The 84712-nt window shown below is 61.8% G+C and carries 74 protein-coding genes, 1 pseudogene and 1 riboswitch; of the genes and pseudogenes, 33 read left to right on the top strand and 42 right to left on the bottom strand.

The genetic code is table 11. The annotated features are described in order from the left end of the window. Positions 1–301: 301 nt before the first annotated feature. From DD235_RS17305 to DD235_RS15980, 8 genes and pseudogenes are all read left to right on the top strand, one after another. Entirely contained in the window at positions 302–769 is a 468-nt protein-coding gene (locus DD235_RS17305; RefSeq protein ID WP_239990191.1) for an antitoxin VbhA family protein, read from the top strand. 194 nt (positions 770–963) lie between these two features. After that, positions 964–4728, top strand: a complete 3765-nt coding sequence (locus tag DD235_RS16765) for a hypothetical protein (RefSeq protein ID WP_146193526.1) — start codon at positions 964–966, stop codon at positions 4726–4728. A 180-nt stretch (positions 4729–4908) separates the two neighbouring features. Then, positions 4909–5493, top strand: a pseudogene (locus DD235_RS15955) (hypothetical protein); the annotation flags it as partial. A gap of 39 nt (positions 5494–5532) precedes the next feature. Continuing rightward, positions 5533–6620, top strand: a protein-coding gene (locus DD235_RS15960; protein WP_109063118.1) for an IS3 family transposase whose coding sequence is annotated in 2 segments (ribosomal slippage) — positions 5533–5785 and positions 5785–6620 — 1089 coding nt in all. Because the reading frame shifts where the segments join, the coding sequence is not laid out codon by codon here. Positions 6621–6673: 53 nt separating this feature from the next. Beyond that, complete coding sequence (locus DD235_RS15965; protein ID WP_109063119.1) at positions 6674–8560, top strand: family 2A encapsulin nanocompartment cargo protein cysteine desulfurase; 1887 nt, start codon at positions 6674–6676, stop codon at positions 8558–8560. Between the two features lie 119 nt (positions 8561–8679). After that, positions 8680–9906 (top strand): bifunctional glutamate N-acetyltransferase/amino-acid acetyltransferase ArgJ, encoded by a 1227-nt coding sequence (gene argJ / locus DD235_RS15970; RefSeq protein WP_109063120.1) that lies wholly within the window; start codon positions 8680–8682, stop codon positions 9904–9906. Between the two features lie 34 nt (positions 9907–9940). Then, positions 9941–10849 (top strand): ATP-binding protein, encoded by a 909-nt coding sequence (locus DD235_RS15975; RefSeq protein ID WP_109063121.1) that lies wholly within the window; start codon positions 9941–9943, stop codon positions 10847–10849. A 42-nt stretch (positions 10850–10891) separates the two neighbouring features. Next, positions 10892–11869, top strand: coding sequence for a Nudix family hydrolase (locus DD235_RS15980; protein WP_109063122.1), 978 nt, complete (start codon positions 10892–10894; stop codon positions 11867–11869). Between the two features lie 61 nt (positions 11870–11930). On the opposite strand, the gene DD235_RS15985 is transcribed toward DD235_RS15980, so the two are convergent. The 5 genes from DD235_RS15985 to DD235_RS16005 are packed head-to-tail and all read right to left on the bottom strand — an operon-like array spanning position 11931 to position 15110. Continuing rightward, positions 11931–12707: a lipoate--protein ligase family protein gene (locus DD235_RS15985; protein WP_162300520.1), complete on the bottom strand. Its 777-nt coding sequence runs from the start codon at positions 12705–12707 to the stop codon at positions 11931–11933. Next, entirely contained in the window at positions 12704–12979 is a 276-nt protein-coding gene (locus tag DD235_RS15990) for a lipoate-protein ligase small subunit (protein WP_109063123.1), read from the bottom strand. The genes DD235_RS15985 and DD235_RS15990 overlap by 4 nt, the downstream gene beginning before the upstream one ends. A gap of 36 nt (positions 12980–13015) precedes the next feature. Beyond that, the gene (zapD, locus tag DD235_RS15995) at positions 13016–13768 is read right to left on the bottom strand and encodes a cell division protein ZapD (RefSeq protein ID WP_109063124.1); all 753 of its coding nucleotides are present in this window, start codon (positions 13766–13768) and stop codon (positions 13016–13018) included. 15 nt (positions 13769–13783) lie between these two features. Beyond that, complete coding sequence (gene coaE, locus DD235_RS16000; protein ID WP_109063125.1) at positions 13784–14422, bottom strand: dephospho-CoA kinase; 639 nt, start codon at positions 14420–14422, stop codon at positions 13784–13786. Positions 14423–14441: 19 nt separating this feature from the next. Continuing rightward, entirely contained in the window at positions 14442–15110 is a 669-nt protein-coding gene (locus DD235_RS16005; protein ID WP_204524271.1) for a prepilin peptidase, read from the bottom strand. A gap of 74 nt (positions 15111–15184) precedes the next feature. Between DD235_RS16005 and DD235_RS16010 the strand changes: the two genes are divergently transcribed. After that, positions 15185–15883: a copper resistance protein NlpE gene (locus tag DD235_RS16010; protein WP_239990192.1), complete on the top strand. Its 699-nt coding sequence runs from the start codon at positions 15185–15187 to the stop codon at positions 15881–15883. Positions 15884–15889: 6 nt separating this feature from the next. Here DD235_RS16010 and panC read toward each other — a convergent pair whose 3' ends face one another. The 10 genes from panC to DD235_RS16060 all read right to left on the bottom strand — a co-directional run bounded on the left by panC (position 15890) and on the right by DD235_RS16060 (position 25668). After that, complete coding sequence (gene panC / locus DD235_RS16015) at positions 15890–16738, bottom strand: pantoate--beta-alanine ligase (protein ID WP_109063127.1); 849 nt, start codon at positions 16736–16738, stop codon at positions 15890–15892. A gap of 20 nt (positions 16739–16758) precedes the next feature. Beyond that, positions 16759–18468, bottom strand: coding sequence for an ABC transporter ATP-binding protein/permease (locus DD235_RS16020; RefSeq protein ID WP_109063128.1), 1710 nt, complete (start codon positions 18466–18468; stop codon positions 16759–16761). Between the two features lie 27 nt (positions 18469–18495). Next, on the bottom strand, positions 18496–20649 hold the full coding sequence (locus tag DD235_RS16025) for a TonB-dependent siderophore receptor (RefSeq protein WP_109063129.1): 2154 nt from the start codon (positions 20647–20649) through the stop codon (positions 18496–18498). Then, on the bottom strand, positions 20646–20861 hold the full coding sequence (locus DD235_RS16030) for a heavy-metal-associated domain-containing protein (protein WP_109063130.1): 216 nt from the start codon (positions 20859–20861) through the stop codon (positions 20646–20648). Before DD235_RS16030 ends, DD235_RS16025 begins: the two co-directional genes overlap by 4 nt. Positions 20862–21093: 232 nt before the next feature. Continuing rightward, positions 21094–21495 (bottom strand): DUF2946 family protein, encoded by a 402-nt coding sequence (locus DD235_RS16035; RefSeq protein WP_109063131.1) that lies wholly within the window; start codon positions 21493–21495, stop codon positions 21094–21096. A 45-nt stretch (positions 21496–21540) separates the two neighbouring features. Beyond that, positions 21541–22422, bottom strand: a complete 882-nt coding sequence (locus DD235_RS16040; RefSeq protein WP_109063132.1) for a segregation and condensation protein A — start codon at positions 22420–22422, stop codon at positions 21541–21543. 7 nt (positions 22423–22429) lie between these two features. Beyond that, complete coding sequence (locus tag DD235_RS16045; protein ID WP_109063133.1) at positions 22430–22618, bottom strand: DUF3460 family protein; 189 nt, start codon at positions 22616–22618, stop codon at positions 22430–22432. A 65-nt stretch (positions 22619–22683) separates the two neighbouring features. Continuing rightward, a complete protein-coding gene (locus DD235_RS16050; RefSeq protein ID WP_109063134.1) occupies positions 22684–23424 on the bottom strand; it encodes an amino acid ABC transporter ATP-binding protein in 741 nt (246 codons plus the stop codon). Beyond that, positions 23421–24479, bottom strand: a complete 1059-nt coding sequence (locus tag DD235_RS16055) for an amino acid ABC transporter permease (protein WP_109063135.1) — start codon at positions 24477–24479, stop codon at positions 23421–23423. Before DD235_RS16055 ends, DD235_RS16050 begins: the two co-directional genes overlap by 4 nt. Position 24480: 1 nt before the next feature. Beyond that, positions 24481–25668 (bottom strand): amino acid ABC transporter permease, encoded by a 1188-nt coding sequence (locus tag DD235_RS16060; RefSeq protein ID WP_109063136.1) that lies wholly within the window; start codon positions 25666–25668, stop codon positions 24481–24483. Between the two features lie 141 nt (positions 25669–25809). Here DD235_RS16060 and DD235_RS16065 point away from each other — a divergent pair, with 141 nt between their 5' ends. From DD235_RS16065 to mutY, 4 genes are all read left to right on the top strand, one after another. After that, on the top strand, positions 25810–27723 hold the full coding sequence (locus DD235_RS16065; protein WP_109063137.1) for a putative bifunctional diguanylate cyclase/phosphodiesterase: 1914 nt from the start codon (positions 25810–25812) through the stop codon (positions 27721–27723). A gap of 88 nt (positions 27724–27811) precedes the next feature. Further along, complete coding sequence (locus tag DD235_RS16070) at positions 27812–28489, top strand: cell division ATP-binding protein FtsE (protein ID WP_109063181.1); 678 nt, start codon at positions 27812–27814, stop codon at positions 28487–28489. Beyond that, positions 28486–29394, top strand: a complete 909-nt coding sequence (locus DD235_RS16075; protein WP_109063138.1) for a cell division protein FtsX — start codon at positions 28486–28488, stop codon at positions 29392–29394. The genes DD235_RS16070 and DD235_RS16075 overlap by 4 nt, the downstream gene beginning before the upstream one ends. Before the next feature lie 4 nt (positions 29395–29398). Then, positions 29399–30499: an A/G-specific adenine glycosylase gene (mutY, locus tag DD235_RS16080; protein WP_109063139.1), complete on the top strand. Its 1101-nt coding sequence runs from the start codon at positions 29399–29401 to the stop codon at positions 30497–30499. Between the two features lie 21 nt (positions 30500–30520). On the opposite strand, the gene DD235_RS16085 is transcribed toward mutY, so the two are convergent. Then, positions 30521–31429, bottom strand: a complete 909-nt coding sequence (locus DD235_RS16085) for a cation diffusion facilitator family transporter (protein ID WP_109063140.1) — start codon at positions 31427–31429, stop codon at positions 30521–30523. A gap of 217 nt (positions 31430–31646) precedes the next feature. On the opposite strand from DD235_RS16085, the gene DD235_RS16090 reads away from it, so the two are divergent. Beyond that, positions 31647–33137: a PepSY domain-containing protein gene (locus DD235_RS16090; protein WP_109063141.1), complete on the top strand. Its 1491-nt coding sequence runs from the start codon at positions 31647–31649 to the stop codon at positions 33135–33137. A gap of 27 nt (positions 33138–33164) precedes the next feature. Here the strand turns inward: DD235_RS16090 and DD235_RS16095 are convergent, their stop codons facing one another. Together DD235_RS16095 and DD235_RS16100 are read right to left on the bottom strand one after the other, a co-directional pair. Continuing rightward, positions 33165–35222 (bottom strand): TonB-dependent receptor, encoded by a 2058-nt coding sequence (locus tag DD235_RS16095; RefSeq protein ID WP_109063182.1) that lies wholly within the window; start codon positions 35220–35222, stop codon positions 33165–33167. Positions 35223–35311: 89 nt separating this feature from the next. Next, positions 35312–35734 carry a DUF2946 family protein gene (locus DD235_RS16100; protein WP_109063142.1) on the bottom strand — a complete coding sequence of 141 codons (423 nt, stop codon included), beginning with the start codon at positions 35732–35734 and terminating at the stop codon, positions 35312–35314. A gap of 85 nt (positions 35735–35819) precedes the next feature. Here DD235_RS16100 and DD235_RS16105 point away from each other — a divergent pair, with 85 nt between their 5' ends. Further along, the gene (locus tag DD235_RS16105; RefSeq protein ID WP_239990193.1) at positions 35820–36236 is read left to right on the top strand and encodes a CPCC family cysteine-rich protein; all 417 of its coding nucleotides are present in this window, start codon (positions 35820–35822) and stop codon (positions 36234–36236) included. A 1-nt stretch (position 36237) separates the two neighbouring features. On the opposite strand, the gene rodA is transcribed toward DD235_RS16105, so the two are convergent. Genes rodA through DD235_RS16130 form a run of 5 tightly spaced genes read right to left on the bottom strand, consistent with a single transcriptional unit; the run spans position 36238 to position 41906 of the window. Further along, the gene (gene rodA, locus DD235_RS16110; RefSeq protein WP_109063143.1) at positions 36238–37374 is read right to left on the bottom strand and encodes a rod shape-determining protein RodA; all 1137 of its coding nucleotides are present in this window, start codon (positions 37372–37374) and stop codon (positions 36238–36240) included. After that, entirely contained in the window at positions 37371–39347 is a 1977-nt protein-coding gene (gene mrdA, locus DD235_RS16115) for a penicillin-binding protein 2 (RefSeq protein ID WP_109063144.1), read from the bottom strand. Before mrdA ends, rodA begins: the two co-directional genes overlap by 4 nt. A gap of 12 nt (positions 39348–39359) precedes the next feature. Beyond that, the gene (mreD, locus tag DD235_RS16120) at positions 39360–39920 is read right to left on the bottom strand and encodes a rod shape-determining protein MreD (protein WP_162300521.1); all 561 of its coding nucleotides are present in this window, start codon (positions 39918–39920) and stop codon (positions 39360–39362) included. Then, the gene (mreC, locus tag DD235_RS16125; protein WP_109063145.1) at positions 39917–40834 is read right to left on the bottom strand and encodes a rod shape-determining protein MreC; all 918 of its coding nucleotides are present in this window, start codon (positions 40832–40834) and stop codon (positions 39917–39919) included. Before mreC ends, mreD begins: the two co-directional genes overlap by 4 nt. Before the next feature lie 28 nt (positions 40835–40862). After that, on the bottom strand, positions 40863–41906 hold the full coding sequence (locus tag DD235_RS16130) for a rod shape-determining protein (RefSeq protein ID WP_109063146.1): 1044 nt from the start codon (positions 41904–41906) through the stop codon (positions 40863–40865). A 208-nt stretch (positions 41907–42114) separates the two neighbouring features. Between DD235_RS16130 and gatC the strand changes: the two genes are divergently transcribed. The 3 genes from gatC to gatB are packed head-to-tail and all read left to right on the top strand — an operon-like array spanning position 42115 to position 45400. Next, positions 42115–42417, top strand: a complete 303-nt coding sequence (gene gatC / locus DD235_RS16135; RefSeq protein ID WP_109063147.1) for an Asp-tRNA(Asn)/Glu-tRNA(Gln) amidotransferase subunit GatC — start codon at positions 42115–42117, stop codon at positions 42415–42417. A 2-nt stretch (positions 42418–42419) separates the two neighbouring features. Next, positions 42420–43955, top strand: a complete 1536-nt coding sequence (gene gatA / locus DD235_RS16140) for an Asp-tRNA(Asn)/Glu-tRNA(Gln) amidotransferase subunit GatA (RefSeq protein WP_162300522.1) — start codon at positions 42420–42422, stop codon at positions 43953–43955. Beyond that, on the top strand, positions 43952–45400 hold the full coding sequence (gene gatB, locus DD235_RS16145) for an Asp-tRNA(Asn)/Glu-tRNA(Gln) amidotransferase subunit GatB (RefSeq protein ID WP_109063149.1): 1449 nt from the start codon (positions 43952–43954) through the stop codon (positions 45398–45400). Before gatA ends, gatB begins: the two co-directional genes overlap by 4 nt. A gap of 143 nt (positions 45401–45543) precedes the next feature. Here gatB and DD235_RS16150 read toward each other — a convergent pair whose 3' ends face one another. Genes DD235_RS16150 through DD235_RS16160 form a run of 3 tightly spaced genes read right to left on the bottom strand, consistent with a single transcriptional unit; the run spans position 45544 to position 49932 of the window. Continuing rightward, positions 45544–46833: an MFS transporter gene (locus DD235_RS16150; RefSeq protein WP_109063150.1), complete on the bottom strand. Its 1290-nt coding sequence runs from the start codon at positions 46831–46833 to the stop codon at positions 45544–45546. Then, positions 46833–47897: a class I SAM-dependent methyltransferase gene (locus DD235_RS16155; RefSeq protein ID WP_109063151.1), complete on the bottom strand. Its 1065-nt coding sequence runs from the start codon at positions 47895–47897 to the stop codon at positions 46833–46835. The genes DD235_RS16150 and DD235_RS16155 overlap by 1 nt, the downstream gene beginning before the upstream one ends. Before the next feature lies 1 nt (position 47898). After that, positions 47899–49932, bottom strand: a complete 2034-nt coding sequence (locus DD235_RS16160; protein ID WP_109063152.1) for a TonB-dependent receptor — start codon at positions 49930–49932, stop codon at positions 47899–47901. 143 nt (positions 49933–50075) lie between these two features. On the opposite strand from DD235_RS16160, the gene DD235_RS16165 reads away from it, so the two are divergent. Further along, positions 50076–50981, top strand: coding sequence for a helix-turn-helix transcriptional regulator (locus DD235_RS16165; protein ID WP_146193527.1), 906 nt, complete (start codon positions 50076–50078; stop codon positions 50979–50981). Between the two features lie 32 nt (positions 50982–51013). Here the strand turns inward: DD235_RS16165 and DD235_RS16170 are convergent, their stop codons facing one another. The 3 genes from DD235_RS16170 to DD235_RS16180 all read right to left on the bottom strand — a co-directional run bounded on the left by DD235_RS16170 (position 51014) and on the right by DD235_RS16180 (position 53700). Continuing rightward, positions 51014–52576 (bottom strand): methyl-accepting chemotaxis protein, encoded by a 1563-nt coding sequence (locus tag DD235_RS16170; RefSeq protein ID WP_109063154.1) that lies wholly within the window; start codon positions 52574–52576, stop codon positions 51014–51016. Between the two features lie 115 nt (positions 52577–52691). Next, positions 52692–53366 carry an orotate phosphoribosyltransferase gene (gene pyrE, locus DD235_RS16175; protein WP_109063185.1) on the bottom strand — a complete coding sequence of 225 codons (675 nt, stop codon included), beginning with the start codon at positions 53364–53366 and terminating at the stop codon, positions 52692–52694. 67 nt (positions 53367–53433) lie between these two features. After that, complete coding sequence (locus DD235_RS16180; protein WP_420810479.1) at positions 53434–53700, bottom strand: copper-binding protein; 267 nt, start codon at positions 53698–53700, stop codon at positions 53434–53436. Between the two features lie 191 nt (positions 53701–53891). Here DD235_RS16180 and glpK point away from each other — a divergent pair, with 191 nt between their 5' ends. The 8 genes from glpK (at position 53892) to DD235_RS16220 (ending at position 63102) form a co-directional block, all read left to right on the top strand. Next, positions 53892–55382 (top strand): glycerol kinase GlpK, encoded by a 1491-nt coding sequence (gene glpK, locus DD235_RS16185; protein ID WP_109063156.1) that lies wholly within the window; start codon positions 53892–53894, stop codon positions 55380–55382. Between the two features lie 21 nt (positions 55383–55403). Beyond that, positions 55404–56165, top strand: coding sequence for a sulfite exporter TauE/SafE family protein (locus DD235_RS16190; protein ID WP_239990194.1), 762 nt, complete (start codon positions 55404–55406; stop codon positions 56163–56165). Between the two features lie 79 nt (positions 56166–56244). Continuing rightward, positions 56245–57129, top strand: a complete 885-nt coding sequence (locus tag DD235_RS16195; protein WP_109063157.1) for an alpha/beta hydrolase family protein — start codon at positions 56245–56247, stop codon at positions 57127–57129. A 28-nt stretch (positions 57130–57157) separates the two neighbouring features. Next, entirely contained in the window at positions 57158–58102 is a 945-nt protein-coding gene (locus DD235_RS16200; protein ID WP_109063158.1) for an ABC transporter permease, read from the top strand. After that, positions 58099–59004, top strand: coding sequence for an ABC transporter permease (locus tag DD235_RS16205; protein WP_109063159.1), 906 nt, complete (start codon positions 58099–58101; stop codon positions 59002–59004). The genes DD235_RS16200 and DD235_RS16205 overlap by 4 nt, the downstream gene beginning before the upstream one ends. Beyond that, positions 59001–60656 carry an ABC transporter ATP-binding protein gene (locus DD235_RS16210; protein WP_109063160.1) on the top strand — a complete coding sequence of 552 codons (1656 nt, stop codon included), beginning with the start codon at positions 59001–59003 and terminating at the stop codon, positions 60654–60656. Before DD235_RS16205 ends, DD235_RS16210 begins: the two co-directional genes overlap by 4 nt. Positions 60657–60807: 151 nt before the next feature. Beyond that, on the top strand, positions 60808–61431 hold the full coding sequence (locus DD235_RS16215; protein WP_109063187.1) for a GntR family transcriptional regulator: 624 nt from the start codon (positions 60808–60810) through the stop codon (positions 61429–61431). Positions 61432–61560: 129 nt separating this feature from the next. Further along, positions 61561–63102 carry an ABC transporter substrate-binding protein gene (locus DD235_RS16220; protein WP_109063161.1) on the top strand — a complete coding sequence of 514 codons (1542 nt, stop codon included), beginning with the start codon at positions 61561–61563 and terminating at the stop codon, positions 63100–63102. A gap of 113 nt (positions 63103–63215) precedes the next feature. Here DD235_RS16220 and DD235_RS16225 read toward each other — a convergent pair whose 3' ends face one another. Next, the gene (locus tag DD235_RS16225; RefSeq protein WP_109063162.1) at positions 63216–64364 is read right to left on the bottom strand and encodes a C45 family autoproteolytic acyltransferase/hydrolase; all 1149 of its coding nucleotides are present in this window, start codon (positions 64362–64364) and stop codon (positions 63216–63218) included. A gap of 108 nt (positions 64365–64472) precedes the next feature. Here DD235_RS16225 and DD235_RS16230 point away from each other — a divergent pair, with 108 nt between their 5' ends. Then, the gene (locus DD235_RS16230; protein ID WP_109063163.1) at positions 64473–65012 is read left to right on the top strand and encodes a hypothetical protein; all 540 of its coding nucleotides are present in this window, start codon (positions 64473–64475) and stop codon (positions 65010–65012) included. Between the two features lie 12 nt (positions 65013–65024). Here DD235_RS16230 and DD235_RS16235 read toward each other — a convergent pair whose 3' ends face one another. The 4 genes from DD235_RS16235 to apaG are packed head-to-tail and all read right to left on the bottom strand — an operon-like array spanning position 65025 to position 68805. Further along, positions 65025–65828, bottom strand: coding sequence for a DsbC family protein (locus DD235_RS16235; protein WP_239990195.1), 804 nt, complete (start codon positions 65826–65828; stop codon positions 65025–65027). A gap of 37 nt (positions 65829–65865) precedes the next feature. Then, the gene (locus tag DD235_RS16240; protein ID WP_109063165.1) at positions 65866–67059 is read right to left on the bottom strand and encodes an FAD-dependent monooxygenase; all 1194 of its coding nucleotides are present in this window, start codon (positions 67057–67059) and stop codon (positions 65866–65868) included. A 12-nt stretch (positions 67060–67071) separates the two neighbouring features. Continuing rightward, on the bottom strand, positions 67072–68394 hold the full coding sequence (gene mltA / locus DD235_RS16245; protein WP_109063188.1) for a murein transglycosylase A: 1323 nt from the start codon (positions 68392–68394) through the stop codon (positions 67072–67074). Between the two features lie 36 nt (positions 68395–68430). Further along, the gene (gene apaG, locus DD235_RS16250) at positions 68431–68805 is read right to left on the bottom strand and encodes a Co2+/Mg2+ efflux protein ApaG (RefSeq protein ID WP_109063166.1); all 375 of its coding nucleotides are present in this window, start codon (positions 68803–68805) and stop codon (positions 68431–68433) included. An 82-nt stretch (positions 68806–68887) separates the two neighbouring features. Here apaG and rpe point away from each other — a divergent pair, with 82 nt between their 5' ends. Together rpe and DD235_RS16260 are read left to right on the top strand one after the other, a co-directional pair. Beyond that, a complete protein-coding gene (rpe, locus tag DD235_RS16255; RefSeq protein WP_109063167.1) occupies positions 68888–69610 on the top strand; it encodes a ribulose-phosphate 3-epimerase in 723 nt (240 codons plus the stop codon). Positions 69611–69700: 90 nt separating this feature from the next. Next, entirely contained in the window at positions 69701–70450 is a 750-nt protein-coding gene (locus tag DD235_RS16260; RefSeq protein WP_109063168.1) for a phosphoglycolate phosphatase, read from the top strand. A gap of 14 nt (positions 70451–70464) precedes the next feature. Here the strand turns inward: DD235_RS16260 and DD235_RS16265 are convergent, their stop codons facing one another. Further along, positions 70465–71676 carry a tRNA nucleotidyltransferase/poly(A) polymerase-related protein gene (locus DD235_RS16265; RefSeq protein ID WP_109063189.1) on the bottom strand — a complete coding sequence of 404 codons (1212 nt, stop codon included), beginning with the start codon at positions 71674–71676 and terminating at the stop codon, positions 70465–70467. A gap of 11 nt (positions 71677–71687) precedes the next feature. Continuing rightward, entirely contained in the window at positions 71688–73736 is a 2049-nt protein-coding gene (locus DD235_RS16270) for a lytic transglycosylase domain-containing protein (RefSeq protein WP_109063169.1), read from the bottom strand. Positions 73737–73751: 15 nt separating this feature from the next. Between DD235_RS16270 and DD235_RS16275 the strand changes: the two genes are divergently transcribed. After that, a complete protein-coding gene (locus DD235_RS16275; protein ID WP_109063170.1) occupies positions 73752–74375 on the top strand; it encodes a 5-formyltetrahydrofolate cyclo-ligase in 624 nt (207 codons plus the stop codon). Positions 74376–74381: 6 nt separating this feature from the next. Here DD235_RS16275 and DD235_RS16280 read toward each other — a convergent pair whose 3' ends face one another. The 6 genes from DD235_RS16280 to ahcY all read right to left on the bottom strand — a co-directional run bounded on the left by DD235_RS16280 (position 74382) and on the right by ahcY (position 82112). Then, positions 74382–74948 (bottom strand): TetR/AcrR family transcriptional regulator, encoded by a 567-nt coding sequence (locus DD235_RS16280; protein ID WP_109063171.1) that lies wholly within the window; start codon positions 74946–74948, stop codon positions 74382–74384. 97 nt (positions 74949–75045) lie between these two features. Further along, positions 75046–77265 carry a FepA family TonB-dependent siderophore receptor gene (locus DD235_RS16285; RefSeq protein ID WP_239990196.1) on the bottom strand — a complete coding sequence of 740 codons (2220 nt, stop codon included), beginning with the start codon at positions 77263–77265 and terminating at the stop codon, positions 75046–75048. A 158-nt stretch (positions 77266–77423) separates the two neighbouring features. Beyond that, a complete protein-coding gene (locus tag DD235_RS16290; protein ID WP_109063173.1) occupies positions 77424–79208 on the bottom strand; it encodes a methyl-accepting chemotaxis protein in 1785 nt (594 codons plus the stop codon). Positions 79209–79348: 140 nt separating this feature from the next. After that, a complete protein-coding gene (metF, locus tag DD235_RS16295; RefSeq protein ID WP_109063174.1) occupies positions 79349–80188 on the bottom strand; it encodes a methylenetetrahydrofolate reductase [NAD(P)H] in 840 nt (279 codons plus the stop codon). Positions 80189–80201: 13 nt separating this feature from the next. Beyond that, a complete protein-coding gene (locus DD235_RS16300; RefSeq protein WP_109063175.1) occupies positions 80202–80540 on the bottom strand; it encodes a phage holin family protein in 339 nt (112 codons plus the stop codon). 153 nt (positions 80541–80693) lie between these two features. After that, entirely contained in the window at positions 80694–82112 is a 1419-nt protein-coding gene (gene ahcY / locus DD235_RS16305; RefSeq protein WP_109063176.1) for an adenosylhomocysteinase, read from the bottom strand. Between the two features lie 79 nt (positions 82113–82191). Further along, positions 82192–82281: riboswitch (S-adenosyl-L-homocysteine riboswitch) on the bottom strand. 189 nt (positions 82282–82470) lie between these two features. Between ahcY and DD235_RS16310 the strand changes: the two genes are divergently transcribed. Both DD235_RS16310 and DD235_RS16315 read left to right on the top strand, forming a co-directional pair. Next, positions 82471–83397, top strand: a complete 927-nt coding sequence (locus tag DD235_RS16310; protein WP_162300524.1) for a LysR substrate-binding domain-containing protein — start codon at positions 82471–82473, stop codon at positions 83395–83397. A gap of 416 nt (positions 83398–83813) precedes the next feature. Further along, positions 83814–84712: aldehyde dehydrogenase family protein (locus DD235_RS16315; RefSeq protein WP_146193528.1), on the top strand; the 899-nt coding region annotated here is incomplete at its 3' end.

Consider the following 84712-nt stretch of genomic DNA (forward strand, 5'->3'; position numbering starts at 1 on the left):
GAAAGGCCAAAAAAGGCATTGGGCGGATTAACGCCTGCTGCCTATGCTGGCCTTCTGGCAGTAAGAACGAATACATTAACCATCCCGGACTCTAAAGCCTCGCGCTACTGAATACGGGGAGACGTCGCGCTCACGGCTGCGGCTTCCGGTCCCGCCCTTGACACCGCTTTCGACCAAACTGCCTCCACACGTCAGCCTTTTAATGGATGACGGGTCAAGGGGGATTGGTGCGGCCCGCAGCCCGTAGGGCGAGGACACGGCCCCTTGACGCGACGGGAACGACCTTACCCTTGGGACAGGGATGCAGTGGTTCACCCCCTGCATCCCTGCTCCCGGCGAGGGTGGAGAGTCCAGAGAGGCAAAGCCTCTTTGGGAAGTGCCCTCACGGATGGCAGCCAATAACGCTGTCCATCGGGAAAACCTATTGATAGCCACAAAAACAAGACAATTTCTGCGTGAAACCTTTTTGCCTGTTTTCTCTACAAAACACCAAAAAAATCCCACACCTTGTAAAATATCGTTACCTAAAGCACGGGAGACAACCATGGCTGAGATGGGTTCGCACGAAACGGAACTAACTAAAACGATATCCGGTGCCGAGCGCAACCGGCGTGTAGCGGCCGTCAACTACGCACGCGCATCAGTCGGCTTGGAGGGATTCTCGCTCAGTGCAGCAGATGAAGAACATTCTCAACGGTTCATCGACGGGAGCATTGACTTAGAAGAATTTGTGCAACCGCGTAGTGCCTTGGCAAGCCCTAAAGCTTAGTCATGACGAAGAAAATATAGGTGGTTGAAGCTAGTGCAGGATAGGCTGTCGCCGGTATTTGTCATGCATCCAGATCGCGCGCAGTGATTTTTCTCAAAAGTGATGGAAAACGAGCAGTAGCGAGATTAAGAAATTTCAGAAAACCTGCTGCTCAGAAATCATACGACCAACACAAATACAACTGAGGGTGAAGAATGCAGTGGATTTCGGACGAAGACTTGAAGACTTGGAGTCGACGCACGGATGCGCGTGAGATTTTCATAGATCTCGTGGGCGACCTGATTCGCGCAACCGTGGGGGATCCCAAGAAATTCAGATTTCCAGGCCAAAGTGCTGGAACACTTCGCGGCTTTGATGGCGATCTGGAAACAACCGAGGCAATATCAAGAGTACCAGCTAAAGAATCCAAATGGGAATTTGGCACAACACCTGCCGGTAGGGCAAAAGCGCAGCAAGACTACGACAAGCGGACAGGGGCAACTCCACCGGATGTGATGGCAAGAAACGCTTTTGTCCTAGTCAACCTACATTCTTGGGACACACCAAGAGAGACACTAGTGAATTGGCTAGATGAGCGAAATGCTGAAGAAAATTGGCGAGAAGTTCATTTTATCGACGGCACCTCACTAGTCAGCTGGCTTGAGGAAAAGCCGGCAGTCGCAGCCAAATATGCGAGAAACGTTCTTGAAAAATCCCCAAAGAACGGCGCGCTTAGTACAGACGAGTTCTGGCAGCGATACAGCAGCAGTTTCAAGCCTGCATTAACAGAACAAATGCTGCTGTGTGAACGAGGCGAGGAGGCAGAGCAACTTTTACAAGTGCTTCTAGGGAACCCTCAGAATTTCACGCTGGGCGCAGATACGGCTGAAGAAGTTATAGCATTCGCTGTGGCTGTTATTCGAAATGCACCGGACGAAACCCGGAGACTTCTTGAAAACCGGACTATGATCGTCGAGAGTTTCGAAGCAGCTCAGTTCCTATTAGGAAAAAAAGGCATGAACTTCTTGGTGTGGAAGGGTGCCGATGAACTTGCAGGCGCACTTGGACAAAAAGGCCCAACGCTGACAGCTGCGACCGGCGTGCAACGAAAGCGGCAAGGTCTTTCTATCCTCAAACGGCCCTCAGCCAGCGCGATGGCTGAAGCTATGGAGTCAATGGGTATTGACCGGCAAGATGGCTACGAACAGGCCTTTCGATGCGGTCGAAGCCTTACCATTTTCCGTAGGCTGCATCCCGCTGCGGGCATTGCCTCTCCTGCTGAATGGGAGCATTTGGCAGCGTCACTGAAGCCCGTACTACTTGCTGGAGCGTGGACTACCGACTCAGCTCTTGACAAAGATATCATCTCTGGGCTCTCAGGCGGAGCGGACTATAGCACCGTAGAGACTTTAATTCGGCCGACGTTAACTATGTCTGACCCGCCATTCGACAAGGTCGAACAAGTTTGGCAGATACGAGCTGCTGTAGATGCATTTCCACACTATGGTCACCTTGTCGATGACAGTGATCTTGAGCGTTTTAAGGCGGCTGTCGTTCGAGTGCTTAGCCATCAAACAGTTGAACCAACTGAAGATGAGAAATTCTCCTTCCGCTATCGGGCACCAGACGATTACAGCGACTGGCTACGTGACGGCCTTGCATACACGTTAATGCTATTTGCGGTTATGCCTGAGGTAGGTGGTCTCCAGCTGAATGGTACGACTCCCCAAAGATATGTCGATGAAGTGATTCGCTCTCTGCCAGGCTTCGCCCAAAGTCATAAATGGATACTTCCACTACTACCTCAACTCTCGATAGTCGCGGAGGCGGCCCCCGTCCCTTTTCTGGAGGCCCTCGGGAAGAGCCTCGAGGGCCAAGCTAGCGATGCTTTGGGACTATTCCAAGAGCCAAAAGATAATGACTATCTATTTTCGGCAACTAGCCCCCATGTCTACGTTCTTTGGGCCTTAGAAGTCTTAGCATGGAACCCAGATTATTTATTTTGCACCACAATAATTCTTGGAAAGCTTGCAGCCATCGATCCGGCCAGAGATTCGAAAAATGGAAATCGCCCTTTAAATAGTCTTAGAGAAATTTTCTTGCCATGGCTACCAAATACTGACGCCGATCTAAATCAGCGATTTATTGCAATCGACGGTTTGATTCGCGATCTGCCGGACGTGGCTTGGAATTTACTTACGCTACTCCTACCGCAAGGACACGAAACAAGTTCACCTACCGCTCGCCCAAAACTACGAGACACAACGCCAATTCAGCCTGAGAAAATCACGTTTGGTCTTGTATGGGCAACAGAATCTCGGATTATGGATCGAGTGATAGTTCTTGCCCAGGGGGACGAGCGCCGCGTCATTTCTCTCGTCAGACATATAGGAAATCTACAACCCACTAATAGGGTGCGTCTAACAAGCCTGATCGCCGATACTTTGGCTGGTTTCTCTAATTCTGAAGGTAGTGATCTTTGGCATAAACTCAGAGATTACGTAGCACGTCAAGAATCCTTCCCAGACTCTGACTGGTCGCTTAAGGGAGAAGAGTTGGCTCAGGTCAAAGCGTTACTGACTCAGCACTACCCTTCGGATTTGGTAGCACAGACACGTCATCTATTTGACGACTGGGTCCCGTATGTGGGCACAGACGCTAGAAGCTCTCTTGAAAAAGTCGAGTCCGAACGTGCTTCAAGCCTCCTTCACATTTATTCAGAACTTGGCGTCCATGGGATTCTGCGTCTCGCACAGACTGTTAAAATGCCAAATCAAATGCGACAGGCATTTTATGCTTTAGAGCTTTCGAACGACGATGCGACAGACCTGATATTCTCTCTTCTAGATATTGGTGGAGACTGCTATAGCCTCGCCTCAGCACTTTCCGCTAGCTTAAAGCACCGGCATGGCGAAGATTGGCTAAACCACTTTACAACAGTCGTCGCTCCGCGCTGCAGATCGGAAAAAGAAGTCGCTTGGCTGCTTGCAAACTGGCCGAATGACTCGACCACTTGGCAGTTCGTTGCATCACTAGGACCAGATGTTCAGAATTCGTATTGGCGTGACTTTGGCTCTTTACCTCTAAACGCGTCCATCGAGGAAATTCTCAACGCAATCGAAGAGCTTCGACGAGCCAAACGCAGTGTGGTTGTACTAAACTCACTCTACAACAATGTAGATAAAGTCAGTTCAAAAACCTTATTATCGTTGCTTGATGATGCTGTTGCAGAGCTTTCGAATGGCAATGGTGCCTCCTCAGTACTTTCACATTCAATTAGTGAGGTATTTAAGGAGTTGTCAAAAAGAGGCGATTTGGATCTCATAGAAGTTGCTCGACGCGAATTTGTCTACCTCCCTCTAATTGAAGACAGTGTGGAGTGCCTCTCCATTCACGCCCTACTTGCACAAAATCCGGCTGAATATGTGGAAATGATTAGGAATGTCTTCGTTAGCAAAAACGAGGACCGAAACCCAAATCCTTCGGAGGAGGCGCGAACGAGAGCAAGGATGTCGTATCGCCTGCTCAAGTCTTTTCATACCGTCCCTGGTGACAAAGAAGGCGTCATTCACGAGCCCACTCTCAGTGCTTGGATTTCAGATGTTCGCAAACAGGCGGCCGAAACTGGACACGAAGGCATCACTGACGAATTTATCGGTCAACTCCTTGCTCATTCACCGGCGGAAAATGGCACCGGAGCTTGGCCATCAATAGCAGTAGCAACCATCCTAGAGCGAATCGCGTCAGATAGAGTAGAGCGTGGAATCGAGGTTGAGCGCTTTAATATGCGAGGCGTCTACTCCAAGGGCGCACTTGATGGAGGTGCACAGGAGCGAGAGCTTGCTGATCGCTATCGCCAATGGGCACAGCAAGCGACAGCAGCCCGCACCTCAGCAATGTTAGGTAGGATATCTGCGGAGTGGGAACAAAGAGGTAGGCAAGAAGATGTTAACGCAGAGAAAAGAAAACTTAAACGATAGGTCACCCGCTACATCCTAAATGCACTTGGGTACTGTACCGAAACTTAGGTACAGTACAGGTACAGCGACCAGTTTTCACCAATTCAGCTAAAATACGCTAACCTACTGGTTTGAAACTGGTTTTACCTATTCCAACCTACGCTAGAATTCGCTCCATTTCCCTGTAGAAACACTGTAAATCACCGACTCGATATCCATACGCGGGTTTCGGATCTCTACAGCAGCCCGCATGACCAAATCAAGGAGCAACTGCGGCTGACCATCGAAACGGTCAAGGAGCGCCAGGAAAGCGAACTGATCAATAACCCCGACTACGGCCTGCTGGCCAACGTGGCCGAATCACAGCGGGTCTTCCCGCTGACCGGCGCACCCACGCCCGATGACCTGGACGAACTGCTGACCAAGGTCTGGAAAGAGCCTGCGTTTTTCCTGGCGCATCCGCTGGCCATCGCCGCCTTTGGTCGCGAATGTACCCGACGCGGCGTGCCGCTGATTCCGTCCGACAAGATACCGGTCGTCGATGGCAAGTCCTCGATCCTGCTGTTGCGCGTGGGTGATCGCCGCCAGGGCGTGATCGGCCTGTTCCAGCCCGGTGTGGCCGGAGAGCAGGGGCCGGGGCTGTCGGTGCGCTTCATGGGCATCAACCGCAACGCCATCGCCTCCTACCTGATTTCGCTGTACTGCTCGCTGGCCGTGCTGTCCGACGACGCGCTGGCGGTTCTTGAAGACGTTGAAGTGGGGGTAATCCCCCCGAAAAAGCGGTGAGATCAGAAGTAGAATTTTCTCATTGAGGAGTTCTACAGCATGAAGAAGTCACGATTCACAGACAGCCAGATTCTGGACGCGATCAAGCGCGTGGAAGCGGGCATCACGGTACCCGAGATGTGCCGAGAGCTGGGCATCAGTTCAGCGACGTTCTACAAGTGGCGGGCAAAGTACGGCGGCATGGACGTGTCGATGATGTCACGGATGAAGGAATTGGAGGCGGAGAATGCCCGGCTGCGCAAGATGTACGTCGAGGAGAAACTCAAGGCCGAGCTGCGCGCGGAGGCTCTCGAAAAAAAGTGGTGAAACCATCTCGCTGCCACGAGATGGCTCAACACGTAGTGCGGGAGCGCGGGATCTCGGTCCGTTTGGCCTGTGAGACGTTTGGCATCAGCCAGACCTGCTATCGCTATGAAGGCAAGCACCGGACTGAGAATGATGAGATTGCCCAGTGGCTGCTGCGCCTGACGGACAACCATCGTAACTGGGGATTTGGGCTGTGCTATCTGTATCTACGCAATTTGAAGGGGTTCGGCTGGAATCACAAACGGGTCTACCGCATCTATCGGGAGTTGGAATTGAACCTGCGGATCAAGCCACGCAAACGCCTGGTGCGCCAAGTGCCTGAGCCGCTGACGGTGCCCATGGCCATAAACCACGTTTGGTCGATGGACTTCATGCATGACCAATTGACTGATGGACGTAGCATCCGACTGTTCAATGTGATCGACGACTTTAACCGCGAGGCACTGGGCATAGAAGTCGACTTCTCCTTGCCCTCGGAGCGGGTTATCCGTGCGTTAAAACAGATCATTGCCTGGCGTGGCAAGCCCTTGGCGATTCGTTGTGACAATGGTCCGGAATACCTCAGTTCAGCAATCACCGAATGGGCGCGCCAGTGGGATATCAAATTGGAGTATATCCAACCAGGCAAGCCACAACAGAATGCCTACATCGAGCGGTTCAACCGGACGGTGCGCTACGAGTGGCTGTCCCAATATCACTGGGAAGATCTGGATCAGGTCCAGCGTGCAGCGACAGAATGGATGTGGTCTTACAATCATGAACGCCCAAACATGGCTCTGGGCGGATATACCCCTAAACAGCGGCTGGCCATGACCGCATAGCATTCCTACTTCTGGAAATCGCTAAATATGGGGGGATTACCTGGGTAAGTACCATGAGTACCCCGACACCTACCGTTGAGCGGCCGCTGCAGGCCACTCCGCCCATCGGCGAGCAGGCCCTGGCGCAACTGGCCAACGCCCTGTTCGCGGCCTTGCCAGGCCAGAGCGGCGAAGCCATTGCCGCTCTGGCCGGACACCGACCGGACCAGCCCGAGGCGCTGCACCCTGTCCTGGCCCCGACCTCGACGCCCGGCACTCATACCGGCATCACCACGGCGACAGGCGCAGGCAACCCGCACCCTTCGACCACACCGGCCCCCGGTATCAACGGGACGCTGCTGCAACCCGACGCAGTGGCCCTGGGGCGTGGCGGCATCGGCTACCTGGATCACGCCGGCCCGCATGCCATCCCGGCTCCCGTAGTGGACCACCCCTACTCGCCGACCTCCAGCACGCCCTACTACTTTCAGAAGGAAGGGGGCTGGCCCGTACCGGCGGCGGGCGCACCGCTGCCATCCTCGTTGCCAGGCGTGCCTGATCTGGAGCGGGAGGCCCCTCGCAGCACCGCGCCGTCGCCGTATTACTTTGTGGATGCACAGCAGCCGGGCACGCGTGCGGCTTCTTCCGTACCCGTGACGCATCCGGCAGCCCCACAGAGGAGCAGCCCGTCGCCTGCCATCTCACCTGCCACCACGCCTGCTGCGACATCCCACAACCACGGCACCCTCGGTGCCTACGAACTGCATGCCCTGCGACGCGACTTTCCCATTCTGCAGGAAACCGTCAACGGCAAGCCGCTGATCTGGCTGGACAACGCGGCCACCACCCACAAGCCCCAGGCCGTGATCGACAGGCTGGCCTGGTTCTACACCCACGAAAACTCCAACATCCACCGTGCGGCGCACGCGCTGGCCGCACGCGCCACCGACGCCTATGAAGCAGCCCGCGAAAAGGCGGCCCGTTTTCTGGGTGCGGCCTCGCCCGACGAGATCGTATTCGTGCGCGGAGCCACCGAAGGCATCAATCTGCTGGCCCGCACCTGGGGAGCCCAACAGGTGGGAGAAGGCGACGAGATCATCGTTTCGCACCTGGAGCATCATGCCAACATCGTGCCCTGGCAACAGCTTGCCGCCGACAAGGGCGCACGCCTGCGCGTGATTCCGGTCGACGACGACGGCCAGGTCCGGCTTGATGCCTTCCGCGCCCTGCTGTCGCCCCGCACCAAGGTCGTGTCGATCACGCAGGTGTCGAACGCGCTGGGCACGGTAGTGCCGGTCGATGCCATCATCCGGATTGCCCATGCGGCCGGCGTCAAGGTCATCGTGGACGGTGCGCAATCGGTGGCCCACATGCGGGTGAACGTACAGGCGCTGGATGCCGACTTCTTCGTGTTTTCCGGGCACAAGGTCTTCGGCCCCACAGGGATCGGGGTGGTCTACGGCAAGAAGGCGCTGCTCGACAATCTGCCGCCCTGGCAGGGCGGCGGCAACATGATCGCCGACGTGACCTTCGAGCATACGCAATATCAGCCCGCGCCGGCCCGCTTCGAGGCAGGCACCGGCAATATCGCGGATGCCGTGGGCCTGGGTGCCGCCTTCGACTACCTGGATCGCTACGGCATCGACACGCTCGGTGCCTACGAACATGGCCTGCTCGAATACGCCACTGCAGGACTCTCGACGATCCCCGGCCTGCGCCTGATCGGCACCGCCGCCCACAAGGCCAGCGTGCTGTCGTTCGTGCTGGAAGGTCTCTCGACCCAGGAAGTAGGCGTGGCACTGAACCGCGAAGGCATCGCCGTACGCTCGGGCCACCACTGCGCGCAACCCATCCTGCGCCGCTTCGGCGTGGAAAGCACGGTGCGCCCCTCGCTGGCGTTCTACAACACCCGCGAGGAAATCGACACGCTGGTGCAGGCGCTGCAAAATCTGAAGCGCTGAACTTGCGTTATCAAGGGCGCGGCAGGCTGCCGCGCCCTTTTCCTCTCCACAAGCCCCGAAAATTGACGATAATTGGAGGTTCGCCCGCATGCGCGCCTGACTTCAACACGAGTATCCACATGGCCGTCAATCTTCACATTCCCGCAGAAACGGATATCCATCCCGTCCCAGGTATCGAAATCGGTGTTACCGAGGCCGGTGTACGCAAAGCCAACCGGCGCGACCTGACGGTATTTCGACTGGCCCCCGGCAGTTCGGTCGCCGGCGTCTTCACCCAGAACCGTTTTCGCGCCGCCCCCGTGCAGCTCTGTGAACGGCACCTACAGGCTGGTCAGGGCATCCGTGCGCTGGTGATCAACACCGGCAATGCCAATGCCGGCACCGGAGAACAGGGACTGGCGGCCGCACAGGCCACCTGCGTGGCCCTGGCCCGCGAGCTGGATGTCGCTCCGGAACAGGTTCTGCCGTTCTCGACCGGCGTGATTCTCGAACAATTGCCCGTTGACCGCATCACGGCCGCCCTGCCCGCCGCCATTGCCGGCCTGGGCACAGGCAACTGGTTCAGTGCCGCGCACGGCATCATGACCACCGATACCCTGCCCAAGGTGCATTCGGTGCGCGTGCGCATCGGCGGACACGAGATCACCATTACCGGCATCAGCAAGGGCGCCGGCATGATCCGTCCCAACATGGCCACCATGCTGGGCTTTCTGGGCACCGATGCCGGCATCGCCCAGCCGCTGCTGGATCGCCTGGTGCGCGAGCTGGCCGACCAGTCGTTCAACCGCATCACCGTCGATGGCGACACCTCGACCAACGACTCCTTCATCGTGATCGCTTCCGGCCAGTCCGGCCTGCGCATCGACAGCGCCGATGACGCCCACTACGCCGAACTGCGCGATGCACTGGCACAGGCCTCGCGCGAACTGGCGCAGAAGATCGTGCGCGATGCCGAGGGTGCCACCAAGTTCATCACCGTACATGTCGAAGAGGCCGCCACCACGGACGAAGCGCTCCAGGTTGCCTACAGCGTGGCGCACTCCCCGCTGGTCAAGACCGCTTTCTACGCCTCCGACCCCAACCTGGGCCGTATCCTGTGCGCCATCGGCTATGCCGGCATCGACGATCTGGACACCGCCAAGCTGCGCCTGTGGCTCGATGATGTGCTGGTGGCCCGCGACGGCGGCCGCAACCCCGACTACCGTGAAGAAGATGGTCAGCGCGTGATGCAGCAGCCCGAAATCACCGTGCGCATCGCGCTGGGTCGCGGTGACGTCTCGGATACGGTCTATACCTGCGATTTCTCGCACGAGTATGTCAGCATCAATGCTGACTACCGCTCCTGAGACATCCGTCAACACGCATATCCGCATAGACAGGATGACACCGACAGACCCCACAGCCACGGCAGCCAACGCTTCTGGTGCCGACCTGACCACCCTGCTGGCCCAGGCCAGCCGTGTACTGACCCAGTTGGAAGCCTGGCTGCCGCCCGCGCCACCGCCCATCGACTGGGAAGCCAGTGCCTGGCGCTGGCGTCGCCGGGGTGCCCGGGGCTGGCTGGATGCCGTACGCCACGTGGCCCGCATCCAGCCGGATGACCTCCGACACATTGAGCGCCAGAAAGACATCATCGACCGCAACACCCGCTATTTCATGGCGGGCCGTCCGGCCAACAATGTCCTGATGACCGGCGCACGCGGCACCGGCAAGAGTTCACTGGTCAAGGCCATGCTAGCGGCCTACCATGGGCAGGGCCTGCGCCTGATCGAAGTGGACAAGTCGGACCTGGGCGACCTGCCCGACATCGTCGAACTGGTTGCCAGCCGCCCCGAACGCTTCATCGTGTTCTGCGACGATCTGTCCTTCGAGGAAGGCGAAGCCGGCTACAAGGCGCTCAAGTCGGTGCTCGACGGCTCGATTGCCTCGGCAGGCGACAACCTGCTGATCTATGCCACCTCCAACCGGCGTCATCTGATGCCGGAACACATGCGTGAAAACCTGCAGGCACAGCCCGGCCAGGACGGCGAAATCCATCCAGGGGAAACCGTCGAGGAAAAAGTCTCGCTGTCCGAGCGCTTCGGCCTGTGGCTGTCGTTCTATCCGTTCCGTCAGGACGACTACCTCGATATCGTGCATCATTGGCTGGCCCACCTGGGCTGCTCGCCGGAAACCATCGCAGCCGCCCGCGAAGAGGCGTTGCAATGGGCGCTTCATCGGGGTTCGCGCTCCGGCCGCGTGGCCTGGCAGTTCGCACGCGACTGGGCTGCGCAGCACCAGGATGCCTGAACGCAGGATGCGCCCAAACCACCTTGATCCATAGATACAGGCATGACTCCTTCTCCTCACAAGAAAACGATTGACGTCGCGGTCGGCATGATCCTCGACGCACAGGGCCGGGTACTGCTGGCCGAACGCCCAGCCGACAAGAGCTGGTCCGGCTGGTGGGAGCTGCCCGGCGGCAAGATCGAACCGGGCGAAACGCCCCTGCAGGCACTGGTGCGCGAGCTGGACGAAGAACTCGGCATCCAGGTCACCACGGTGACGCCCTGGGTCACCTATACCCATGAATATGACCATGCCTTCGTCAAGCTGGCATTTGCACTGGTCACCGGCTGGGAAGGGACGCCCTACGGTCGCGAGCAGCAGAAACTGTCGTGGGCCCTGCCTGCCGAGGCCGACAGTGTCGGCCCGCTGCTGCCGGCCGCCTACCCGCCACTGCGCTGGCTGCAACTGCCGACCGAATACGCCATCACGGATATCGGCAGTCCGCAGGCATTGCCCGATTTTCTGGACAGACTGGATCTGGCGCTGGCTCGCGGACTGAAACTGGTGCAATTGCGCGAACCCGGCTGGCCCGACGGCACGGATGCCAGTTCCCTGCATGACGCGCTGCAGGCGATCATGGCCCGCTGCCACGCGGCCGGTGCCCGTGTGCTGGTCAACAGTGCCCATCCGGAAGCCTGGTGGCATGAAGCCGACGGCGTGCACCTGCGTGCCACCGATGCCGCAGCCCTCCCGGCCCGCCCCAGCTTCGACAGGGACAGCAGCCTGGTCGGAGTATCGACGCACGGTTCCCGCGAATTCGCCCAGGCGCGGGCACTGCAGGCCGATTTCATCGTGCTGGGTCCGGTACTGCCGACCGGCAGCCATCCCGGACGTGCGCCGATGGGATGGGACGCCTTCCTCAAGACCACCCGCTCTGCCGGCCTGCCGGCCTATGCACTGGGTGGCGTCACACCGGATCTGCTGCAGACCGCTCGCCAACACGGCGCACACGGCGTGGCGGGCATACGCGGCTGGTGGTAAATGCAAACGGGCCGCGCAATGCGGCCCGTTTTATCTGGCTGTAGAGAATTTCAGGCCCGATCTAGGGCACCAGCGCGATCCACTCCGGCGTGAGAAAGCGGGTTTCCATTGCCTTGCGGGCCTTGGCCAGCGTATCCTCGCCCAGCACACCCAATGTCAGCAGCGGCGCTTGCTCACGGAATGAGTCCAGCATGGCCTGCACCACGGCATCACGACTCAAGCCTGTCTGGCTGCGTAAGGGATCGACACGCTTCTTGGCACTGGTCGTGCCCTTGTCGGACAGTTTTTCCTTGCCTATCCTCAGGACCTCGAGCATCTTGTCGGCGTCGATATCATAGGCCATGGTCACATGGTGCAGCACCGCCTTGCCGCGCCGGGCCTGGGCGGCACCGCCGATCTTGCCCCCCGAGCTGGTGATGTCGTTGAGCGGCTGATACCAGGCATCGATACCGAGCTTGCGCAAGGCCTGAATCACCCATGAATCGAGAAATTCATAGCTTTCCTGGAAACTCATGCCGGCCACGAACTCGCTGGGAACGCTCAACGAATAGGTAATGCCATTGCCCGGCTCGATGAACATCGCCCCGCCCCCACTGATGCGGCGCACCACCTTGATATCGTGACGGGCAGCACCTTCGGGATCGATTTCATTCCTGAGCGACTGGAAACGGCCGATCACGACTGCCGGCTCGGACCACTCCCAGATACGCAGTGTCGGAGGCCGTATACCATCACTGACTTCCTGCGTGATCACGTCATCAAGCGCCATGTGCAAGGCAGCCTCCTGCGGTGCCTCGTGGATCAATTGCCAGGGCAGGCTATCCCAACTGTGGCTCATGCCAGTGCCCTCCGCACGACCACGGCAACGGCCTCAGACGAGATCCCGAACATCTCGGTCCCTTCCGGCAAGGCGGCCGTGACGGCAGCGACAATCTCGGCCTCACTGGCCTCGACAGGCAGGCCTTCCAGCGCGGCATCGATATCGGACAGTGCCTCCGGTGGTTCCAGGAAGAAATCACCGCTCAGACGGGCATCGATGATCTGACGCCCATCCGTCTCCAGATCAATGACCAGCAGCTTGCCACCAGGGACTTTGTATTCGGCATGCATCTAAAAAGCTTCCTGCAAGAGTAAGAAGGTACCCGCTCAGAAAGAGCACAGCGCAATCCGGAACGGGATCGTGCGCATCACCTGCTGAGGCTTCATTTCGCCATCCTGGCAGGAGAAGCGTATCCAGATCATGTATTTGTTGGCGCTGATCTCGGGGAACACACCCAGTTCCTCATCGACATGAACCCGCACCAACTGCTGCACCTTGCCGCCCAGCATGTGCTGATAGGCTCCCTGCGCTGCCTCGGCATCGGCCATGCTGCCGGACTGTCGCAGCAGGCGCAGGCACAGCGACAGACTCTGGAACACGGGCAGGATCACGGCCACCCAGTCGCGCAGGCTGGCACGGCGCTGCTCGATGGGTTTTTGCTGCCAGGCGTAATAGGACGGCATGTCGAACTGGGTGGCACCGCCCGGTACGCTCAGACGCCCGCGCAGGCTGGTCAGCCAGTCATTGTCGCGCAGCGCCTGGCCGATCTTGCCCTGGCTGGACAGTGCCGCAATCGCCTGCTCGATGTCGGCCAGGGTTTTTTCCAACCCGGTCTGGTCGACCGAGGCGTGGCCGCGCAATACCAGCAGCGCCTGGCGCTGCCGGTCGAGATCTTGCATTACGCTGCCCTTGATGTCGGTACGATCCAGGCATTCGAGAATATCGAACAGCGTGCCCATCGCCACCTGATGGTGGCGCGCATCCTCGCCCTGGGCGAAGAAGAACAGCCGGTCGAAGAGGCACTCCAGCCTCAGCAGTATCCGAACACGTTCATTGCATGGATATTCGTACAGGGTCACAAGCGCTGGATCTCTCTATTTTTGAGGGGTGGAGCGGGTACCGGCACGCCAGGTGTCATGCAGCGCACGTGCCTGCCGCGACAGATCATCGGGCGACACGCTGCCGTCGTTGTTGATAATATCATCCGCCGCCGCCAGCCGAGAACCCCTGTCTATCTGCGCCGCCATGACGCGCTCCACGGTTTCACGCGACAGGCCGCTGCGCACGGCCACCCTGGCAACCTGCGTCTCGGGGTCGCAATCGACCACGCAGACCCGGTCCACCCGATCTCGCCAATGCCCGGACTCCACCAGCAGCGGCACCACGAAGACGATGTATGGAGGCCGCGCATCACCCGGCCGCGCCATGGCGGCTGCGGCCCGGTCTGCAGACTGTTGCTGGATCAACGGATGCAGGATGGCCTCCAGTCGATGACGCGCCCCTGGCTGGCGAAACACCAGATCACGCATGTACGCACGATCCAGTGCGCCCTCGGGCGTACGCGCCTGCTCACCGAAGGCCGCCACGACGGATTCCATGGCAGCGCCACCCGGCACAGTCAGCGCATGGGCAATGGCATCGGCATCGATCACTTCTGCCCCCCAGCCGGCCAGAAGCTCGGCAACGCGACTCTTGCCGGAACCGATCCCGCCCGTCAGTCCGATTTTCAACATACTGCCTCACTCCCCCTCATCAACCTTGCCATGCCAGCGCCATGATACCGGCAAGTGCCAGCCAGGGCCCGAACGGCAGGGCCTGCCCGGCCCTGCACCACCCCATTGCACGCCCCAGCAACGCAGCCAACACCCCACAGGCCGACGACACCAGCATCAGGGCAGGCAGCCACGTCCAGCCCAGCCACGCGCCCAACGCAGCCAGCAGCTTGAAGTCCCCGTAGCCCATGCCTTCGCGCCCGGTCAGGCGTCGGTATGCCGCAGCCGCGCACCACAACACCAGATAGCCGCCCGCGGCACCCAGCACGGCGTCTCGCAACGGAGTCAGCGCGCCGTCCAGATTGACCAGCAGCCCAGCCCACAGCAGCGGCAGGGTCAAACCATCGGGCAGCAGGCAGGTCCGGGCATCGATCCAGGCCAGAGCCAGCAGGCTCGCCCCACAGGCCGCCACCGCCATGACCACCCAGGCATGCTGCGACACAGGCAACCACAACAATGCCACCGTCAGGACCAATACCAGCGCATGCGCTACCCGTCGTACTGCCGGCGCAGGTCGGCTGCGGACCATCTGCGCGGCATCGATCTGCGCCACCAGTCGAGGCGCGATATGGCACAGCAAGGCCACCCATGCCTGCAGCAGGACAATAGCCAGCAAGGTTTGCTTCCAGTTTGCGAGCAGCTCGGACATGGCTCCCATTCCCGTTAACGCAACGAACAGCTACACTACCATCGACCCCAATCCTCGCCCAGCCTACTGCGACCATGATGACACACAGCCCACGCCTCTCGCCCTCCCTTTTCCTGCGCCGTCCGGGCGTGATCGGCCTTGTGCTGGCGGCCGGCCTGGTCACGGCTGGCTGTGCACAACAGCGCATCCCCGGCTACTACGACCCGCCGCGTGCCAGCTCGGCCACCGACGCCAGCTACCAGCAGCAGGAGTTGCACAATCGGCCCCGGGCTCAGGCCGCCTCGCAGATACAGATCCCGCTGCGCGGCGCAGATCGCAACGACCGGCAGGACAGTGCCGAAACAACGGGTGAAGGCCCTGTCGTCCCGTCCACTCCGGCCACGGCGCAGCTCTATCCGGAGCCCATCACCTTCGCCGGCACGCTGCCTTGCGTCGGCAGACCTTCCCAGTGTGCGGCACAGCGCATCACGCTCACCCTGTCTCCCAACGGCCGCTGGCGTACACGCTCGGTCTCGCAGGACAGTCAGGGTCACAGCGGCACGGGCACCGTCGAGCAGGGTTGCTGGCAGGCAGTACTCAGCACCCCGGCCCATGTCCTGCTGTTCAATGCCGACGGCAATGTACAGGCGGATTTCAGTGTCATTACGCCGCAGACCCTGCGGTTGTATGCCTATGGCGGCCACCAGCCCAGCCTGCACTACAACCTGGCGCGCCAGCCCGACCTGGACCCAATCGACGAAGCGGGTGCCAACGCCCCCACTTGCAACAACTGATACCGCCTAAAGTTCCAGATTATCGATCAGGCGCGTCCCGCCCAGGCGGGCCGCCACCAGCGCTACAAGCCGATCCGGCTCGACCAGGTCATCGGCCTGTGGCTGCTGGAGATCTGCGCGACGCCGGATAGCGACATAGTCCACATGCCAGCCATGGCGTTCGAGATCCGCGTACATCGCATTCTCCAGCGCCAGAATATCCGTCGCTCCGGCCATCATCTGCTGCTGCAGGCCATGCAGACCGGCGTACAGCCGCGTTGCCTCCTTCAACTGTGCCGGCGTCAGGTAGCGATTGCGCGATGACAGGGCCAGGCCGCTGGTTTCGCGCACGGTATCCTGGGCCAGTATCTGTATCGGCAACAGGAACTGGCGGCACATGTTGCGCACCACCAGCAACTGCTGATAGTCCTTTTTTCCGAAGACCGCAGCCTGCGGCTGCACGCAGGCAAACAGCTTGAGCACCACCGTGCAGACCCCCTCGAAAAAGCCAGGCCGGAATTCACCTTCGAGAATGTCGCCCAGGTGCGCAGGAACGCTGACACGATAATTCTGTGGTTCGGGATACAGTGCCTGCTCGTCCGGGGCAAAGAGGATATCGACCGTGCCAGCCTGGCGCAGCTTGTCGGCATCATCATCAAGCGTGCGCGGATAACGGTCGAAATCCTCGTTCGGCCCGAACTGGAGACGGTTGACGAAAATACTGGTCACGACAGGGCCTGCCTGCAGCGCGCGAGCCTGCTGCGCCAGTGCCAAATGCCCCTCGTGCAGACTGCCCATGGTCGGCACGAACACCGGCCCCTTGTCATGCGCCTGCAGTGCTTCGCGCAATGCCTCTACCGTATGTACGACTTGCAAGATCCTTCTCCTTGGAAACATCACGCCAGCAGCGCCAGGCAATCCGTATGGAACTGCCGCAACGCCGGACGATGCGCCACGCTGACGATGGCCATATCCGGGCAGCGCTGGACCAGCAGATTGTAAAGGGAAGTCTCGCTGGCCTCATCCAGTGCCGAAGTCGCCTCATCCAGGAAAAGATAGGCTGGCCGATGCAGCAGGACACGGGCGAAGGCCAGCTTCTGGCGCTCGCCGGGCGACAGACGGCGGCTCCAGTCATGGGCACTGTCCAGCAGTCCCCCTATCTGCCCTAGGCCCACATCCTGCAACGCCTGGAGACAGGCCTTTGCAGAAAATGCCTGTTCGGTGGCGGGGTAGCAAAGACATTGCCGCAGCGTCCCGTCAGGGAGATAGCTCTGCTGAGGCAGAAACAGCATACGACTGCGATCCGGCACGGCAATAACGCCGACACCGTGCGGCCACAGTCCGGCCAGCATGCGTAACAAGGTACTTTTGCCTGCCCCGGCAGGACCGGTGATCAGCCAGCGCTGACCTGGCAGGACAGACCAGGACAGCGGCCCCGAGAGCCGTTCCCCCTCCGGCGTGTAGACACTCAATGCACGCACGTGCAGACCGACACGACGCCCCTGCCGCCTGCGCAGACGGGTCACGGACGTGTCTGCGGGATCCCACCCAAGCGCCCGATCCAGCTCGCCCAGCCGCCAACAGACCGAGCGCAGCAGCGCCAGTTCCTTGTATTGGTAGATGAACCACGACAGCGCAGTGCGCACCCGCGTAAAAGCCTGGGTCAACTGAATCAGATCACCCAGGCTCATCAACCCCGCAAAGAATCGCGGCCCACAAAGCAGATAAGGCACCATGGCCCCGGCCTCCGTATAGCCCCGATCAATCAGCGTGATGCGCTTGGTGTAGGTCATGACATGTCGCCAATTGGCACGCACCGCATCAAAACGCCGCAACAGCGCAGATTGCTCGGCATGACCACCACCCAGCAAGGCGATTTGCTCGGCATGCTCGCGCACCCGGATCAACAGGAAACGGAAATCCGCCTCCGCCTGCTGCTGCCGATAATCGACCGCCACCATGCGCCGCCCCAGCCTTTCCATGACCAGAGAGCCCAGTACCGCATACAGGATGGCGACCCACAGCATATAACCGGCCACCTCGAACTGCCGGCCGGCCAGCGACAGCGTCAGCACGCCGGACAGTCCCCAGACGATGACAGAGAAAGACACCAGATTGGCACTGTGCCTGAGCAATCCCAGGGACAACTCCAGCACATTGCAGGCCAGCCACTTGAGATCTTCGGCAATGCGCTGGTCAGGATTTTCGACCGTACCGGCATGGCTGATCCGCCAGAATGCATCCTGCCTCAGCCAGCGCGTCAGGAACGCACCCGTCAGCCAGTTGCGCCAGCGCATCTCCAGCGCCAGTGCCGTATAAGCACGCGCGGCATCCATCACCATGCCGACCAGCGCCAGTACCGCCAGCTCGCCCAGCAGGTGCCAGAACGTGGCAATCTGATGTGCCTCCAGCGTGTCATAGAAGTCCTTCTGCCAGTAGGTAATCAGGACAGCCCGATACACCAGCAGCATATCCAGCAGAATCACCAGTGCCAGCAGGCTGCGCCCCTTCCAGCGGTCGTCGGACACCCAGTAGGCACCGATCAGGTGCCAGGCCGCCCGCCAGGACGGGCGTGGCACCTGATCGGCCTGAGGCAACGGTATCATGCGTTCAGCCCTCATGCCTTGCGCTCATCAATACTGCGCGCGCAGCGTCAGCATGAAGTTACGCGGCTCACCATAGGTGTTGTAGGTGTTTGTGCCGCCCAGGCGCGTGTAGTACGTCCGATCAAACAGGTTGTTGGCGTTGAACTGCACCGTAACCTGGCGATTGATCCGATAGCTGGCCATCGCATTGGTGATGGCGTAGCCGCCCTGGCGGCGCATGGCCCATGCATCGCTTGAGCCGGCAGAGCTGCTACTGGCGATGTTCACCCCTACCCCCAGGGTCAGGCCTTCAAGCGCACCCTCGCTGAACGACCGCAGCCCCCATAGCCTGGCCGAATGCTTGGGCTCCCAGGTCTGGAACGGCAATCCTTCGTTGTTTTTATCCTTGAGGTATTTGACACGGGAATAGGCATAGCCCAGTTGCACTTCATAGCCCGGTGCAGGCCGACCCACGATTTCAAACTCCCAGCCTTTGCTGGAGACTTCTCCCGTATTCACGTAATAATCGTTGCCATCGGACTGGGCGCGATTGGTATCACGCAAGTCATACACGGCCAGAGACGACTGCAACAATCCCTCCAGCCACTCGCCCTTGAGCCCCAATTCAACTTGCCTTCCTTCTCTGGGATCAAGCACACTGCCATCGGCCCTGAGCTGTGTTTGCGGCATGAAAATACTGGCATAGCTGCCATATACCGTCAGGTTGTCCGTCAGGTCATACAACACGGCACCATAAGGCGTAAAGTGTGAAGATTCGCGAGCGCCCTGGTTCCAGTCAGTTCGTGCAGAAGGCGACGCTCCACGCGATTTGTCATTGAACCAACTGACACGCGCACCCAGCACCACCGTCAAAGGATCCGCAATGCTGGCACGAAGCTGCCCATAGAAGCCCCGCTGCGAAGTCTGGCTCTTGCTCCCCTGGTCATATACAACATCCTGCAAATCCGACACCAGATCAGGACGCCCGAACGGTACATCGTTGGCACGATTCGGCGTCTTCCAGCCATAACGCTCATACCCACTGCGATAGCGCTCGTAATTAAACCCGACCAGCGCCTGATGCTCACGCCCCAGCGCCATCAAAGGCCCGGAGGCATACACATCCACCGCGTCGTGACGATGATCAAAATCGCCCTGACGCCGCCGATAATTGACCATCCCGGTCGTCTCACTCACTCCCGTCGTGACATAGGCATCCTTGAAGAAGTTATCCTGCTCACGGCGACTGAACTTGCTCCGGATCGCCCAGCCGCTTTCAAGCCGATGCTCGATCTCGGCTACCAGCTCATGCGAGCGCCAGGTGGAACGACTCCATTCGGGTACGGGGTTGGTCCGTCGCGAAACATCCAGCAGTTCGCCGCTTTCCCAGGCCGGCAAGCCACTGAAAGAGGCTCGCGTATGATCATCTTGCGCCGCCAGTGCCAGCGACAGCGTCGTGTCGGCGGTGATATCCCAATCCAGCGTGCCGTAGGCGAGCCAGCGGCGAGTATCGGTTACGTCATAGAAGTAGGCACGATCCGTCGTGGATAGCACGGCACGGGCACGGACCGATCCGTCAGTATTGAGTGGGCCCGTGACATCCACATCGGCATGATAATTGTCCCAGGAGCCTGCGCTCACCGAACCGGACAACGCAAACGTACGCAGAGCACGCTTGCGCACCAGATTGACCACGCCACCCGGCTCGTTCGTCCCCATGAACAGCCCCGCCGGCCCACGCAATACCTCGACCTGCTCATACATCGGCAGATCGAACTGCTGCATCCCGTTCAGGCTACCGCGAGCCGGAATGCCATCGTAGGCCACGCCCAACGAATAGCCACGCGAGTAATACTGGCTCTGGCTCGTATCATTCGAGATGACGGTCACGCCCGTCACCTGGTTCAGGGCATCGGCCACGGTCTGCAACCCCTGGTCTTCGATCCGCTGGCTGGAAATGACCGAGACTGAGTTGGCGATTTCACGCGGAGCGAGAGGCTCCTTGCCGGCAATGGTGGCTTCCCACGCATAGGAGGGACGCGGTGCCTCGGCGCTCACATCGATGCGAGGCAGCCTGCGAACCGGCTCAGCCGTCTCTTGATCTGCCGACTCGGCCATCACCGGAAACGCTGCAGCCAGCGCAAGCCCAAGACTCAGGCAACGGACGGATGTGGTACCCACTTTTTTGGTCGACGCTTTCATACTGCGAACCCTCCCGCCTCGATGGCATGCCGGAGCGTTTCCGGGTTGCTGCGGCGCGGATCGAAATCCAGTTCCACCTTTTTCGTGTCGACTTCGACCCGAGCCTCGATCACCCCATCCTGGGCGTTGAGCAGGCGCAGCAGGCGGCTGGCGCAGCCCGAGCAATTGAGATTCCTGACCGTCCAGGTCAGGGTCTGGGGATACGTATTCATGATGCAATTCCTGATGATTCATTGGCAGGGATGGCAGCACGCAGGCACACCCCTCCGGCGCAGCCAAGGCAGCGCCAGACAGGGACAGAAAGCGTGCGGAACATCCACAGGGAATGCCGCCGGGACGGCAATCTGCCCGCAGCCATGTTCAGGACCGGAAACGACAGGCGTCGATCAGCCAGGCAACCGGCATGCGGTCGCCTGCCGGGCCATCAGTCAGGCAGAGGCAGGATCAGGAAAAGACGGGAGGCGCACGTACCGGCACACGCAGCCATGACGGATCGTCAGGCAGGGCAACGGCAGCATCGGGGGGAGGAAAATCGGCGCGACCGGCATCAACCGGCAGCAGCAGGAACAGCAGCGCGGCAAACAGCATCGGCAAGGGAATGCCTATCTTGCAGAACACGCATTGCGGCATGCGCTTGGCGACCTGGTCGAGCGGAGTATCACTCTCGTCGGACAGGTCGATCATCATGGTCAGCATGCCACCGGGGTTGCAGATGATGACTTCGACCTGACGCCCCTGAGACGTCCCCCAGGCTGTCAACGCGCTCAGCACCGGCCCCTGGACAACCAGGGTACAGAACATCAGCAAAGCGATGGAGCGAAGCCGTAACCGGCACCAGTGCAGCATGGAACGGATTCTACAGGGACGCGCACGCTCCCAGGTTGCGTTGCATCAAGCCTGTTGGAGCGTCGTATAACTCAGGCGCACGTAGATGGGTGCATAGGGTTCGACCTGGGTGATTTCCAACAGCGACTCGCGCGCCAGTTCGAGCATCGCCAGGAAATGGACCACAACCACTGCGGGGCCATCCCCGCTGTCGATCCGGTCGGCAAACAGTTCGGCAAATTCCATGAAGCGGACATTGCCCAGCTTGCGCAGGATCAGCGACATGTGCTCGCGCACCGACAACTGCTCGCGCGTGATCTGGTGGCTGGCATTGAGCTGTGCCCGGCGCAGTATGTCGAGCCAGGCCTGCTTGAGGTCATCGACGCTGACATCGGGCGGAATCTGCTCGAACACCAGGTTGCGCATCGCCTGTGCCACCTGAAAGTCACGCCCCACGCGGGGCAGCGCATCCAGACCCTGTGCGGCCAGCTTCATCTGTTCGTACTCAAGCAGGCGACGCACCAGTTCGGCACGCGGGTCCTCGACCTCTTCGCCGGAATCGCTCTTGCGCACCGGCAACAGCATGCGGGCCTTGATCTCGATCAGCAGCGCCGCCATGAGCAGATACTCGGCGGCCAGTTCGAGATTGTGTTCCCGGATCTGCTCGACATAGGCCAGATATTGCCGCGTGACCTCGGCCATCGGGATATCCAGCACATTGAAATTCTGCTTGCGGATCAGATACAGCAGCAGGTCGAGCGGCCCCTGGAAGGTTTCGAGAAAAACTTCCAGCGCATCGGGCGGAATGTACAGGTCTTGCGGCAACTGGAACAGCGGCTCGCCATAGAGCCGCGCCAGCGCCACATGATCGACAACGTCAGGCGTACTGTCGACCGCAGGCCGGGCCAGCGCATCGAGCTGAGTATCCGGAACGGCCGCAGGCTGCATGCGCAGATCAGTTGGTCTGGTAGACGTAGGCCTTCTGCGGCACGCGGGCGTTCTGGTAGCCTTCCTGCAGTTCGAAATCGATCTCGCGATCCCACAGGCGGGCGCGGCCGTCGATCTGCTTCTTTTCCATATCGGGATGGGCCTTCTTGAGGTCTTTCAGAAAACAGGTGATTTCGGATTCGAAGTTGTTGGCCATGGTGATCTGCTGTCAGGATGAACACGGACGGGACTGTCCCAACCGGGAGTTTACTACCTGTGCACCTAATGCAGTATCTGACTCAGGAACAGTTTCGTCCGCTCATGCTGCGGATTGTCGAAAAACGCGTCCGGTGTATTTTGCTCGACGATCCGCCCGCCATCCATGAAAATCACCCGGTCCGCCACGCGCCGCGCAAAACCCATCTCATGCGTCACGCTGAGCATGGTCATGCCCTCCTCGCCCGCCAGCTCCACCATCACGTCGAGCACTTCCTTGACCATCTCGGGATCGAGCGCGGAGGTCGGCTCATCGAACAGCATGATCTTCGGTGCCATGCACAGTGCCCGAGCAATCGCGACCCGCTGTTGCTGCCCGCCCGACAACTGGCCGGGATACTTGTCGGCCTGCTCGGATATCCGCACCCTCTCCAGGTAGCGCCGTGCAACCGCCTCGGCCTCGGCCTTGGGCCGATGCAGCACCCAGATGGGGCCCAGGGTGAGATTCTCCAGCACCGTCAGGTGCGGGAACAGGTTGAAATGCTGGAACACCATGCCGACATCGCGCCGTACCTGCTCGACATGGCGCAGGTCACCATCCAGCTCAGTACCATCGATCACGATGCGGCCCTGCTGGATCTCTTCCAGGCGATTCAGGCAACGGATCAGGGTCGACTTGCCCGAGCCTGACGGGCCGCAGATGACGATCCGCTCGCCACGTGCCACCTCAAGGTCGATATCCTGCAGCACATGGAACTTTCCGTACCACTTGTTGACGCCCTGCATCCGGATGATGGGGTCGCTCATGGGTCTATCCTCCGTCCGGTATCCAGCTCCCGCTCCAGGTGCCGGCTGTAGCGCGACATGGCGTAGCAGAATACGAAATAGATGGCGGCGATGAACACATACGCCTCGACGCCGAAACCGCGCCAGGCGGCATCGGCCAGTGCCGCCTTGGCCGCCAGCGTGAGGTCGAAGATCCCGATCACGACCACCAGCGACGTATCCTTGAACAGCGAAATGAAAATGCCGACCAGTGGCGGGATCACGGTCTTGAACGCCTGCGGCAGGATCACCAGCCGCATCTGCCGCCAATAGCCCAGCCCCAGCGCATCGGCCCCTTCGTACTGGCCGCGCGGCACGGCCTGCAAGCCGCCACGCACCACTTCGGCAATGTAGGCGGCGGCAAACAGGATGATGGCAATCTGGGCACGCAGCAGCTTGTCGATCGTCACGCCGGCGGGCAGGAACAGCGGCAGCATGACCGAGGCCATGAACAGCAGGCTGATCAGCGGCACACCACGAATCAGCTCGATATACACCACACTCAGGGCGCGCACCGCCGGCATCCGCGAGCGCCGCCCCAATGCCAGCAGCACACCCAGCGGGAAAGCAAACACGATACCGAAGATCGACAGCATCAGGGTCACGGGCAAGCCACCCCAGCGGCTGTTGTCCACGTACGGCAGTCCTGCCACACCGCCCCACATCAGCACGGCCGAGGCCAGCAGCCCCGGCCCCCATATCAATAATAGACGCGGGCCCCAGAAACGGCGCAGGCAACTGCACACCACCACACCGATCAGGATCAGGCAGGCCAGCAACGGTCGCCACTGTTCATCGTAGGGGTATGTACCAAACAGAATGAGCCTATGCTTTTCAGCGATGAATGCCCAGCAGGCTCCCGCAGCATCGCGGCATTCTGCTGCGGAGTCTGCACTGAAGCGGGCCGAGAACAGCGCCCAGTCCAGCATGAACGGCACAGTCATCATCACCAGCCAGAGTGCCAGCGCCGTCAACAGCATATTGAAGGGCGTGGCGAACAGATGCCGCCGGCTCCAGGTCCAGGCCTGTTGCATCATCTCAGCGCTCCGCCAGGGCAAGGCGCCGGTTGTACCAGTTCATGCAGACCGAAATGGTCAGGCTCACCGTCAGGTAGGCGGCCATGATAATCAGCACGCCCTCGATAGCCTGTCCGCTCTGATTGATCACGGTATTGAGCACGGACACGATATCCGGATAACCGATCGCCACGGCCAGTGAACTGTTTTTGGTCAGGTTCAGGTACTGACTGGTCATGGGCGGCACGATCACGCGCAAGGCCTGCGGCAGAATCACCAGCCGCAGCGCCAGGTGCCGTTTCAGGCCCAGCGCATTGGCCGCCTCCCACTGCCCGTCTGCCACGGCCTGGATGCCCGACCGCACCACTTCGGCGACGAAGGCGGAGGTATAGATCACCAACCCCGCCAGCAAAGCTGCCAGCTCAGGCGTGAGTTGCATACCGCCAGTGAAATTGAAACCGCGCAGCGTCGGCATATCCAGTGCCAGGGCCGCACCGGACAGCAGCCAGCCTGCCAGCGGCCCAAATATCACCAGTAGCAGCCAAGTCCGGGCCATCGGCCATGCCTGGCCCGTTGCCGCCTGCCTGCGGCGCGACCAGCGGCCAAAAAACACACCAACCACGATCGCCGCAGCCAGCCCGACAGCCAGCCACGGCAGGCTATCGCCCACCAGCGCCGGAAACTGCAGCCCCCGATTGGACAGGAACACACCAGGCAAGGGGTTGAGCGCCTGGCGCGGACCCGGCAGACTTTCCGTGATCAGGGCATACCAGAAAAAGAGCTGCAGCAGCAGCGGAATATTGCGCATGACTTCGACATAGACCGCCGCCAGCCGGGCCACCAGCCAATTGCGTGACAGTCGTGCGATGCCGACCAGCGTGCCCAGCAGCGTCGCCAGCACGATGCCGGCCAGTGCCACCTTGAGCGTATTGACGATCCCTACCAGAATGGCACGCGCATAGGTATCGGCAGGCGCGTAGGCAATCGACGCTTCACCGATGGCAAAGCCCGCCTCGCCCTGCAGGAAACCAAAACCGGTGGCGATATTGCGTGCCGTCAAATTGGCCAGCGTATTTGATACCAGATACCAGACACCGCAGCAGACCAGCGCCACCAGCAACACCTGGTAGACAAAGGCCCGGACACCGGGCCGACGCCAGGACAGTGCGGCACGCAGACGTGCCAGAACAGGTAGGAATTCGTACTGCATCGATAGTTTCTATACAACTTAGGTCTATTGGCTGTATCCCGCGACTATGCTATCTTGCACATCACTTACCAAATGTAATAAATGCGCGTGTAAGGCAATATCGCCTTGGGGGGCACATGCGTATGAAGCAATCTAACATTCATGCTGCACAAGCTTCAGAACAAAATCGCCACCCTGCTCTCGGTACCCTCCGACCCGCATCTGCTGGTGGCGCAGTGCCGCGCCCTGTCCAGGCATATTCCCATTCTGTACTGCCTGCTGCTGGTCAACACCTGGGCCATCACGTCAGGTCATATCCATAGTCTGCCGATAGAGCTGGGCGTCTATGCGCCATTGGCGCTGACCATGATCTGCATCATGCGCCTGCTGCTCTGGTGGCGTTCGCGCAAGCTATCGCCCACGCCGCAGCAGGCCCGGCGGATGCTGGTCCAGACCAACTGGCTGGCGGCTCTGCTGGCAGCGGCCTTCGTGCTGTGGAGCCTGACGCTGTTTCCCTACGGCGATCCCTACATGCAGGGGCATGTGGCATTCTACATGGCGATCACAGTGATCGGCTGCATCTTCTGCCTGATGCACCTGCGCTCGGCCGCGCTGATCGTGGCCTTGATCGTCAATACTGCCTTTGCCATATTCTTCGGCATCTCCGGCCACCCCTCTTTTATTTCCATGACCATCAATACCGTGCTGGTATCGATCGTCATGCTGATCCTGCTGTCCGTGTACTACAAAGACTTCACCCGCACCGTACAGGCGCAACACCAGACACAGGCCCTCAGCAATGAGAATTTCCGGCTCGCCAACATGGACAGCCTGACCGGCCTGCCCAACCGGCGCAGTTTTTTCTCGACGCTGCACCAGTTGCATATCCAGACCTGTCTCAACGACACGCGCCTGAGCGTGGGCATCATGGATCTCGATGGCTTCAAACCGGTCAATGACATCCACGGCCACACGCTGGGGGATCGCCTGCTCAACCAGGTCGGCCAAAGACTGCAGGCGGTCTGCGACAACCATTTTTTTCTGGCCCGGCTGGGCGGGGACGAATTTTCCGTCATCATCTCGCATCCGCATGACGATGCCGAATTACTGCGGCTGGGAGAAGATCTCTGCGCCGCCATCCGGGTCCCTTTCGCAATCGATGATGTCCAGGTGCAGATCTCGGCCTCGATCGGCTTTGCCAGCGCTCCCGATATCGCCGCCGATGCCGAAACGCTGTTCGAATATGCCGACTACGCCCTCTATGCCAGCAAAAAGGCCCAGCGCGGACACGCCATCCTGTTCTCGCGCCAGCATCATGAGGAAATCTGCCGCAACGCGCTGATCGAACAGGCACTGCTCACGTCCGATCTGAGCGCCGAACTCTCGCTCGCCTTCCAGCCCATCGTCGACATCACCACCGGCAAGGCCGCCGGCTTCGAGGCCCTGGCACGCTGGCACAATCCGATGCTCGGCGACATCCCCGCCGGCGCATTCATCCCCATTGCCGAACGCACCGGTCTGATCAGCCAGATCACATTGCTGTTGCTGCAGAAAGCCCTGGACACCGCCCGACTCTGGCCTGCGCACATCTACCTGTCCTTCAACCTGTCGGCGCACGACATCAACTCACCAACCCACATCCGCCGCATCCTCGATATCATCCAGCGCAACGCCATCAATCCATCACGTCTGCAGCTCGAAATAACCGAAACAGCCATGACCACGCATTTCGACCAGGCCAAGGCGGCCGTCGACAAGCTCCGTCAACTGGGCTGCGGCCTGGCACTCGATGACTTCGGCACCGGCTACTCAAGCCTGATCCGGCTGCATACGCTGCCACTGACCACCATCAAGGTCGACCGCAGTTTCGTGACCCATATCCAGGACAACCCCGCCAGCTACAAGATCGTCCGTTCGCTCCTGAGCCTGAGCCAGGAAATGGGCCTGGACTGCGTCGTGGAAGGCGTGGAGACGGGAGCAGAACTGGATACCCTGCGCAGCCTGGGCTGCCGTCATGTGCAGGGCTATCTGTTCTCCAGACCGCTTCCTGCCTCGCAGCTCGACACTTTTTTCTGATCTGTAACGCAATGCGTGGAAAGCGCTGAAGCAGCCTCGACGCAGGCAATCGGCGTTAATATGGCGGCTGGCCCTTTTGCGTGTCATCATGATCGAGCTCCAGCACGTCTTCAAGTCCTACGGTCGCAACAGCCGCAATATCCTGGCGGATATCAGCCTGCGCATCGGCGCAGGCGAACTGGTGTTCATCTCCGGGCCTTCGGGTGCCGGCAAATCGACGCTGCTCAAGCTGATCGCCGGCCTTGAACATGCCAGCCGCGGTTCGGTACAGGTCAATGGCCAGCGGATCGACAAGCTACCGGCACGCGCCCTGCCCTACCTGCGCCGCGCTGTCGGCATCATCCTGCAGGATACCCACCTGCTGTTCGACCGCAGTGTGCTGCAGAATGTCATCCTGCCGCTGATCATCGCCGGCCAGTCCCCGCAGTCGGCAGCAGCACGGGCACGGGCGGCGCTGGGCAAGGTCGGCCTGCTCGACAAGGAAAACTTCAACCCGATCGAACTCTCCGGTGGCGAGCAGCAACGCCTGGCCATCGCCCGGGCCATCGTCAACCGTCCGGCCATCCTGATTGCCGATGAGCCCACCGCCAACCTCGACAAAGACAGTGCCCGTCTGATCATGTCGGTCTTCCGCGATTTCAACCAGGTCGGCGTCACCACCCTGATCGCCACCCACGACGAGGCCCTGATGGCCGAAAACGCCACCCGTATCCTGCGGGTCGAACCCGGCCGCTTCTTTGACCTGCGAGCAGGGGAGCCGGCATGAAAACGCTGCTGCAACAACACCGCTACGCGCTCGGCATCACGCTGCGGCGCTTCCTGGCCCAGCCGTTCTCTTCGCTCAGCAACCTGCTGGTGATCGCCCTGGCGCTGGCCATCCCGCTGCTGGGGGCCAGCGTGCTGCAATCGGTGCAACCCGTGGCCCGCGAGGTCTCCATCCAGCCAGAGCTGACTCTGTTCCTGAAGATCGACATCGCCCCCGCCGAACGGACCGGGCTGGCAGACCGTATCAAGACCGAACATGCCGATCTGATCGAATCCGTGCGTGTGGTGCCCCGCGAAGCGGCCCTGGCCGAGCTGAAGGCGCATCCGGCCTGGTCCAATGCCCTGGCTGCGCTGCCCGACAATCCACTGCCCGACGCCATCGTCGCCACCTTGCGAGATGCCGACGACATTGCCTCGCAGGCCGACCTGCTGGCTCGCCAATGGGGCCAGTGGCCAGGCGTCGAGCGCGTCCAGCTCGACAGCGCCTGGGTGCAGCGCCTCGAAGCGCTGCTGCGCTTTGGCCGCATCGGACTGGGACTGCTGGCGCTGGGCGTCGCGCTGGTCGTGCTGGCGACCGTGTTCAACACCGTACGCATGCAGGCGCTGTCGCAGCGCGAGGAAATCTCGGTGGCGCGCCTGCTGGGCGCGACCGAATCCTTCGTTCGGCGTCCGTTCCTGTACCAGGGTGCGCTCACCTGCACCCTGGCGGCATTGATGGCCATCGTGCTCAGCGCCCTGGCACTCCGGCCGCTGAACCGGGCCCTGTTCGATCTGGCGCGCAGCTACGACGCCGAATTCATCCTGCGCCTGCCCCCGGCTGGCTGGCTGCTGACTGCGATCCTGGCCATTGCCCTGCTGGGAGCCCTGTCGGCACGCTGGTCGGTCACGCGCAGTACCCACTTCTGAGTCCATGAGCCTGGCCGCAGACCTGATCGCCTGGCAGCGAGTGCATGGACGCCATACGCTGCCCTGGCAAAATACGCGTGACCCTTACCGTATCTGGCTGTCGGAGATCATGCTCCAGCAGACACAGGTCAGCACGGTCATCGGCTATTACGAACGTTTCCTGGCGCGCTTTCCCGACGTGGCTGCCCTGGCTGCCGCCCCGCAGGACGATGTACTCGCCCTCTGGGCCGGACTGGGCTACTACGCCCGGGCGCGCAACCTGCACAAGTGTGCGCAAACCGTCATGCAGGCATGGAACGGCCACTTCCCAACGCGTGCGGCCGACCTGATCACCCTGCCCGGCATCGGCCGCTCCACGGCGGCTGCCGTGGCCGCCTTTGCTGCGCATGAACGCAGTCCCATCATGGACGGCAACGTGAAGCGGGTATTCTCCCGCTACTTTGCGATTGAGGGCGACCCCGGTCGCAAGGATGTCGAAAATCGCCTCTGGACGCTGGCAGAGACCCAGTTGCCCGAACAGGGCGACGACATGCCCGCCTACACACAAGGCCTGATGGATCTGGGTGCCACGCTCTGCACACGCAGCCGCCCCTCCTGTACGATCTGTCCGTTGCAGGGCCACTGCCAGGCCCGCATCCAGGGACGCCAACACCTGCTGCCCACGCCTCGCGCACGCAAAGCTCAACCACGCCGCAGTACCCGGATGCTGATCATCGAGTACGGCACATCCGTGCTGTTGCAGCGCCGGCCCGCCCAGGGTATCTGGGGCGGCCTGTGGAGCCTGCCGGAAGCGGATGAATCACAAACGCCGGCAGAGTCGACCCACCAGCTGCTGTGGTCTGCCGTTCACCGCCCACCCACATCTCCAGCACCACTGGATGCAGGGACCGAACTGGCTGCGTTCGAGCACGTGTTCACGCATTTCCGGCTGACCATACAGCCCTGGCTGTTGCAGGTGAACACCGAAGCCCCCTGCCCGCCTGCCCCGCCCGATATGGTGTGGACCGAACGGCAAAAGCTGGCGCACCTTGGTTTGCCCGCCCCGGTCGAAAAACTGCTCTCCGGGCTCTATGCGTCGCAACAGAACAGTCTGATCGACACCTGAAGCTCGCGCCCCGGCGCGGTATCAGCCATCCAGGCCGGGATCATCCCAGGCCACCGGATCCTCCAGCGGCTCCAGATGCGTGACGACAGTCATGCCGGACAGCCGCGCACGCATATCGGCCTCGATCCGCTCCAGCAGATCATGTCCCTGCTGCACGCTCCAGGCCCCCGGCACCAGGATATGCACCGACACAAAACGGCGCGAAGCCGCCCGGCGCGTGCGCAGTGCATGGTATTGCACCTTGTCGCGCTCGCAGTAGCCTTCCAGCACCTGCACCAGCGCGGCCTGTTCCTCTGCAGGCAGTGCCTTGTCCATCAGGCCATCGATGGCGTCGCGCACGAGATGCCAGCCTGCCCAGATGATATGCAGGGCAACGGCCAGGGCAATCGCCGGGTCCAGCCAGTGCCATCCGGTCAAGGCCACCGCCGCCACGCCGGCCAGCACACCGGCCGTGGTCCAGACATCGGTCATCAGATGCCGGGCATCAGCCGCCAGTGTCACCGATTCGTATCGGCGTGCGGCCTGCGCCAGTACCCGTGCAATGCCATAATTGACCAGGGAGGCCAGTGCCGAAATGGCGATGCCCAGCCCGGCCTGATCCAGCGGCTGAGGATCGAACAGGCGCGGCAATGCCGAATCGATGATCAGTACTGCGGCCACCAGGATCAGGAGGCCTTCGGCCCCGCTGGCGAAATACTCGGCCTTTTCATGTCCGAAGGGGTGACCCGCATCTGCGGGGCGCGCGGCGATGATCAATACCACCAGCGCCAAGACGGCCGCCACCAGGTTGATGACCGACTCCAGCGCGTCCGACAACAGGCCGACCGAGCCTGTCAGTTGATAGGCCCAGCCTTTGAGGCCGATGGTCAGTATCGCACCGGCAATGGACAGCAGCGCATAGCGCGCCAGGGATCTGCGGACGATAGTCATGGCAAAAATGGCTCTCTTGCTCCAGGGGCATGTCGTACACGCCATGCGGCATCATATCGCCAGATGGCAGCATTGCATCGACACGGGCTTCATACAGGCATCCGGCACACGCATAATTGCCCAACCAACTTGCGGATGATCAAACAAACCACCACTTCGGACATGCTCTACTGGCGGCTGATATTCGAAGCCGTCGCACCATGAAATCCGTTGTTCAATGAAGATACGCACTCGTATCGTTCGACTGACCTACCTATTGCATCGCTGGACAGGCATTGTCGGCTGCCTGCTCATGCTGTGCTGGTTTGTCAGCGGCATCACCATGCTGTTCGTCGGCTATCCCAAACTGACACCCTGGGAACGCCTGGCAGCCCTTCCTGTCCTTGAGGCACAGTTTGCATACCAGCCACTCTCAACAGACACACGCCAGCAGCCCGGCGAGGAGATCAGCCTCACGTCCATAGGTCGACAACCAGCCTATGTCACTGCCTCACAGACAGACGGCCTGCACAGCAACAATGCCAACGACGCCCGCAACATCGACGCCACGGCACCTGCCATTGCATTGACAGCCGCGCAAGCGTACCTGCCGAATACGCCCATGCACTATGACGCGCTCATCCAGGAGGATCGCTGGACACATTCGCGCAGCCTGGACAAACATCGCCCCCTGCACAGAATAGGCACACAATCCCCCAATGCCGGCTTGCTGTATGTTTCTTCTTCCACGGCGCAGGTCGTACTGGATGCGCCACAGGGACAGCAATACTGGAACTATGTCGGTGCCTGGATGCACTGGCTGTATCCTTTCAGAAATCACTCTACCGATCCGGTCTGGAACTGGATCATCATCGCGCTATCCGGCATCGGACTTTTGTCGTCCATCAGCGGCATGGTCGTCGGTGTCTGGCGCTGGCGATTCAGCCGGCCTTATCGCTCCGGCCGCCGCAGCCCCTATCCTGAAGGCTGGATGCGGTGGCATCACATGATCGGTTTGCTGTTCGGTGCCATTGTCTGCACCTGGATTTTCAGTGGCCTGATGGCCATGAACCCGGCCGGGATCATTTTCTCAGAGACCGTCAAACCCGATCTGCAGGCCTATCAAGGCCCCGAAACAGCCAGAAACCCGGCCCTGGCCAATCCCGCCACAATCCTGGTGCGTCTACAGGCACAGGCGTTTGACGCCGTAGAGCTCAAGTGGATGCGACTCGATGCCATGGACTATGTACTGGCCCATGATGCCCAGGCCCAGACCCGGCTGGTGGTGGCGGGCCAGGCCGGGCTGGAAATCCGGCAATCCTGGTCAATCCCGGACGTACTGCCGGCAGCCCGCAAGCTGCTGCCCTGGCCTCTGGCAGAACACCGCATGCTGGCCAGCTTTGATGCCTACTACTACCAACGCCATCAGGAAGCCATGAATGGCGCAGCCATACAGCGGCTGCCCGCATTGCGCCTGGACTTTGACGATCCCGCACACACGCGTATCTATATCGACCTGCGTACCGGCGAGGTTTCAACCGTACTGAGCAGGGCCCAGCGCACATGGCGCTGGCTTTTCTATTTCCTGCATAGCTGGGATACGCCCCCATTGCTGGCATATCCACGCACGCGAGACATTTTGCTGATTCTGTTGAGCCTCGGTGGAATTGTTGTGTGCCTGACGGGCGTGGTCATAGGCTGGCGCCACTTGCGACGCCAACAGCCTTGAACAAAGGAACCCGCACCTGTCCGGATATCAGAATTGCCAGTTCAGCGTTGCATACAGCCCGCGCCCATCTGCCGGGGAAAACCCTCTGGACCCACTGTCATACCAGGCGTATGCATAATTCCGGTCTGTCACGTTCTTGATCTGCACACCGATATCCAGATCCGGTCGCCAGGTATAGGTTGCCCCAAGGTTCAAGACAAAATATTGGCCGAACTTGCCTTCCGTATTGTTGCGCTCCACATAATAGCTGCCCTGACCATTCCCCCAGGCAGAGAATTTCCAGCGCGGCAATGGACGCCAGTCCACGCCGAACCCGACCAGATAGCGCGGTACGTTCTCGACCTGGCGGCCACGACTGGCCTGCGCATCGGGTGCCGGCTCGACAATCCTGGCACTCTGGTGCGAATAGGACAGCCAGGCCGACAATGTTGAATCAATCAACACATTGGCCTGGACATCAAACCCCTTGCGCAGGGTCTTGCCAATATTGGCAACATCGCCGGCAGTACCCGTGATGCCCAATACCGTATGAACTTCATCGGTCGCACGCTGCTCCCAGTAAGCCAGACGCATGCTCAGGCTCTCCAGAGGCTGCCACTTGATGCCAGCCTCCCAGCCTGTATTGATGGACGGTTTGAGCTGGGTCTGGTTCACCCGATAGCTATCCCGTCCCACGCCGATCTGGAAGGTACGCCCCCAGTTGGCATAGAAGCTGGCCTGCTCGGTCAGTTCATACAGAGCACTCAGCTTGGGCTGGCGGATCAGCCCATAGTCATAGGTCGACGCCGACTGCCCGGTCAGCCTGTCATCAAAGTGGCCGCCGATATGGTCGATACGGTAGCCTGGAATCAGCTTGAGACGCTCTGTCGGCTGCCAGACGACCTGCACATAGGCACCGGCTGTATCGAGCGTGTAATCCCAGTCTCGCAGCGGACTGATCGTGGTGCGCTCGACTGTCCGGTTGCGTCGGTTGGTATTGTCTTGCCGCTGCAGATCGGCACCGACTTCGACCATGACATTCTGCCAGCCATCGGCCACGGGTGCCCAGTTCAGATGAGACAGGACACCGTAATGTGCCTCACGGTTGTAGCGCTCCTGCTGCGCGCCCGCCTCTGTGAAGCGAACCCATCGATCATTTTCGTAATGGTTGAAATAGACCCGCGATGACCAGGCCAAGGTGTCACTCAACTGCCCGTCCAGCAGCAGACTGATTTGTCCGATATCTCGCTTCCCCCTGTCTGCCGACACATACTCCGGCGACATGCGCGGATCATCCAGGGCTTGCTGCTCAGTCAGGTAGCCGGCTTCCAGTGCCCTGTTGCGATACCCTCGCACACTCAGCCCTGTCACCCAGCGCTGATCATCGCTGGTATGCGTCCATTTGCCGGAAAGGGCAAACTTGCGGGCATCGGCATGATCCCGGTAACCGTCCGACTCACGCCAGGCCAGCGTGTAGTTCTGGGTCCAGCTATCTGTTTCGTGCCCTTTGGCGATCTGCACCTCACGCGTGCCAAAACTGCCTACGGTCATACTGGCCTGACCATCATTGCCGCCGGTACGAGTCAGTACATTGACGTTGCCGGCAATGTTGTAGAGCCCATAGCGGGGGTCATTGGTCCCCCGCACGATTTCAATGGCATCGATATTGAGCGGAAAGACGCCATCCAGATAGGCCATGCCGCCGCCATTTTCATTGCTGGGGATTCCGTCGATCAGCAGCTTGACGGCATTGATGCGGCCTTCTGCATTGAAACCCCGAAATGAAATGCGTCCGGCATCCGTCCCCTGCTTGAACTCCGTCACCTGCACGCCCGGAGCCTGGCTGAACAGCTCCCAGCTATAGTCAACATGCTGGCCCTCCACCCGGTCGGCACCCAGCACATCCACCGAGGTCAGGATGTCAGTCACGCTCTGCATGCCCACCGTGCTGCTGGGTACCGTGATCTGCCCCAGTGAGAGCACAGTGGAAGGGCCATCTGCCCGATCTGGCGAGACGGCCTGGGCCAAGGCAGAAAACGGGCTGACAGCCGTCAACGCACACCCCAATGCCAACACCAGGGGGGTGCATGTGAAATTGATCTTCATGAAACATACCGGCGGAGCACGCCGGCCCTGCGAAATGAGCAAAGAAAACCCTGCGGCAATCCCGCAGGACAAATCATGGAAAACTCAGGTCACAGGAAGGCAGGTGGAGCGCGAGGCCCAAGAGGGGAGCCGACTGCCTGCGGCAGTCTGGCGACAGCCGTGCCAACAGGCAGCAGATCGGCAATCAGAAAGAAAAAGGGTACGCTGGCGGCCACACCCGAGGGTGGCAGATCTGCGGACAGGAACGTCAGAAGACAGAACGCGCAGGGCGTAGAACCCGCCACGCCGCCGTCTTCGGCATCGGCGCTCTGTGCTTGCCAACTGGCCAGAATTTCCTGGCTGCTCCGATCCGAGCCCACGCACAGATCAAAGCCAAAACCGTGCTCTTGCACGCCCTGGCCAGGCATATAGCCAACAGGCACCAGGGCACGCAACGCCAGTACGAACAACAAGGGCCACAACAACAATTGTGAGGCAAGCCGTCGATACAGATTGAAACGTATGCGCAACATGGTGGCTGATTCTAGCACAGGGAATTCAGGTCAAAACCAAGCATAAATCAATGATTTCCATGAAATCCCGGCTTCATAAAATCACATGCAGCACCCTCCCCATCTGACTGCCAACATGCCGCAAAATGAATCCGCACAGCACAATCTGTTCACCTGTCCATGCTGTGGCTACCTGATGTTTTCAGAGCCTCCCGGCTCCTATGACATCTGCCCTATTTGCTTCTGGGAAGATGATGGATTCCAGCTGTATTACCCTGAACAGTCGGGCGGAGCCAACCCATCCAGCCTGTTGACAGCACAGGTCAACTTTATCCAGTTCGGCGCATGCGACCGGGCCATGGCATCCAAAACCCGGACAATTACGCCAGATGACATCAGGGACGAGCGCTGGTTTCCATTGTGGATGCGCAAAGTCCATCTTCCCGATGCTGACACAGAGCCGTCCCATCCGCAGGCCACGCACTCGATGACAGATCTGTACTACTGGCTGAGAACCGAATAAATCAATCCGACGTTTCGCGATGCCGGCTGATACTCATCAGTATCCCGCAGGCAATGCCCAGCGTCAGCAAGGCCGTGCCGCCATAACTCAGAAAAGGCAACGGCACGCCCACCACGGGCAGCACGCCCGTGACCATGCCGACGTTGACGAATACATAGATGAAAAACATCATCGACAATGCCCCGGCCAGCAGGCGACCGAACTGGGTGTCGGCCTGCCAGGCGATCACCAGGCCTCGCAGGATCAGCAGCAGATAGAGCACCAGCAGCATGATGCAGCCGTACAGGCCGAACTCTTCGGCAAAGACCGCCAGCACGAAATCGGTCGTCCGTTCCGGGATGAAGTCCAGGTGCGTCTGCGTGCCCTGCATGTAGCCCTTGCCATACAGTCCCCCCGAACCGATGGCAATCATCGACTGTATGGTATGAAAACCCTTGCCCAACGGATCAGAACCAGGGTTGAGCAGCGTGCAGACACGGTGCTTCTGATACTCGTGCAGAACCACCCAGTCGACACCCGGTTCGCACAGGGCATCCTCGTTCACGACGACCACGGCCAGCACGGCAATGCCGATCACCGTGACCGGTACCAGCAGCTTGAACGACAGTCCACCGAAATAGATCACGAAAAATCCGGTGCCCAGCACCAGCAGGGCCGTTCCCAGATCCGGCTGCTTGACGATCAGGATGAAGGGAATACCCAGCAGCACGATCGCCACCAGGAAATCTCGGATGCGCAGTTGCTGGTCATTGCGGTGGAAATACCAGGCCAGCATCAGCGGCACGGCAATCTTGAGCATTTCGGAAGGCTGAATCCGCACCACACCAAGATGCAACCAGCGCGTGGCACCCTTGCTGGTCTCGCCAAAGAACTCGACGCCCAGCAACAGGATGACACCCAGCACATAGAATGGCACGGCGAACTTGCGCAGCCACGCCGGCGGCACCAGCGCCACGGCCCACATTGCTACCAGAGCCAGCATCAGGTTGCGCAACTGATCGTCAAAACGGCCGCCGGTATTGCCGACGGCAGAATACATGATGGTCATGCCCAGACCTGCGAGCATGGCCAGCAACCCCAGCAGCGGCCAGTCGAAAACCGTCACGATACGCCACAGCCACTGTCCCAGTCTTCTCACAGCGCCTCCTCGGCCTGCGTGCCTGCAGCGGTCGCGGCAGCCGATGCCTGCGAGCGAGCGGATGCACGCACCACATCGACATCAGAGGCAGCCGCGGCGCGATCCAGCACCGCAGCCGGTGCGGCATGCTCCGGTCGGGCCAGCCAATAATCGAACACCTGACGGGCCAGGGGTGCCGCGATGGAGGCCCCCCAACCAGCATTCTCGACAATCAGCGCCAGGGCAATCTTGGGCTTTTCTGCAGGCGCGAAGGCCATGAAAAGCGCATGGTCGCGCAAGCGCTCGTCGATCTGGCTGGCACGGTACTGGCCGCCACGCAGACTGAACACCTGGGCTGTCCCCGTCTTGCCAGCCACACTGTAAGGGGTGCCGGCAAAGGCGCGCCGGGCCGTCCCCGTCTGGGTGACTGCGACCATCGCCTGCTTGACCGCATCGAGGTTGGCCTGCTGCAGCGGAATGATATTGGTCGGCTCTGTGACCACATCCTTTTCGATGTCCTGGCCGGCCTCGCGCACGGCCCGCACCAGGTGCGGCTTCATGACGACGCCATCATTGGCCAGCACCGACGTGGCATGCGCCAGTTGCAGCAGGGTAAAGGCGTTGTAGCCCTGCCCCACCATCACGGAAATGGTCTCGCCGGTATACCAGCGCTGCTGCTCACGCTCCCGGTAATAATTCCGCTTCCAGTCTGTCGAAGGCAGGATGCCGCGCCGCTCGCCATCGAGATCGATACCGGTCAGTTGCCCAAAGCCGAAAGGCTGCATGAAATCGTGCAAAGCATCGACGCCGATATCCGGTCCCAACGCATAGAAATACGTATCAGAGGACACCGCCAGCGCCCGATTGAGGTCAATGGAACCATAGGCTGCAGACCCCGCATTGCGGAATCTCTGGCCGGCGAACTCGAAGAATCCGGGATCGTAGAAACGATCCGTCGCCCGCCGCTTGCCTAGTTCCAGGGCTGCCAGCGCCACGAACGGCTTGTAGGTCGAACCGATCGGATAGGTGCCGTAGAGTGGACGATTGAGCAGCGGGTGATCAGGCGAATCGCGCAACTGTTTCCAGTTTTCGACATCGATGCCATCGACAAACAGGTTCGGGTCGAACGACGGCTGGGACACAAAGGCCAGTACTTCGCCGGTTTCCGGTTCGATAGCCACCAGGGCACCCCGCCTGCCAGCGAACAGCCCCTCGGCCATTTGCTGCAGCCCGAGGTCGATGGACAGCATGAGATCCTTGCCAGGCTCGGGATCGACACGCCGCAGCGTGCGCACAGGCCGGCCCGTGGCCGTCACCTCGACTTCCTCGAAGCCGGTCTGTCCGTGCAAGCTGGATTCCCAGGTCTTTTCGACGCCCTTCTTGCCTATTACGTCGGAACCACGATAGTTGGCAAGCTGATCCGTTTCCTCCAGCCACTCGACGTCCTTGTCGTCGATGCGGCCGATATAGCCCAGCACATGGCCGGCCACCTCGCCATGCGGATACTCCCGCACCCAGCGAGCATGCAGGTTGACGCCCGGGAACTGCCAGCCGTTGACGGCAAACCAGGCCGCTTCGGTGTCGTTAAGGCTGGTACGCAATGGAATGCGGGCATAACGCCCAGACTCCTGCACACGCCGCAGGAAACGGCGTTGCTCGACCGGCGAGATATAGACCACGGGAGACAGCTTCTGGAGCAGTTCGTCGATGTCGCCAGCATGTGCCGGCACGACTTCAAGCGTATAGGTCCGGTAATTGCGAGCCAGCACCTCGCCATTGCGGTCCAGGATGTCGCCGCGCCGCGGTGGCAGCGGCACGATGGCCAGGCGATTGCGATCAGCCCGGGCAGCCAGCCCCTCATGGCGCTCGACCTGCAGGAACCAGAAACGCCAGCCCAGCACCCCGAGCCCCAGCAACGTCACGAGCAGCGCAACCCCCACCCGCAACCGAAAACGCTGCCGCTGAAACTGACCGATGCCCTTGAATTCGAACATGGCCGCGCTCCGTCAGTTACTGGCCCGGTCGGCATCACCGGCGTGCCGCCGGGGCAGCAACAGCAGCCAGCCGATTACCGGCCACAGCAGGGCAGTCAGCACAGCCCCCACCAGCCAGCCCCAGCCGATCCAGGCACCGTGGATAATGCTGTAGAGCACGGCCGTGATGAAGTGCGCCACGATGAAAGCAGGAAACATGTGCACTGCCTGGCCGAACAGATCGAAATGCTGCAACCGACGGTGCAGCAGCCATGCCGCATAGGCCACCAGCGTATAGTCAAGTGCCTGCCCGCCCAATGGTGCGGCATCATGCACATCCATGACCAGACCCAGCAGGAAAGCCGTGATCAGTCCTACCCGGCTGGGCGCATGCACGCACCAGAAGGCAAGCGTGACCAACAGCAGGTCGGGACGCATGTCGCCGCCACGCCAGAACACCAGTGACAGCAGCCAGACCAGCGCCAGCGACCCCCAGACCAGCCGGCCGCTGAGCGGACGACTCATCTGCTCCGGCTCGATGCGGGCGCGGGGCTTGATGGGTCGCGCCGCATGCATCCGTCGATCCTGGCTCATGGTGCCACCTCTTCCTGGGCGGGTGCTGCGGGCGCGTCGGCCGGCTCCACTTCCTGCCCTTCCTGTGACAATGATTGCTGCGGGTCCGTTTTCAGGACCAGGAAATGGCGATAGCGCTCGGGATGCGCCAACGGGACTGCTGTGGCACGGGCAAAGCCGCTGGCGGAATCGCGCTCGATGTCCTCGATCTTGCCCACCGGCAGACCGGCCGGGAACCAGCCTCCGACGCCGCTGGTAACCAGGACATCGCCTGTTTCGATATCGGCATTGGATGCCACGTAGCGGACTTCAAGTTGGCCCGGCTGATTGCCACCGAAGGTGATCAGGCGCAAGCCATTGCGCAAGGTCTGTACCGGGATGGAGACCAGTTCATCGGTCAGCAGGGCGGCTTCTGCGGTGAAAGGCGTGACACGGATGATCTGCCCGATGACACCGCCCTCGTCGATCACCGGCATGCCTGGTGCAATGCCGTCATGAGAACCCTTGTTGAACACCAGCCGCTGCTGGAAAGGATGGGCCGGCTCATAGAGCACCTCGACCACGGCAGCCGATTCATCGAGCGTATCGACTACCCCCAGCAGGCGCCGCAACTGGCCATTCTCGATGGCAAGCTGCGCAGCCAACGTACTGACCTGCGCCAGCTCGATGCGCTGCCTCTGCAACGCTTCGTTTTCGTGGCGGATCATGGCAGCAGCATTCATCCAGCCGTTGACTTCGGCAGCCAGATCGCCGGGGAAGGCAACCAGTCGCTGGAAAGGATAGAGCCCCGTGGAGATGACCTGCCGCACCGGCTCAAGCACCTTGCTGCGGCTGTCGAAGAACAGCAGCGCCAGCGCGGCCAGCACCAGCACCAGCAGACGGACGCCGGCCGAGTACCCATGCCGGAAAAGCCTGGGAGCGGTTTGTGCCGACATCAGCCTGGGCGCGGACCGTCAGGCCCGGTCAGTCGTTGATGAATATCGCACCCAGCTTTTCCAGGTGCTCAAGTGCATCGCCGCAACCACGCACCACGCAGGTGAGCGGATCCTCGGCCACGACGACCGGCAAGCCGGTTTCTTCCTGCAGCAGGCGATCCAGATCGCGCAGCAGTGCACCACCACCGGTCAGGGCAATGCCCTTGTCGGTGATGTCCGCGCCCAGTTCGGGCGGCGTCTGCTCGAGCGCAATCTTGACGGCCGAGACAATCTGGTTGAGTGGATCGGTCAGCGACTCAAGGATCTCGTTGGACGACACGGTGAAGCTGCGTGGCACGCCCTCGGCCAGATTGCGGCCCTTGACCTCGATCTCGCGCACTTCGGAACCGGGGAAGGCAGAACCGATCTCTTTCTTGATCAGTTCGGCCGTGGGCTCGCCAATCAGCATGCCGTAGTTGCGACGGATGTAGTTGACGATAGCCTCGTCGAACTTGTCGCCGCCCACGCGTACGGAACCCTTGTAGACCATGCCACCCAGCGAGATCACGGCGACCTCGGTGGTACCGCCGCCGATATCGACGACCATGGAGCCGCTGGCATCCGCCACGGCCAGGCCGGCACCGATGGCCGCAGCCATGGGTTCTTCGATCAGGTAGACCTGGCTTGCGCCGGCACCCAGTGCGGATTCGCGGATTGCACGGCGCTCGACCTGGGTCGAACCGCAGGGCACGCAGACGATGATACGGGGGCTCGGGGCCAGCATGTTGCGGGGGTGCACCAGCCGGATGAACTGCTTGAGCATCTGTTCCGTGACGGTGAAGTCGGCGATCACACCGTCCTTCATGGGCCGGATGGCCTCCATGTTGCCGGGTACGCGCCCGAGCATCTGCTTGGCTTCGTGGCCAACGGCCTGGATCACTTTCTTGCCATGCGGGCCACCATCGTGGCGGATGGCCACGACCGAGGGCTCGTCGAGAACGATGCCCTTGCCGCGAACGTAGATGAGCGTGTTGGCGGTCCCGAGGTCGATCGCCATATCGCTGGAAAAGTAACTGCGGAGAAATCCGAACATGAGGATTCAGCCAGAACGGGGGTGAAGTAAACAATGAATCATAACTTATAATCGGTACGATACATGCATACAAAACCCTCGGGTTTGCCATAAATGCATTACTTTTGGCAAAGAGACATTCCGTGCCATACAACCGGAATCTCGGCCTATACAGGCAGGCGGCGGATCGTCGCCTCTCCATGCACCTGATACTTGCTTACAAAATCACATGGCGCTCAACGAACAAGACGTCACCCGCATTGCCCGGCTTGCCAATATCGCCATCAGCGACGAACAGCGCACAGCCGTGCAGGGTGAACTCAACGATATCCTGGCTCTGATCGAACAGCTCCAGGCCGTCGACACGCACAATGTCGAACCCCTGGCCACACCACTGGCGGCCCATGCCGAGGTCGCCCTGCGGCTGCGAGACGATGCCGTCGCACCCGGCAACTGCAGCCGCGAGGCGCTGCTGGCCAACGCCCCGGCCGTCCAGGACGGCCTGATTCTGGTTCCCAAGGTCATCGAATAACCATGTCGCATCCCATCCATACCGAATTCGCCGGCATTGCCGCGCTGCGCGAGGCGCTGCGTGCACGACGCCTGAGTGCAGAGGAAGTTGCCCGCAGCGCACTCGAGGCTGCCCAGGCACGCCATGCCACCCTCAATGCATTCGTGCAGATCGATCCCGAGCTGACCCTGCAGCAGGCCCGCGCCGCCGACGCTGCACTGGCCGACGGCTCGGCCGGTCCGCTGGCCGGCATCCCGATCGCCCACAAGGACCTGTTCGTCACGCAGGGCTGGCGCACGACGGCAGCCAGCAACATGCTCAAGGACTACGTCAGCCCGTTCGACGCCACCGTGGTGGCCCGCCTGCGGGGTGCCGGTGCGGTCTCGCTGGGCAAGCTCAACTGCGATGAGTTCGCCATGGGATCGGCCAACGAAAACACCATCTTCGGTGCCGTGCGCAATCCCTGGGACACGGCCGCCGTGGCCGGTGGCTCGTCGGGCGGTTCGGCCGCCGCCGTCGCCGCGCGCAACGTGCTGGCCACGACCGGTACGGATACCGGCGGCTCGATCCGTCAGCCGGCTTCGTTCTGCGGCGTCAGTGGCATCAAGCCGACCTATGGCACCGTCTCGCGCTTCGGCATGATCGCCTACGGCTCCAGCCTCGATCAGGGCGGCCCCCTGGCACGGCACGCCCGTGACCTCGTCGAAATGCTCGACGTCATGTCCGGCTTTGACCCTGCGGATGCCACCAGCGTGCCATCCTGCAACGGCACACGCAACGAGTCCGGTCGTGTGCGCGACGCCTTCGAGGCGGCCCTGGCGACCCAGCAGACACAGGGCGAGCGTCCCCTGACCGGGCTGCGCATCGGTGTGCCGCGCGAATTCTTCGGTGCCGGCCTGGCCGATGACGTCCGCGCCGCCGTACAAGCCGCCCTGGCTCAGTTCGAATCACTGGGCGCAACGCTGGTCGATATCTCGCTGCCGCGGACCGAACTGTCGATCCCGGCCTACTACGTGATCGCGCCCGCCGAGGCCTCCAGCAACCTGTCGCGCTACGACGGCGTGCGCTACGGCCACCGTGCCGCCGAGTTCGGCGACCTCAACGACATGATCGCCCGCTCGCGCGCCGAGGGCTTCGGTGCCGAAGTGCAGCGCCGCATCCTGATCGGTGCCTATGTGCTGTCGCATGGCTACTACGACGCCTATTATCTCCAGGCACAGCGCTTGCGCCGCCTGATTGCCCAGGATTTCCAGCAGGCCTTTGCCGGCCAGTGCGACGTGATCATGGGACCGGTCGCCCCGACCGTGGCACGCAACCTGGGCGACAACCAGAATGATCCGACCGCCGACTGGCTGGCCGACATCTACACGCTGGGTGTCAACCTGGCCGGCCTGCCCGGCATGTCGATCCCCTGCGGCTTCGGCCAGGGCGACCATGCCCGCCGCCCGGTCGGCCTGCACCTGATCGGCAACTACTTCGACGAAGGCCGCCTGCTGGCCATCGCCGACTGCTACCAACACGCCACCGACTGGCACACCCACACGCCGGAGCTCGCATGAACTGGGAAATCGTCATCGGCCTGGAAACCCACGCCCAGCTTTCCACCGCATCCAAGATATTTTCCGGCAGCAGCACCCGCTTTGGCGCCGAGCCCAACACCCAGGCCAACGAAGTCGATCTGGCCCTGCCTGGCGTCCTGCCGGTGCTCAACCGGGGGGCCGTCGAACGCGCCATCCGCTTCGGGCTGGCCGTCGGTGGCACGGTAGCCCCCGTCTCGGTGTTCGCCCGCAAGAACTACTTCTATCCCGATCTGCCCAAGGGCTACCAGATCAGCCAGTTCGACCTGCCCACCGTACTGGGCGGCACCATCAGTTTCCTGCTTGACGGCGAACTGCGCAGCATCAACCTGACCCGTGCCCACCTCGAAGAGGACGCCGGCAAGTCGCTGCACGACGACCATCTCGACATGAACGGCATCCCCGCCAGCGGCATCGACCTGAACCGCGCCGGCACGCCGCTGCTGGAAATCGTGTCGGAACCCGAGATGCGCTCGGCGGCCGAGGCTGTGGCCTATGCCCGCGCCCTGCACAGCCTGGTGGTCTGGCTCGGCATCTGCGACGGCAACATGCAGGAAGGCTCGTTCCGCTGCGATGCCAACGTCTCGGTGCGCCCGGTCGGCCAGAAGGAATTCGGCACGCGTGCCGAAATCAAGAACGTCAACTCGTTCCGCTTCCTGGAACGTGCCATCCTGTTCGAGGCACGTCGCCAGATCGAACTGATCGAGGACGGCGGCACCGTGGTGCAGGAAACCCGCCTGTACGATGCCGACCGCGACGAAACCCGCAGCATGCGCAGCAAGGAAGACGCGCACGATTACCGCTACTTCCCCGATCCCGACCTGCCGCCACTGATCATCACGCCGGAATGGATCGAGGAAGTCCGTGCCACCATGCCGGAACTGCCCGATGCGCAGCGCAACCGCTTCGAGCAGGAATATGGCCTGTCGGCCTATGATGCCGGTGTACTGACGCAGGACAAGGCCTCGGCCGCATTCTTCGAGGCTGCTGCCCGCAGCAGCGGCCAACCCAAGCTGGTCAGCAACTGGGTAACGGGCGAATTGGCCCGGCGCATCAACAACGATGGCCTCGACTTTGCCAGCCTGCCGATCGGCAGCGCGCAACTGGCGCAACTGGTCACGCGCATCGCCGATGGCACCATCTCCAACAATGCCGCCAAGCAGGTCTTTGACGCCATCTGGACCGGCCAGGGTGACGATGTGGATGCCCTGATCGAATCGCTGGGCCTGAAGCAGATCAGCGACAGCGGTGCGCTCGAAAAGATCATCGACGACGTGCTGGCCGCCAACGCCAAATCGGTCGAGGAGTTCCGGGCCGGCAAGGAAAAGGCGTTCAACTCGCTGGTCGGCCAGATCATGAAAGCCAGCCGCGGCAAGGCCAACCCGGCCCAGGTCAACAGCCTGCTCAAGGACAAGCTGAGCGCCTAGGCACGATTGCCCGGCATGCCTCATGCGCCCTTGCAGGCCCAGCCTGCGAGGGCGTTATTTTTTACTGCAGGGCTGCACCCAGGGCAAAAGTGCTCCCTGGGAGGCAGCAAGGCGCAGGCGCAGCGTGGGGGCATCTTTCACACTCAGCCGGTGCCGCCAGCCCTGACAGCACGCGCAGCACCACAACCGCGCAGCACGGCGAGAAAGACCACGCCTGCCCCCAGCGCCAGGCAGGCCAGCATGCCCTCATAACGAACCGTATCGACCAATACACCGGCCACGGGCGGCATGGCGACCCGTCCCAATCCAAACAGGCTGGACTGAATGCCGTAATCCACCGCCTGGCGTGCATGACGGGCAAAATCCATCATCAGCCCGAACACCAGCGCCGATGTCACGCCCATGGCCGCCCCCAGCAACAAGGCCAGCCCCAGCAGCACGGGGCGGGCAGCCTGCAACCAGACCGCCAGGGCCATCAACGCCAAGACCATCACATTGCAAAACGCCGAGACAGGCAGAATGGCGTCCGTACGACCAGCCCTCACCCAACGAGCCACCAGCAAACTCGCGCAGGCTCCCAGGCTGCCACCCATCACGCCCGCAATCCAGGCCACCGCTGAGGCACTGAAGCCACGATCCAGCAGCATCGGCTTGAGAAACACCCAGGCGGCCGCCAACAATGGAAAATAGGCCAGCAGCAACCCGGCCCAGCGCCATGCCCCCGGCTGTCCGAAGAAATCCCGCAGCGCCCGACCCGGCCACGGTGGGGCCGCCGCCATGCCAGTCACGCTGCCGACGGGCAGCGATGCCGCAGGCGCAGACACCTCCGGCACCATCAGGTCAGTACACCGGCCTCCCTGCGCCTCCAGACTACCCAGCCGGTACAGCAGCCACAGGACTGCCAGCACCAGCACGGCCATCAGGATGAAGGGCGCAGCCCATCCATATGCCTGCTGTACCAGCAGCATGACACCGCCCCCCAGGATACCGCCCACGAACAACGCCGCAGAACGGATACCACCGGCACGCATCCGCTCCTGCTCCGGCATCATGCGAAAGGCGGCCGCATTGACCGGAATATCGACCCAGGTCGACATCAGCGCGGCAGCGGTCGCCAGCAGGAACAGCAACGGCCGGGGCGTATGGATATTCACCCACGACAATGCCAGCAGCGTCAGTACATAGCCGCCTCCCAGCCACCAGGCCCAGGCACCATATCGCCCCCGTGCGCCACCCCAGCGCTGCACCGGCATGGCCAGCAGGAATTTCAGCAGGGCTGGCAATCCCGCCAGCTGGAACAGCCCGATCTCCGTGCCCGACCAGCCATGCTGACGCATGATCAGCGGCAGCCCCAGCAGCAGATATACGCTGGGCGTGAACAGGACCAGATTAGCCAGCCCGAAGGCCGCATGATGCCAGCGCAACCCCCGCATCACGCAGCCTCCCGGCGGCCGCTCACCAGGCAGGCGGGTGCCAGCGGATAACTCTCCAGCATGGTTTCGTGCAGGCGTCCGAAACCTGCCTGCCGCATCATGACGGCCAGTTCGCCCTGCCGCCACAGCGTCCTGCCACGCATGCGCAACGGCAGGTAATACGGCAGAATCCGGGCTGCCAGCTCGCGATCATCAGGCAATTCGGCATGGGCCGCCAGCAGATACCCGCCCGGTGCCAGCGCTTCATACAGCCGGGCCAGCATCTTCGGCACATCGGCGCAAAAGTGCAGGACCGACGAGCACCAGATCACATCGTAGCCCCCACCCAGCGGCGTCTGCTCCATATCACCGCCCTGCGCCCGCACCCGGTCAGAGAGTCCGGCACGTGCAATCGCCTGTCCGGCCACTGCCGCCGTTTCCGGCTGGTCAAAGACAACGCCCTGCCAGAGCGGCTGGTCCTGCGCCAGTGCAATCGCCACCCGACCCGGCCCGCCGCCCATATCCAGGAAACGGCGCGGCCCATCCAGTTCCTTCAGTTGCCGTACCGCCTGCACCGCCAGGCCAGCCGTCGCTGCACCCTGCTCCTGCCATATCTGGGATTGCGCAGCCTGCGCCCAGGAGGATTGCCCTGCCGCCTCCGGTGCCATGCTTCCCTGCCGCAGCAGTTGCGGCAACTGCGCCCCGAAACGCCGCATCGAATGCAGACGAAAGCGCAACGAGTCACCGCAATACTCAGGACTCTCAGGGTTCAACCAACGGATCATGCTACCGGCCAGTTCGAAGCCATAACGGCATGGCACCCGCGAATGGCAACGCCGCCGCAGGAGAAGGCCCATGCTCCAGAGCACGTCCAGCAGTGCCTGCAACGCCGCTTCGTCAAGCTGTGTGCATTCTGCCAGCGTCGCTGCGGTCTGCGGCCGCAGCAACTGGCTGAACAGTCCCAGCTCCAGTGCCGTATCGAGCGCATCCGCCCGCACCGACATCAGCGACAGTGACCAGAGTGGATCAAGGGGGTGTGTCTGGGTCATGTCCGGCATCGCAACCGTCTCATTTTCATTCGTCATGTCACATCCTCCAGGTCAGTCGCAGCCCTACCTCGCGCGGCGGGCTGTAGATGGTCACGAGACCGTTGAGAAAGCCGATCGCATCGTAGGTCCGGTCAGCCACGTTGTTGACGTACAGCGTCGCATCGACCGTATCGAACTGATAACCGGCACTGAGATTGACGATGCCGAACCCGGCGCGGCGATAGTCATTCGCCGCATCCAGGTATACCTTGCCAGCTCCCTGCACCCTGGCCTGGGCATACCAGCCCCCGGCAGACTGGTAGCGCAACCCGGCATAGCCGCTGAGCTGCGGCGAGAACGGATTGCGGTTGCCACCATAATCGGCCGTACCATCCTGGAAGCGACGGAAGCGGCTCTGGTTGAACGCCAGCCCTGCCTGCAACTGCCAGCCCCGATCCAGCCACAGCGACATATCGAACTCCGCCCCCAGCGACCGGCCGGATGCGGCATTGGTCATGAATACCTGGCCAGGCAGGCCCATCTGCTGTACCTGCATCTGGCGTATGGTCATGTAGTAGAGCGAGGCACCATACTGCAGCCGTTCGTCAAACGCATGGCCCTTGGCACCCATTTCGAACGCCAGTACCTTTTCGGGATCGTAGTCGCGGTAAGCGGCCGGAGCGAACGCATTGAAACCCCCGGCGCGATAACCTTCGGAGACACTGGCATAGAAAGCGGTCTGGGGCCGCCAGGCATAGTGAACGGCCAGCTTGGGCGAAAAACGGGTCCATCCACGCGACTGCCCACTTTCACCCGGCAGGTCGAAATCCACGCTGCTGTGCTCGATCCGCCCGCCCGCCGTCACCGACCAGGCACCGCCGAGCGGGACGGTCCAGTGCGTGAACAGGGCCGACGTACGGCTTTTCTGGCGCGCCTCGGTGCGCACCAGGGCCATCGGCGTCTTCTGGGCAAAACGCAGATCCTGGGTATCCCGGTCCAGGTAGAGGCCCGCCAGCCAGCTTGCCTCGCCTGCCGTGCCCTCAAGGCGCAATTCCTGCGACACGCCCTTGAAGTCATGATCCCGGCCGATATGCATCATGTCGGCCGGCATGAAATCGGTATCCTGCTGCAAATCGTCCTTGTAGGTATTGCGCGCACTGATGGCACGCAGCCTGAGTCCTGACTCGAACTCATGGGCGACATCCAGCGACAGCGTGCGGGCACGGGAACGATTCCAGCCATCCGTGCCGGAGCGGACTTCGGCGCGTGGTGCCGACGGCGACCCCCACAGCGAGGCATCGTCATCGTAATCGGCCCGCGTATGGCGCAGCACCACGTCCGTGCGCACGCCGGGCGTCCAGCGCAGAACCAGCCTGCCGCTGCGGCGCAACTGCCCGCCCAGTTCTTCGTCCCGGTAGGTATTGTCGATGAAACCATCCTGCCGGGTCACGCCACCGGCCACGCCGATATACAGGCTGTCTTCACTCACCGGGGTACTGACATCGAACTGCAGTCCACGCCGACCGTGGTTGCCCAGGTTACCGGACACCATGGCATATGGCTCGTTGCCGGGCTTGCGAGTCTGGATACTGATCACGCCGGCCTCAGCATTGCGCCCGTACAAGGTGGACTGCGGCCCTTTCAGCACCTCGACCTGCTCCACGCCCAGCAGGGGATCATCGAAACCCTGCGCGCGCAAGGTCGGCACGCCATCCACCACCAGCGCCACCGACGACGAAAAGGAGGTCACGTTGGCACTCAGCCCACGCATCACCGGCGGCATCAGGCCGGATTGCCCCATCGGCTGAAAACCGAGCCCGGTCATCATGCCGGGCAAGGCATCCAGCCCCTGCGCACCCTCGGCCTGCAGGTCGTCACCGGAGATCACGGCAATGGCAGCAGGCACGTCCTGCAGCAGTTGATCGCGTTTCTGCGCACTCACCACGATGGGAGCCAGCGCAGCCGGCCCGGACCTGTCCACCGATGCCGGCTGCGCCCACGTCGCCCGCCACGGCAACAAGATACTGCAGCCCCCCGCCGCCACCAGAATCACAACGCCCAAGCGCCGGCCCGGCCCAGCAAAAATATCCATAGATACCGTCCAAACAGAAAGAAGAAAGATCGCTCTCCTGCCGGAAAACGATCACTGCGGGACAGACGCCCGCCGTCTCTCTATAATAGGCATCATCAATAATGAATATCATTCATATTCGTATGGCAACCGCATCCTTTCATATGCGAACCGCACAGGACGACGTCACCGGGCAGGAAACAGGTCCGTGCCTCACGCGCACCTTGCCTGCCATCCAGGACTTCCGGCTGCTCTATACCGAGTATCGACCGGATCGCGACCTGGCCGAAGCCAGTCGCCAGCAACCGGCACGCCCACTCATGGTGCTGACGTTCGGCCTGGAAGGAGAATCGGCTTTCCGCAACCGCAGCGGGACCGAACTGGTTTTCAAGCCCGGCCATGCCACCCTGACGGCATTCCGCACCAGCGATGGCGCACGCCACTACCAGGGCAAGCGTGCCGTCCGGCAGTTGCGCATGATCGTGCCTCAGGATGCCCTGGCACAGTATTGCGAGCCAGGCACCGATATGCCACTGCCCGACACGGACATCCTGCAACTGTCGGCCAGGCCGTTGTCATCCAGTGATCACAACGCGCTCGAAGCACTGCTGTGCCAGGCCAGCCGGCCCCGGCCGGACCGACTGCAATTGCATATCCTGATGCTGCAGTTGCTGGCCGGGCAATTGCCGGTCGGACCTGCCGCCCTCGACTCGCAACGCCCGCTGGGGCAGCGCGAATTGGACCGTATCGACCTGGCCTACCGGTTGCTGGCGGAAGAACTGGGCCAGCCGCTGTCGATCACGGCGCTGGCCGCCCGGGTCGGCCTCAATGTGAACAAGTTGCGCCAGGGATTTGCGACGCGTTTCCGGGCCAGCCCCGGACAGGTGCTGCTGATGCTGCGCATGCGCAAGGCGCAGGCGCTGCTGCAGGCCGGCTGCCAGGTCGCCGAAGCGGCCTATGCCGTCGGATACGGCCATCCCAGCAACTTCAGCGCCGCGTTCAGCCGGTTCCACGGCTATCCGCCGAAAGCGGTATTCAAGGTGCCACGCAACCTGCCGGCACACGGCTAGGGTGTATCGGCATTCATCTTGCGGTAGAACCGCTACAGTCGGAACACCGCCAGAGTGCGTCCCAGCACGCCGGCATTCCGATTCATCTGTTCGGCAGAGGCCACGCTGGCCTCGACCAGTGTGGCATTCTGCTGCGTGACTTTGTCCAGAGACGCCACGGCCTGGTTGACCTGTTCGATCCCTGTATTCTGCTCGTTGGCAGCCAAATCGATCTGGCCCATGAGTTCGTTGACATGCGCCACCGACGCCACCACTTGCTCTATCACACTAGCCACCGATGCCATCTGCTGCACGCCGTGGCCGACCTGCGTACCCGACTGGCCGATCAGCCGGCGGATCTGCTGTGCCGCATCTGCACTGCGCTGTGCCAGGGCCCGCACCTCGTTGGCCACAATGGCGAAGCCCCGGCCCTGCTCGCCCGCACGGGCGGCTTCCACGGCAGCATTGAGCGCCAGGATATTGGTCTGGGCAGCAATACCCTCGATCACTTCGATGATCTGTGCCATCTGACGCGACGATTGCTCGATGGCACGCATGGCAGCATCCACCTGGCCCACAGCATCGCCACCATCCTGTGCCAGACTGGCACTGCGATTGCTTTCGACCAGTACTTCCTGCACAGTATCCAGCGACTGACGTACCGTGGCGGCCAGCTCCTCCATCGAAGCCGCCGTCTGCTCCAGGCTGGCGGCCTGGGCATCGGTACGTGCGGCCAGATCATTGGCACCATGCGCCAATTCTGCGGATATATTGCCAAAACTGCCTATCTCCACCCGTGCATCACCCACCACGGCACGGAGATTCAGCTGTATCTGCCGCAGGCGCTCGGTCAACTGCCCCATCGGATGACGGCGTTGCGCATATTCGATGGGCGTCTCCAGGTTGCAACCGGCAATGTCGCGCGCCAGCAGATTGGCTTCCTTCCAAGTTTGTGTCATGCAACGGTCGAAACGCACCACCACCAGCACGGCCAGCGCCGCTACCAGGGCGGTATGCCAGGACAGCAGGCTGCCGGTGCCTGGCAGCGGCACCACCGTCGGCAGCAATGCCACGGCCACCAGTCCGGCCACCATGGCCCCCAGCCGTTGCGTGAGCGTCGCCCGGTGCAGTTTGCCCAGCCAGTCGCGCCACCCGGTGTGACGCACCCTGCCGCCATGCAGGCGGAATGTGGAGCGCCCCGCCTCGCGTTCATGCCGGAGACGATCGTACAGCGCCACGGCAGCCCGCACCTCTTCGTGTTCGGCTTTGCAGCGTACCGACATGTAGCCCTTGGGCTTGCCATTTTCCATGATGGGCGTCACGCTGGCGCGCACCCAGTAATAATCGCCGTTCTTGCGCCGATTCTTGACAATCCCCGTCCAACTGCGCCCACGCCCGACCGTAGCCCACATATCGGCAAATGCCTCGGGCGGCATATCGGGATGCCTGACCTTGTTGTGTGGCTGACCGATCAGTTCTTCCATCGAAAACCCGCTGACCCGGCAAAAGGCAGCATTGCAATGAGTAATGACACCTCGACTGTCCGTCGTGGACATCAGCAGTTCGTTGCCGGGAAGCGGGTATTCAGTCGTCGTGACAGGCTGGTTCAGGCGCATGGTCTGGCAGTGCGTGGCGTGAATCGGGCGAACAGCAAGAATTCGCATTTGACTCAGCAGTGCCACACACCGCATTGACCTGTATCAAAATCTATCTATATACCGATATGTCGCTTCAGTCAGGCTGGACACCGTAGCGTGCGCGATACGTCAGGACGGCATCGCGATGCTCTGTAAAACGCGTGTCATCATCCAGCAGACCCAGGATATCCTCCAGTGAAGCGATGCTGACCACCGGAATACCGTACTGGCGCTCGACTTCCTGCACGGCGGAATAGGCCGCCAGCGCATCGTCCTTGCCGGCTCGTTCACGCCGATCCATGGCGATCAGCACGGCTGCCGGCTCGGCACCGGCCGCACGGATGATATCAACCGATTCTCGCACCGAAGTGCCGGCCGTGATCACATCGTCAATGATGACCACGCGCCCCGTCAGCGGTGCACCCACCAGCGTACCGCCTTCGCCATGATCCTTGGCTTCCTTGCGATTGAAGGCGAATGGCACGTCGCGCCCTTGCAGGCCGGCATGCCCGGCCAGCGCCACGGCCGTGGTCGCCGCCAGCGAGATGCCCTTGTAGGCAGGGCCGAACAGCATGTCGAACGAGACACCGGACTTGACCAGCGCATCTGCGTAGAACTGCGCCAGGCGGCCGATGGAAGCGCCGCTGTTGAACAGTCCGGCATTGAAGAAATAGGGACTGACGCGACCGGACTTGGTCACGAAACTGCCAAACCGCAACACCCCCTGGTCCAGGGCGAAACGGACGAAATCACGACGAAAATCTGACATGACGATATCCACGAAGCAAATGCGAAACCGCCATTATCGCCCAGTCGTCGCCACGTTCGGACGTGTTTCAGGGCTGGCGTACGGTAATGGCAATCACCACGTACTTGCCATCACGGCGTTCGGCCGTGAATGTCACCCGATCGCCCGGTTTGATCTGGCCCGCCAGCTCTGCAGGATCGGCCTGGTAAACCAGGGTCATGGCAGGCAGCTCCAGAACCGCAATCGCCTCGTGCTTGATGGTGATCTTGCCTTGCTGGGCATCCGTACGACGCACCTCGCCGCTGGCTGTCGCCTGCTGTGCCCAGGCACCGCTCGCAGGCAACCATGCCGCCATGCCCAGCAACGCTACCGCAGTGATACGTGTCCATCCGCTCATCAGACGGGTCTTCATGATGCATTCCCCTTATTCGATGGAATCTCCCGCCGATTGTACCTGCTGCCTTAGCTGCCCCGTGGCAGCCATGTCTTTGCGCTGCTTTCCTGCTATCGTTGCCGGATAACAGAACAAGGTGGAAGGAACGCGCCATGACCTACCTGCTGGCCCTTGACCAGGGCACCTCCAGCTCCCGCAGCATCGTTTTCGACGAACACGGCTACGCCGTGTCCAGCGCCCAGGCGGAGTTGCCCCAGCACTATCCCCAGCCGGCCTGGGTCGAGCACGATCCCCTCGATATCTGGCGCAGCCAGCTCGAAACCGCCCGCCAGGCACTGCGCCAGGCCAGTCTGGACGCCAGCCGTATCCGCGCCATCGGCATCACCAACCAGCGCGAAACCACGCTACTTTGGAATCGCCATACCGGCCAGCCGCTGCATCGTGCCCTGGTCTGGCAGGATCGGCGTACCGAAGCCTTCTGCGCTGCGCTGCGTGACCAGGGTCGGGCCCCCCTGATCCGGGAAAAGACCGGCCTGGTGCTCGATGCCTATTTCTCGGCACCCAAGCTGCGCTGGCTGCTGGACAATGTCACCGGTGCGCGAGATGCCGCCGAACGTGGCGAACTGGCCTTCGGCACCATCGACACCTGGTTGATCTGGCAACTGACACAAGGCCGGGTCCATGCCACCGATGTCAGCAATGCTTCGCGCACGCTGCTGTTCGATATCGAGCGCAGCGACTGGAGCGACGAACTGCTCGGTCTGTTCAACATCCCGCGCAGCGTGCTGCCCGAAGTCAGGCCCTCGGCTGCCGACTACGGCACGACTGCGCCGGAACTGTTCGGCCAGCCCATCCGCATCGCCGGGGTCGCCGGCGACCAGCAAAGTGCCCTCTTCGGCCAGGCCTGCCACAAGCCAGGCCAGGTCAAGAATACCTATGGCACGGGTTGCTTCATGCTCATGCACACCGGCGACCAGCGGCATACGTCCAGGCATGGCCTGATCACCACCCGCGCCGCCCAGCCCTCGGCCGATGCACAGTACGCCCTCGAAGGCAGCGTCTTCATCGGCGGTGCCGTCGTGCAATGGCTGCGGGATGGCTTGCGCTGCATCCGCGCCAGCACCGAGATCGAGGCGCTGGCCGCCAGCGTGCCCGACAGCGATGGCGTGGTGTTCGTGCCGGCCTTCGGCGGACTGGGTGCCCCCTATTGGGAACCCGAGGCACGCGGCACCATCACCGGCCTGACACGGGGTGCCACAGCGGCTCACATCGCCCGCGCCGCACTGGAAAGCATCGCCTTCCAGAGCACGGCCCTGCTGCGCGCCATGCGCCAGGATGCCGAACAGCAGGGCCTGGACATCCACGAACTGCGGGTCGATGGCGGTGCCTGCGTCAACAACCTGCTGATGCAGTTCCAGGCCGATCTGCTCGGCATCCCCGTGGTGCGTCCAGCCCACATCGAGACCACTGCGCTCGGTGCCGCCTATCTGGCCGGCATCGGCTCGGGGCTGTATCTCGACCTGGACACCATCGCAGCGCGCTGGCGCACAGACGCCGTCTTCACACCCGTCATGTCGCGAGACCAGGCCGAAGGCCGCATGGCTCAATGGGAACACGCCGTGCGCCAGGCGACGGCGCGCTGACCGGGAGAACATGACATGGACATGAGTCAACTGGCCCTGATGGACAGCGTGCTGCTGCTCGTCGCCGCCCTGGCCGGCGGCCTGCTCAATGCCATCGCCGGCGGCGGCAGTTTCCTGACCTTTCCTGCGCTGGTCTATGTCGGCGTGCCCCCCGTCGCCGCCAACGCCACGGGTACGCTGGCGCTGCTGCCCGGCTACCTGTCGGCCACCTATGCCTTTCGCAACCACATGGCCCCGCCACCGGGGATGTCCTGGCTCGGAGTGCTGGGTATCTCGGCGCTGGGCGGCGGGCTGGGAGCGGCGTTGCTGGTCATCACGCCCGATGCCGGCTTCCAGCGTATCGTGCCCTGGCTCCTGCTGGTCGCCACCGTCGCCTTCGCGGCCAGCGACTGGTTGCTCGGGCGCATCTACCGGGCAGGTCGCGCCGTGCCGGCCGTGGTGGCCCGTGCCGTACTGTTCGGCGTCACGCTCTATGGTGGTTACTTCAACGGTGGCGTCGGCATCCTGCTGCTGGCGGCCCTGGGCCTGGTAGGCATGCGTGACATGGGCATGGCCAATGGTGCCAAGAACCTGGTGTCATTCGTGCTGACCCTGATCGCCGTCATCCTGTACGCACGGGCCGACGTGCTGGTCTGGCCCCTGGCACTGCCGATGATGCTGGCCGGTATCGTCGGCGGCCTGCTCGGCGGTATCCTGGGACGCCGCCTGCCCCGACGGCTGGTGCGTGCCGTGGTCATCCTGACCGGTGCCATCATGACGGTGGTGTTCTTCCTGAAAGCCTGATCTCAGGGATATCCCGATTGTGCGTCGGAACTCGCACGGATAATATTGGCACCAATTTTGTAAAAAATAAAGGCCAACCATGACCGACACCGCAGCACAGCCCGTCGACGCACAACACACCTTCGGACAGAAACGCGCCCGCGCCATCTACGATCTTGGCCACAGCACCATTTTCTCGGCACGCAGCGATGCACGCTTTGCCTACTGCACCTATGTCCCACCACAACTCGACCTGGCAACCAACCCTCCCGAACTGGTCGTGGTCATGCACGGCACCGGTCGTGCCTTCACTGAATACCGCAACGCCTTTGCCAGCTTCGCCCGCTGGAACAACTGCATTATCCTGTGCCCGCTGTTCCCGGTCGGCGTCAACGGAGACGGCAACCGCGATGGTTTCAAGCAACTGCGCGAAGGAGAGATACGCTACGACGACATCCTGCTGGACATGGTGGCCGAGGTCGGCGAGAAGTTCGGCTGCACCTTCCCGCGCTTTGCCCTGTTCGGCTACTCCGGCGGCGGCCAGTTTGCCAACCGCTTCTGCCTGCTGCACCCGACCCGCCTGTGGGCAGTCTCGATCGGCGCACCAGGTTCCGTCACGTTGCTGGACCCGTCCCAGGACTGGTGGGTTGGCACACGCGACATGCATCAGCGCTTCGGCACCACACTGGATCTTGATGCCCTGCGCGCACTCCCGGTCCACATGATCGTCGGCAAGGCCGATATCGAAACCTGGGAAATCACCCACAAGGAAGGCGGCAAGTTCTTCATGCCGGGTGCCAACGACGCAGGCAAGACACGCCCGGAACGCCTGCAGTCGTTGCGGCACAGTTTCGAGCAGGCTGGCGTACAGGTCCATTTCGACATACTGGACAACGTGCCACACAACGGCCAGGCCTGCGTCGAGCCGGTGCAGGACTTCTTCGCGCAGGTCCTGCGCCAGATGCGACAGCCCGGTAGCGTCTGAAACCCGATTGCCCTGACTGGAGCTCGCCATGCTGCGCTTCGCCCTTGCCCGCATCATCATGTCGATTCCGACACTGCTCATCGTGGCCGTATCGGTTTTCGTGCTGATCCGCCTTATTCCCGGCGACCCTGCACAACTGCTGCTGGGCGATCTGGCCGATCCGGTCAGCCTTGCCGACCTGCGTACCCGGCTGGGGCTGGACCAGAGCTGGCTGGCTCAGTTCGGCATCTGGTTCGGCCAGGTGATCCGGGGCGACCTGGGCACCTCAATCAATATGGGCGCACCGGTCCTGCCGCTCATCTGGGAACGCTTTACCGTCAGCGCCCAGATCGTGCTTTATGCCGTCTTCCTGGCCAGCCTGGTTGCCGTGCCTGCCGGTATGATCGCCGCCTGGCGCCAGAACCGTCCCACCGACCTCGTCCTGGTCGGCAGCGCCACCCTGCTGGTATCGATCCCGACATTCTGGCTGGGCCTGCTGCTGCTGATTTTATTCGGTCTGAAACTGGAATGGCTGCCAGTGGTCGGCTATGTCTCCATCAGCACCGACTGGAAGGCGGGCCTGCTATACCTGGCCATGCCCGTTCTGACCCTGTTCCTGCATGAGATCGGCGTACTGATCCGGATGTCGCGGGCCAGTACCCTGGAAATCCTGCGACTGGACTACATCACGCACGCCCGGGCCAAGGGCCTGCCCGAGCATACGGTACTGATGCGCCATGCCTTCAAGAACGCCTTCGGCCCCACATGGACACTGATCGGCCTGGTGCTGGGCAACCTGCTCGGCGGCATTGCCGTAGTGGAAACAGTATTCACCATTCCCGGCCTGGGGCGGTTACTGGTCGATGCCATTTTCGCCCGAGACTATCCGGTGATACAGGGCTGCCTGCTGTTCGTCGCCGTGATTTACGTACTGGTCAATCTCGTGATCGACCTGTGCTATCCGATTTTCGACCCGAGGGTGACCGCAGAATGAAACGACAAAAAATCCCCCCACGCTTGTCGCTACGCTCCGGCGCTACCCCCCAAGGGGGTGCTTTTTGCCTTGGGGCGGCCCGGCGACAAAAAATCGCTCCCAACGCCCTGCTGGGTGGCCTGATCGTCGGCATCCTGCTCTGCGTGGCCCTGGTCAGCGCCTTCTGGACACCTCACGATCCGCTCAAGATCAACTTCGCCGCACGCCTGCAGCCTCCGAGCGGCGCGCACTGGCTGGGGGCCGACGAGTTTGGTCGCGACGAGCTGTCGCGGCTCATGGCGGCAGCCTCATCCAGCGTCTGGATCAGCTTGCTGACGGTATCGCTGTCCGTCATTGCCGGCACACTCATCGGCGTGCTGACCGGCTTTGTGCGGGGCTGGCTGGATCGCATCGTGATGGCGTTCAACAACGCCCTGCTGGCGTTTCCCGGCCTGCTGCTGGCGCTCGGACTGCTGGCTGTGGTCGGTGCCAACAAATATGGCATCGTCCTGGCCCTGGGCCTGGCTTATGTGCCTTCAGTCACCCGCATCGTGCGCGGCACCGTGCTGTCATTGCGAGAAAAGGAGTTCATCGAATCATCACGGGTCCTGGGCAACTCGGAGTTGTACACCATGTTCCGGCACGTCCTCCCCAACTGCGTGGCACCGCTGACCGTTCTGGCCACCTCCATGTTCGGCTGGGTCATTCTGGCGGAAAGCTCCCTGTCATTTCTCGGACTGGGCGTACCGCCCCCAGCCCCGACATGGGGCAACATGCTGGCCTCGGCACGCCCCTACCTGAGCAGCGCCACCTGGCTGTCAATCTTCCCGGGGCTCTGCATCGCCATCACGCTCCTGGGCGTCAACCTGCTGGGCGATGCGATACGGGACCACCTGGATCCACGCATGCGAGGCTCACGATGAATACTGCACACACTTCCCTGGTCTCGGTACAGGGCCTGACACTGACCGTCGGCACCGGCGGCAGGGAAATCGTCTCCGATGTCTCGTTCGACATTGCCCCCGGCGAATTCGTCGGCATCGTCGGCGAATCCGGCAGCGGCAAGACACAGGCGGCCCGCGCCATCATGGGTCTGACACCCGCCCCGCTGGAAAGGGCGGCAGGCCGCATCCTGTTCGACGGACAGGATATTGCCCAGGCCTCGCCAGCCCGTCTGCGTAACCTGCGTGGTGCCCGTATCGGCATGGTGTTTCAGGAGCCTATGACCTCGCTCAACCCGTCCATGAGCATCGGCCGGCAACTGCTCGAAGGCCTGACATTGCATCGCCGCGATCTGAACCAGCAGGCTCGCCGCCAACTGGTCCTGGAGATGCTGGCACGGGTCGGCATCCATGACCCGGAAGCCGCCATGCAAGCCTGGCCGCACGAATTCTCCGGCGGCATGCGCCAGCGCATGATGCTGGCCTCGGTCATGCTGCTCAAACCCGCTCTGCTGATCGCCGACGAGCCGACCACAGCACTCGATGCCGTAGTCCAGCGTGATGTGCTGGAGCTGATGGTCTCGCTCACCCGCGAATACCATACTGCCGTTTTGATGATCAGCCACGATCTCCCCATGGTGGCCCGCTACACGAACCGGATCGTGGTCATGCAGCACGGACACGTCGTCGAGTCAGGAGCCACAGCCGACCTGCTATCCAGGCCCGCTCATCCATACACGCGCAAGCTGCTGGCCGCCATGCCTTTTCGCCCGCCAGCCCGCACCCGCCCCCCCGCTGAGCCACTGGTCAGGATACGGGATCTGGTAGTGGAATATCCTGGTCGCCCGCGCCTGTTTTCCAGAACCGAACCCAAGCGTGTCCTCAAGGGTATCGACCTCAACATCCACCCAGGTGAAGTCGTCGCCGTGGTGGGGGGATCCGGATCAGGGAAAACCACGCTGGGACGCACCATCGCCGGCCTGCTGGAACCCACCTCCGGCACGCTGTTGTTCAACGGCCAGACCATCGCTCGCAATACGCCACACTGGCGTCAGTACCGCCTCGATTGCCAGATGGTGTTCCAGGATCCCTATTCATCTCTCAATCCGCGCATGACCATCGGTCAACTGGTCGGCGAAGGCTTGCGTCACCAGACCGACATGACGCCTGCCAGCCGCCTGCGCCGAATCCACGAAGTACTGGAAGAAGTCGGTCTTGAAAGTCGCTATGCCAGCCACTACCCGCACGAACTCTCGGGGGGGCAGCGCCAACGCGTCGCGATTGCACGGGCGGTGGTACGGCGTCCGGCATTCGTCATCGCCGACGAACCCGTTTCCGCCCTCGATGTGACGGTGCGGGCACAGGTGCTTGCCCTGTTTGCAGACCTGCAGCAAAAGCATGGTTTCTCCTGCCTGTTCATCAGCCACGACCTTGGTGTAGTGGAACAGGTCGCCGATCAGGTCATCGTAATGCAACAGGGAGAAATCGTCGAGGCCGGCTCTCGCGACGAGGTCTTCGACACGCCCCGTCACGCCTATACGCGCACCCTGCTGTCAGCCATTCCGGCACTAGAGCAGACGCCGGAGGGAGGTGTGCGTCTCAAATGGCGCACAGGCCAGCCGGTAGAGACCTGAGTGGCGGCCAGCCAGGCATGACCGATCCTTTGATGCCGTAAAATCACCTGCTCTGCCCGGAAGGGCAGGCATGTACGACCGGATTCGCCATGAAGCCCACTTGGCACGCATCCCATCATGCATGTCGACTCACCACCCTGTGGAGCTGCTCATGGCACGTCATCGATCCGTTTCCTCCCCTGACCTTGTCGACCGCATCGCACAGGATATCCAGTGCGGCCATTACGGCCCTGGCAGCTGGCTCAAGCAGATCGACCTGCAGACCCGTTATTCAGCCCCCCGGCCAGAGGTCCGCAAAGCGCTGGACCAACTGGCCCTCAAGCGACTGATCGAACATATCCCTAATCGGGGATATCACGTCCATGTCCCGGACTCAGAGCGCCTGGACAAGATCCGAGATATACGTATCCTGCTCGAATGTGGTGCTGCAACCCAGGTAATCGAACATATCACGCCCGCGCAAATCAACCAGATCCGGCAACTGGCGGAACGCTTTGCCGAACTGGTGGAGACCGGCACGCTCATGGAGCAGTACGAGGCCAACCTGCGCTTTCATCGCGCGATCTACGCACTCTGTCCAAATGACGAACTGGTGCGTCTGATCCAGGAAATCCGCTCGGGTATGCCTTCCGCCCCCACCACGCAATGGCGCACGCATGCGCGCATTCTGCAGTCAGCCCAGGAGCATTTCGGCATCGTCGATGCCCTGGCCGCCGGCGACCTGCCACGACTGCAACAGCTGATCGCCCAGCACATTTCCCAATCCGGCACCTGAAGAGGGAGTCGCCTGCTGCACGCCGCAGCAGGATCAGGGTAAGCACCGAGTGACGCACAACAGGGTTCGCTTCAGAATCATCAATATTGGCACCAATAATGCTCCATATTGATCAGCAAGGAACCCTCCATGACGATATCCCGGTCCATCCTGCACACCACACTGCTCTGCGCGGGTCTTGCCACTGCCCTGCCCGGCTGGGCGGCACCCCTTGTGATTGCCCAGCCTGCCGATATCCGCTCCACCAATCCAGGCGTGAACCGGGACAATTCCACCGACGGTGTCATCCTTAACGTCATCGAGGGATTGGTCGGCTACCGTGCCGATGGCACCGTTGCCCCCCTGCTGGCGGAGTCCGTCGATATCTCGTCGGACGGCCTGACCTATACCTTCCGGCTACGACCCGACGTCAAGTTCCACAATGGCTCCCCGGTGACGTCAGCCGAAGTCCTGTGGAGCTGGAACCGTTACATGGACCCGGCCACAGGCTGGCGCTGCCTCGGTGAGTTCGACGGTCGCAATGGCCTGAAAGTCACGGAAGTCAGCGCACCGGATGCATCCACCTTTGTCATGAAGACCGATCAAGCCTCTGCCCTGTTCCTGGACACGCTGGCTCGCACCGACTGCGGCATGACCGCCATCCTGCACCCCGATTCCGTTGCGGCCGATGGCAGTTGGCTGACGCCCGTCGCCACAGGGCCGTATACCTTCGTCGACTGGAAGCGTGGCGAATACGTCACCTTGCGTGCCTTTACCGACTACCGTTCGCCCGGCACCGAAAAAAGCGATGGCTATGTCGGAGACAAAACCCCGCACGCCGAAGAAGTCCGCTTTCTGGTCGTGCCCGACTCGTCTGCGGCCAAGGCAGGACTGCAATCGGGGGCGATTGACCTTGCCCAGGTCACGTTTGCCGACTATCTGGAACTGAAAGACAACCCGAACCTGGACGTTCTCATTCCTGGCGAAGCCACCAAGCACAGTCTGCTGCTGCAGACCCGTGACCCGGTACTCCAGAACCAGAAGCTGCGACAGGCCATCGCCGCTTCGCTCGACATCAGCCAAATCGTCCAGGCAGCCAGCGAAGGGGTCGCCAACCAGACCAACCAGTCGGCAGTGCACCAACACTCGCCGTTCTACAGTGACACCCAGCGCAAGGGCTACAGCTACGATCCTGCTCTGGCACAGCGCCTGCTTCAGGAGGCCGGCTACAAAGGCGAAAAAATCACGATCTATGCCAACAAGCGAGCGCATGTACCCAGCTACCAGGTCGCTATCATGGCGCAAGCCATGATGCAGGCTGCCGGCATCAATGCTCAAATAGAAGTCCTGGAATGGGCAACCCAGCTCGACCGCTACAACCGGGGCAACTATCAGATCAGTTCATTCACCTATTCGTCGAGGCTGGATCCCAGCCTGAGCTATGAGCAGTTTGCCGGCGACAAGGACCAGCAATCCCGCAAAGTCTGGGAGAATCCGGAAGCGCTGGAGCTGATCGAGGCGTCGATGCGTGAGTTCGACCCGACCAAGCGGCAGGTGCTCTTCGATCAGTTGCACGAAAAGATGCTCGATGACGTGCCGCTGATCATTCTGTTCAACGGTGCAACGGCATGGGGCCAGAAAAAAGGCCTCGATCACGTCACTGTATGGGAAGGCAAACCGCTGCTCTGGTAAGCCCCTGATGATTCGTACTGCATAATCAAAAAAAGACCCCGCACCTCATATATGAAGTGCGGGGTCTTTTGACTGAGCACAGCACACATGCGGCCAGCCTGGCCGCACATGCCTCAGAGCACAACCGGATCTGCGTCCAGGCTATAGCGTGTGAATGTTCTGTTCAATGCAGGCAGCGGCGCGGCTTCCAGGATGCCCAGCGCCGGCTCCATGACCACCATGGCGACCGTGGCCGACAGATTGTGTCGACTTGCCGGGCGCGGAGGCCGGCAGACCGAATAGGGGGTACCGAAGTCATCGAAGAGTGCCTGCTTCAGGTCCTCGCGAGTCAGCTGTGGCCGGGCATTCAGCAATCGGCGCACGCGCCAGTCCCGATAGGGACTCTCTGGCGTATTGGCACGGCCCATATCGCGCAACTTGCATAGTGCAACCTCGCTGACCCAGTGATTGGCATGCACGATCAGGCCATCCTCTCCCGGATAGAGCGGAAACGCTTCGTTGGTCGAGCATTCGTAGTCCACCCCGAATCCCTCGGCCATACCCAGCATAATGTTGTTCGAGCAGGACTTGGGCGTAGACGACACTGCCTTCATGGCCAACGCGAAATGCTGCTGCTCCAGCACCTTGCGCCGGATCAGCGAAAGTGGCACCCCTTCCTGTGTGAAATCGCGATCGGACTCCAGATAATTCGCTGTAATCGAGATGCCGGCGCTGTTCAGCCCGCTACGCGCCAATCCACCCGCTTCCACGAAGGTCAGCATATCGGGGCCATCCTCTTGGCGCACGCGCAATACCACTGCAGTATCCACGCATTCGGCCCGCCAATCCCAGTTCTGCCCATGAATCAGATTGCCAGCCGCGGCACGTTCGGGCAGGATCAGTGCTCCCGTGCAACCATCCTCGGGCTCCTGCCCTGCCTTCTCATCCTCCAGTTCGATGACCTGGTTTTTCTCTGCCCGTGCGCGTGCGACCACTTCGGTACGCGCATTGATCATGACGATATCCTCGAACGCCACGCCCGCACCGTCGGCAATGCCATGCATTTCATCCAGATAGTGGGGCGCGAACTCGCCAATGGCCGGCACGAAGCTGTGAATCAAGGCCTGCCGCTGCGCCTCTGCGTAGCCCAGATCGACCAGCGTACGCCCATACAGGCTTGCGCTCAGACGGATACGCTCATGTGCCTGCTGTCCATACTGGACGCCGCGTTCATAGGCTCCGCCCGAGACGGAAACGAATGGAAATTGAGTTGGAGCAGCCATGCATCCCCCTTGTAGAATGATTGTGATGTGGCTGGCCGCAGCCCTGCGAACAGCCGCTTTTTTATTGTAATTTATTTTGGTGCCAATTTAACGAAAAGAGGCCTCCAGATGACCGTATCACTGTGTATTTCCCATCGTCGCAACATGGCATGGGGCCTGACCGCCCTGCTGCTTGGCGGGCTTGCACCGGCCGCCGCGCAGACTGCCGGATCTACGGCAACACCCTCCGCGCAGCGCGATGCCCAATACGAACAGGACGCCGCGTATTGCCACCAGAACAGCCAAAGCGTCGACCTGCAGGCCTGCCTGCGGGAAGCTGCCACGATGCAGGCCGAACGCAGGCGCAACGCCGCCTCGCCCGCCACTCCTGCGGCAGACAACGACAATCCTGATGTGTACATGCGCAATGCACTGCGTCGCTGCCAGTGGCAGCCCGCATCCGAGCGTGCGGCCTGCGAAGCCCTGATACGCAACCAGGGCGATGTGGCGGTACAGGGCAGCGTACTGGAAGGCGGCCAGATGCGGATGATCGCCATCCCGCAAGCCCCCCAGATGCCGACAGACCCACAACAAGCCACCCCGGACGGCCCGGCACCGTATCCTGTGGAAACGGATCGGGAGCCCTACGCGCGGCCACTGCCGCGCTGATCCAATCAGCGGCTACTGCGCGGCCTGGCTGGCTCGCTCCAGCCGACTATTGAACATATCGAGCGGCATGGCACCCGCCACACGGGTGCCATCCTCGAAGAACACGGCAGGCGTGCCCCGGATATTGAGTGTCCGGGCCAGTGCAGTCCAGTCCTGCAGCGGCGCGTCGCAACTGGCCTGGGCCGGCGTGCGCCCCTTGAGCATCCACTCGTCCCAGACCTTGCCCTGGTCCTTGGCGCACCAGACATTGGTGGCCTTGGTGACGGAATCAGGCCCCAGGATGGGCAGCAGGAACGTATGGATGGTCAGGTTATCGACCTCCTCGAGCGTCTTGCGCAGGGCCTTGCAATAGCCACAGTTGGGATCCTCGAAAATCGCAACCTGCCGGGAGCCGTCACCCTTGACCTGGCGAATCGACAGCTCCGTCGGCAAGTCACTGAAATCGATGGCACTGAGGGCTTCCTTGCGCGCACGGGTGACATCTTCGCGCGTCTTGGCATCGATCAGCGAACCATTCAGCACGAAGTTGACCTCGGGATCAACGTAGACCAGTTCATCGTCGAGTTGGACTTCATACAGGCCATAGGGCGTCGGGTTCACGGCCGTGGCCTTCAAGCCGTCGAAGCGGGCCTCGAAGCGCTGCTTGACGGCCTCGGCCTCCGCACCGTCTACAGCGGTAGTGGCGGCCCAGACCGCTGGTGCAGCCAGCACGCCCATCAGCGACAGCGCGCAGGCAGCGGCCACCCTGGTCAGACGCCGTGCATGATGCAGGCCGGTCGTGAGGCGGCCGGAGCGGCCCATATCGTGTCTATGCATATCCTGTCCTTGGCTTTTATGTCCCGTCTGCCCGGCGTCAACCCTGGCCGGCGGCATTGTCGATGAGTGCCCGCTTGATGAACGGCAAGCGTTCGACCAGCTCCATGCCCTGGTTGCGCAGCCAGACCAGCGGCACCTGCTCCGAAGAAAACAGGCTGTGCAGTCCGTGCGTAGCCAGCTTCATGGCGCGCAGCGGTGCTGCCCGTGCCCGGCGATAGCGACTCAATACTCTTTCGTCTCCGGCATGCCGGAAAGGTTCCCGACCGGCCACGGCATCGACCAGCGCACGGACATCGCCCAGCCCCAGGTTGAGACCCTGGCCGGCCAGCGGATGGACGCGATGCCCGGCATCGCTGACCAGGGCTAACCCCGGTCCGGTCATGCTGCTGGTCTGTTCCAGGAACAGCGGAAAGCCATGCACCCCGCTGCGTACCCGCAGATGCCCCAGCCGACCTGAGGTCAGCACCGCCAGGCGCTCGGCCAGGAAGGTTTCCTGCTGCGCCTGCGGCCAGCCCAGCAGGGCACGAGCCTGATCCTGCGGCATGGACCAGACCAGCGACACCAGGTGGCGACCTCCACGCGTATCCGGCAGGGGCAGCAGGGCCACGATGCCCTCCTCGGAAAACCACTGGCAGGCCACGCCCTGATGCGGCAGTTCGGCCTCGAGATGGGTCACGATCCCCATTTCGCCATAGGCGTGGGAGTCGACCGCCAAACCGGATGCCGCCCGGACGGCCGAGCGCGCACCATCGGCGGCCACCACCAGGTCGGCCCGCAATGCCGGCCCCTGGTCGAGTTCGAGAATCGACGCCTGACCGTCATGGTGCCAGCCGGTGCAACGCCTGTCGTGCCAGGTCAGGCCCGACATCAATGCCGCCTGCGCCAGAGTGCGTTCGAGCAGCCCTGCCTCGACGATCCAGGCCAGCGCGGGCCGGGCAGCCTGCCAGGCTTCCAGCGTGACCTTGCCCTGCTGGTCACCATGCACTTCCATGGCCTGCACCGGCGTAACGCGATTGGCAGGCAACACATCCCAGACGCCCAGCCCTGCCAGGAAAGACTGGCTTTCCGGCGACAGCGCATAGACACGCGGGTGATACTCATCCAGATCAGGCGGCTGCATGTCGGGACGTGGCCCGACCAGCGCAACCTGCTGCCCACGGCGCGCCAGCGCCAGGGCTGTCCCCAGCCCGGCAATGCCGCTGCCGGCCACCAGAATCGAGGTTTTTTTCATGTCAGCCAACCCTCATCGCGCCGAAGGCGTGCCCGCAGCACGGGGCCAGAGCACCCACATGCGGCCGTTCTGTTTCATGCGACCAGCGATGTTGCCGGCCTCTTCGCCGTAACCCCAGTAGAAGTCGGCACGCGCCGCCCCCTTGATGGCCGCCCCGGTATCCTGGGCGAAAACCAGCCGGTTGAGCGGACGGGCGTCGCCCGGCCAGGTCGTCGACAGGAACACAGGCGTGCCCAGCGGCACGAACTGGGTATCGACGGCAATCGACCGACGCTCTGTGAGCGGCAGCGAATAGGCACCCTTGGGGCCGGCAGCCTCATCGGCAATCGCCTCTTCGCGGAAGAAGACCACGGCCGGATTGACGCTGAGCATTTCCTCGACGCGATGCGGATTGTCGCGCGCCCAGGCGCGGATGCCCTGCATCGAGGCCTGACCGGCAGTCAATTCGCCCTTCTGTATCAGCCAGCGGCCGATCGACTGGAACGGCTGGCCATTGTGATTGGCATAGGCCAGCCGGATTGTGCTGCCAGCGCCCGGCCCATCGGCCAGATAGGCACGGCCCGACCCCTGGATCTGCAGGAAGGCAGCATCGACAGGGTCGTTGACCCAGACGATCGCAGCCGGCTGCCGGCCGGCTGACTGCAACTGCACGCGCGTGTCGTAGGGAATGACACGATTGCCATCGAGCTTGCCGCGCACACGCTTGCCAGCCAGTTCGGGATAGAGCCCGCCCAGATCGATGGTGAGCAGGTCATCCGGCACGGCATACAGCGGCCACTGAAACTGTCCGCCACGCTGGCGCGACGCTACAACCAGGGGCTCGTAGTAACCGGTGACCGTATTGGTGGCAACCTTGCCGCCCGCATCGTGCAAGCGCCAGGGACGCAGGTGCTGCTGCAGGAAGGCGCGCACCTGGGCCGTCGAGGCCGCACCGGGCTGCTGTGCCTGGCGTTGCGCAGCCGCGCAGACAGGTTGCCAGACAGGCGGCGTGGCGCGCGCAGGCAGGGTCAGCCCGCCGGAAATCGGGCGCATCAGCCCCTGGCAGTTGAGCAGGAAAGCCTGCCAGACCTGCTCCAGCTCATCAGCCTGCCAGCCCGGCATCTCGGACCAGTCGGCAGCCACGAAACGACCCGCCAGATTGCGGGCCGGGCTATCGGGCAGCGGTTGCGTGGGCACCGACAGGACACTGCCCGGTGCCGGCGTTGCGGTGGACGGTGACGTGGCGACGGTGCCGCCACTGTCGGTCGCCGGACTGCCCGGCTGGGAAGGGCCATACGAAACCGTGGTACAGGCGGTCAGCCAGCCGACCATGGACAGCGTCGCCAGACGCTTGATGCAGGATGATGCGTTGTATTTCATGAATGAATCCACTCAATGCAGCACATTGGGCACTGCCAGGACAAACTCGGCGATCGGCACGTCGAACGGGATGCCGTTCTCGCCGACGCAATGATAGGCACCGCGCATCGTACCGACAGGGGTACGCAGTGGACAGGCGCTGGTGTATTCGAAGACTTCGCCAGGGGCCAGCAACGGCTGCTTGCCGACCACGCCCAGGCCGCGCACTTCCTCGACCCGCTGGTCGGCATCGGTGATGATCCAGTGCCGGCTGATGATCTGGGCCGGCTGCGATCCCCTGTTGACGACCTGCACCGTGTAGGCGAATACATACTGGGGCTGGGCAGGATCGGATTCGTCGGGCAGGTATTGCGGCACGACCGTGACGCTCAAGTCATAGGTTTTCACGGAACAACATCCCCATGGCGCAAAGGCAAACTACAATGATGACATAGATTCGTCCATTTGCCTTTGCCGACTCCCACCCGCCATGTCAGTTATTGCAACACCCCAATCCCTGCCGCCCGCGCGTATCGCGCCGAGCATCCTGTCCGCCGACTTTGCCTGCCTGGGCGAAGAGGTCCGCAACGTCCTGGCTGCCGGTGCCGACTGGATTCACTTCGACGTGATGGACAACCATTTCGTCCCCAACCTGACCATCGGCCCGATGGTGTGCGAAGCCATCAGACCGCACGTCGGGCAGGCTCCCATCGACGTACACCTGATGGTCGAGCCGGTCGATGCGCTGGTGCCGATGTTCGCCAAGGCAGGTGCCAGCCTGATCAGCTTTCATCCCGAAGCCTCGCGCCACGTCGATCGCACCCTGAGCCTGATCCGCGATCACGGCTGCCAGGCCGGACTGGTCTTCAATCCGGCCACGCCGCTGGACTGGATGGATCACGTCATGGACAAGCTCGACCTGGTGCTGCTGATGTCGGTCAATCCGGGGTTCGGCGGCCAGAAGTTCCTGCCCTCGACCCTGCCGAAGCTGCGTGCCGTACGCCAGCGCATCGACCAGTGGATGCAGCAGGGTGGCCAGCCCATCGCGCTCGAAGTCGATGGTGGCGTCAAGGCCGACAATATCGCTGAAATCCGTGCTGCCGGTGCAGACACATTCGTGGCCGGCTCGGCCATCTTCGGCCAGTCCGACTACGCAGCCAGCATCTCGGCCATGCGCGCCGAAATCCTCAAGGCTGACAGCCTGCAGGCCTGACACGTCGACGATCCCTGCAACCTGACACGCCAACTGCCCGAGCACCAGTTTTCCCTGCCATCATCCTGCCAGCCGAGGACAACCACGGACATGACCGACTCCCTCTCCGCCATCCGCGCCGACGCACAGACTGACCATGCCGATACGGGCAGCGGCATCCGTGCCGTGCTGCTCGATCTCGACGGCACCCTGCTCGACACCATCACCGACCTGGCCGTGGCAGTCAACGCCATGCGCACCGATCTCGGCCTGCCCACCCTGCCGCAGGACCTGATCGCCACCTATGTCGGCAAGGGTGCAGAAGACCTGGTTCAGCGCTCACTGGACAGCGGCCTGGAAGCCGAGCATCAGGCCGATGCAGCACGCCAGGCAGAAGGGCTGGCACTGTTTCAGACACACTATGCCCGCGTCAATGGCGAACAGGCCCTGCCCTATCCTGGCGTACTGGACGGGCTGGCAGCCTTGCAGGCAGCGGGCCTGAAACTGGCCGTGGTCACCAACAAGCCGACGGCCTTCACTTTGCCGCTGCTGGAGCGTACAGGCCTGACGCACTGGTTCGAGGTCATCGTGAGCGGCGACACCTGCCCCCGCAAGAAGCCCGATCCCATGCCGTTGCAGCACGCCTGCGACCTGCTCGGCATCGCCCCCGGCGAAGCCGTCATGATCGGTGACTCGGTCAATGATGCCCTGTCGGCGCGTGCCGCCGGCATGCCGGTGCTGATCCTGCCCTATGGCTACAACGAAGGCCACGATGTCGCCACGCTGGACGCCGATGCCGTGATTCCGTCCATGGAAGCCATTGCGGGCTGGATTTCGCAGCGATCAGGCCACCCGAAGTAAACCTCGCTCAGGCGCTACGCAGCCGCAATCGCCTGTACCCGAGCCATCCGCACGGCATCCTTGATCGCACCACCATCGCGCCCGCATTGCCGGGCGATGGCCCCGGCATCGACCAGCCGGGCCGCTGCCAGTGCGCGCTGCCATGCAGCCAGATCAACTGGCAGGCAAAGTGCGGCCGCATCCAATAACTGTTCGAAACGTGCCGGCTTGCGCAGAGCATCGCCGTACTCCATGATCCGCCACTGTTGCTCAGGCGTACCTGAGGTCGGCAGGTCTGCCAGCAGGGTCTGCAGCAGACGGGCCATATCTGCGCACTCGGAAGGCACCCGCAGGCGCGCGCTCAGTGCAACCACATCTGCGGCCCCGCTCACCAGCAACGCATAGCGCGAGGCCTGCGGCAGGCCTGCCTGTGCGGCGGCATCCAGGATCTGCCATGCAGTTGTCTGCGCACGATCCTCTGCGATTGCAACCATTGTGCCAGCGCTGCCCGGCGTACCCAGTACGACGTCCTGCGGTTCAACAGCCCTCAACGGTTCCGCTGCCATCTTGCCGGACTGCCACGGCAGCACAGGCCTTCCCAGCCCCGGCATGATCCGCTCAAGCGCGCCCACCTGTGCAAGCAGGGCCAACATGCGTGCCGGCTGGGCCGATATCAATCCGCGCGACAATTCCTGCCAGACTCGTTCCGGCACCAGGGCATCGACTTCGCCCTCATCAACCATGCGCCGGCACAGCGCCAGGGTTTCGGGAGCCACCGAGAAATCGACGAAACGGGCCATGAAACGGGCCAATCGGAGAATGCGTACCGGGTCCTCCATGAAGGCCTCGCCCACATGCCGGAAAATCCGGGCCTCAACATCGGCCGCACCGCCCAGTGGGTCGTATAACTGGCCGTACACATCGCGGGCAATGGCATTGACGGTCAAATCACGTCGGCGCAGGTCATCGGCCAGCGACACATCGGTGCCCGTATGAAACGTGAAGCCACGGTAACCACGCCCGGACTTGCGTTCGGTACGGGCCAGCGCATATTCCTCATGTGTCTGCGGATGCAGGAAAACCGGAAAATCCCCGCCCACCGGCAGAAAGCCCCGACGCGCCATCTCTTCGGGGGTCGTGCCGACGACGACCCAATCATGATCGCCCGGTTGCAGCCCCAGCAAGCCATCACGCACCACGCCGCCCACGGCATAGACCTGGAGGCCGACCAACGGGTCGGCCTGCATGGATGCCTCGGTCACGGCAGTGCCACCGTTGTCTGCGTCGAAGGTTCGATATAGCCCAGGCGGGTCTTGAGCGACTGCGGCTGGCCCGAGAACAGTGCGGCGTAGTAGACCGCATTGGACAGTACTTTCTGCACGTAGTCGCGGGTTTCGGTAAACGGGATCGTCTCGGCGAAGATCGCCCCTTCGACACGGTGCGTCAGGCTGGCACGCCAGCGCACGGAGCGTCCGGGGCCGGCGTTGTAGCCGGCACTGGCCAATACCTGAGAACCGCCCAGGTCTGTCAGCACCATGTTGAGATAATTGGTGCCCAGCAGCGTATTGACATCGAAGTCATTGACCTTGGACGGGTGAAAATCCGACATGCCGATCTTGCGGGCCACCCAGCGGGCCGTGGCCGGCATCAATTGCATCAGGCCCGAGGCACCCACCGTCGAGCGCGCATTGCTGACAAAACGCGACTCCTGGCGGATCAGCCCGTACACCCAGGCCGGATCGAGGTCGATCTGGCGGGCCTGGGCCGTGACGCGCCCCTCGAAGGGCGCGATGTAGCGCTGGTTGAAATCAAACTGCCCCTGCGTCAGTTCGGACGTATTGACGACACGATCATAGATGCCTTCCTGACGTGCATACTCGGCGGCCGCCAGCAACTGGCGATCGTTCATGCCGCGCAGCGAGAAATTCCATTCCGGCACGGCTTCGCGCCGCCAGCCCTGGTGGAACAGCGACACGGCGCGACGCAGCCCCGGATGGGATTGCGCCTCGGCCAGCTCCTGCGGGGACACGGGCGCGGCACGCTGGGGGGGGGCAATGGTGCGTCCCAGCTCTTCGGCCGCCAATTGCCCATAGAAACCGAACCGGTCGGCAATGCGTGCGTAGGCAGCCTGGGCCGCCTGGGTCTGCCCCTGGGCCGCCTGCCCGCGCGCGCGCCAGTAGATCCAGTTGTCGGCTTCGCGCTCGTCTGCAGGCATGGCATCGATGGCCCCCATCACCCAGCCCCAGTCGATGGTCGGCTGGCGCAGCGCGGCGCGCACGCGCCAGGCCTGGTTGTAGGGTGCGATGCGGGCCTCCAGACCGGCCTCGCGATACCAGTCGTGGGCACGCGGGTCCAGGTTGAGCGCCGCAATCAGGGCAAACTGGCTGCGCAGCCAGGCCAGATCGGTCTTGGGCAGATGAGCGGCCCATTGATCTCGCAGATAGGTATCGCCAACATCGCGGTCCTTGCGGGCCAGTCGGGCCAGCGCAATCAGCACCAGTTCGCGATCCAGGGCGCTGGCAGCCGGACGAGGCTGCAGCGCCAGCCACTGCATCGGTTCCTTGAGAATGGCATCGTAGGTCTTGAGCCGCTCGGCATCGAACAGATAGCGGGCATAGCGCCGCGCCTGCGGTAGTTCGTTGACCTCGATGGCATCACGCAAAAGCGTCGTGAGATGTGCGTTTTGCACAATGCCGGCCGACACCAGCCGGTTCATCATCGACCAGCAGGCATTACCGGGCCGGTGCGCCGCCAGCGCCTCGCTGGCATTGACCGCTTGCCCGGTCGCCTGCGCCGCCTCGATCCGGGCGCACTGTACCTGCGCATCATTGACCTGATGCACATCGAGTTGCAGCGCCTTGCTGTAATTGCCCAGTCGCACCTCGGCCAGCACCCAGTCACGCAGGATGCGGTCCGCCAGGAACGTACCGGGATAGCGCTTCAGGAACTCGCTGGCCTGCTCTTCGGGCAAGGGTGCCCGCTGTGCCAGGCGACTGCGCAGCCACCAGTACTCGACATAGATCTGCAAGGGATCACCCTGCGCCGCCTGCAGAGCCGTATCCAGCTTTGCCTGCTGCTTGCGATCATAGGCCTCGCGGGCCTGGATCACGGCCTCGGAAATCTGTGCGGCCGGCACCGCCGTGGACATGGGTGCCAGCGTGGGATCGAGCGACGCCAGTTGCTGCGCCTGCACACTGCACGCCAGCCCCAGGCCGGCCACCAGATGCGCGGCCAGCGCCATGGCCCTGCGCGGCATACCCGGCACGGCGGATTTCTGATACCGTCTGGTCTTTGCCCCGAACTCCATGGCACCTCCACGATCATGAATACCTGCAACACCGCACAGGATAACGCAGACACGCTGCGAAAGCGATTGCGCGATGCCCGCGCCAAAACCACGTCCGAAGAGCGCAACAACAGCGGCCTGCGCATCCGTGCGCGCCTGCACACCTGGCTGGCGATACACCTGTCGGAACGCCCCGAAGACAGCCCGCCACCGGTGATTGCCGCCTACTGGCCCCTGGAGCTGGAGCCCGATCTGCGCCCGCTGCTGCGCAAATGGGACCAGGAAGAAGGCCATACGCTGGCACTGCCGGTCATCGACCAGCCCGGCCAGCCGCTGCGCTTTCGCCAATGGACAACGGATACGCCCATGCAGACAGGCCTGCACGGCATCGAGGAGCCGGCCGAAGGCCAGTGGCTGACGCCCGACATCATCCTGGTGCCAACGCTGGGCTACACCCGCGAGGCCGACCGGCTAGGCTATGGCGGCGGCTACTATGACCGCACCCTGGCCGCATTGCGCGATGATGGTCACGCCTTCGTGACCATCGGCGTGGCCTGGTCGATCGGCGAGTTCAAGCGCAAGGATCACCCGCCTGCCGATCATGACTTCAGGCTCGATGCCATTGCCACCGAAGCCAAATGGGTGCCCGAAGCACCCTGACAGCCCTCAGCCTGCTGCCGTCTCGAAAACCTGCCACATGGCCTCGAGGCGGCGCTCGAACTTGTCAGCCCCACCATAGATCAGCTCGGACTGCAGCGCATCGATCAAGCCCATATAGGTCAGCGTCAGCGTTTCGATGGTCAGGCCGCGACGGTTCTCGGCCAGCGGAGAACCCTTGATCGCCGTACGGATGATGTCTTCAAGATTGTCCATGAAGACATGCATCGGCTCCATCACCGCATCATAGATATGCAGGGGGGGAGCCAGCAACGCCTTGAACCAGAAGGCCACATGCTCGGAATTTTCGTATCGCGTGCGAATGTCCTGCAGGTAGGCCCGCAATTGCCCGACCGCACCCTGGCCGCCATGCAGCACCTGACCGGCATGTTCCAGCTCGGCCTCCACCAGTCTGGGGATCAGGCTGAGATACAGCTCATCCTTGCTCTGAAAATGCGCATAGATGGAGGGCTTTTTGATACCGACATCCGCAGCGATCTCGGCCAGCGACGTTGCATCGAAGCCCTGCCTGGCAAAGCGGGCCAGTGCAGCATCCTGCAGGCGAATGGCGGTCATGGTCTATCCGGTGGCGATGAAAGCGGCCATCGTAGCATGGCCCTGCCCCCCACCCGAATGGCAGGCCCGGCCGGGTGGGCCAGGCCTGCCATCCAGCCTAGAACGAAGCCGTTATCCGGGCGTAATAGGCGCGACCGCGCTCGTTGTACGTATAGGCTCCGGCATCCTCGGCATTGCCCCCGCGGTAAATCCGCTTGTCGAACAGATTGCTGATACCGAAGCGCAGACGCAGATTGGAATTGACGACGTAGCCGGCACTGATACCCGCAATGGCATAGGGACTGATGCGCTCCTGATTGCTCATCTCCCGACCCGTCTGGGCCAGCGAAGGTGGCTTCTGCACGCCATACCAGGTCAGCGTAGCCCCCAGCGACAGGCGCTGATTGACGGACCAGTCCAGCGTGGAATTGAGCGTGAACTCGGGGATGATGCTCAGCGGCTCGTCCTTGAATCGTCCCGAACGACGCTCGGCATCGATCATGTAGGTCAGGTTGTTGTTCCACTCCACGGACTCGCCCAGCCGGAAATACAGATTGCCTTCCAGCCCCTGCACCAGAGCCTTGCCGGTATTGCTCCACTGATAAACCTGAGAGCCACCGATGGTCCCGACACTGGTCGTGCCGGCATCCACCTTGTTCTTGTAGTCATTGCGGAAATACGCCACGCTGAAGCGCCAGTCGCCCGGATCGTAGGACACCCCGATTTCCTTGTTGATGCTGGTTTCAGGCTTAAGGTCCGGATTGCCGACCAGATAGCAGGGACCATTGCTCATCCAGCAGCCCATACCCCGACTGTTCAAGACATAGTTCTCGGTTGCCTGATAGAGATTGGGCACTTTGTAGGCTCGGGCAATCCCCCCCTTGATGGACCAGGCCGATGTCAGCCAATACTCTGCATTCAGGCTGGGGCTCCAGTTGGAACCAAAGGTATCGCTGTGATCAAAGCGCATGCCCGGCGTCAGCGTCAGGTTCTCGCTGGCCTCGATGTTGCTTTCCACGTAGATGGCCTGGCTCGCCTGCCTGGCACGGGTCGCGCTGCCCTGTTGCGCATTCAGGCTATCGCGCATGCCCCCCGGATCGTTGAGCGATTCGCGCAGATCTTCTGCCCCTACGGTCAGCACCTGTGCCACATCCGCCACGGCAAAGGGCACATTGACTTCGCCACGCAACTGCACCGTGCGCAAACGGGCCGTATCGAACACGCCGAGGTCATCACCGCCACTGCCGGGAGCCCCTTCCACCGAACCCGACAGGCCTTCACGCTGGCGATGGTTGCGGGTGACATCGTAGGCCGCACTCAGCAGGGAATCGCCCCAGTCGTACCGTCCCCGATGGGTCAGCGACACCGCCTGGCGATACATGACGTTGGTTTCCGAGTTGTACAGTCCGTCGATCCCGTCGTCGTGCCAGAACGGTGAATCACCGGCATAGCGGTTGCCCTGGCGGGAATAGCTGGTTTCCAGATCAAAAGAATGCGTACTGTTCGGCTTCCAGGCCAGCAGCACGTTGGCATCCTTGTTGACCACCCCTTCGCGGCCATTGGCAATCGCATGGCGGAAGCGATTGTTGTAGCCCTCGGCCATATTCAGCGAGTCCGGGTCGGTATGGTTCCAGTTGGCGTAGGCACGAATGCCCAGCGTCTCGGTAATCGGCGTGCTCAGGCTGAGATTGACCCGGTTGGTCGCGCCTTCTTTGCTGTCGTCCGGCTGATTGGTGTAGTAGGTCACGGAACCGGTCGGCTTGTCCGCCACACCCTTGGTCCGGATGCTGACCACGCCCCCCATAGCACCCGAACCATAGCGCGCCGCAGCCGGTCCGCGCAGGACTTCGACGCTTTCCACCATTTCAACGGGAACCCAGTTGGTATCACCCCGCGAGTCTCGGTCGCCGCCCCAGCCATAGCGCACGGCGTTGCGCGAGCGCACCGGTACGCCATCGATCAGGATCAGCGTATTCTCCGGCCCCATCCCGCGGATATCAATCTGGCGGTTGTTGCCCCGGATGCCCGAACCACTGGTGCCTGTCAGGTTGACCCCCGGCTGGCGGCGGATGATATCGGCCAGATCATTGGCCGGCGGCGTATTCTCGATATCCTGACTGGTAATGACCGACACGCCGAGCGCCTGCTTCATCTGCTCTTCGGCGGTCCCCAGCACCTGAACCGAGTCCAGCGAATGCACTGCCTGCTCGTTCTGAGTCTCCTGGGCTTCGGCGCGGCCCCATGGACTGGCCACGACCCCGAGCGCCAGCATTACCCAGATGCTGGCATGCAGCGATCCCCCTTGTATCGCAGCGGCACGATTCCTGTTTTTCTGCACAACTGGCTCCTCAAAACTAACTACCGTACGTTAGAAAACCTAACGGACGGTAGTTTATTGGGTATAGTTTTGATTTGCAACATCAACAGCGCCTGTTGTTCAGCCCGAGCACCTGCAAGGGTGCTCCGGACTACCTGCAGCAAAAGGAGTAATCGGCCCTAGAACGTATCCCAGTCATCCGCCTTGTCGGTCGCAGCCTTGGGCGCGCTGGTCTTGTCATGTGCAAGCGCAGCAGTCGGCCGTGCCTTGGCAGGAGCCGGCCTGGCGACCGGTCGGCGCACCGGTGCTGCCGTGCGACCCGATGACTGAATACGTGCGGCAGGCCGTACCTGCACTGCATCAGAGGTACCAGTCACGCCAAGGCGAAATACACTGACCAGTTCGACCAGCCGCGCAGCCTGCTCATTGAGGCTGGCAGCAGCGGCAGCAGACTGCTCGACCAGTGCGGCATTCTGCTGGGTAACCTGATCCAGCTGATTGACGGCATCACCGACCTGGGAAATGCCCTGCGTCTGTTCATGCGTGGCAGCCCCGATCTCGGCAATCAGGTCGGCAACGCGCTTCACCTGGTCCACGATCTCGCTCATCGTGGAGCCCGCTTCGCCGACCTGCTGCGCGCCATCCTCGACCTTGGAGACACTCTCGCCGATCAAATCCTTGATCTCCTTGGCGGCCTGAGCCGAACGCTGGGCCAGCGTGCGCACTTCGCCAGCCACCACGGCAAATCCCTTGCCCTGCTCGCCGGCACGCGCGGCTTCCACGGCGGCATTGAGCGCCAGGATATTGGTCTGGAAGGCGATCGAGTCGATGACGCCGGTGATATCGGCAATCTTGCGGGAACTGGCCGTGATGGCTTCCATCGTCCGCACGACGTCGCCGACGACTTCGCCGCCGCGTACCGCTGTCGTACTGGCCGAGTTTGCCAGTTGCGCCACGGTATCGACCGTATCGGCATTCTGGCGAACCGTGGAATTCATCTGCTCCATCGCTGCAGCCGTCTGTTCCAGGCTGGACGCCTGTTCTTCGGTACGCTGGCTAAGATCAGCGTTGCCACTGGCGATTTCACTGGAGCCAGTCGCAATCGATTCACTGCTCTGACGCACCTCACCCACGACTTGGGCAAGGCTGTTGCGCATTGCACGCATGGCAGCCAGCACACTGGTTGTATCACCGGCATGCACCTCGACCTCGATCGCCAGGTTGCCCTGGGCAATATCCTGGGCAATCCGGGCCGCATAGGCCGGCTCACCACCCAGTTGCGTCTTGATGCGACGGGTAATCGTCCAGGCCACCACGCAGCCCAGCAAGACCGACACAATCGTCAGCACCAGCAGGATCACCAGCGCCTGATGCAGGTCTCGCTCGGATTGTGCCGACGTGCCGAGCGTAACTCGGCTCTGATAAGCAATCATGGCATCGACGGCATCGAAATAAGCCACCTGCACGGTACGCAGCGGCCCCGCAATCAGGCCACGGGCACCTTCGGCATCGCCAGCCATGATCCGCTGCCACGCCTTGTCCGATACATCCAGGTAGGCAGGCCGGGTCTGTTCGATCCGGCCCAGCAGGCCCGAGGCCTCGGCTACTTCGCGCTGGTCGATGCCGGGCAGCGAAGCAGCGCCATTGACCAGGCGACGGAAGGTTGTCAGGATTTCGGTATTACGCGCGGTCGCCTGCTCGAGGCTGCGCACATCGTCGGCACGTCCGCGCAGGGCGGCATCAACTGCGCCGTCGCGCAGCAGACGGGCGCGCAGGTTGGCGTTGTTCTTGACCTCCTGCAGCATATTGAGGTCATTGAGCCGTGCCTGGGTCAGGCCTTGCAGGTCGTTGGCAGCGTCCAGGCGCAGGGCTGCGAACGCCGCCACCAGCACACCCACCGCAATCACGCCTGCGAACCCCACGGCAAGGAGCCGGCCCAGTTTCATGTTTGCAAAGACACGCATCACATCTTCCCCTGGCCGTGGCCGCGCCATCAGCACATTTTGGTTGCATCAAAAAAATTATCTTACATTTTACATGCAATAACCTGACGGAAAGATGACATAAGGCATGCCCGACTGAAAACCGGGCATGCTATGGCAGGCTAGCTGTCGAGCCCCAGTCCGCGCCAGATATCCAATACCGGGTCAGCCTGATTCAGCGTATAGAAATGCAGTCCCGGCACACCGGCATCCAGCAGGCGGCGGCACATGTCGGTGATCACCTCGGTACCGAACGCTTTGATCGAAGCACGGTCATCGCCATACTCGTTGAGCCGCAACTTGATCCAGCGCGGGATCTCGGCACCGCACATGGCCGAAAACCGCGATAACTGGCTGTTGTTGGTGATCGGCATGATGCCCGGGATGATCGGCACATCGACGCCAGCAGTCCGGGCCCGCTCGACAAAGTCGAAATAGGCATCGGCATTGAAGAAATACTGCGTGATCGCGCCATCCGCCCCCGCCCTGACCTTGGCGGCAAAATGCGCCAGATCCTCGCCCGGTCCTGCAGCCTGGGGATGCATCTCGGGATAGGCAGCCACTTCAATATGGAAAGCGTCGCCGCTTTCTTCACGGATGAAGGCCACCAGCTCCGCCGCATAGCGCAGTTCGCCTGCCTCCGGCCCCATGCCCGACGGCAGATCACCACGCAAGGCCACCACGCGCCGCACGCCCTGCTCGCGATACGACTGCAGAATCTGGCGCAGATCATCACGGCTGGAACCCACGCAGGACAGATGTGGTGCGGCATCGCAGCCAAAATTGCGGAACGTGCCAACCGTGCGAGCCGTGCCCTCGCGGGTAGATCCACCGGCACCGAACGTGACGCTGACATAGCGCGGATGCACGGCCAGCAACTGCTTGGCCGTGCGCACCAGCCGCTCCTGTGCGGCCAGATCACGCGGGGGAAAAAACTCCAGACTCAGATCAGGCTTGGTCATAGGAAAGAAAAGGTTATGCGTTTACCAGGTTCGAAAGCAGACCCGAGATCAGGCTATACAGAATGGCACCAGCCACCGCCCACCAGAAACCGTTGACCTGGAAGCCCTTGAGAATCGAACCGGCAAACCAGAACAACAACGCATTGAGGACGATCAGGAACAGCCCCAGCGTGACGATCGTGATCGGCAGCGTCAGGAAAATCAACACCGGTTTGACCAGCGCATTGAGCAACCCCAGCACCAGCGCGGCGATCAATGCCGAGCCGAAACTGGCCACCGCAATGCCAGGCAGCAGATAGGCAACAGCCAGCAGCGATACCGCATTCAGAATCCATACCAGAATCAGCGTCATGAGAGATCTCCTGTAGTCAGACAGCGCAAATGCAGCCTGTCGCGACAGCGTAACGGCAGGCCAAATGGAACGCAACAAAGGCCGGCGTACTGCGCCGCTGCAGTTGCCCCTCCCGATTCGGACGGGTGCAGCGGCGGTCGCCAGCCTGCCGCATCAATAGCGATAGTGGTCGGCCTTGTAGGGGCCTTGCACCGACACGCCAATATAGGCGGCCTGCTCTGGTGTGAGCTCAGTCAGATTCACGCCGAGTTTCTTGAGATGCAGGCGTGCGACCTTTTCGTCAAGATGCTTGGGCAGAATGTAGACCTTGCCCGACTCGTAGGCTTCGCCGCGCGTGAACAGCTCGATCTGGGCGATGGTCTGGTTGGTAAAGGATGCCGACATCACAAACGAGGGGTGTCCGGTGGCGCAGCCCAGGTTGACCAGGCGGCCCTTGGCCAGCAGGATGATGCGCTTGCCATCGGGGAAGATCACGTGATCGACCTGCGGCTTGATTTCTTCCCACTGGCAGTCTTCGATGGCTGCCACGTCGATTTCATTGTCGAAATGGCCGATGTTGCAGACGATGGACTGGTCTTTCATCCGCTCCATGTGCTCACGACGGATCACGTTGTAATTGCCGGTGGTGGTCACGAAGATATCGGCCTTGTCGGCTGCCTCTTCCATCGTCACAACCTTGAAGCCTTCCATCGAGGCCTGCAGCGCGCAGATCGGATCGATCTCGGTGACCCAGACCTGGGCACGCAGCGCCGCCAGCGCCTGGGCGCAGCCCTTGCCCACGTCGCCATAGCCAGCCACCACAGCGATCTTGCCAGCCACCATCACATCGGTGGCGCGCTTGATGCCGTCAACCAGTGACTCGCGGCAGCCGTACAGATTGTCGAACTTGGACTTGGTCACGGAGTCGTTGACGTTGATGGCCGGGAAGGCCAGTTCGCCCTTCTGCGACATCTGGTACAGGCGGTGCACGCCGGTGGTGGTTTCCTCGGTCACGCCCTGGATCTGCGCCAGGCGGGTCGAGTACCACTTGGGATCGCGTGCCAGGGTTTCACGAATGGCGGCAAACAGGACTTTTTCCTCGGCGCTGCCGGGGTTGGCCAGCACGGAGGCATCCTGCTCGGCTCGCGCGCCCAGGTGCAGCAGCAGCGTGGCGTCGCCGCCATCGTCCAGAATCATGTTGGCGTGACGGTGGTCGGGCCAGTTGAAGATCTCGTGGGTATAGCGCCAATAGTCTTCCAGCGTCTCGCCCTTGACGGCAAACACCGGCGTACCGCTGGCAGCGATAGCGGCAGCGGCATGATCCTGGGTCGAGAAGATGTTGCACGAGGCCCAGCGCACTTCGGCACCCAGTGCCTGCAGGGTCTGGATCAGCACGGCCGTCTGGATGGTCATGTGCAGGCTGCCGGCGATGCGCGCACCCTTGAGGGGCTGGCTGGCGGCGAACTCTTCACGGGTGGCCATCAGGCCGGGCATTTCGGTTTCGGCGATCGCGATCTCGCGACGGCCCCATTCGGCCAGGCCGATGTCGGCGATTGTGTAGTCGGTGAAATTGGCGGTTGCTGCTGCGGTCATGGTGTCGTTCTCCGGACGGGAGCACACAGAACGGGCAACCGCGCACTGCGCGTCTCACCTCGGCCTGTCTGCACAGAAAATGAGGTGAGCGTCGTTGCTGCCGGCAGTTTTGCTGCCGGTTGGAATCCGAGCCTGGCGGGCTGTACCCGTCGCAACGCTCCTCGGACTCTTCAAATCGAGAGGCATTGTACCTGCAAATATATTTATCAAGGAACCTGCGCATCGATACATGGTCTACCTACACAGTCCCCTGCTGCTCATTGACAATTCTCGCTGCATTGACAGTCCTTGTCGTGACACGACAGACTGTGCTGCCACAAAATGCGGCGAACACCTGTCATCCAACCCACCATTGCCGATGCCTACATCCGACCTCCTCAACGCGTGGCCTGATCTCAATGATCTCAAATTTGCCGTCGCCGTCGCCGATGCCGGTGGTTTCTCTGCAGCAGCACGCCTGCTCGGCGTCCCCAAGTCGCGCCTCAGCCAGCACATTTCCCAACTGGAAACCGAGCTCGGCATGCGCCTGTTCCAGCGCACTACACGCCACTTCTCCATCACGGAAGCCGGTGACATCTTCCTGGCCAATTGCAGGAGCGTGCTCCAGCAGGCCCAGAACGCACGCGACATCATGACCGCCCTGCAGCGTGAGCCGCAGGGCTTTGTCCGCCTGAGTTGCCCGCCCTCGTTCGCCCAGTCCATCATGCCGCGCCTGCTGGTCGAGTTCATGGAGCAATACCCGCGTATCCAGGTGCACCTGCGCGTCAAGAGCGGGCATTTCGACCTGCTCAGCGAAGGTTTCGACGTGTCCATCCGTGTCCGCAGCGAGCTGGATACCGACCATGATCTGATCGCACGCATCTTTGGCATTTCCCAACCCATGCTGATCGCCAGCCCCAAGCTATGGGATACGCATGCGCGCATCGATTGCCCCGAGCAGTTGGCCAACCTGCCTTTTCTATCCATGGTGGACGCCGAAGAGCGGCGCAACATCCCCCTCTCAAGACAAACAGACACGGTCAATATCAACGTGTCCCCACGCCTGGTATGCAGCGACTTCCACATTTTGCAGGAAGCGGTATGCGCCGGTCTGGGAGCAGCCGTCCTGCCGGACATCATCGCCATACCACTCCTTAAAGCAGGGCACGTCGAGCCGCTGCTGCCTGAGTGGTCATACCCCCGCAATATCGGCCACTTCGTTTATCCCACCCGACGCGGTCTGATGCCGGGCGTACGCGCACTGGTCAATTTCCTGGCGCAACGCCTGGTGCACCTGCCTTTCTGAAAATAAAGACAGGCCATTCTTCCGCTTGATCTTTATCAAGCAAACCGTTCTCCCCCCGCCAGCCCATCCCGACAGGACGCACCGGAAAAATCCGGTCGCTCTGCGTGGCATTTTGGCGTTGCGCACCGTGCCGCAACGCTTCCCATCCCTTTTCTCTCCCGATTTCGACTAACGGGGACAGAGCCTGATCGCAAGCGTTCATGGCACCGAACAATCTGTTCAATCGTTGGCCATACCCCAGCGAAATCCGATCCGCTATATTTTTAAAAACCACACAAAGGCTATGGATTTGATTGGAAAACCCTATCGATATTCAAAAACGAAACAGACGGGAGACCTGACATAAAGAAGTGATTGAAAAAGCAGACCAGAAAAGCATTCAACGCCATATATAAGATTCAAGCAGCAGAGACACCATGACATTATTTGATCTCAAACAGTTCGGGATTGACCTCGATTTTCCCTTCAAGAGCAAGTACGAGAACTACATTGGCGGCAAGTGGGTGGCCCCGGTATCGGGCAACTACTTCGAGAACCTGTCGCCGATCACCGGCCAGGCGTTCTGCCAGGTGCCGCGCTCGGATGCCGCCGATATCGAGCTGGCGCTCGATGCCGCGCATGCTGCCCGGGTTGCCTGGGGCCAGACCTCGCCGGCCGAGCGCTCCAACATCCTGCTGCGCATTGCCGACCGCATGGAACAGCACCAGGCCAAGCTGGCCGTGGCCGAGACCATCGACAACGGCAAGCCGCTGCGCGAGACCAGTGCTGCCGACGTGCCACTGGCCATCGATCACTTCCGTTACTTTGCGGGCTGCGTGCGTGCCCAGGAAGGGGCCATCTCCGAGATCGACCACGACACCGTGGCCTACCACTTTCATGAGCCCATCGGCGTGGTCGGCCAGATCATTCCCTGGAACTTCCCGCTCCTGATGGCGGCCTGGAAGCTGGCCCCCGCGCTGGCCGCCAGCTGCCCGATCGTGCTCAAGCCGGCCGAGCAGACCCCGGCCTCCATCCTGGTGCTGGTCGAGATCATCGGTGATCTGCTGCCGCCGGGCGTGCTCAACATCGTCAACGGCTTTGGCAAGGAAGCGGGCGAGGCACTGATCACCAGCAAGCGCATTGCCAAGGTGGCCTTCACCGGTTCGACACCGGTGGGCCAGCGGGTGCTGCATGCGGCTGCCGACAAACTGATCCCGGCCACGGTGGAGCTGGGCGGCAAGAGCCCCAACATCTTCTTCGAGGATGTGATGGCGCAGGACGATGCCTTCTTCGACAAGGCGCTGGAAGGGCTGTCGATGTTTGCGCTGAACCAGGG

Origin of the sequence: Corticimicrobacter populi (genome assembly GCF_003123725.1) — a bacterium.
In the GTDB taxonomy this organism is placed as follows: domain Bacteria; phylum Pseudomonadota; class Gammaproteobacteria; order Burkholderiales; family Burkholderiaceae_B; genus Corticimicrobacter; species Corticimicrobacter populi.

Excerpts from the sequence above, each read along its gene's own strand:
- DD235_RS16310 (WP_162300524.1), top strand. The coding sequence starts at position 82,471 with ATGCCTACATCCGACCTCCTCAACGCGTGGCCTGATCTCAATGATCTC.
- DD235_RS16005 (WP_204524271.1), bottom strand. The coding sequence starts at position 15,110 with ATGTCCGAGCTGCTCGCAAACTGGAAGCAAACCTTGCTGGCTATTGTC.
- DD235_RS16130 (WP_109063146.1), bottom strand. The coding sequence starts at position 41,906 with ATGTTCGGATTTCTCCGCAGTTACTTTTCCAGCGATATGGCGATCGAC.
- DD235_RS15985 (WP_162300520.1), bottom strand. The coding sequence starts at position 12,707 with ATGAGCCACAGTTGGGATAGCCTGCCCTGGCAATTGATCCACGAGGCA.
- DD235_RS16220 (WP_109063161.1), top strand. The coding sequence starts at position 61,561 with ATGACGATATCCCGGTCCATCCTGCACACCACACTGCTCTGCGCGGGT.
- DD235_RS16155 (WP_109063151.1), bottom strand. The coding sequence starts at position 47,897 with ATGACGAATGAAAATGAGACGGTTGCGATGCCGGACATGACCCAGACA.
- DD235_RS16030 (WP_109063130.1), bottom strand. The coding sequence starts at position 20,861 with ATGAATACGTATCCCCAGACCCTGACCTGGACGGTCAGGAATCTCAAT.
- mreD (WP_162300521.1), bottom strand. The coding sequence starts at position 39,920 with ATGAGCCAGGATCGACGGATGCATGCGGCGCGACCCATCAAGCCCCGC.
- DD235_RS16265 (WP_109063189.1), bottom strand. The coding sequence starts at position 71,676 with ATGCAGGCCGACCCGTTGGTCGGCCTCCAGGTCTATGCCGTGGGCGGC.
- DD235_RS16210 (WP_109063160.1), top strand. The coding sequence starts at position 59,001 with ATGAATACTGCACACACTTCCCTGGTCTCGGTACAGGGCCTGACACTG.
- gatA (WP_162300522.1), top strand. The coding sequence starts at position 42,420 with ATGTCGCATCCCATCCATACCGAATTCGCCGGCATTGCCGCGCTGCGC.
- DD235_RS16270 (WP_109063169.1), bottom strand. The coding sequence starts at position 73,736 with ATGGAGTTCGGGGCAAAGACCAGACGGTATCAGAAATCCGCCGTGCCG.
- DD235_RS16225 (WP_109063162.1), bottom strand. The coding sequence starts at position 64,364 with ATGGCTGCTCCAACTCAATTTCCATTCGTTTCCGTCTCGGGCGGAGCC.
- DD235_RS16150 (WP_109063150.1), bottom strand. The coding sequence starts at position 46,833 with ATGCGGGGGTTGCGCTGGCATCATGCGGCCTTCGGGCTGGCTAATCTG.
- DD235_RS16260 (WP_109063168.1), top strand. The coding sequence starts at position 69,701 with ATGACCGACTCCCTCTCCGCCATCCGCGCCGACGCACAGACTGACCAT.
- DD235_RS16035 (WP_109063131.1), bottom strand. The coding sequence starts at position 21,495 with ATGCTGCACTGGTGCCGGTTACGGCTTCGCTCCATCGCTTTGCTGATG.
- DD235_RS16075 (WP_109063138.1), top strand. The coding sequence starts at position 28,486 with ATGAAAACGCTGCTGCAACAACACCGCTACGCGCTCGGCATCACGCTG.
- DD235_RS16055 (WP_109063135.1), bottom strand. The coding sequence starts at position 24,479 with ATGATGCAACAGGCCTGGACCTGGAGCCGGCGGCATCTGTTCGCCACG.
- DD235_RS16165 (WP_146193527.1), top strand. The coding sequence starts at position 50,076 with ATGCGAACCGCACAGGACGACGTCACCGGGCAGGAAACAGGTCCGTGC.
- DD235_RS16060 (WP_109063136.1), bottom strand. The coding sequence starts at position 25,668 with ATGCAGTACGAATTCCTACCTGTTCTGGCACGTCTGCGTGCCGCACTG.
- DD235_RS16085 (WP_109063140.1), bottom strand. The coding sequence starts at position 31,429 with ATGACTATCGTCCGCAGATCCCTGGCGCGCTATGCGCTGCTGTCCATT.
- DD235_RS16240 (WP_109063165.1), bottom strand. The coding sequence starts at position 67,059 with ATGAAAAAAACCTCGATTCTGGTGGCCGGCAGCGGCATTGCCGGGCTG.
- DD235_RS16065 (WP_109063137.1), top strand. The coding sequence starts at position 25,810 with ATGCTGCACAAGCTTCAGAACAAAATCGCCACCCTGCTCTCGGTACCC.
- DD235_RS16765 (WP_146193526.1), top strand. The coding sequence starts at position 964 with ATGCAGTGGATTTCGGACGAAGACTTGAAGACTTGGAGTCGACGCACG.
- mrdA (WP_109063144.1), bottom strand. The coding sequence starts at position 39,347 with ATGTTCGAATTCAAGGGCATCGGTCAGTTTCAGCGGCAGCGTTTTCGG.
- DD235_RS16020 (WP_109063128.1), bottom strand. The coding sequence starts at position 18,468 with ATGATACCGTTGCCTCAGGCCGATCAGGTGCCACGCCCGTCCTGGCGG.
- coaE (WP_109063125.1), bottom strand. The coding sequence starts at position 14,422 with ATGTTGAAAATCGGACTGACGGGCGGGATCGGTTCCGGCAAGAGTCGC.
- DD235_RS16205 (WP_109063159.1), top strand. The coding sequence starts at position 58,099 with ATGAAACGACAAAAAATCCCCCCACGCTTGTCGCTACGCTCCGGCGCT.
- DD235_RS16070 (WP_109063181.1), top strand. The coding sequence starts at position 27,812 with ATGATCGAGCTCCAGCACGTCTTCAAGTCCTACGGTCGCAACAGCCGC.
- DD235_RS16290 (WP_109063173.1), bottom strand. The coding sequence starts at position 79,208 with ATGCGTGTCTTTGCAAACATGAAACTGGGCCGGCTCCTTGCCGTGGGG.
- DD235_RS15990 (WP_109063123.1), bottom strand. The coding sequence starts at position 12,979 with ATGCATGCCGAATACAAAGTCCCTGGTGGCAAGCTGCTGGTCATTGAT.
- DD235_RS15980 (WP_109063122.1), top strand. The coding sequence starts at position 10,892 with ATGACTCCTTCTCCTCACAAGAAAACGATTGACGTCGCGGTCGGCATG.
- DD235_RS16010 (WP_239990192.1), top strand. The coding sequence starts at position 15,185 with ATGATGACACACAGCCCACGCCTCTCGCCCTCCCTTTTCCTGCGCCGT.
- glpK (WP_109063156.1), top strand. The coding sequence starts at position 53,892 with ATGACCTACCTGCTGGCCCTTGACCAGGGCACCTCCAGCTCCCGCAGC.
- pyrE (WP_109063185.1), bottom strand. The coding sequence starts at position 53,366 with ATGTCAGATTTTCGTCGTGATTTCGTCCGTTTCGCCCTGGACCAGGGG.
- DD235_RS16300 (WP_109063175.1), bottom strand. The coding sequence starts at position 80,540 with ATGACGCTGATTCTGGTATGGATTCTGAATGCGGTATCGCTGCTGGCT.
- DD235_RS16195 (WP_109063157.1), top strand. The coding sequence starts at position 56,245 with ATGACCGACACCGCAGCACAGCCCGTCGACGCACAACACACCTTCGGA.
- DD235_RS16090 (WP_109063141.1), top strand. The coding sequence starts at position 31,647 with ATGAAGATACGCACTCGTATCGTTCGACTGACCTACCTATTGCATCGC.
- gatB (WP_109063149.1), top strand. The coding sequence starts at position 43,952 with ATGAACTGGGAAATCGTCATCGGCCTGGAAACCCACGCCCAGCTTTCC.
- ahcY (WP_109063176.1), bottom strand. The coding sequence starts at position 82,112 with ATGACCGCAGCAGCAACCGCCAATTTCACCGACTACACAATCGCCGAC.
- DD235_RS16280 (WP_109063171.1), bottom strand. The coding sequence starts at position 74,948 with ATGACCGCCATTCGCCTGCAGGATGCTGCACTGGCCCGCTTTGCCAGG.
- DD235_RS16190 (WP_239990194.1), top strand. The coding sequence starts at position 55,404 with ATGAGTCAACTGGCCCTGATGGACAGCGTGCTGCTGCTCGTCGCCGCC.
- DD235_RS16105 (WP_239990193.1), top strand. The coding sequence starts at position 35,820 with ATGCAGCACCCTCCCCATCTGACTGCCAACATGCCGCAAAATGAATCC.
- DD235_RS16215 (WP_109063187.1), top strand. The coding sequence starts at position 60,808 with ATGGCACGTCATCGATCCGTTTCCTCCCCTGACCTTGTCGACCGCATC.
- DD235_RS16230 (WP_109063163.1), top strand. The coding sequence starts at position 64,473 with ATGACCGTATCACTGTGTATTTCCCATCGTCGCAACATGGCATGGGGC.
- DD235_RS16200 (WP_109063158.1), top strand. The coding sequence starts at position 57,158 with ATGCTGCGCTTCGCCCTTGCCCGCATCATCATGTCGATTCCGACACTG.
- DD235_RS16160 (WP_109063152.1), bottom strand. The coding sequence starts at position 49,932 with ATGGATATTTTTGCTGGGCCGGGCCGGCGCTTGGGCGTTGTGATTCTG.
- DD235_RS16040 (WP_109063132.1), bottom strand. The coding sequence starts at position 22,422 with ATGCAGCCTGCGGCCGTTCCGGATACTCAGCTCGATGCGCTGGCCCGG.
- mreC (WP_109063145.1), bottom strand. The coding sequence starts at position 40,834 with ATGTCGGCACAAACCGCTCCCAGGCTTTTCCGGCATGGGTACTCGGCC.
- DD235_RS15965 (WP_109063119.1), top strand. The coding sequence starts at position 6,674 with ATGAGTACCCCGACACCTACCGTTGAGCGGCCGCTGCAGGCCACTCCG.
- DD235_RS16275 (WP_109063170.1), top strand. The coding sequence starts at position 73,752 with ATGAATACCTGCAACACCGCACAGGATAACGCAGACACGCTGCGAAAG.
- DD235_RS16050 (WP_109063134.1), bottom strand. The coding sequence starts at position 23,424 with ATGAGCGACCCCATCATCCGGATGCAGGGCGTCAACAAGTGGTACGGA.
- gatC (WP_109063147.1), top strand. The coding sequence starts at position 42,115 with ATGGCGCTCAACGAACAAGACGTCACCCGCATTGCCCGGCTTGCCAAT.
- DD235_RS16180 (WP_420810479.1), bottom strand. The coding sequence starts at position 53,700 with ATGGCGGCATGGTTGCCTGCGAGCGGTGCCTGGGCACAGCAGGCGACA.
- argJ (WP_109063120.1), top strand. The coding sequence starts at position 8,680 with ATGGCCGTCAATCTTCACATTCCCGCAGAAACGGATATCCATCCCGTC.
- rpe (WP_109063167.1), top strand. The coding sequence starts at position 68,888 with ATGTCAGTTATTGCAACACCCCAATCCCTGCCGCCCGCGCGTATCGCG.
- DD235_RS16045 (WP_109063133.1), bottom strand. The coding sequence starts at position 22,618 with ATGGCCAACAACTTCGAATCCGAAATCACCTGTTTTCTGAAAGACCTC.
- DD235_RS15975 (WP_109063121.1), top strand. The coding sequence starts at position 9,941 with ATGACACCGACAGACCCCACAGCCACGGCAGCCAACGCTTCTGGTGCC.
- DD235_RS17305 (WP_239990191.1), top strand. The coding sequence starts at position 302 with ATGCAGTGGTTCACCCCCTGCATCCCTGCTCCCGGCGAGGGTGGAGAG.
- DD235_RS16235 (WP_239990195.1), bottom strand. The coding sequence starts at position 65,828 with ATGCATAGACACGATATGGGCCGCTCCGGCCGCCTCACGACCGGCCTG.
- DD235_RS16025 (WP_109063129.1), bottom strand. The coding sequence starts at position 20,649 with ATGAAAGCGTCGACCAAAAAAGTGGGTACCACATCCGTCCGTTGCCTG.
- DD235_RS16095 (WP_109063182.1), bottom strand. The coding sequence starts at position 35,222 with ATGAAGATCAATTTCACATGCACCCCCCTGGTGTTGGCATTGGGGTGT.
- mutY (WP_109063139.1), top strand. The coding sequence starts at position 29,399 with ATGAGCCTGGCCGCAGACCTGATCGCCTGGCAGCGAGTGCATGGACGC.
- metF (WP_109063174.1), bottom strand. The coding sequence starts at position 80,188 with ATGACCAAGCCTGATCTGAGTCTGGAGTTTTTTCCCCCGCGTGATCTG.
- DD235_RS16170 (WP_109063154.1), bottom strand. The coding sequence starts at position 52,576 with ATGCGCCTGAACCAGCCTGTCACGACGACTGAATACCCGCTTCCCGGC.
- DD235_RS16100 (WP_109063142.1), bottom strand. The coding sequence starts at position 35,734 with ATGTTGCGCATACGTTTCAATCTGTATCGACGGCTTGCCTCACAATTG.